General features: G+C 64.5%; 103 protein-coding genes and 3 pseudogenes (1 of these 106 cut by a window edge). 43 read left to right on the top strand and 63 right to left on the bottom strand.

The features are described from left to right. The 9 genes from ASE95_RS16020 to ASE95_RS15980 all read right to left on the bottom strand — a co-directional run. Positions 1-1,559: the 5' portion of a tryptophan-rich sensory protein gene (locus tag ASE95_RS16020; protein ID WP_082450207.1), read on the bottom strand. Its footprint begins 184 nt before the window's first position; 1,559 of the gene's 1,743 nt are visible here — the first part of the coding sequence; the start codon lies at positions 1,557-1,559; its stop codon lies beyond the left edge, outside the window. 219 nt (positions 1,560-1,778) lie between these two features. Further along, a complete protein-coding gene (locus ASE95_RS16015; RefSeq protein ID WP_162234716.1) occupies positions 1,779-3,080 on the bottom strand; it encodes an HD-GYP domain-containing protein in 1,302 nt (433 codons plus the stop codon). A 121-nt stretch (positions 3,081-3,201) separates the two neighbouring features. Continuing rightward, positions 3,202-3,867, bottom strand: a complete 666-nt coding sequence (locus ASE95_RS16010) for a flagellar hook assembly protein FlgD (RefSeq protein WP_056638491.1) — start codon at positions 3,865-3,867, stop codon at positions 3,202-3,204. Positions 3,868-3,877: 10 nt separating this feature from the next. Beyond that, positions 3,878-5,218 (bottom strand): flagellar hook-length control protein FliK, encoded by a 1,341-nt coding sequence (locus ASE95_RS16005; protein ID WP_162234715.1) that lies wholly within the window; start codon positions 5,216-5,218, stop codon positions 3,878-3,880. Between the two features lie 47 nt (positions 5,219-5,265). Further along, a complete protein-coding gene (flhA, locus tag ASE95_RS16000; protein WP_056638487.1) occupies positions 5,266-7,404 on the bottom strand; it encodes a flagellar biosynthesis protein FlhA in 2,139 nt (712 codons plus the stop codon). Then, positions 7,401-7,817 (bottom strand): helix-turn-helix domain-containing protein, encoded by a 417-nt coding sequence (locus ASE95_RS17415; protein WP_235528365.1) that lies wholly within the window; start codon positions 7,815-7,817, stop codon positions 7,401-7,403. The genes flhA and ASE95_RS17415 overlap by 4 nt, the downstream gene beginning before the upstream one ends. A 32-nt stretch (positions 7,818-7,849) precedes the next feature. Then, a complete protein-coding gene (gene fliN, locus ASE95_RS15990) occupies positions 7,850-8,224 on the bottom strand; it encodes a flagellar motor switch protein FliN (RefSeq protein ID WP_235528364.1) in 375 nt (124 codons plus the stop codon). A 9-nt stretch (positions 8,225-8,233) separates the two neighbouring features. Beyond that, positions 8,234-9,805, bottom strand: a complete 1,572-nt coding sequence (gene fliF / locus ASE95_RS15985) for a flagellar basal-body MS-ring/collar protein FliF (protein ID WP_235528363.1) — start codon at positions 9,803-9,805, stop codon at positions 8,234-8,236. A gap of 66 nt (positions 9,806-9,871) precedes the next feature. Continuing rightward, positions 9,872-10,384: a FliH/SctL family protein gene (locus ASE95_RS15980; protein ID WP_162234714.1), complete on the bottom strand. Its 513-nt coding sequence runs from the start codon at positions 10,382-10,384 to the stop codon at positions 9,872-9,874. On the opposite strand from ASE95_RS15980, the gene ASE95_RS17960 reads away from it, so the two are divergent. Next, a complete protein-coding gene (locus tag ASE95_RS17960; RefSeq protein WP_162234713.1) occupies positions 10,358-10,567 on the top strand; it encodes a hypothetical protein in 210 nt (69 codons plus the stop codon). The two genes, ASE95_RS15980 and ASE95_RS17960, sit on opposite strands and share 27 nt — an antisense overlap. 50 nt (positions 10,568-10,617) lie before the next feature. On the opposite strand, the gene ASE95_RS15975 is transcribed toward ASE95_RS17960, so the two are convergent. Beyond that, positions 10,618-11,652: a flagellar motor switch protein FliG gene (locus ASE95_RS15975; RefSeq protein ID WP_056638483.1), complete on the bottom strand. Its 1,035-nt coding sequence runs from the start codon at positions 11,650-11,652 to the stop codon at positions 10,618-10,620. Positions 11,653-11,751: 99 nt separating this feature from the next. Here ASE95_RS15975 and ASE95_RS15970 point away from each other — a divergent pair, with 99 nt between their 5' ends. After that, positions 11,752-14,514: a hypothetical protein gene (locus ASE95_RS15970; protein ID WP_056638478.1), complete on the top strand. Its 2,763-nt coding sequence runs from the start codon at positions 11,752-11,754 to the stop codon at positions 14,512-14,514. 16 nt (positions 14,515-14,530) lie between these two features. After that, complete coding sequence (locus tag ASE95_RS15965) at positions 14,531-14,959, top strand: flagellar basal body rod protein FlgB (protein WP_056638477.1); 429 nt, start codon at positions 14,531-14,533, stop codon at positions 14,957-14,959. Between the two features lie 406 nt (positions 14,960-15,365). Here the strand turns inward: ASE95_RS15965 and ASE95_RS15960 are convergent, their stop codons facing one another. The 5 genes from ASE95_RS15960 to ASE95_RS15940 all read right to left on the bottom strand — a co-directional run bounded on the left by ASE95_RS15960 (position 15,366) and on the right by ASE95_RS15940 (position 21,387). Then, positions 15,366-15,665, bottom strand: a complete 300-nt coding sequence (locus tag ASE95_RS15960) for a hypothetical protein (protein WP_156348087.1) — start codon at positions 15,663-15,665, stop codon at positions 15,366-15,368. A gap of 301 nt (positions 15,666-15,966) precedes the next feature. Further along, on the bottom strand, positions 15,967-16,848 hold the full coding sequence (locus ASE95_RS15955) for a flagellin (RefSeq protein ID WP_056638471.1): 882 nt from the start codon (positions 16,846-16,848) through the stop codon (positions 15,967-15,969). Positions 16,849-17,046: 198 nt separating this feature from the next. Beyond that, the gene (locus ASE95_RS15950) at positions 17,047-17,931 is read right to left on the bottom strand and encodes a flagellin (RefSeq protein ID WP_162234712.1); all 885 of its coding nucleotides are present in this window, start codon (positions 17,929-17,931) and stop codon (positions 17,047-17,049) included. A gap of 35 nt (positions 17,932-17,966) precedes the next feature. After that, positions 17,967-20,042, bottom strand: coding sequence for a flagellar hook-associated protein FlgK (gene flgK / locus ASE95_RS15945; protein WP_235528362.1), 2,076 nt, complete (start codon positions 20,040-20,042; stop codon positions 17,967-17,969). Positions 20,043-20,085: 43 nt separating this feature from the next. Continuing rightward, positions 20,086-21,387 (bottom strand): flagellar hook protein FlgE, encoded by a 1,302-nt coding sequence (locus tag ASE95_RS15940; protein ID WP_056638465.1) that lies wholly within the window; start codon positions 21,385-21,387, stop codon positions 20,086-20,088. 74 nt (positions 21,388-21,461) lie between these two features. Here ASE95_RS15940 and ASE95_RS15935 point away from each other — a divergent pair, with 74 nt between their 5' ends. The 6 genes from ASE95_RS15935 (at position 21,462) to ASE95_RS15910 (ending at position 26,950) form a co-directional block, all read left to right on the top strand. Next, positions 21,462-21,983: a flagellar biosynthesis repressor FlbT gene (locus tag ASE95_RS15935; RefSeq protein ID WP_235528360.1), complete on the top strand. Its 522-nt coding sequence runs from the start codon at positions 21,462-21,464 to the stop codon at positions 21,981-21,983. Next, positions 21,980-23,338 carry a flagellar protein export ATPase FliI gene (gene fliI / locus ASE95_RS15930; RefSeq protein ID WP_056638459.1) on the top strand — a complete coding sequence of 453 codons (1,359 nt, stop codon included), beginning with the start codon at positions 21,980-21,982 and terminating at the stop codon, positions 23,336-23,338. Before ASE95_RS15935 ends, fliI begins: the two co-directional genes overlap by 4 nt. Continuing rightward, positions 23,316-23,741, top strand: coding sequence for a hypothetical protein (locus ASE95_RS15925; protein ID WP_156348086.1), 426 nt, complete (start codon positions 23,316-23,318; stop codon positions 23,739-23,741). Before fliI ends, ASE95_RS15925 begins: the two co-directional genes overlap by 23 nt. Continuing rightward, on the top strand, positions 23,738-24,733 hold the full coding sequence (locus ASE95_RS15920; RefSeq protein WP_056638453.1) for a hypothetical protein: 996 nt from the start codon (positions 23,738-23,740) through the stop codon (positions 24,731-24,733). Before ASE95_RS15925 ends, ASE95_RS15920 begins: the two co-directional genes overlap by 4 nt. A 133-nt stretch (positions 24,734-24,866) precedes the next feature. Continuing rightward, positions 24,867-25,787, top strand: coding sequence for a sigma factor (locus ASE95_RS15915; RefSeq protein WP_235528359.1), 921 nt, complete (start codon positions 24,867-24,869; stop codon positions 25,785-25,787). A gap of 71 nt (positions 25,788-25,858) precedes the next feature. Further along, positions 25,859-26,950 (top strand): helix-turn-helix domain-containing protein, encoded by a 1,092-nt coding sequence (locus tag ASE95_RS15910; RefSeq protein ID WP_056638450.1) that lies wholly within the window; start codon positions 25,859-25,861, stop codon positions 26,948-26,950. A 9-nt stretch (positions 26,951-26,959) separates the two neighbouring features. On the opposite strand, the gene ASE95_RS15905 is transcribed toward ASE95_RS15910, so the two are convergent. The 8 genes from ASE95_RS15905 to flgC all read right to left on the bottom strand — a co-directional run bounded on the left by ASE95_RS15905 (position 26,960) and on the right by flgC (position 31,741). Then, positions 26,960-27,382, bottom strand: a complete 423-nt coding sequence (locus ASE95_RS15905) for a hypothetical protein (protein WP_056638446.1) — start codon at positions 27,380-27,382, stop codon at positions 26,960-26,962. After that, positions 27,379-27,579, bottom strand: coding sequence for a rod-binding protein (locus ASE95_RS15900; protein ID WP_235528358.1), 201 nt, complete (start codon positions 27,577-27,579; stop codon positions 27,379-27,381). The genes ASE95_RS15905 and ASE95_RS15900 overlap by 4 nt, the downstream gene beginning before the upstream one ends. Before the next feature lie 89 nt (positions 27,580-27,668). After that, positions 27,669-28,817: a flagellar basal body P-ring protein FlgI gene (locus ASE95_RS15895; protein ID WP_056638443.1), complete on the bottom strand. Its 1,149-nt coding sequence runs from the start codon at positions 28,815-28,817 to the stop codon at positions 27,669-27,671. Between the two features lie 45 nt (positions 28,818-28,862). Next, a complete protein-coding gene (locus ASE95_RS15890) occupies positions 28,863-29,936 on the bottom strand; it encodes an EscU/YscU/HrcU family type III secretion system export apparatus switch protein (RefSeq protein WP_056638439.1) in 1,074 nt (357 codons plus the stop codon). A 3-nt stretch (positions 29,937-29,939) separates the two neighbouring features. After that, the gene (gene fliR / locus ASE95_RS15885) at positions 29,940-30,728 is read right to left on the bottom strand and encodes a flagellar biosynthetic protein FliR (RefSeq protein WP_056638436.1); all 789 of its coding nucleotides are present in this window, start codon (positions 30,726-30,728) and stop codon (positions 29,940-29,942) included. After that, on the bottom strand, positions 30,725-30,988 hold the full coding sequence (locus tag ASE95_RS15880; RefSeq protein ID WP_056638432.1) for a flagellar biosynthetic protein FliQ: 264 nt from the start codon (positions 30,986-30,988) through the stop codon (positions 30,725-30,727). Before ASE95_RS15880 ends, fliR begins: the two co-directional genes overlap by 4 nt. Positions 30,989-30,992: 4 nt before the next feature. Continuing rightward, positions 30,993-31,298 (bottom strand): flagellar hook-basal body complex protein FliE, encoded by a 306-nt coding sequence (locus ASE95_RS15875; RefSeq protein ID WP_235528357.1) that lies wholly within the window; start codon positions 31,296-31,298, stop codon positions 30,993-30,995. Between the two features lie 35 nt (positions 31,299-31,333). Further along, positions 31,334-31,741, bottom strand: a complete 408-nt coding sequence (flgC, locus tag ASE95_RS15870) for a flagellar basal body rod protein FlgC (protein WP_056638423.1) — start codon at positions 31,739-31,741, stop codon at positions 31,334-31,336. A gap of 115 nt (positions 31,742-31,856) precedes the next feature. On the opposite strand from flgC, the gene ASE95_RS15865 reads away from it, so the two are divergent. Genes ASE95_RS15865 through ASE95_RS17805 form a run of 5 tightly spaced genes read left to right on the top strand, consistent with a single transcriptional unit; the run spans position 31,857 to position 33,961 of the window. After that, positions 31,857-32,084, top strand: coding sequence for a FliM/FliN family flagellar motor switch protein (locus ASE95_RS15865; protein WP_056638420.1), 228 nt, complete (start codon positions 31,857-31,859; stop codon positions 32,082-32,084). A gap of 4 nt (positions 32,085-32,088) precedes the next feature. Then, positions 32,089-32,376, top strand: coding sequence for a flagellar biosynthetic protein FliO (locus ASE95_RS15860; protein WP_056638417.1), 288 nt, complete (start codon positions 32,089-32,091; stop codon positions 32,374-32,376). A 55-nt stretch (positions 32,377-32,431) separates the two neighbouring features. Further along, the gene (gene fliP, locus ASE95_RS15855; RefSeq protein WP_056638414.1) at positions 32,432-33,142 is read left to right on the top strand and encodes a flagellar type III secretion system pore protein FliP; all 711 of its coding nucleotides are present in this window, start codon (positions 32,432-32,434) and stop codon (positions 33,140-33,142) included. 47 nt (positions 33,143-33,189) lie between these two features. Beyond that, the gene (locus tag ASE95_RS18610) at positions 33,190-33,606 is read left to right on the top strand and encodes a transposase (protein ID WP_082450201.1); all 417 of its coding nucleotides are present in this window, start codon (positions 33,190-33,192) and stop codon (positions 33,604-33,606) included. Between the two features lie 19 nt (positions 33,607-33,625). After that, positions 33,626-33,961: a hypothetical protein gene (locus tag ASE95_RS17805; RefSeq protein WP_056638413.1), complete on the top strand. Its 336-nt coding sequence runs from the start codon at positions 33,626-33,628 to the stop codon at positions 33,959-33,961. 1,306 nt (positions 33,962-35,267) lie between these two features. On the opposite strand, the gene ASE95_RS15845 is transcribed toward ASE95_RS17805, so the two are convergent. The 4 genes from ASE95_RS15845 to ASE95_RS15830 are packed head-to-tail and all read right to left on the bottom strand — an operon-like array spanning position 35,268 to position 40,926. After that, on the bottom strand, positions 35,268-36,518 hold the full coding sequence (locus ASE95_RS15845) for a TolC family protein (RefSeq protein ID WP_056638410.1): 1,251 nt from the start codon (positions 36,516-36,518) through the stop codon (positions 35,268-35,270). Next, the gene (locus tag ASE95_RS15840) at positions 36,511-38,940 is read right to left on the bottom strand and encodes an ABC transporter permease (RefSeq protein ID WP_056638407.1); all 2,430 of its coding nucleotides are present in this window, start codon (positions 38,938-38,940) and stop codon (positions 36,511-36,513) included. The genes ASE95_RS15845 and ASE95_RS15840 overlap by 8 nt, the downstream gene beginning before the upstream one ends. 14 nt (positions 38,941-38,954) lie before the next feature. Then, on the bottom strand, positions 38,955-39,632 hold the full coding sequence (locus tag ASE95_RS15835; protein ID WP_056638405.1) for an ABC transporter ATP-binding protein: 678 nt from the start codon (positions 39,630-39,632) through the stop codon (positions 38,955-38,957). A gap of 13 nt (positions 39,633-39,645) precedes the next feature. Then, the gene (locus tag ASE95_RS15830) at positions 39,646-40,926 is read right to left on the bottom strand and encodes an efflux RND transporter periplasmic adaptor subunit (RefSeq protein WP_235528356.1); all 1,281 of its coding nucleotides are present in this window, start codon (positions 40,924-40,926) and stop codon (positions 39,646-39,648) included. A 60-nt stretch (positions 40,927-40,986) separates the two neighbouring features. On the opposite strand from ASE95_RS15830, the gene ASE95_RS15825 reads away from it, so the two are divergent. Together ASE95_RS15825 and ASE95_RS15820 are read left to right on the top strand one after the other, a co-directional pair. Beyond that, positions 40,987-42,282, top strand: coding sequence for a response regulator (locus ASE95_RS15825; protein WP_082450200.1), 1,296 nt, complete (start codon positions 40,987-40,989; stop codon positions 42,280-42,282). Continuing rightward, positions 42,272-43,387, top strand: a complete 1,116-nt coding sequence (locus ASE95_RS15820) for a sensor histidine kinase (RefSeq protein ID WP_056638402.1) — start codon at positions 42,272-42,274, stop codon at positions 43,385-43,387. Before ASE95_RS15825 ends, ASE95_RS15820 begins: the two co-directional genes overlap by 11 nt. A 538-nt stretch (positions 43,388-43,925) precedes the next feature. Here ASE95_RS15820 and ASE95_RS17800 read toward each other — a convergent pair. Further along, the gene (locus tag ASE95_RS17800; protein ID WP_156348085.1) at positions 43,926-45,110 is read right to left on the bottom strand and encodes a hypothetical protein; all 1,185 of its coding nucleotides are present in this window, start codon (positions 45,108-45,110) and stop codon (positions 43,926-43,928) included. 121 nt (positions 45,111-45,231) lie between these two features. On the opposite strand from ASE95_RS17800, the gene ASE95_RS17405 reads away from it, so the two are divergent. From ASE95_RS17405 to ASE95_RS15790, 3 genes are all read left to right on the top strand, one after another. Next, positions 45,232-45,989 (top strand): IS5 family transposase gene (locus ASE95_RS17405; RefSeq protein WP_156024961.1). Its coding sequence is split into 2 segments (ribosomal slippage): positions 45,232-45,565 and positions 45,565-45,989, totalling 759 coding nucleotides; the frame shifts between segments, so codons are not numbered across the junction. Positions 45,990-46,032: 43 nt separating this feature from the next. Then, positions 46,033-46,563, top strand: coding sequence for a LysR substrate-binding domain-containing protein (locus ASE95_RS15795; protein ID WP_056638392.1), 531 nt, complete (start codon positions 46,033-46,035; stop codon positions 46,561-46,563). A 99-nt stretch (positions 46,564-46,662) separates the two neighbouring features. Beyond that, entirely contained in the window at positions 46,663-47,553 is an 891-nt protein-coding gene (locus ASE95_RS15790) for an NAD-dependent epimerase/dehydratase family protein (protein WP_082450198.1), read from the top strand. 106 nt (positions 47,554-47,659) lie between these two features. On the opposite strand, the gene ASE95_RS15785 is transcribed toward ASE95_RS15790, so the two are convergent. Beyond that, positions 47,660-48,385 (bottom strand): SDR family oxidoreductase, encoded by a 726-nt coding sequence (locus ASE95_RS15785; protein ID WP_022685489.1) that lies wholly within the window; start codon positions 48,383-48,385, stop codon positions 47,660-47,662. Positions 48,386-48,537: 152 nt separating this feature from the next. Between ASE95_RS15785 and ASE95_RS15780 the strand changes: the two genes are divergently transcribed. Beyond that, positions 48,538-49,434 carry an AraC family transcriptional regulator gene (locus ASE95_RS15780; protein ID WP_056638386.1) on the top strand — a complete coding sequence of 299 codons (897 nt, stop codon included), beginning with the start codon at positions 48,538-48,540 and terminating at the stop codon, positions 49,432-49,434. A 379-nt stretch (positions 49,435-49,813) separates the two neighbouring features. Here ASE95_RS15780 and ASE95_RS15775 read toward each other — a convergent pair whose 3' ends face one another. Further along, positions 49,814-51,736 (bottom strand): hypothetical protein, encoded by a 1,923-nt coding sequence (locus ASE95_RS15775; RefSeq protein WP_056638383.1) that lies wholly within the window; start codon positions 51,734-51,736, stop codon positions 49,814-49,816. A gap of 216 nt (positions 51,737-51,952) precedes the next feature. On the opposite strand from ASE95_RS15775, the gene ASE95_RS15770 reads away from it, so the two are divergent. The 4 genes from ASE95_RS15770 (at position 51,953) to ASE95_RS17400 (ending at position 55,772) form a co-directional block, all read left to right on the top strand. Then, a complete protein-coding gene (locus ASE95_RS15770; RefSeq protein WP_043061477.1) occupies positions 51,953-52,549 on the top strand; it encodes a recombinase family protein in 597 nt (198 codons plus the stop codon). Then, on the top strand, positions 52,542-54,194 hold the full coding sequence (locus ASE95_RS15765; RefSeq protein ID WP_056638381.1) for an IS481 family transposase: 1,653 nt from the start codon (positions 52,542-52,544) through the stop codon (positions 54,192-54,194). Before ASE95_RS15770 ends, ASE95_RS15765 begins: the two co-directional genes overlap by 8 nt. After that, complete coding sequence (locus ASE95_RS15760; RefSeq protein WP_056638378.1) at positions 54,194-55,171, top strand: ExeA family protein; 978 nt, start codon at positions 54,194-54,196, stop codon at positions 55,169-55,171. The genes ASE95_RS15765 and ASE95_RS15760 overlap by 1 nt, the downstream gene beginning before the upstream one ends. A gap of 193 nt (positions 55,172-55,364) precedes the next feature. Next, a complete protein-coding gene (locus tag ASE95_RS17400) occupies positions 55,365-55,772 on the top strand; it encodes a very short patch repair endonuclease (RefSeq protein WP_082450197.1) in 408 nt (135 codons plus the stop codon). On the opposite strand, the gene ASE95_RS15755 is transcribed toward ASE95_RS17400, so the two are convergent. The 3 genes from ASE95_RS15755 to ASE95_RS15745 are packed head-to-tail and all read right to left on the bottom strand — an operon-like array spanning position 55,769 to position 57,973. Next, positions 55,769-56,623 (bottom strand): hypothetical protein, encoded by an 855-nt coding sequence (locus ASE95_RS15755; RefSeq protein WP_056638375.1) that lies wholly within the window; start codon positions 56,621-56,623, stop codon positions 55,769-55,771. The genes ASE95_RS17400 and ASE95_RS15755 overlap by 4 nt on opposite strands. After that, positions 56,620-57,765 (bottom strand): DNA cytosine methyltransferase, encoded by a 1,146-nt coding sequence (locus ASE95_RS15750; RefSeq protein WP_056638371.1) that lies wholly within the window; start codon positions 57,763-57,765, stop codon positions 56,620-56,622. The genes ASE95_RS15755 and ASE95_RS15750 overlap by 4 nt, the downstream gene beginning before the upstream one ends. Then, positions 57,758-57,973, bottom strand: a complete 216-nt coding sequence (locus tag ASE95_RS15745; RefSeq protein ID WP_056638767.1) for a hypothetical protein — start codon at positions 57,971-57,973, stop codon at positions 57,758-57,760. Before ASE95_RS15745 ends, ASE95_RS15750 begins: the two co-directional genes overlap by 8 nt. Before the next feature lie 127 nt (positions 57,974-58,100). Here ASE95_RS15745 and ASE95_RS15740 point away from each other — a divergent pair, with 127 nt between their 5' ends. Beyond that, positions 58,101-58,853, top strand: a complete 753-nt coding sequence (locus ASE95_RS15740; protein WP_056638367.1) for a GIY-YIG nuclease family protein — start codon at positions 58,101-58,103, stop codon at positions 58,851-58,853. 4 nt (positions 58,854-58,857) lie between these two features. Here the strand turns inward: ASE95_RS15740 and ASE95_RS15735 are convergent, their stop codons facing one another. From ASE95_RS15735 to ASE95_RS15720, 4 genes are all read right to left on the bottom strand, one after another. Next, a complete protein-coding gene (locus tag ASE95_RS15735) occupies positions 58,858-59,427 on the bottom strand; it encodes a recombinase family protein (RefSeq protein WP_056638364.1) in 570 nt (189 codons plus the stop codon). 146 nt (positions 59,428-59,573) lie between these two features. Beyond that, positions 59,574-60,350: a TSUP family transporter gene (locus tag ASE95_RS15730; RefSeq protein ID WP_056638361.1), complete on the bottom strand. Its 777-nt coding sequence runs from the start codon at positions 60,348-60,350 to the stop codon at positions 59,574-59,576. Between the two features lie 369 nt (positions 60,351-60,719). Beyond that, entirely contained in the window at positions 60,720-61,490 is a 771-nt protein-coding gene (locus ASE95_RS15725) for an MBL fold metallo-hydrolase (protein ID WP_056638357.1), read from the bottom strand. Positions 61,491-61,521: 31 nt separating this feature from the next. Then, complete coding sequence (locus ASE95_RS15720; protein ID WP_056638354.1) at positions 61,522-62,544, bottom strand: zinc-dependent alcohol dehydrogenase family protein; 1,023 nt, start codon at positions 62,542-62,544, stop codon at positions 61,522-61,524. A 92-nt stretch (positions 62,545-62,636) separates the two neighbouring features. Here ASE95_RS15720 and ASE95_RS15715 point away from each other — a divergent pair, with 92 nt between their 5' ends. Beyond that, positions 62,637-63,521 carry a LysR family transcriptional regulator gene (locus ASE95_RS15715; protein ID WP_056638351.1) on the top strand — a complete coding sequence of 295 codons (885 nt, stop codon included), beginning with the start codon at positions 62,637-62,639 and terminating at the stop codon, positions 63,519-63,521. 56 nt (positions 63,522-63,577) lie between these two features. On the opposite strand, the gene ASE95_RS17395 is transcribed toward ASE95_RS15715, so the two are convergent. From ASE95_RS17395 to ASE95_RS15695, 5 genes are all read right to left on the bottom strand, one after another. Further along, a complete protein-coding gene (locus ASE95_RS17395; RefSeq protein ID WP_082450196.1) occupies positions 63,578-63,955 on the bottom strand; it encodes a GFA family protein in 378 nt (125 codons plus the stop codon). 73 nt (positions 63,956-64,028) lie between these two features. Then, entirely contained in the window at positions 64,029-64,736 is a 708-nt protein-coding gene (locus tag ASE95_RS15710) for a DUF3108 domain-containing protein (RefSeq protein ID WP_156348084.1), read from the bottom strand. A 272-nt stretch (positions 64,737-65,008) separates the two neighbouring features. Beyond that, entirely contained in the window at positions 65,009-65,458 is a 450-nt protein-coding gene (locus ASE95_RS15705) for a hypothetical protein (RefSeq protein ID WP_056638345.1), read from the bottom strand. 33 nt (positions 65,459-65,491) lie between these two features. Continuing rightward, positions 65,492-65,761, bottom strand: a complete 270-nt coding sequence (locus tag ASE95_RS15700) for a hypothetical protein (protein WP_056638342.1) — start codon at positions 65,759-65,761, stop codon at positions 65,492-65,494. Next, positions 65,758-66,345 (bottom strand): recombinase family protein, encoded by a 588-nt coding sequence (locus ASE95_RS15695; protein ID WP_056638340.1) that lies wholly within the window; start codon positions 66,343-66,345, stop codon positions 65,758-65,760. The genes ASE95_RS15700 and ASE95_RS15695 overlap by 4 nt, the downstream gene beginning before the upstream one ends. Positions 66,346-66,483: 138 nt before the next feature. On the opposite strand from ASE95_RS15695, the gene ASE95_RS18605 reads away from it, so the two are divergent. Then, positions 66,484-67,485, top strand: coding sequence for a DUF4158 domain-containing protein (locus tag ASE95_RS18605; RefSeq protein WP_443025466.1), 1,002 nt, complete (start codon positions 66,484-66,486; stop codon positions 67,483-67,485). A 3-nt stretch (positions 67,486-67,488) separates the two neighbouring features. Continuing rightward, positions 67,489-69,438 carry a Tn3 family transposase gene (locus tag ASE95_RS15690; RefSeq protein WP_443025470.1) on the top strand — a complete coding sequence of 650 codons (1,950 nt, stop codon included), beginning with the start codon at positions 67,489-67,491 and terminating at the stop codon, positions 69,436-69,438. 467 nt (positions 69,439-69,905) lie between these two features. On the opposite strand, the gene ASE95_RS15685 is transcribed toward ASE95_RS15690, so the two are convergent. After that, positions 69,906-70,667 (bottom strand): peptidylprolyl isomerase, encoded by a 762-nt coding sequence (locus tag ASE95_RS15685; RefSeq protein ID WP_162234711.1) that lies wholly within the window; start codon positions 70,665-70,667, stop codon positions 69,906-69,908. A 219-nt stretch (positions 70,668-70,886) separates the two neighbouring features. Between ASE95_RS15685 and ASE95_RS17795 the strand changes: the two genes are divergently transcribed. Next, positions 70,887-71,387, top strand: a complete 501-nt coding sequence (locus ASE95_RS17795; RefSeq protein ID WP_156348083.1) for a hypothetical protein — start codon at positions 70,887-70,889, stop codon at positions 71,385-71,387. A 124-nt stretch (positions 71,388-71,511) separates the two neighbouring features. Here ASE95_RS17795 and ASE95_RS17390 read toward each other — a convergent pair whose 3' ends face one another. Next, positions 71,512-72,630 (bottom strand): glycerophosphodiester phosphodiesterase family protein, encoded by a 1,119-nt coding sequence (locus ASE95_RS17390; RefSeq protein ID WP_082450194.1) that lies wholly within the window; start codon positions 72,628-72,630, stop codon positions 71,512-71,514. Between the two features lie 161 nt (positions 72,631-72,791). Here ASE95_RS17390 and ASE95_RS15670 point away from each other — a divergent pair, with 161 nt between their 5' ends. The 3 genes from ASE95_RS15670 to ASE95_RS15660 are packed head-to-tail and all read left to right on the top strand — an operon-like array spanning position 72,792 to position 76,029. Next, positions 72,792-73,682: a DUF6528 family protein gene (locus tag ASE95_RS15670; protein ID WP_056638329.1), complete on the top strand. Its 891-nt coding sequence runs from the start codon at positions 72,792-72,794 to the stop codon at positions 73,680-73,682. Then, complete coding sequence (locus tag ASE95_RS15665) at positions 73,583-74,842, top strand: MFS transporter (RefSeq protein ID WP_162234710.1); 1,260 nt, start codon at positions 73,583-73,585, stop codon at positions 74,840-74,842. Before ASE95_RS15670 ends, ASE95_RS15665 begins: the two co-directional genes overlap by 100 nt. Further along, positions 74,839-76,029 carry an ROK family transcriptional regulator gene (locus tag ASE95_RS15660; protein ID WP_056638322.1) on the top strand — a complete coding sequence of 397 codons (1,191 nt, stop codon included), beginning with the start codon at positions 74,839-74,841 and terminating at the stop codon, positions 76,027-76,029. The genes ASE95_RS15665 and ASE95_RS15660 overlap by 4 nt, the downstream gene beginning before the upstream one ends. An 18-nt stretch (positions 76,030-76,047) precedes the next feature. On the opposite strand, the gene ASE95_RS17385 is transcribed toward ASE95_RS15660, so the two are convergent. The 4 genes from ASE95_RS17385 to ASE95_RS15640 all read right to left on the bottom strand — a co-directional run bounded on the left by ASE95_RS17385 (position 76,048) and on the right by ASE95_RS15640 (position 82,405). Further along, the gene (locus tag ASE95_RS17385; RefSeq protein ID WP_268795848.1) at positions 76,048-77,259 is read right to left on the bottom strand and encodes a glycerophosphodiester phosphodiesterase family protein; all 1,212 of its coding nucleotides are present in this window, start codon (positions 77,257-77,259) and stop codon (positions 76,048-76,050) included. Between the two features lie 308 nt (positions 77,260-77,567). Continuing rightward, positions 77,568-80,285, bottom strand: coding sequence for a TonB-dependent receptor (locus ASE95_RS18370; protein ID WP_162234709.1), 2,718 nt, complete (start codon positions 80,283-80,285; stop codon positions 77,568-77,570). A 656-nt stretch (positions 80,286-80,941) separates the two neighbouring features. After that, positions 80,942-81,364, bottom strand: a complete 423-nt coding sequence (locus ASE95_RS15645) for a hypothetical protein (RefSeq protein ID WP_235528354.1) — start codon at positions 81,362-81,364, stop codon at positions 80,942-80,944. Between the two features lie 294 nt (positions 81,365-81,658). After that, a complete protein-coding gene (locus ASE95_RS15640; RefSeq protein ID WP_162234708.1) occupies positions 81,659-82,405 on the bottom strand; it encodes a Crp/Fnr family transcriptional regulator in 747 nt (248 codons plus the stop codon). 111 nt (positions 82,406-82,516) lie between these two features. Here ASE95_RS15640 and ASE95_RS15635 point away from each other — a divergent pair, with 111 nt between their 5' ends. From ASE95_RS15635 to ASE95_RS15615, 5 genes are all read left to right on the top strand, one after another. Then, positions 82,517-83,626 carry an alpha/beta hydrolase gene (locus ASE95_RS15635; protein WP_056638316.1) on the top strand — a complete coding sequence of 370 codons (1,110 nt, stop codon included), beginning with the start codon at positions 82,517-82,519 and terminating at the stop codon, positions 83,624-83,626. Between the two features lie 55 nt (positions 83,627-83,681). Beyond that, positions 83,682-84,764, top strand: coding sequence for a catalase family protein (locus tag ASE95_RS15630; protein ID WP_056638761.1), 1,083 nt, complete (start codon positions 83,682-83,684; stop codon positions 84,762-84,764). A gap of 172 nt (positions 84,765-84,936) precedes the next feature. After that, positions 84,937-86,967 carry an alpha/beta fold hydrolase gene (locus tag ASE95_RS15625; RefSeq protein ID WP_056638313.1) on the top strand — a complete coding sequence of 677 codons (2,031 nt, stop codon included), beginning with the start codon at positions 84,937-84,939 and terminating at the stop codon, positions 86,965-86,967. Between the two features lie 11 nt (positions 86,968-86,978). Further along, positions 86,979-88,064, top strand: coding sequence for a catalase family protein (locus tag ASE95_RS15620; protein WP_056638759.1), 1,086 nt, complete (start codon positions 86,979-86,981; stop codon positions 88,062-88,064). 81 nt (positions 88,065-88,145) lie between these two features. Continuing rightward, positions 88,146-88,907 (top strand): SDR family NAD(P)-dependent oxidoreductase, encoded by a 762-nt coding sequence (locus ASE95_RS15615; protein WP_056397257.1) that lies wholly within the window; start codon positions 88,146-88,148, stop codon positions 88,905-88,907. 220 nt (positions 88,908-89,127) lie between these two features. On the opposite strand, the gene ASE95_RS15610 is transcribed toward ASE95_RS15615, so the two are convergent. Then, on the bottom strand, positions 89,128-89,703 hold the full coding sequence (locus ASE95_RS15610) for a TetR/AcrR family transcriptional regulator (protein WP_056638311.1): 576 nt from the start codon (positions 89,701-89,703) through the stop codon (positions 89,128-89,130). Between the two features lie 117 nt (positions 89,704-89,820). Here ASE95_RS15610 and ASE95_RS15605 point away from each other — a divergent pair, with 117 nt between their 5' ends. Both ASE95_RS15605 and ASE95_RS15600 read left to right on the top strand, forming a co-directional pair. Then, a complete protein-coding gene (locus ASE95_RS15605; RefSeq protein WP_056638308.1) occupies positions 89,821-90,519 on the top strand; it encodes a glutathione S-transferase family protein in 699 nt (232 codons plus the stop codon). Between the two features lie 50 nt (positions 90,520-90,569). Then, on the top strand, positions 90,570-90,968 hold the full coding sequence (locus tag ASE95_RS15600; protein ID WP_056638305.1) for a VOC family protein: 399 nt from the start codon (positions 90,570-90,572) through the stop codon (positions 90,966-90,968). Positions 90,969-91,372: 404 nt separating this feature from the next. Here the strand turns inward: ASE95_RS15600 and ASE95_RS15595 are convergent, their stop codons facing one another. From ASE95_RS15595 to ASE95_RS15560, 8 genes are read right to left on the bottom strand one after another with little or no spacing between them, the layout of a single operon-like run. Then, a complete protein-coding gene (locus ASE95_RS15595; protein ID WP_056638302.1) occupies positions 91,373-92,794 on the bottom strand; it encodes an AMP-binding protein in 1,422 nt (473 codons plus the stop codon). Beyond that, complete coding sequence (locus ASE95_RS17955; RefSeq protein WP_056638299.1) at positions 92,791-93,612, bottom strand: hypothetical protein; 822 nt, start codon at positions 93,610-93,612, stop codon at positions 92,791-92,793. The genes ASE95_RS15595 and ASE95_RS17955 overlap by 4 nt, the downstream gene beginning before the upstream one ends. Continuing rightward, a complete protein-coding gene (locus ASE95_RS15585; RefSeq protein WP_056638297.1) occupies positions 93,609-94,904 on the bottom strand; it encodes a hypothetical protein in 1,296 nt (431 codons plus the stop codon). The genes ASE95_RS17955 and ASE95_RS15585 overlap by 4 nt, the downstream gene beginning before the upstream one ends. Beyond that, entirely contained in the window at positions 94,901-95,995 is a 1,095-nt protein-coding gene (locus ASE95_RS15580) for a DUF3419 family protein (protein ID WP_056638294.1), read from the bottom strand. Before ASE95_RS15580 ends, ASE95_RS15585 begins: the two co-directional genes overlap by 4 nt. Continuing rightward, a complete protein-coding gene (locus ASE95_RS15575; RefSeq protein ID WP_162234707.1) occupies positions 95,992-98,409 on the bottom strand; it encodes a PEP/pyruvate-binding domain-containing protein in 2,418 nt (805 codons plus the stop codon). Before ASE95_RS15575 ends, ASE95_RS15580 begins: the two co-directional genes overlap by 4 nt. 4 nt (positions 98,410-98,413) lie before the next feature. Then, positions 98,414-99,337 (bottom strand): UbiA family prenyltransferase, encoded by a 924-nt coding sequence (locus tag ASE95_RS15570; protein WP_056638287.1) that lies wholly within the window; start codon positions 99,335-99,337, stop codon positions 98,414-98,416. Then, complete coding sequence (locus ASE95_RS15565) at positions 99,334-100,608, bottom strand: hydroxymethylglutaryl-CoA reductase (protein ID WP_056638285.1); 1,275 nt, start codon at positions 100,606-100,608, stop codon at positions 99,334-99,336. The genes ASE95_RS15570 and ASE95_RS15565 overlap by 4 nt, the downstream gene beginning before the upstream one ends. Beyond that, positions 100,605-104,045, bottom strand: a complete 3,441-nt coding sequence (locus ASE95_RS15560) for an acyl-[ACP]--phospholipid O-acyltransferase (RefSeq protein WP_235528352.1) — start codon at positions 104,043-104,045, stop codon at positions 100,605-100,607. Before ASE95_RS15560 ends, ASE95_RS15565 begins: the two co-directional genes overlap by 4 nt. A gap of 175 nt (positions 104,046-104,220) precedes the next feature. On the opposite strand from ASE95_RS15560, the gene ASE95_RS15555 reads away from it, so the two are divergent. The 4 genes and pseudogenes from ASE95_RS15555 to ASE95_RS17380 form a co-directional block, all read left to right on the top strand. Further along, complete coding sequence (locus ASE95_RS15555) at positions 104,221-104,817, top strand: TetR/AcrR family transcriptional regulator (RefSeq protein ID WP_056638282.1); 597 nt, start codon at positions 104,221-104,223, stop codon at positions 104,815-104,817. Positions 104,818-105,109: 292 nt separating this feature from the next. Next, positions 105,110-105,613, top strand: coding sequence for a YciE/YciF ferroxidase family protein (locus ASE95_RS15550; RefSeq protein WP_056638753.1), 504 nt, complete (start codon positions 105,110-105,112; stop codon positions 105,611-105,613). A 149-nt stretch (positions 105,614-105,762) separates the two neighbouring features. Further along, positions 105,763-106,115 (top strand): annotated as a pseudogene (locus ASE95_RS15545) (transposase); the annotation flags it as partial. Between the two features lies 1 nt (position 106,116). Beyond that, positions 106,117-106,765: pseudogene (locus tag ASE95_RS17380) on the top strand (IS3 family transposase); the annotation flags it as partial. A gap of 7 nt (positions 106,766-106,772) precedes the next feature. On the opposite strand, the pseudogene ASE95_RS15540 reads toward ASE95_RS17380, so the two are convergent. From ASE95_RS15540 to ASE95_RS15515, 6 genes and pseudogenes are all read right to left on the bottom strand, one after another. Beyond that, positions 106,773-108,086, bottom strand: a pseudogene (locus ASE95_RS15540) (IS30 family transposase); the annotation flags it as partial. A 63-nt stretch (positions 108,087-108,149) separates the two neighbouring features. Next, on the bottom strand, positions 108,150-108,866 hold the full coding sequence (locus ASE95_RS15535; RefSeq protein WP_056638277.1) for an IS6 family transposase: 717 nt from the start codon (positions 108,864-108,866) through the stop codon (positions 108,150-108,152). A gap of 140 nt (positions 108,867-109,006) precedes the next feature. Beyond that, positions 109,007-110,890, bottom strand: coding sequence for a glycosyl hydrolase (locus tag ASE95_RS15530; protein WP_056638274.1), 1,884 nt, complete (start codon positions 110,888-110,890; stop codon positions 109,007-109,009). A gap of 675 nt (positions 110,891-111,565) precedes the next feature. Next, positions 111,566-112,651 (bottom strand): Gfo/Idh/MocA family protein, encoded by a 1,086-nt coding sequence (locus tag ASE95_RS15525; RefSeq protein WP_235528351.1) that lies wholly within the window; start codon positions 112,649-112,651, stop codon positions 111,566-111,568. Positions 112,652-113,081: 430 nt separating this feature from the next. Next, positions 113,082-113,849, bottom strand: coding sequence for an SDR family NAD(P)-dependent oxidoreductase (locus tag ASE95_RS15520; protein WP_200918857.1), 768 nt, complete (start codon positions 113,847-113,849; stop codon positions 113,082-113,084). A gap of 19 nt (positions 113,850-113,868) precedes the next feature. Further along, a complete protein-coding gene (locus tag ASE95_RS15515) occupies positions 113,869-114,636 on the bottom strand; it encodes a glucose 1-dehydrogenase (RefSeq protein ID WP_056638265.1) in 768 nt (255 codons plus the stop codon). Positions 114,637-115,085 lie beyond the last annotated feature (449 nt).

Genomic DNA, 115,085 nt, shown 5'->3' with positions numbered 1-115,085 from the left:
TTCTTGCGGAAAAACAATTGCGTCCATCCGCCCACCATCGCGGTATTCAGCAGCCACAATCCGACGGCGGTGTTGCGCGCCGCGCCGGAGGGCTGGCGCAGCAAGCGATATCCACCGACCGCAAGCCCGCTTTCCAGCACCGGCCACACCGCCCCGAACGCCGCATCGGGCGGCGTATAGCCGGGCTTATCGAGCCGGCGGTACCAGCGCCGAATGGCGGGATGCGAGGGATCGGGCGCGTTGCGGCGTCCGACGATCGCACTCGCGCCCAGTACGAGACCGACGACGCCAAGCGCCACCAACGGCGAGGCTCCGCCGGACTTTGGCGGAGCGACTTCGCGGGGCTGCGCACTCGGTGCCATATTCACGGCGATCTCATCGTAGCGCGACAAGTCAGGCTCCCTTCCATCGTTACTGAACAGCTTGCTCGCCAATTTTCGCACGTACGGCCTACCCGCGACACCCAGCACATTGTGTAGGAGGCGGATGCCCGTGCGGCTATGTGGGTTCATCAGTCGGGGCGCGATCTTCGGCACGCCCTGCCCATCCTCTACCATCGGGCGCATCGACCGTTCGTACGCATCGAATGCAGCCCGCAGATCGTCCGTCCCCGCCATTTCCGCCGCCAGCACATAAGCTCCGGTGATCGCCAGCGTCGTACCGATGCCCGCGACGGGGGTGGCGCACCAGGCGGCATCGCCGGTCAATACGACCCGGCCGTTCGACCAGCGTGGCATCCGCACCTGCCGCAGCCCGTCGAAATAGAAATCGTCGGTCGCGTCCATGCCGTCAAGCACACGCGCCGACTGCCATCCGGCGTCGGCGAACCGTTCCCGCAACCACGCCTTCTGACGGTCTGCGTCCCCGTCCTGCTCGCCACCGGGCGGCTGCTGAACCGACAGCATCGCCCGTGTGGTGCCGTGCCGATCGGGCCGCAGCGAAATGCTGCGCCCGCCGACCGCATTGTACCAGCGCCACAGGCGATCGTCGTCATCGGTACGCGGTATCGTGAAATAGGCGATCGACAGGTTCATCCAGCGCGGTGCGTTCTCGCGTGGGAAAACAAGTTTGCGCGTCGCCGAACCGACGCCTTCGGCAACGATGACGGCGTCGTAACGCTCCGTGCGCCCGCTCGAGAAGGTCACGCTAGCCGCAGCGTCGTCCTGCACGATCGCGACAACGCTGTCTCCGAACCGGTACGAGGCATGGACGGCGGCGGGTTCGTAAAGCAATCGGGCAAGGTCGCCGCGCAAGATCTCCAGCTCGGCGGTCAAGCCGTCCGAACCCAGGTCCGAGGTCAGGAACTGAGCGGCGATCCTGCCGTCGCCGTCCACCCACGCTGTGCCCTCCTCCCCCGTACCTTGCTCCAGCGCTGCCTGCTCCAGCCCCATGCGACGCAGCACAACGCGCCCGCTCCCGCGAACATCGATGTTCTGCCCACCCGCCCGAAACGAAGGCGCGCGCTCGACCACGGTCACGTCGAAGCAGGCCCGGCCAAGCCACCACGCCGCGGTATTACCGGCGATGCTGGCGCCGGTTACAAGGATACGACGGGACATGGAAATGCTCTCCTCTCCCATCACAACGTCCAAGGCGGGCTTCGGTCGCCTGCGTCCGGATCGACGCGCCGAGGTCGCGCGGGTCACGCCACAGGGAGGAGAGTCTCATCGGCGCTTCGGCGTGACACTGGACCAGAAGGGCATCGCAGAGGGCCGTCCGTTGCAGGAGCGGTCGCATAGATCGCCGATCTGGTGTGTGCGTTGGCAGATGGTCGGAGATCAATTCGACAAAAACGCAGGTTCACCCGCAAGGATACGGGCGGACATCGCGCCCCAGTCGTTCGTGAACCATCGCGTCGGATCCTCCGCGGCGATCGCGCGCTCGGCGTTCTTCTCGTGCAGAACAACGTCCTGGTAGGGCAGCAGACTGGCGTCGATCGTCGAATAGAAGACCCGTGCCAGCAAGCACCTGTTTTCGAACCTTGACGGTAGCACGACTGCCAGGCGGTTCGAGCGGAGCCGCACCAGCTTGCCTGGCGGCATCACACCGATCATGCGCATCAGGCAGAACACGAGTTCACTGTCGAACTCGCCGGTCGCCTCGTCCATTTGCGCCAGTACCGATGCGGGGGTCATTCTCGCGCGATATGGCCGGTCCGACGTCATTGCATCGTAGACGTCGCAAACTGCTGCGATCCGTGCGGCCAGGGTGATGTCTTGACCGCCGAGGCCGAAAGGATAGCCCGATCCGTCCAGTCTTTCATGATGATGCAGGCACACGTCCCGAACGACGGACGGCAGATCGTCCATATCGCGCAGCAGTTCGAATCCAAGCTGGGGATGACGACGAATTTCCTTCTGCTCGGCGGTCGTCAACGCTCCTTCCTTCTTCAGGATTGCATCGTCGATCGACATCTTTCCGATGTCGTGGAGCAAGCCGGCCATACCCAGTTCTCGTGCCGTATCGGCCGGCAGACCGGCTTCGCGCGCCAGACAGATCATCAGCGCACAAACGGCCACCGAGTGCATGTAGGTCTCGTCGTCCTTGGCCTTTAAGCGAATGACGCTGACGAACGCGGAAACGTTGTGCTCCAGCGTTCGGGCAATGTCGTCCACCACCGTCAGGACAGATGGCGTCGCGATCGCGCGGCCTTGCAAGCACCCTTCGAACAGCGCCTTGACCGCGCTTGTCGAGCGCTGCGCCACTGCCAGCGCGCGTTCGCGATCTGCCCGTCCGAATGTCACGGGCGCGATCACCCTGGTGCCATCCACGCGCTGATTAAGCTGTGGCCAATGTTGCGGGATGCGCGGCTTGTGGTCGAGCCGTCCGGGAGCGCCCTGCGGCGCCCGCGCGCATCCATCTGCACCGCGCTGACTGGCGCGCATGATCTTGGCCGTAACATCCCGGCCACGATCGGTATCGATCATCACCATGCCATCAGTATTACGGACCCTTTCGAGGATGTCAGCGCGATCGACCACAAAGCGGGAGCGCCAGAACGGATGCGCTATCCACTTCGTCTTCAAATCGTGGACGTACATGCCCATCTCGACCTTACACGACTGGATCAGTCTAAGCATATACCCTCTTAAAACGCAGCGTTGCGCCATCTACAGCATGATGTAGAGATCATGTACACGTCGTTGATCATGCTGATCGTTCGCGCAACACACGCCTTCACTTATCTCACGGGATGAAAAATCACTTCACAGCCTTGCCAAGAACGCTTGCCACCTTCACCAGCGGAAATCGCTCGCCGTTCACGTTGACCATTGCCCCGTCACTGCCCGACTCGACGCCCGACACCGTCCCGCGCGACAGGATCGTCGTATCAAGTGATAAACCCTTGGCGTCCTGGGTAGCGACCACCAGCCTGTAGACGCCGTCGCTGGCGCGCTGGCCGTCAGAACGCATACCATCCCACCGCAATTCGCCCGAAGCGCCTTCCGAGAGCGGGATGGTGCGGACGACCTGGTTCGCCGCGTCGTAGATCTTCGCGGTCCCAGATGCCGGCTCGCCTTTAACCGTGTAGGTCCAGTGGGCGGGTGCGCCGGAAGTCAGGCCCGCCAGCGGACTGGTCACCGCCACCTCGCGGCCGATGAAGCCGGACGCCAGCATCATGTCGTGCGTATTCAGTTTGGCCAGCATGTCGCGCAACGTGCCAGTCTGCTGCATCGATTGCTCGACTTGCGAGAACTGCGCCAATTGCTGCGTGAACTGGGTCGTATCCATCGGATCGAGCGGATCCTGGTTCTTCATCTGCGTCGTCAGCAGCCGAAGGAACATGTTGAAGTCGGCACCGATGGTCTTGGCGGTACCGGTCACCGGCGCGGCGGCGGCCGTGGTGCTGGACGATATGGCGGTCATCGTAAATTCCTCACGCGAGCATGTCGACACGGCCCGATGGGGCGGCGCGGTGGGTGATGGGATCAAGCGGGGCCGAAGGAGTTTCTCCTTCGCCGTTCGCGGCGAAGTGGCGATCGGACCGCGCGGGATGAGGATGGGCAAAGCTACCGCCGCTTTGACCCTCGTCAAACCGGAAGGAGCCGGCATCGGTGCGGACGCCGGCTTGCGCCAATGCGCGATCGAGTTGACCCACGTCGCGGCGGAGCAGTTCCAGCGCCGCTGGCGACTCCGTTGCGACGACCGCCCGCAGCTCGCCGCCCTGTTCGAACGAAAAGCGGATATGGATACGACCGAACTCCGCAGGATCGAGTCGAACCGTTACCTCCTCGCGGCCGGCAGCGATCTGCCGGCGCACGATCGCGCCAACCTCCGCGCCCAGGCGACCGCCGAAAGCATGCGCCTGCGGCAGGCTTGCGGTCGCGAGCGGCGCCTCGGCGGGATAGGCAAGCCGCAACGTGGCGTCCGTCACCGGCGACGGCGAGGCGGCCGGCATGCTCGATGATGGCGCGGCGGAAAGATCGATCGCGAAGGAGCGATGAGTGATCCCGGACGTGGCGGGTGCCGCCTCGGGCACCGTCCTGCCAGCAGGGAAGTCGAACGACGACGCCGGACGAATGGAGTCCCCGTGCGCTGTCGCCGGCCCGGCCATCGCGGAGGCGTCTTCCACGGAGGCTTCGCCATCACCGGAGGTCCCCCGCGGCGTAAACTCTCGGGAGGCCATACCCTGTGCCGGCATGATCACAGGCGTCGCAGGGATCTGCACCAGTGGTGCAGGCGTCGCCGTCAGGATGTCGAGCATGCCGGTATCGCGGTCTGGCGATAACAGGTTTCCTTCATCAGCGTCCGCGACCGCTTCGTCGGGGATGGTCGGATACTCCGCCTGCGACGCCGGTTCCGCCACGCCGGGCTGCACCGACTGGGTGAAAGCGCCAGACAACGGCACTGCCGATAGCGCCGCCGAGGCAGCCGGGACGGGCTGCGGGATGGTCGCGGCCGGCTTCTCGTCGGAGGCCGGAGGCGATGGAGGCGCTTCGGCCAACGAACCATTGCCTGCCAGCACGATCGCGGCCTCGTCCGGCATCGTGGCGTCGGCTGTCGCGACGAAAGACGGAGGCGCTTGCCATGTCGTCAGGGCAAGCGGGATGGTAGCGGGGCCAGACGACGGCGTTGCGGCGCCAGGCGCCGAGAGCGTAGCCCCTCCAGCGACGTCGATCAGCAAGGCGAAACCCGCTGGTACGCCCTGAGCGCCGCCTGTGCCGCCGGAGATAGCGGTCGTCGCAGTCGCGAACGGAGTGATCGTATCGGCCGTCATTGGAGCCCCTTGCTGCGCTACCCTGTAGTTATAGGCGGATGGTGGCGTCATGCGGCGTTCCGCAGTGCTTTCGTCGCCGACAATGGCGCAGCTTCCAGCGAGCCGATCGTACGGATGCGCGCTCGGACGTGGATCTCGCTTTGCGACAGGATGACGGTGGCCGGCCGGATGCGCTCCACGATCGATCGGACGAAAGGTCGTGCGGACGGGGAAACCAGAACGCAGGGGATTTCGCCGGCTTGCGCGAACCGCTCGAACGCATCGCGGATGTCGCTTGCGAAGCGCTGCAGGTGCGTCGGGGACATCGCCAGCTGTCGCTCGTCACCATCGCCGACGATGCTTTCCTCGAAACATGCGTCCCAAGCCGGTCCCAGCGTGATGATCGGAATGGTGCCGTCGCGGGTGTGCTGCGCGGAGATTTGCCGCGACAACCGGGAGCGGACATGCTCGGCCATCGTACGGATGCTCTGCGTAAACCCGGTAGCCTCCGCAACGCCTTCGAGAATGGTCGTCATGTCACGGATCGAAACCTCCTCCGCCAGCAACATCTGAAGCAGGCGCTGCAGGCCCGACATCGAGATCTTCGCCGGAACGATCTCCGCGATCAGCTTGGCGTCGTCCTTGTGGACGTCGGTCAGCAGCTTCTGCGTTTCGGAATAGGACAGCAGATCCGGCAGGTTCGCCTTCACCACCTCGGTCAAATGGGTGGTGACCACCGTCCCGCAGGTCACGACCGTCAGGCCGCGAAGCCCGGCCTCCTCGCGAAGGCTGCGATCGATCCACAGGGCAGGCAGCTTGAAGACGGGTTCAAGCGTTGGTTCGCCGCTTAACCCGCTGTCGGCCCCGCCCGGCGCGATGACCATCAGCTTGTCGATCCGCAATTCGCCACGGGCGACCTCGGTATCCTTCACATGGACGACATATTCGTTCGCCTGCAGGCTCATGCTGTCGAGGATGCGCACCGCCGGCAGGACAAAGCCGTAGTCGGCCGCCAGCTGCCGGCGCAGCGCACGAACCTGATCGTCCAGTCGCGGTTCCGCGGCGGAATCGTTGATCAGCGGCAACAGCGCATATCCAAGCTCGACCCGGATCGCATCGATTGCGATCGTTCGCGCGATCGGCTCGTCGGTGTCGGCCTCCGCCTGTTCGGCAAGGGCCACGCGCGCCGTCTCCGCGGCGGTCTCGCGCCAGGCGCGCTGCGACATCTGCCACGCTGCCACGCCGCAACACGTCGCCAGCAGAGCGAAGGGGAAGAACGGCAGGCCGGGGATGAAGGCGAGCGCCGTCAACAGCGCCGCGACCATGCCGAACGCCTTGGGATACCGGCCGAGCTGCTCGCCTAGCGCCGCGCCCGTCTTTCCGGCTACACCCCCCTTCGAAACGAGCAGACCCGCCGCAATCGAAACGATCAGCGCGGGGATCTGGCTGACCAGTCCCTCGCCTGCGGTCAGGATGGTGTAGGTGCGGAATGCGTCGCCGAACGGCACGCCGTGGATCAGCACGCCGATCGTCAGCCCGACGACGATATTGATGCCGGTGATGACCAATGCGGCGATCGCATCGCCCTTCACGAACTTGGATGCGCCGTCCATCGCGCCATAGAAGCCGCTTTCCGCCTCCAGCTCCGCCCGTCGATCACGCGCTTCCTGCTCGGTGAGCAGGCCGGCTGACAAATCGGCGTCGATCGCCATCTGCTTGCCCGGCATCGCGTCCAGACTGAAGCGTGCGCCGACCTCCGCAATCCGGCCCGCGCCCTTGGTGATGACGACGAAGTTGACGACGATCAGGATGGCGAAGATCGTCAAGCCGATGATCGTCTCGCCGCCCATCAGAAACTCGCCGAACGCGCCGATCACCCCGCCGGCGGCATGATGGCCCTCGTGCCCATGCCCCAGGATCAACCGTGTCGACGCGATATTCAGGCCCAGCCGCAACATCGTCACGATCAGCAGGATCGTCGGAAAGCTCGACAGCTGGAGGGGCTTTTCGATGAATAGCGCCGTCATCAGGATCAGCACCGATGCAGTGATCGACAGCGACAGCCCGAAGTCGAGCAACCAGCCCGGCATCGGCAGTACGAGCATCGCGATGATCGACAGCACGCCACCCGCCAGAGCCAGGTCGCGGCCCGGTCCCAGCCGTTCGAGCACCGTCCGTACGGCTGGCGGCAGCGTGAGACCGCTCATGCCGATCGTCCGGCCAGACCGTGGACAGGTGCTGGCGGCACGTCGATCCCCTCATCAAGGAACAGGCGCAGCTTGTTGCGCATCGTGCGGACGGAGATGCCGAGCACCTGCGCGGCCGACGTCCGGTTACCGTGACAATAGGCGAGCGTTACCAGGATCAACGCCCGTTCCACATCGGTGAGCGTACAACCGACCAGCGGTTCCACCTGCGGCGGCGCAGTCTCGATCTGGTCATCGGAGCGGGCGGCGAGCGACGACGGGCGTGTACCCGGTTCGACCGTCAACAGCTGCGTACCCGAGGCGGCGAGCCGCGACAGCATGGCCACGTCACATTCGATCACCGACAGCCGGCCGCCCCGCCGGGTCACTTCCAGGGCGGCATCCAGTACTTGGCGCCGGTCGCCGATCAGCATCAATCGGCCCGGCGGATCGTCGATACGGCGCATCACTGTCCGCGCCGCGCGATTTCGGTTAGCGTAACTCCAAGCACGTCGTCGATCAGCACAATTTCGCCACGCGCGACAAAACGATCGTTGACGAAGATATCGATCGGTTCGCCTGCGCGACGGTCCAGCTCGATCACGTCGCCGCTCTGCAGCCGCAACAGCCGCTCCAGGTCCATCCGCGCGCGTCCCAATACCGCGCGCACCCGAACCGGCACGTTCATAACCGCGTCAAGATCGTCCGCCGACAATGGTGTCGGGCCGGAAGTGGTTCTCGGTCCCGCGGCAGCGCCTTGTGCGGCTAATATATCGATCGGATCGGCCAGCGGCTCGATGCCAAGTGCGAATGCATCGTTGAGCGAAGGGTCTTCCATCATCATACCTCCTCAGGCGTTCATCCATTGCCGAATGACGGTCACAGACTCGCCCGGGCTGGCGGCGATCGTGTCGCCGATGCGCTTGAGCGCGGAGAGCCGGATGCTGCCATCGACCTGTGCCAGCGCTATATCCTGATCCAGTAACGCCAGATCGTTGGGCACGGTCTGATCCTCCAGCCGCACCTGTTCGCTGTCTTCGCCGGGTGGCAGGGCGAGCGGCGTCGCATCCGGCAACCCGGCATCGACGTCGCCCGCGTCGCTCACGGGCCGCCACCATCCCCGTACAAGCCAGGCCGCGAAGGCCAGACCGACCGCGCCGATCGCCCATTTCGCCAGCCCGAGCAGGTCGCCGGGCGTCAATCCCAAGGGCAAGCTGCTCTCTTCCGCGGCGGCACGCTCGGCGGCGGCGAAGCGCATCACCTCGACAGCGACCGCGTCGCCGCGGTCCGCGTCGTAACCCACCGCATTCTGAACCAGTCGGGTAATCCGTGCCAGTTCCGGCTTGGTCATGGCGGTCGCAGCGCCGTCGACCATCACCGCAACCGAGAGACGCTCGATCTTGCCCGGCCGGGATTCGCTGACGATACGCTTGTGACTGTTCTGAAAAGTGGTGTCCTCCGACGTCTCATGGTTCGCGGAGCGTTGCGTCTCGCCAGATCCTCCGGCGATGCGCCCGGCCGCGTCGGGCAACTGCGTGCTGACCGTTGCGCCTTCCGCCCCCGGCGATGTCGCGTCGTTCTGGGCATTGGTGTCCACGGTGACCTGATGACCGATTACCTGCGTGTCGGGATCGAAGACGTCGGCTTCCTCGGTCACATGATTGCGTTCGAGCAGTGCCGAAACCTCAGCGCGGACGTGACCGGCGCCGACGATCGGCTCCAGCATCGTCTCGATCTGCTCGCGCATGCGGGCCTCGACGGCCGTCTGTCGGCTATCCAGATCGCTCGCGCCACTCGATCCCGCCTCCCCGGCCCGCGCCAGCAACGCACCGGTCTGGTCGACCACGGAAATGCTGGTCGGCAACAGGTCCGGCACCGATGCCGCGATCAGATGGCGCACTGCTTCGACGGCTTCGGGCGATAGCCTGCCGCTCGTCTTCAACGTGACGGCAGCACTTGCCGCGCGCGCCTTTGTGGCGAAGATTTCTCGCTCGGGCATGACGATGTGGACGCGGGCATGCTCGACATGATCCAGGCTCTCGATGGAGCGCGACAGTTCGCCCTCGATCGCGCGTGTCTCATTGATCTTGGCACGCGAGGAAGAGACGCCGAACGGCTCCTCCTGATCGAGCACGTCGTAGCCGATCTTGCCGCCGAGCCGCTCACCGGCGAAGTCCATCCGCAGGTCGGCCAGCCGGTCGACCGGCGCCATGATCGCCTTTCCATCGGACGACAGCGTGAAAGGAACATTCTGCCCTTTCAGCTTTTCCGTGATCGTCGCGGCAGCCGAGGGGTCGAGGTCCGTGTACAGATAGCCCATGGCGGGCGCGGCCTTGCCGATCGCCAACGTTCCAAGACCGATCAGCAGAGCCAGCGCGACGCCTCCGATCAACAACAATCGCCGCCGACCGAGCTGTGCCATCAATGTTCGCAAATCCTTCAAGACCGGCCTCATGACGTTGGAGAAAGGCGGGTGCCCTCCGGACCATTATAGGACATTATCGTTGGCAGGATTTTCCTCGTCGGCAACTTTGTCCTCGTCGGCCTCTTCTTCGTCGCTCGCCTGACCAGCGGTCGGAAGAAACGGCTCCAGCTCGCCAAGAACATGGGCGCGGCGCATGCCTGCATCGATAGCCACGCCGCCGCCTCCCCAGTCGATACGGCCATCACCTCGGGGAATGCCTTCGTCGGAGGCCAGGGTGATCGTCGGCTTTCGGCGATCGCTTGTCGCCAGCGCAGCAAGGCGGCTGGTCAGCGCATCCAGCATCGACGGATGAACATGGATCACGATGGTGGTGCCGCGGGCCAGATCGCCGATCACCCGTCGCAATGCCTCCTCCACCGCGCGTGCAGGTGCCGCGACGACTGCAAAACCGGCAAGCAGGTCTGCCGCCGTCAACGCCGTCTCCGCCGCCTCGCGTGCGATGACACGGACATGGTCCGACAGGCGCCCGTCGAGATCCTCGAGCCCGGCGTGCAATGCATCGACAGCCGCCAGCAACGCCGCTCCGGCTTCCTCGCGGCCCTGCGCCAATCCCTGCTCGAAACCATGCCGCTGCGCCTCGATCGTGTTCGTCTCGGCCGCGCGGCGTTGTTCGTCGAGCTCGGTGCGCAGCCCCGTCACCTGTGCCAGCAGATCATCGGTCAAAGCGCCGGCGGCATCGTTGCGCCGGTGTGGAAATGAGCGGCCGTATTGAAATGGTTTGATGTCCATGTCGCTTCCCTCATCGTCGCTCAGTAGATCATCAACTCGTCGCTTTTCGGATCGGCGAGGATGATCTCGCCGCGTTCCCCGAGGGACTTGGCGAGCCGGACGAGCGACCCCTGCGCCTCTTCGCAGTCGCGCGCCCGGATCGGACCCATGGCAGCCAGATCGTCCCGCATCAGCTTGGCAGCACGCGTGCTCATGACGCCCAGGAACAGGGTTTTGATATCCTCCGGCGCGCCCTTCAGCGCGAGGGCGAGTTCTCGCTTGTTGCACTGACGCACGATCACCTGCACCGCCGACGGCAGCAACCGCCCCAGATCTTCGAAAGTGAACATCAGCGACCGGATGCGTTCGGCGGATTCCGGCGCACTCTCGTCCAGCGCACGCAGCATCCGTTCTTCGGTCGTATGATCGAGGGCGTTGAAGACCTCGGCCAACGCATCGTGCGGATCGACGCGTTGTGCCCGCGCCAGGTTGCTCATAAACTCCCCGCGCAGCGTGACCTCGACCTGCTGGATGACGTCCTTCTGCACCGTGTCCATGCGCAGCATGCGCAGCACCACGTCGTTGGCCATCTCGATCGGCAGTTCGCCCAAAACGCGAGCCGCATGATCGTGACGCAGCTTTTGCATGATGACGGCGACGGTCTGGGGATGTTCGTTCTTCAGGTAACCCGCAAATACCGTCTCGCTGACGTTGGACAGCTTGTCCCACATCGTCCGTCCGGCAGGACCGCGAATATCCTCCATGATTTCCTTGACCTGCTCGGGCGACAGGACCGCCGCGAGCAGCCGTTCGGTACTGTCGAAGGAACCATGCAGGTTCCGCATCCCGGCCACTTCGCTGGTGAAGGCGCGCAGAAGGTACTCGATCGAACTGGACTGCACGCGCCCAAGCGACGAGATACAGGTCGACAGTTCCTTCACCTCGTCCAGGCTCAGCCCGCGCCAGATCGGCGCACCATGTTCTTCCCCGAGAGCCAGCATCAGCGCGGCGGCGCGTTCGAGGCCATTATACCGGCCGACTTCCGCCGGCTCCGCGATCGACGCCATCATATTCATGCCCGGTTGCTCCAAAATCCAGCTCGCTGAGACGCGCAGATCCGCATTCCTTTCTATTTATAGGATGAGGTCGACGGTACGGGCCGAAGGAGTGATACTATGACGAAGATCTTCGGCAGTCTGACCGCGCTGGGCCTGTTCGGAGGATCGAGCGCGCTGGGTTCGTACTTCTCGCGCTTCCCCGCCATCGAGCTACCGGCGGTACGCAAGGCGAAGGCCGCCTTCACTGCGCCCAAGACGATCGCGCCATGGCAAAGCGGGTCGGGGCCGGATTCGGCTGCGGCGAAGGGTGCCGCTGTGGGCAGAACGTTGGCGATGAAGACCATCATCGACAGCAAGTCCGACCCCGCGGCCGGAGGAAACCGGGACGTGCAGAACAGCTTCACGGTCTATAAGGCGCTCGATCGACTGCAGATCATCGCCGAGGCGGCGGTGAAGGCCAATTCGACGACGGCACGGGCCGCGTTGCAGAAAAGCTTCGACAGGGGTCTGGCCGATCTTCAGGGTTTCATGCAGTCGGCCGAGGGCGATAAGCTCAGGCTAAGCTTCGACAGCATAGGTCGCACCGTGAAGTCGTCGGTGATCAGCGCTGCAGCGACCCGCAAGGTCGCAGCCAGGCCCATCACCAATGGCAGCGCCGGTTCGATCCCAGGTCTCGCAGGCACCGAGCGGATCGCCATCCATCTCGCCAAGAACGGGCATAGCGAAGATCTGGTGGTCGATCTGTCCACGCTGGCGCAGCCGCCGACGCTGGCGGCCGTCGTCACCGCGCTGAATGACGCAGTCGGCGCGACCGTCATCAAGGACGACAAAGGCGTACCGATCAAGGACAAGGATGGTAAAACGATATCGCGTTGGCAAACGCGGTTCAAAGCTGTGCGGATCGACGGCGACAATTGGGGCATGGCCTACGAACTGCCTGAATCGGAGCGGGTCACGGTGCGTCAGGCGGGCGCGCCCGATGCGTTGATGATCGTCAACGGTCAGGCTACGGGATCGAACGGCGCTACCACCCCTGACGGGGCGACCGTCGCGCTTCGGCGCCAGAACGATCCGGCCGGCGCGACGTCGCCGATCGGTCGGCTTGCGACCCTATCGGCGACGGACCGGCTCGCGACCGAGCGTGCGACCCTGCTTCAAAAGGCCGCAAAGCCGATGAAATTGCCGAAGGGTGTCGCGTTGCCGACGATCGATCCCACGGTGCATGCCGATCTCGACGTACGCGCCGCGGCGGGCGACGGATCGGGCAACAGCTATCTAGTCGGTACGACCAAGGGCGACTTCGGCGGCGTCGTGTCAGAGGGCGGGCGTGACCTTTACCTGACGAAGGTGGATAGCCGCGGCGCGATCATCTGGCAGCGCACGCTCGGCGTAACCGGCGACGCCGATGGAGCAGCGGTCGCCGTGGATGCGGCAGGCGCGGTCACCGTCGCGGGCCATGCCAAGGCGCGGATCCCCATCCGCAATCCCACCACTGGCGAAATCCGGTATACCGATTCGACCGATCAGGATATCGTCGTGGCCCGCTTCTCGGCTCGCGGGGATACCATGATGCAAAATGTCGTTCGCGCGATCGGCAACGACACCTGCACGGCGTTGACGGTCGGCGCAAACGGAGCGGTCTTCGTCGGGGGTCGAGGCGCTCAAGCGAGTAGTGCCTACCTGCTACAGATCGACGATGCCGGGCGCATGGTCCAGCGACGCGATCTGAGCGGCGTCGACAACGTCTCCGCGCTCGCCGTCGGCAAGGACGGCAACGTCGTCGCCCTGACCCGGGCCGGCGGGACGACCAGTATGTCGCTCGTGTCCGCCTCCGCGATCGGCAACGATCTCGCGACCCTCAGCTTGGGCACGGCTGACGGACGGGCGCTGGCCGTGGCAGCCGACGGCACGATCGCTGTGGCGGGAACGACCGACGCCCGGATCAGCGGCGCGCAGGCCAACGCTCCGAGTGGAGCGCGCGACGGGTTCGTCGCCCGGGTGGACGCCGCGCTAGCCGGCGCGAGCACGACCTATATCGGCACCGGCGGCGACGACCAGATCGACTCCATCGCCTTTCTGGGAAGCAATATCCACGTCGGCGGGCGCACCGACAGCGCGTTGAAAAATGCTCCGCGAGGGCCCGTCGACGGCTTCGTCGCACATGTGGATGCTGCCGCCGGCGCCGTGGGCGGCATAAGCCAATTCGGTCAGGGTCAGGTAACGACCGGTCCCGTCCGGATCGTCACGCTGGCAGGTGGTGGTGGATCGTTGCAGGCACTTGGCCTGCCGAACGGCGAATTGGCCCCGGTCGGTTCGCAAAATCTGACCGCGACGACTTCCCTCAATGCCGGTGACACTTTCGCGGTAAGCGTCGACGGCGGACGCCCGATCACGTTCACGATCGCCGCCGACGATACGCTGGAGACACTGACGCGCCGGATGTCCTTGAAAATCGGCCGCGCAGCGACAGTTTCCACTGCGGTCGCAACCAATGGTCGACAATTGTCGCTCGGCGCTCTGCCCGGCCACAGCGTGACGCTTGTCGCCGGCAAGAAGGGAAGCGACGCGCTCGCCAAACTCGGCCTGTCCCCCCGGACCCTGAAAGCCAGCGTCGGTGGAGGCGGGCCGGCCTCGCTCGTGAAGCCGGGGGGCGACTACGCGCTGGATCTCTCACGCGCCCTGACCGTCGACACCAAGGCGAGTGCGCAATTGACGCTTGGCAAGCTCAAGTCCGCCATCTCCATCGCGCAGAGCGGCTATCGCTCCTTATACTGGGATCAGACCAAGGCTGCGCTCCTTAGCGGCAATTCCCGAGGCGATCGCTACACCGAGTCGCGAACGGCGGCTTACCGCGCGGCCCTCGCGCGCCTCTCCAGCTGAAAAGGTTCCACCAGACATGGTTTCCACACCTCCCCTCGTCGCCGCGATCGTTCGCGCGATGCATCAGGCCACTACCCGCCAGTCGGTCATCGCCAGCAACATCGCGAACAGCGAAACACCGCATTTCAAGGCGCATGATGTACAGGCGCTCGATTTCTCCGATCTCCTGGACCGTCAGATCGCGGGCACCCAACGGATCGCGCATATCGCGCGACCTCAAGTGGCCAGCAGCGCAGCGATGACGGCAATGGGTGCGTCTTCACTGCGTGGCCGTCACGTCGTGGTGGATTCCGATACGGGCGAAACGAAGCCGGACGGCAACACCGTATCGCTAGAAGAGCAGGTCCTGAAGATGGGTGAGGTTCGTGCGGATTTTTCGACGCTCACCAATCTGTATCGCAAGCAGATGGCGCTGCTGAACACGGCTCTCGGCCGCAACGGCTGATACCGTAGAGCGCGGGCTCCCTCCTACGCGACATCTACGTCATCGCCGGTGCTCCTCGAGCATCAGGCAGCGAACGCCGGAAGGTTACCTGAGCCCCGCAGGACGCATGCGGGGCAATGGCGTGATCCGCCTCGCGCGGCGATGGCCTGATGCGGCACCCCGATACACACGCTTCAGCAACGCGACCTTATCGGCGATCGCACACGGCAATCCCGAGGTCGCGGACGATCACCTACCCTCTCGCGATCGATCTCGGACCAGGACTCCGGGCGCGGCTCACCGAGCGGTCGCCGGCCACTGGTCCCTGGGTCCGCCCAACAAACGTCGCGGCGGCCAGCCGCGCCTCTCCACGATCCGGCTTCCGCACGCTCGATCGATGAGCATGCGGAAGCCGCCGGGCCCTGAATTAACGTGCTGCCGTCGCGCAGGCGTTGCAGACGATGCAGCCAGGCACATCGAGTGGAAACAGCAAGGCTAGCAAGCAGTCGGAAAGCGCAACATCCAAACGCGGGCCGATACATTCCTCCACTTCCTCGATCGATAATTCGAAGGATAAAAGGCGGTCACGGGCCGCCGTCCAAAGCACCTGATAGTCAACGACTTTCATTGTGAAAGATACTTCGACACCGTCGATTCCACCGGGATTGAGCAATCCTACCTTATCGCATGATGAGCCCGGAAGGCCCATCGAACCACTCACACTCATGTCACCTCTTCGTCCCGATCGGGATCTTCGTGAGCGCATACGCAGCCATATGGGCGACGACGTGCTGCATGAAGTCACGCAGCAGACCTTGCCACGCCAGCACGTCTGCGGAACAGAAACTACCGATTCCCTAACGTCAACCTAGAGAACGCTCGTCCCGCGATGTCGATTTCCGCCGCCACCGATTACGTTGCGGTTTTGTATACAGATAATTTCTTTAGAGTGATACACAAAGAAGCCGGGATGATTACTCATCCCGGCTTCTCTTGCGCCTAGGGCTTTCGGAAAAGCCCGTTTCCGCTTAGCGGAAGAGCGACAGGATCGTCTGCGGCGACTGATTCGCGATCGACAGCGCCTGCACACCCAGCTGCTGCTTGACCTGCAGCGCCTGGAGCGAAGCCGATTCCTTCGCCATATCGGCGTCGACCAGATTGCCGATGCCCGACGTGATCGTGTCGCTCAGCTTCGTGTTGAACGAGATCTGGGTGGCGATCCGACGCGATGCCGAACCCAGCTCGCTCAGCTTCACGCCCAGCGCATCCTTGGTCGTGTTCAGCGTGTTCATCATCGCGGTAGCCGATGCCATCGTGTCGATCTTGCCGTTGGCTGCCACGGTGATCGTAGCGCCGCCGAGATCGAGCGAGAGGTTGGCGACGGTCAGCGTGTCCGGAACGTAAGCGCCGGCGGCCGGAGGAGTCGCCGGAGGAACGGTCGGCGCAGCAGTGCCGCTCTGGATGGTCAGCAACGCCGTCACGTCGCCGCCGCCGCTCTTCAGCAGGTTCGTCCCGTTGAAGTCGGCCGACTTCACGATCGTCGCGATGCTGTCGCGATAGTTCATGAAGTCGCGATTGTGGGCTTCACGGCTCTTGGTATCGATCGCGTCGACCGATTCCTGCGCCTTCGCCGACATCTTGATGATCAGATCGGAGATTTCCTCCGCCCCGGTGATGGCGACGTCGGTCACGCTCTTCGCGCGGTTCAGCGAGTTACCCACCGCCTTCAATCCGGCGACATCGCCGCGCAGCTTCTGTGCGATGACATAGGACGACGAGTCATCCTTGGTCGATGCTACCGACAGGCCGGTGCTGATGCGGCCCTGCGTCTTCGCCATCAGCTCGTTGTTTGCAGTCAGGTTCTGCAGGGCGACCATTGCGCCGACGTTGGTGTTGATCGTGAGAGCCATTAGATGTTCCTTCGTGGATGAACGACCGATTTCTTCGGCCGTGAACCGGAGCGCCGGTTCGCGACGAAGCGTTCACTTCGTCTTTCACTATAGGAAATATCCAGGACAGATTTCATAATTTCGCGGCCTTTATTTAGAACAGAAGATGGCGGCAATCATTAATATGAATGCCGCCCAATGTTTTACGATAATGAGATTTTATCTCAGGTAGTCCGACAGCGTTATGCTGTTTAACATGGCATAGGCGTTGAAACTGGCCTCCAGCATCCGCTTCCTGCCTACCAGCTCCGCCTCCACGCTTGCAGCGTTCGCGTCCTCGACTTCGCTGACAGCGGAAGTAAGCACTATCTCGCGGTCTTTCGAGCGGGTTATAATGTCGGCAATGCGGTTCTGGGCTCGGCCGTTGCGAGCATCCACCCCTCGCAACTCGGCCAGTCCCTCGTCGATCTGCGTCTTGGCGATCGCGAGCTTGTCCATTTGTGCCTGGCTCGGTCGCGCCGGAAGTGTGCCGAGTTCCGCGATAGTCCGGAACGCGGCGACGAACTTCTTGCCGAATTCCTTGGCACCTATGCCGTAGGTCATGTCGAGGCCGGGCGCGACCCTGGCGGACTGCACGATGTCGTCGCTGTCGAATGCGAGATCCGGGTCGAGACCGGCGGTGTCCGCCAGCCGAGCGGCCTTCAGCGGCAATTCCTCGGTACGGGATCCCGCGAAGATCGGCAGGCCATCGTCGGCGGCGTTCATGGCAGCACGGAATTGCGCGAATGTCGCCTCCGCCTCCTTGATGATCGTCGGAGCGTTGCCGGTACCGATCGCATCCAGGATCATTGCCCGCAACCCGCTGGTCGCCTGATCAATCTCCGACAGGCGCGCCTGGTAAAAGGACAGGGAGGCGTCCACACGGCTGGTCACGCGGGTTTGCGCCTCGATCTGTGTCAACATCGAACGCGCGGTGAGAACGCGGCCGGTGTCTGCCCCTGTTTCCGCGTAGCTTGCCACCTTCTTGAGAGTGCCGACCTTCACTGCCGTTTCGCTCAATTCCTGCTGCTGGCGCACCATGATCGCCTGGAATTGGTGCTGCATCGTCAAACTGGATATTCTGGTCATCTTCCCGGTCCTCAATCGATCATATTGATGAGCGTGTCGTACATTTGCGCAGTGACGCTCACGACGCGGGCGGAGGCGTTGTAGCTGCCCTTCAGCGCCACCATCAGCGCCAGTTCCTCGTCGGTGTTGACGCCGGCAAAGCTGTCGCGCCGCACGACGGAGTCGCTCAGGCGCGCCTTCGCTGCCTGGCTGGCCGTACTCGCGCCGGCAGCGGAGGCACCGACGTCGCCGATCAGGCGGTTGGCGAACGCCGCGATCGTACTTGCGCCGCGACCCGTGAAGTCGACGACCGTGCTCAACTGGCTCACGAAGGCCGTCGTGCCGCGGGTGTCGCCGGCACTCAGCGCCTTGGCACCGACTAATGCCGCAGCGTCGAACCGCGCCAGCGGGACGCGGCTTGGCGTCGCCGCCATCGCCGCCGCGATGCGGCTATCCGCCAAGCCTCCCGCCTGCGCCGAAAGCCCCGACCATTCGGAGAAGCGCAGGCCGGTGCCAAACCGATCGGTAGAGTCCGCAACGATCGTCACCTTCGCCGCGCTTGCCCCCGCCGCGGGTGAGAAGGTCACGTGCCCCTGTCGGTCGAGAGCGAAAGCGCCATGCGCGGCGAGCGGACTGGCGTTCAGTTCGGCCAGCAACGCACCGGTGGTCGGACCGCCCGCGCCGGTCAGGGCATGCCGGGCGAGCACCCTGCCCGCCGTGTCGCGTACTTCCATGCCGACGCTCTCGCCCGGTCCGAAACCATGGGGATCGGTGACGTTGAAGCCGGTTGGTGCCAGCGGTGCCGTACCGCTCCGTATCAGATCGTTCAGGCCGAAGAATTGTGAAAATCCCACGCCGGCGCGGTCGCTACGGTTGCCGGCATCATCCGCTACGACAACACCCTGGGCGGCGTTCGCGGCCGTAAGCGACAGGACGCCGTCGGACATCGTGGCCGTCGCCGCACCTGCCAGGCCGGCGTTGATCGCATCCAGGCCGTCCTGCACCGTGGCACCGGCGCCCAGCCCACCCAGATCGACGCGGGTCTTGCGGATCAATTTGCCGTCGCTCGCCACGACGGCAAAGGTCGTGGCTCCTGTGAAGCCCAGCCTGTCGGTCGTCCGCAGGCCGCTCGGGCGACCCTGAAGCACGGCGGGCGGCGGCACCGCCGACCCGGCATTGGACACCGCGTTCAACGATATCGCCATGCCCGTGAACAGCGTGTTCAACTCGTCGGACAAGCCGGGCAGAACGCTGTCGCGCGCCTCGATAAGCCCGCCCAGCTTTCCGCCGACAGCTGCCGATACGATTTTGTCACCCGTCGCGACCGACCCATTGGCATCGCCGGTCATCAGGCGGACGGCGATCGCTCCGCTCGCATCGGCGCTGTCGAGCAGCCGCATCCGGCGGTCCAGCAACACCGCACCGGTCGCGGTTTCGAGCGTCACGCGACCGTCCGACTGGTCGATGACCTTCAGCTGCACCAGTCCGCTCAATTCCTCTACCGCGATCTGGCGCTGGTCGAGCAGTCCGTTCGCGTTCCCACCGGTCGACGTGCGAAGAGCGATCTCCTCGTTCAAGTCGTGGACCTGACGCACCAGGGCGTTTACCCGCACAATAGAGGCATCGATCGTCGACCGCGTTTCCTCAGCCATAACGGCGAGTTCGCCATCGATCGTTCGCAACGCAGCCATCGCTCCATCAACGGACTGCGTAAAGCCCGCTACGGCCTCGGTCGGGTCCGACATGCCCGTCATCTTGGCGGCGGCGGACGTGACGGCGTTGATTTGCGCCGGCAATCCCGATTGCGCGCCGGGCTTGCCGAACATCGACTGCACCCGATCATGATAGGACGCGAGCAGCGCGTTACGCTGCGCTTCCCCCCCGCGGCTGTAGACGGCGCCCGCCAGGTATCGATCGGCGATGCGCGACGGCTCGCTGATCGATACGCCGGTCGTCCGACCCGCAGTGACAGCGGAAGTCTGCACCGCGCGCTGCCGCGCATAGCCGGGGGTTTGTGCATTGGTAATGTTGTTGGAAACGGACCGCAGCCCGGCCTGCGCGGCGGACAGGCCGGTGAGAGCGCCGTTAAGTATGTGATTCAGAGACACCGGATCGCTCCTTGCTGCGGTGAAGGCGACTGATCCCGAAGGATCAGCGCTTCAGGTTGTTCAGTTCCTGGAGCATGTCGTCGACCGTGGTGATGATCTTGGACGACGCGCTGTACGCACGCTGAAAGCGGATCATGTCGCTGAACTCCGCTGCCAGATCGGTGGTCGATGCCTCCAGTTTACCGCCTGCGACTGCGCCAGCACCGCCTGCCCCCGCGGCGTTGGCGTTCGCTGCGCCGGAATCCTGCGACGCCGCGAAGGCGTCGCCGCCGAGCCGCTGCAGGCCGTCCGGATTGCGGAACGTCGCCAGCGGGAGGCGATAGATGTCGCGGGTCGTACCGTTCTCGTACACCGCGGTCACGACGCCCTGCTTCGAGAAAGCGACGGAGCTGACCTTGCCCAGCATACCACCGTCGATCGCCTTCGAGCCGACGCCGGAAGCGCTGCCGATCTGTGTCCAGCTGTCGTTGGCGCCCTTGTTCACCGACAGCTTGATAGGATCGGTCCCGGCGCCGTTGGTCCACGTCGGCGTCAGGTCCGCGAAAAAGGCCGGGTCGGATGCGGCGAGATCGAGCTTGCCGAAAGAGTCGAAAACGACATTACCCGACGCCAGCACGCCCCCCGGCTGCGTAACGTCGGTGGGAGGGGTGACGTAGATCTCGCCCTTCCAGCTGTTGGCTCCAGTCTTGATGAAGCCGAATGTCACCTGATGCGTGCCGCCCTGAGCGTCGTAGACGTCGATGGGTCGCGAGAATTGCGTCGGCACAGTTCCACGTGCCATTGCACCGCGGGTGTAGGCGGCCGCATTTGGCGCGATCGCCTGACGCGAGTCCAGGTTCATCTGCAAACCGATGCTTCGCGTTGGTTCGGCCGCGCTGCCGAGGCCGCTGACGTTGACCGTCCTCATGCTCTCGATACTGCCGCTATCGACGAACGTACCGTCTTTGGCGAGCGGCCATCCCTGAAGGTAATATCCGCCCTGGTTGAAGAGGTCGCCATTCTTGTCGGGAACGAAGGAGCCGGCGCGGGTGTAGGCGACCTCCTGGCTTCCCGGACGCGGGCGCACGACAAAGAAACCGGAACCCTCGATGCCCAAATCGGTGCTTCGGGTTCCCGAAGTGAGCACGCCTTCCTTTGAGATCAATGCCTGCGAAACCAGGTTCACCGCGCCGGCGGCATAGGTTCCCTTGATGCGGGAACCGGTCACCAGACTGCTGAAATCGGCCTTCGTTCCCTTGTAACCGACCGTGTTGACGTTGTTGATGTTGTCGGCGACCGTCGCCATCGCACCCGATTGGGCGCTCAGCCCGGAAATGCCGGCGTAGAGAGCGGAATAAAGGCTCATACAGTTCCCCGTGTGTTCGTGGGCACCGGTTTTCCGACAACCGGCTTCACCATGCAGGAATTGTAGGAGACGCGATGCACAAGCCCAACATAGGCAAATCATGCCGCGGGTCGCCGAACACCACGTCGCGCCAGCTTCGATCCTATAATAACGTATCGATCACGGGTGGGACGGGAAGAATGCTGCGGATTAGCTTGGCGGACGGCGAACGGATCATCGTCAACGGCGCTGTGCTGCGGTCCGTCGGGCGGAGTTGCTTCGATGTCGAAACGCAAACCGCTCTGCTGCGCGGGCGGGACGTGATGCGGACCGAAGAGGCCGATACGCCTGCGCGCCGGCTCTACTTCGCCTGCATGATGGCCTATATCGAACCGGAGCGAGCGCACTTCCACCGTGTCACCATCGCGGGCTTGGCAGGTGAGTTGTACGCTGTGCTGGCAAGGCCCGACATCCGGCGCTGCTGCTTTTCGGTGATGGAGCACGCCAGCGACACCAAATACTATAAAGCGTTGGTCGAGTGCCGGAAGCTGATCCAGTATGAGGGTGAAATTCTGGGTCGGGTCCGGCAGGATACCGCCGAGGATCCGCTGCCATGATGTCGCTGACCGGGGTCGCCGATGCGTTGCGCGCGTACCCGGTCGGGCTGCGTTACGGACGGGTGGTGTCGATCCAGGGTGCGCTGGTCGCGGTCGAAGGTCTGGCCGGCGCCGCGCGGATCGGCTCGCGGGTGACGATCGGCGATGCGGACGACGCGATCGATGCCGAAGTCATCGGTCTGGACCGGGGCATCGCGCAATGTCTGCCCTTCAACGAACCACGGGGACTGGCGTCGGGCGCACGGGCCGTCCTGGCCGCGGGACAATTGACCCTGCGCCCTTCGCCGGCGTGGCTCGGCAGGGTACTCGACGGTCTGGGGCGGCCGATCGATGACCGAGGCCCCTTGCTGCTCGGCCCGACGCCGCTGCCTATCAGGGCCGCTCCACCGCCGGCCGCCCGCCGCGCCCGCGTTGGCGGCCGGCTGGAAACCGGCATCGCCGCCGTCGACATGTTCGCACCATTATGCCTCGGCCAGCGACTTGGTCTTTTTGCGGGCTCGGGGATCGGCAAGTCGACGATGCTGGCGATGCTGGCGAAATGGACCGACTGCGATGTCGCCGTCATCGGTCTGATCGGAGAACGCGGTCGAGAGGTTACCGAGTTCATCGAGGACGATCTCGGCGCGGCGGGACTGTCGCGGAGCGTCGTGGTCGTCGCTACCTCCGACGAAACGGCGCTGATGCGGCGGCAGGCGGCCTGGACGACGCTCGCCATCGCCGAGCATTTTCGCGATCGCAACATGCGGGTCCTCTGTCTGATGGACTCTGTCACCCGCTTCGCTACCGCACAGCGCGAGATCGGCCTGGCCAGTGGCGAACCGCCCGCGACGCGCGGCTATACACCGACCGTCTTCGCCGAATTGCCAAGGCTGCTCGAACGAGCCGGACCGGGCGAGCGGGGTTCCGGATCGATCACCGGCGTCTTCACCGTCCTTGTCGATGGCGACGATCATAACGAACCGATCGCCGACGCCGTACGCGGCACCCTCGACGGCCATGTCGTGCTCAGCCGCCGGATCGCCGAGCGCGGCCGGTATCCTGCGGTGGACGTTCTCGCTTCGCTCTCGCGCATGCTGCCGCATGCCCATGCGCCCGAAGAGGAAATGCTGCGGCTTGCCGCCCGCCGCGAGTTGTCGATCTACCGCGACATGGAAGAGATGATCCGCCTTGGCGCGTATAAGGCGGGCGCCAACCCCGCCATTGATCGTGCGGTCGCAGTGACGCCGGAGATCGAGGTGTTGCTGTCACAGGGCAAGAACGACCGTCGGATCACGGCCGAGGCATTCGCGCGGCTGGATGCAATCCTGAATACTGCGGACAAGGATAAGAGCGATGCCGACACGAACGCCGTATGATGCCCTTGAGCGAATACAGGATCGCGTGGTGGGCGAAATCCAGATCGCAATCGGTGTCGAACTCGATCACCTGACCCGCGCGGTTCAGCACGGCCACGCAATCGACGCCGAAATACTTGCGGCACGGGCCACCAGCATGAACGATCCACTGATCGATGCCGCTCCGTTTTTGCGCGCGACGCGGATGCGGCGCGTCGCGGCGCAGGCCGAACAAGTGGCACTGCACGCAAAAGTCTCGCGTCTGCGGGACGAGGCGATGACCGCCTATTCGGAACTCAGCGCCACGCGGGAGGCGGTAGGCACCTTTAGAACGGAAACCGTGCGTGCCGCCTTGTGCGCCGAACAGGCGATGCTCGACGACCTTTCCGGAACGACCCATCATCGTTCGCGATCACGCTCATGAATGCGCCAGTTACCTCCGTCGCCGGGATCGATGTCCGGACTCCCACTGCGCCGCTGACCACGGCATCGCGCGCGCACTTGTTGTTCCAGCACGTCCGGTCCGCCGCCAACGAGCAACTCTGGCAGGCCGCGATGGGGAGCGATGCAGCGCCCGGCGCGCAAGATACCGGTACGCGTCCCGCCGACGCACCTAATTTTTTCGGGCTGAGCGAACTGCTCGAGCGGGTGGTTCCCGACGCCTTCCCCGCCCGACCGATACCGCAACCGCCGCGCACGCCAAGCGGTGATGGCCCCTCGGACGCTCATGCGCATCGTTCAGAAGGTCCAGCGATGCGGACGGGGTCTTCTCGGCCGTTCGGCGAATTGATCGCCGCCGCGGCCACCCGGACAGGCATACCGCCCGAGGCATTATCGGCCTTGATCGATGCGGAAGCGGCAAAGGACGTCAACGGCGAGTGGCTGCCTTATTCGCGGAACCCGCGCTCCACCGCGGCGGGTCTGGGCCAATTCCTTAACAGAACCTGGCTGGGCGAGGCGCAACGCAGCGGAACCACGTTGAACGCGATCGCACACGCCCAGGGATGGTTGACCGATAGCGGGAGGATCGCCGATTCTTCCCGTTCGGCGGCCCTGGCAATGCGCTATGATCCGCGAACGTCGATCGATGCCATCGCAGATCTGGCTACGTCCAATATCGCGGCGATGCGTAAGGCCGGACTGACGCTGGGTGACACTCCCCGCGACCTGGCGAAGCTCATCTACCTCACGCACCATCTCGGCACCAGTGACTCGATCCGGTTCCTGACCGGTCGATTAGACCCCGATCGTGCCGGAAAATTATTGGCGGCACAGATTGGTTCGGCTGCGGCGGATCGACGCATCAGTCAGGCGGGGAACAGCGTTACTGCCCATCAACGCTGGCTTCTCAGCTACCTGGCAGAGAATATCAGGCCGGAACGATTTGCCGTCGCCGGACGGCAACGAACGTCCTAAACGGGCTGGTAACCAACCCTCTTCATTCCTGTATAGGATGTACAATCCCATAACCGGTCCCGGGAAGGAGGCAAATTCGTCTCCTACGGGGATCTGGATCATGTCTAAGACGACAATAGCCATGGAAACGGCTGTGAGCGCATTGCTCGCCTTGCGAGGCAGTGACGCACCACCCAGCGCGCGCCAACGTCGCGACATCGATCGCATCTTCTTGCGCATCCTGACCCTGCTCGGCCCCCGCATCCGTCACTTCGTCCGTCAGTATGGATTGACGGCGCATCGGGAGGACGCCGAACAGGTCTGCGCCATCGCCCTCCATCGGGCACTGGATAGCTACGATCCGGCCAAGGCTCAATTTACCACCTTCATCAACTGGATGATCCGCGGGGAACTACAAGGACTTCGATTTCGCCTGATGGCGGACCAGCGCCCGTCGGCGCGGAAGGTCTCGGCCACGACGATTTCGTTGGATGCGATGACCTTCGGCGGGGCGGATGAGGACGGGGCCGGGGCAGCGTTTCTCATCGAAGATGCAGAGGCGGTTTACCTGACAGAGGCGAGCGCGTCGTCCTACCTGGCGGACAATGCCATCACGATGTTGCTGGACAGCTATATGGCCAACCTTCGTCGCGCCGGGCTGGAGCAATTGAGCCGGCGCAAGCCGTCAAGACACGCCACGTCTGCCCCGACCGGTCAGCCGCGGCTGAAGATCAATGCCGTCGACCCCGATGAAATCCGCCAGCTTGACGAACGGGTACAGCGCAACCGCGCCCTGGTCGAACAACGCCTGTTCAGCCGTCCGTCGTCGCGTTCAACGGAGCCCGCCGAAGAGCTTACCAAGGAACGCGCACGGCAGATCAGCACGCGGGCTGCCAAAATGATGGTTTCGATCGTCGACAGTGATCCACGTTTCGCGATCATGGCCGCCGCGGCCGGACGGGCGTCTGGCGCTTCACCGCCTCCCACGCTCTCACCGACAACCGTTCGCACGCCCGCCAAACGGCCTGCCCCTCTCGGACCGGGCGGCTCCCATACGGGATCGACCCTGCACTGACAGAAAAGACGCTTTATTCACGTCCGCTTCACTCCTAACCTATAACGTGCCTCGTTTAGGAAAGGAGCGGTATGCTGGACCTCGTTCAGACCATCGACGCGTACCGTCTGCTCGTATTTCCCAACCGGATTCGCGAATGCCGGCGGGCTGCGACGATCGGAACGCTGATGGAGCTTTCCGATCGTGTGCCGAACATCCCGTACATCCGTCTTTCCAAAATAGAGCGCGGCGAGATATTCGCCCGCACGGAAGAGTTGGTCGAGATCGCTGCGGCGTTGCGGGTGTCGCCGCTCGATCTCCTGCATGACGTTACGGATCCGTCGTTCGATATCGCCGACTGGGCGGCGGAAAATGCCGGGTTGATGGCGGTCGATCCGGAAGTCGATCATCAGTCCGTCGCCTTGGCGGCCGCGTTGCGCGTACGCCGCGAAGCCGATTCCGCGATGACGATCGGTGCGATCGAGCGCCTTTATGGAATCGCGCCTGTCGTGCTGTCGCGTATAGAGCACGCCGTGAAGCCGTGGCCGCGGTGGAATACGGACACGATGTCGGCGCTATGCGGCATCTTCGACGTGTCGGACACCGCGGCACTCCACGCAAAGGTCGCCGCTCTGCAACGCGCAGGGCAGCTCGTGGACGCGATAGCCGCCGCCTTCCACCCCCGCGTCCGCATCGGCAAAAGCTCGGCCCGCATCGCGGAACTCCGACGGCAATTGTCAGCCGGCGCATCCAGTCCTCCTGCTCCCAGGGAGGAGCGAAGGTCCAGGGTGCCGGGACCTCCCGCGACGTCCTTGCGGCAACCACGGGTCGTGCCGGTGTTCGGGACGCCGCTCCCAGACGGTTTGATCGCTCGCGTCGCGGTCGATGAGCAGAAGGTGGAAGTGCCCAGCAACGCCGGTCCATCCAGCTACGGTTTGCGAATTTGCCGCCCCACCCTTGGCCTCGGAATGCCTGCGAATGCGATCGTGATCGTCGATCCCGATCGGTTTCCGGGTCCGGGCGGACTGGCGATTGCCGAGGAAGAGAAGGGTTTCCGGTTGGTAGCGGTGTCGGTCAACCGCAACGGAAGGATGGTCGGGTACGTCAGCAATTCCGAACGAGAGGTGAAGCTGGACGACATCGACCCTTCGTCCGTTGCGGCGGTCATCGCAGCCATCCTCTAGCGACGATCATCAGAACCGGTCGTTGAACGATATCGGCGGCGCGATGTCGGCGGGGGTCATGTCGCCCTGAACCCGATAGGTAGAGGCGCGCCGCCCTACCACGCGACGGGCTTCCATCGCCAACGCGGCGATCATCTCGGTCGTGATTTCAAGCTGGCGCTCCAGCATGGCGGCGTTCGCGTTTGCCGCTTCGTTCAACGCCTCGACGAGTTCCAGAAAATCGCGACGCATTTCGTCGTCTTCGAACGTCAGCCATTCCCCCCCATCGCGGGCATGCTGCGCGATCGCGAGTTCCAGCATACCCACGAGGCGCAGCTTGAGCTGAACGAGCTCGCGCAGCTCGTTGTTGCCTGCCCTGCGGCGCAACAACTCGGCTTCGTCCTTCAGGACAACCGTTAGCGATGCCACCAAATCCGCCATCTCGACGATCATCGACCCGACCCTTCCTGTAATGCGACCAGCTGGCGCTCGACGAGCACCGTCAGGCCGATACCGCCGCGTTCGGCCATTGCCTTGCCGAGTTCCTCCGCGAGCACGCCACGGAACATGTCTTCGCCAGACCCGCCGGAAAATTGATCCGGACGCGGTGCGGCCTCCAGCATCGGTTTCATCATCTCGCCAAGGAACATCGCTTCGAATTCCTTCGCGGCGGCACGGGTCGGGCGCGCCGAGGGCGGCGACGCCGGCGCGGTTGGGGTGACAGGCGGAGCGGAAGCCATCATTGCACCTCTATGTCGGCTTGCAGGGCACCGGCAGTGCGCAGCGCCTGAAGAATGCCGATCAGGTCACGCGGACTGACGCCAAGCGTATTCAGACCATTGACGAGATCCTTGAGCGAGGCGTCGCCGCCGATCGTCGCGAGCGCGGCACCGCCACCGTCATCGACGGAGATCGTCGTGCGCGGCACGACCACGGTCTCGCCATTGGAAAACGGTCCCGGCTGGGAAGCGAGCGGCGTTTCGGACACGCTGATCGTCAGCCCACCCTGCGCGATCGCCACCGGGCTGATCCGCACGTCGGCACCCATCACGACCGTGCCCGCCGCTTCGTTGACGACGACACGCGCCATCTGGTCGACGGCCACCGGCAGATTCTCGATCTGGGCGACGATCGCCATGGCCGATTGTCCATTCAGCGGCGGCGTGATCTGCACCGTACTGGGGTCCAGCACCGCCGCGACGTTCGGAACGGCATCGTTGATTGCCGCGGCGATCCGGAATGCTGTCGTGAAATCGGGGTTGCGCAACGCCAGCTTCAGCGTCGGAGCCTGTTGAAGAGCATAGGCCACTTCGCGTTCGACGATCGCGCCCGCCGCGATACGTGCGGAGGTGGGGACCCCGCGCGAGATGCGCGCGGCCTGCCCTTGCGCGCGGAAACCCGACACCGCGACCGGCCCCTGCGCCACCGCGTAGATCTCCCCGTCCAGTCCCCGCAGCGACGTGACGATCAGCGTCCCGCCTTGCAGGCTGGTCGCGTCACCCAGCGATGCGACCTGGACATCGATCCGGCTACCGGAGCGGGCGAAGGCGGGCAGCGTTGCCACCACCGACACGGCTGCCACGTTCTGGGGCCGCATGACGGTGCCGCGGATGTTGACGCCGAGGCGTTCGAGCATCGCCTGCATCGACTCCTCGGTGAACGGCGCATTCCGAACCCGGTCGCCCGTACCGGCAAGGCCGACCACCAAGCCATAACCCACCAGCTGGTTCGGCCGCACGTTCTCGACATCAACGATATCCTTGATGCGCGTCGTGACGCGCGCTGCCGCGGGCGCTGACCAGAGCAGCGGCGGCCCCGCTGCCGAACAGAGTATCGACCCGACCAGCAATGGGCGGGCGATCCGGCGGAAATGGATGATGCCAAGCATGATGTCATTATAGGACGAGGTGTATCCCGCCCCGTCACTCGACCGCTATTTCGCGACGCCGCCGGTTTGCCGGGCCAGCCGCAGAACGTAGCCGATGATCTCCGCGACCGCGGCATAATGCTCGATCGGGATCGGCCGGTCGATCTCGGCGCTGGCATGAAGTGCGCGCGCCAGTGGTGGGCTTTCGACGATCGGCACGCCGGCGGCTTCGGCTAAGGTACGTATCCTCAGCGCCACGGCGTCGGCTCCCTTGGCGACCACGACCGGTGCGGCCATCTCGCCATGGCGATATTCCAGCGCGACCGCATAATGGGTCGGATTGGTGATGATGACCGCCGCCTTCGGCACCGCCGCCATCATGCGCCGTCGCGATCGTTCCTGACCGATGGCCCGCACCCGTGCCTTGATCTTGGGGTCGCCCTCGCTGTCCTTTATCTCGTCGTAGAGTTCCTTGAACGTCATGCGCAGCCGCCGAATGAAGGCGTGCCGCTGATACAGCATGTCCGCCACGGCTAGCACCCCGACCGCGATCGCGATCGCTTTCAGGGCGCGCAGCACAATCTCCTGCGTCGCGCGCGTGAGATGGCCGGGCGACGCGCCGATCAGACCGTCGAAGGCGATCGCGTGCGGCCAAGCGAACCACAAGGCGACACCCGCCACCAGCATGAACTTCGCGATCGTCTTGACGAACTCGATCAAAGCACGCGTGGCGAAAAGACGTTTCCAACCGGCGAAGGGCGATATCTTCGACCATTTCGGGGCGATCCGCGTCCAGTTCAGGCTGGGCGGTCCCTGCGTCACGCCTGCCAGCACCGCACATCCCAGGAGAAGGCCCATCACCGGCCACAGAGACAGCGCGAGATGAGCGGCGACGCCCGTCGCCAACGAGCGAGCGCCCGCCGCATCCATCGTGAAATCGTTTGCGTCTTTCCACAACCGGGTGGAAGCCCGGCCGATCGCCATCGCGGCCGTGCCGCCCAGGCCGCCGACGATGAGCGCGGCCGCCGCGAAGGTCATCGCGTGACGAACCTCTCCGGACGATGGTGCCTCGCCACGGCGATGCGCCTCGTCAAGTCGGCGCTGGGTCGGCTCTTCGGTCTTCTGACCATCGTCAGCCATCGGTCAATGCCACCCGACCTGACGCAGAAAGGCTGCCATCGTATCGGTAAACACCGTGAGCATCGTCCCCATCGTCGTTGCGAACAATGTCAGGCCGAGCAGGATGTTCAGCGGTTGCGCGATGAAGAACACTTGCAGCGCCGGCGCCATTCTGGCCCCAAGGCCCAAAGCGACATTGAACAGAATGCCATAGAGTATCATCGGCGCTGCCAGGCTGATGGCGAGCATGGTCGCCTGCCCGGCCGCCATGAGCGCGAGCGTGGCGAACCCGTCCGCATCCGGCAGCGCACCGATCGGAAAGGCGCGGTACGATGCGATGATCGCCGTTATCCAAAGATGGTGGATATCGAGCGCGAGACAGACGACCGCGGCTGCCGTTGCCGCGAAGCGCGACAGGATCGGAGTCTGCCCGGACTGCGCCGGATCGAAGACCAGTGCCGACGATAGCCCGATCTGCATGCTGGTGATCGCACCTGCCATCGCCGCCGCCTGGAACATCATGCGCACGATCATGCCGATCGCAAGGCCGATCATGATCTCCGCGACGATGATCGCGATGGGCAAGCCGACCGATGCCGTGATCGTGCGGACGGACGGGCCGAGCAGCCCTGACAATCCGATCGCCAGCCCCACCCCGAACAACAGCCGGATACGGCCCGGGATCGCGTCGTCGGAAAAGGCAGGAAGCAGCATCGTCACCGCGCCCACCCGCGCGAATATGATGAGCAGCGTCGTGACGTGAGGCAGGAATGCCGCGAGCACGTCCGGCGGCAGCCCCGCCAAAGCCGTCATCTCGCGATGACCAGATCCGCGATCCGCGCGGTGAACACCGACATGGAGCGGCCGATCATCGGCATCGTCAACAGCAGCACCGCGCCCATCGCCAGGATCTTCGGCACGAATGTCAGGGTCATTTCCTGCACCTGCGTCAGCGCTTGCAACAATCCGATCACAACGCCGACGATCAGCGATGTCAGCAACAATGGGCCGGCGATCGTGCCGACCAGTAGCAGGGCGGCGCGCGCCACCTCCATAGCCTGGGCGGCATCCATGGCGTCAGACCTGCATACGCATGATTTCGTTATATGCGCCGACCATCCGATCGCGCACGGCGACGACCGTGTTCAGCGCGGTTTCCGCCGCTCCGATCGCGGTGACGACGTCGATCAGGTCACCCTGCCCGGCGACCTGCCGCGCACCGGCTGTCTCGGCGCTTTGAAGTTTGGTGGCGGTGTCGGTCACGAGCGACTGAACCATGTTGCTGAAGTCGGACGGATCGCCGTCCGCTGCAGCCATACTCCCTACCGAAGGAGTCGACGTCGTCGCGGCTGCGCGCTGGTAGGCGCTGACGCCGCTGATCATCTCGATTGCCATGGTCCGTTATCCTGTCGTTGTTGTCAGCGCAGCAGATCGACGGTGCGCATGGTCATGCTTCGCGCCGCCTCGATCGCGTTCAGATTGGCTTCGTACGACCGCTGGGCCGCCTTCATGTCCGCGGTCTCGATCAGGCCGTTCACATTGGGTCGCCGAACATAGCCGGCGGCGTCCGCCGCAGGACTCCCGGGATCGTACACGCGCGAGAATGCCGATTTGTCGCCGACGATCGAGCGCACGGCCACCTGTGTAGCGCCGCTCGTGCGATCGACGATCGACCGGAAGGTCGCCACCCGGCGGCGATAGGGATCGCCGCCCGCCGTCCGCCCGAGCGAATCCGAATTCGCCAGGTTTTCCGCAATTACCCGCATCCGCAGCGCCTGCGCGCGCAAACCGGTCGCGGATGTGGCGACAGATGCCTTGAGATCCATGTTGAACCAGTCCCGTGTCTGATCGATAGCCTCTTTATAGGGCAAAAGATGCCGGGCGCGTCGTCCACGCCCGCAGCCATCCTATAATTATGTCGAGCAAGGGAGCTTTCTCGTCATGATCAAGTCCATTCCGGTCGACATCTCCGTCGTGGTCGGCACTGCGGATATCGCCATCCGCGAGGTACTGAAGATGAGCCGCGGCACGATGATCCCGCTGCATTGCCGTCAATCCGAGCCAAGCGGCATCTACGCAGGTGACAACCTCGTGGCGGAAGGACAGGTGCTGATCGAAGGTGATCGGCTGGCGGTTCAATTGACCCGCGTCTTCGCAGCCATGGCTTGACCGCATGGACATTCTTGCGCTGTCCCGTACGCTCGGCGCCCTGCTGGTCGTGCTCGGCATCCTCGCGGGTGCGAGCTGGGCGGTACGGCGCTACGATCTGCGCCTGCCCGGCGCCCGCGGAACCGCCCCCGATCGCCGTCTGGCAGTCGTAGAGCGATTGGCGATCGACACCCGCCATACGCTGATGATCGTCCGCGTGGACCAACTCGATCACGTCTTGTTGCTTGGGCCGAACATGTCGGTGGCCTTGCCGCACATCTGCGCCTCCGGCGCATCGTCGTTGGAGGTCTGACGCGATGATATCCCCGTACCAACATGGTTGGCGCCCCCGCCTGCGCGTAGTGGGCATGCTGCTGCTGGTATCAGCCCTTCTGGTCGCCAACCCGGCCCTTGCCGCCCCGGCCGCAGGCGCAGGCCTCCCCTCCCCATCGGTGTCGGCGCGCGCGATGCAGATGGTGCTGGGACTGACGGTATTAAGCCTCGCGCCGGGCATTCTGATGACGGTGACGTCGTTCACCCGGATCATCGTCGCGCTCTCGCTGCTTCGCACGGGAATCGGCGCGCCTGGCGTGCCGCCGAACCCCGTGATCGTCAGCCTGGCCCTTTTCCTGTCGTTCTTCGTGATGGCGCCGACATTCGAGACGGCGTGGAAGAACGGCGTGCTCCCCTACAATGCCGGCAAGCTCACGGAGCAGCGCGCCATCGACGCAACGACGGCGCCGTTCCGCACCTTCATGCTTCATCACGTTCGCAAAGACGATGTGACCTTGTTCGTCCGCCTTTCACCGCACCCGGCGACCAAGCTGGCAGACATTCCGATGACGACACTGATGCCGGCCTTCATGATTTCGGAACTGCGCCGGGCGTTCGAAATCGGCTTTCTCTTGCTGTTGCCGTTCCTGGTCATCGACCTGGCGGTCGCGGCCGTTCTGATGGCAATGGGAATGATGATGTTGCCACCAGTGACGATTTCGATGCCGATGAAGATCATCTTCTTCGTGCTGGTGGATGGCTGGGCACTTGTCGCCGGCTCGCTGGTAAAAAGCTTTTCGCCGTAGGGCTTGTGGCGATTTACGGCTGACCTTGTCTGTAATTTAAACTGCGGATGGATCGTTTCATACGGACTGATCCCCGACGCGCGAGAATAGAGCCGCACTGCCTGGGCAAACGCACTGCCGCGGGTCGCAGTGAAAGGGACAACCGGCTGTCCGTCGAGGCGTGGTCGTGGATTGCGCGCACGGGCAGGCCGTGCCGTGATCTGCCAGCGCTAGTCGGAACTTGCAGTACGGCGTTCCGGCGGTTTCGCGAATGGCGGGCAGCCGATGTGTTCAAGCGGGTATTCGGTGCCTGCTCAGGGGAGCCCGACATGGATGCGCCATGGTCGATGCCACGATCGTCAAGGTTCATCGGCATGGCCAAGGCGCAAAAGTGGACTCAAAGCCACGCCATCGGTCGCTCGAAAGCCGGCATGAGGACCGATCCTTGCACTCACCGACGCGCTGGGCAATCTTGTTCGCCTTGAACTGCTACCCGGACGGCGCTTGCTGGCGTTCGCGATTGACTGGACGGGCGTGGCACGCCTTGACGTTGACCGGCTGCACCAACATACGCGAATCCTGCCGGGCATCGGCATCGGCATCGGCATCGGCATCGGCATCGGCATCGGCATCGGCATCGGGGCCGCCATAGATCGAATAAAGAGCGATTTGACCAACCAGCGTCGGCGGTCATCAATCGCGAAGCTCGCCGCAGCGAGGAGCCGGTCAGTTTTTCCCCTCCAGATTGCGTTGAAACCCGATGTTCTCCCGCAAGGCAACGATCGTTTGCAGATCGGCGATGCGCTGCGCGTCCCAGCCTTCGGCTTCGAGCCTGCGTAGTTCGTCGGGCAGGAACGACATGTACGCCCCGTGTAGTTCGGCCCACGAAGATACGGTTCGTGGCGAAACGATGGTCGACATCGTACGGAGTTCACCATCACCCGTTGCAGACTTCGGCCAAGCGTTCCTCGTACATCGCTCGGCGATCGTCTGGGACTTGCTTTCCATCAGCTCGCGGTTGGCGCTAACCCGTTCGTTCATCATGGTCACCACCCGATCATAGGACGGTCAACACCGCGCCCCGGTTCCGCGCCTGCAGCCGGTCGGGGGTCCCGAGCGACAGACGAACGTCGATGGGCGTATTATGGAACGAACAACGAACCCTGCGCCACCAGAAAACGTGGCCGCAGCGATAGACATGCTGGAGCGAGGCCAAGGACGTTGATCTCCCCGCACACCCCATTGGCACAGCCAACTGTACACACTGGGGCATCCGGACCGGGGTTAAGCAGTTCGATCAATCACTTAGCTTGAAATTGGCTGGGGCGGCAGGAGTCCCACCCAACCAACACACCAACTAAGTAGTTGATTTTATGACATGCAGGAGGCGCCTGCACATCATAATGCTACAATGCATTGGCACAACGCGCAATCGTCATTTGGCCGGTGCTTGTATCTCACCGCTTTGACGGGCTGGCCCGAAACAGTGAATAAGGTCGACCATTAATCGATGGTCAGCCTGTTTCGCGCCATCACGGCCGCCATGCCCAATCCATCGCGTCGTCCACATGCATATTCGTCGGAAGTCGAAGATGTGTCTTCATCTTGAGACGAAGTTGGCCTGCCCTACCGCCACTGATAAGGTAAACGCTTGGTGCGACTTTCGGTCTTGGCCGATCCGCCGCACGGCTCGATTGCCCTCGGCGTCGATAATGACCGCGAACGGCCTTCTGCGCGACATCGGCTCCCAACCGGCCAATATCGCGGAGCGCATGCACCGCGCGATCGTCGCGTCGTCAAGCTGGAGCCGACCACGTGATGAAGACCCAAAATCAGCCGCTCAGATGCGTCGAGCCGCTTCTCCAAAGCGGACATACATTCATCATATCCATGTCAAGTTTACGTCGGTGCCGCGATTGTGTGAGACGGCCAAGAGGAGACAAATCTCACGTGAAGGTTCAGCGTCGCGGAGAGTATGGAAAGGGACGACAGGCGGCGGCAATCGTTGAGTCTGGCGGAGCATAGGCCACCAAGGCTCACGCGCTCACCGGCATCATTTACCACTCCGATGCACTGGCTCGTCAGCAAGCCGCATAAACGGCTTGCAGGCCAAACCCATATCATCGCTGAGAGGCGCGTCCGCCGCTCAACGGTAGGCGGCAAGGGTCAGGCCGCCTACTGCTCGCAACATGCCAGCCTGCGCGACCAAGACGTCGGCCCGCGCGCGCGCCACATCAAGCTGCGCACCGCGATAGCTCTGATCCGCGATCAGGATATCCACCGTCGAGCGCAACCCGAAGCCATATTCTGCGCGCACGCCACGAAGCGCGAGGTCAGCGGCCTTCAGCCCTGCGACCCCCGCCTCCAGCCGCGTTCGGGCAGCGATCAGCGCTGCCCAGGCTGCATCCGTCCCGCGCTCCGCCTCGCGCGTCGCGGCATCGACGGCGAAGCGGTCCGCACGCCAATTCGCCCGCGCCTCCCTCACGCGCGAACCGACGAAGCCGCCGGTCAGCAGCGGGATTCGCAGCGTCAACCCGGCATTGCCTGCGAGCGGGAACCCGCCCCCCGCATCGCCGATCCGCGTTCCGCGCCCATATCCGCCAGAGGCGTCCAGTGCTGGCGCCCCTTCCGCCCGTGCGGCATCGATCCGCTCAGCACTGGCGCCGAGTGCGCGACGCCGCGCCAGCAGCAAGTGATTGTTCTCCGCCGCCGCGCCGCGCGCGTCGCTGAGCGTGCGCGGAAGGTCTGGCCCGGTGCCGTCGGCAGGCGCCGTCAGCGCGCCCGCCGCGCGCCCGACGATCGCGCGATAGCCGGCCTGGGTGGTCGCCAGTGCTCCTTCGGCATCGGCGAGGTTCGCGGCGACGCTCGCGCGCTGCGCCTCCAGCTGCGACACGTCGGTCAGTGTCGACTGGCCGAGCCCGAAGCGCGCGCGCGCCTCCTCGACCTGCTGATCGAGCCGCTGGATCCCTACGCGCGCGACCTCCACCGACTGCTGGTTGAAAAGCAGGGCGGCATAGACCTCCACCACCTGTTCCAGCACCGCCTGTTCCGTATCTCTCAGCCACTCGCGCCCGGCCGCGACGTCATCGCTGGCGGCGCGCACCGCCGAGGGGACGCGTCCGCCGGTCCAGATCGGCAGCGTCGCCGCCACGACACCCGTTGCGGCTCGGCCATAGCCGAGGTCGTCATACCCCGCACCCCCCGTCGCCGCGGCGGTGAGGCGACCAGCGGCACGCGCCTGTTCGGGGGCTTCAGCCAGCGCCTCCTGGCGGGCGCGAGCCGCGGCGAGCGCGGGATTGCTCGCCCACGCCTCCGCCAGCGCCTCGCGCAGCGTTTCGCCCGAGGCCGGCGCGGCAAGCGTCAGCGCGGCCGTCAGCAGCAGCACGCGCTTAGTCATGGCGCAGCGCCCAGGCGGGCGCCGCGCGGCTGGCGCGCAGCGATTGGCCGAGCACGGTCAGCACCGCGATGACGATCGCCAGCGCGCTCGCCCCGAGGAAGTACACCGGCGAGAGCGTCACGGCATCACTGAACCCCGCCAGCCACGTCCGCATCGCGAAATAGGCGAGCGGCCAGGCGACGAGGTTGGCGATCAGCACCGGACGCAGGAACTGCCCGACCAGGAGCTTGACGATGTCCTCTGATGACGCGCCCAGCGTCTTACGAATACCGATCTCCTTCGTTCGGCGCGCGGTGTTGAAGGAGGCGAGTCCCCATAAGCCGACGCACCCGATCAGCACCGCCAACCCCGCACCGATCGCGAAAAGGTGAGTGGCGCGATCGTCGGCTTCGTAGAAATCGGCGAGTCGCTGGTCGGCAGTCTTGAGCGCCAGCGGCACCTGAGGCGCCATCCGCTGCCAAAGGTCCGCCACCCCTTTTATAGCGCTGCGCGGGTCGCCTGCGATGCGAATCGTCGCGACCGACGTGCTGACTGTCTCCGGCTTGCGCGTGTAGATGTAATAAGTGGGCGCGATCGGGTTGCGCGGCGTGTCGAAACGCATGTCATAGACCACGCCGATGATGGTGCGCGGGCGATCACCACCCAGCGTCTTTCCGATCGCCTCCTGCGGCGTCTTGAACCGCAGCGTGGACACTGCCCGGCGATTGATCACGATATTCGCGCCATCCGTGCCCTTGCGGCCGGTCGTGTCGTCGCCGCCATGGACTTCGTCGAACCAGCGCCCGGCGAGCAACCTCGAGCCATGGGTCTCGAAGAAGCGTGGGCTTACCAGAACCCAGGTGAGCGACGGCCCCGGCCCGGCCACGCCGGGCAGCGGCACGTTGGTGTTGTTGCTTTCCCCGCTGCCTCCAACCGCGGCGTTGGCGATGGTGGCGTCCGTCACCTGCGGCAAGGCGCGGATCGCGGCGAGGATTGTATTCTTGCGATCGACCGGCACGGCCGGGTCAGACAATGAGGTCAGTACGAGCAGTGAAGCGCGCTGGAAGCCGAGGTCGGTGGAGCGGACGTGCCGCGTCTGCGCAACCAGCACCGCCGTGCCGATCATGAAGGCGATGGCAAGTCCGAACTGCCCGATCACCAGCAACTCGCGGACGCGGGTGCCCGCCCGCCCCCCGCCCGGTGAGCGTGACGAGGCCAGAACCGCCGCGGCAGGGAAGCGCGCAAGCATCAGCGCGGGATAGACCCCTGCCAGCACGCCGACGACGATGGCGAGCACTGCCAGCGCCGGGACGATCACGCCGTAGGGGATCGTCAGCGACAGGCCGCCCGCGGCATTGACCAGTGGCAGCCCCAGTTCCGCGAGGATCAGCCCGACGAGCGCGGCGATCGCCACGGTCAGTACCGCCTCGCCGAGGAATTGCCGCACCAGCGCACCACGGTCGGCGCCCAGCACCTTGCGCATCGCCACTTCACGGGCGCGCAGCCCGGCACGGGCGGTGGCGAGATTGACGTAATTGACCACCGCGATCAGCAGCGTCAGCACGCCGACCAGCCCCAATGTAACGACGGTCAGTTTGCGGCTCCCGCCATCGCTGCCCTCGGGCGTCAGGTGCAGATCGGTCAGCGGCAGCAGCTTGAGTTGCTGGGTGTCCGATGGCTTGGTTCCCGGCTCCGCCATCTCCTTCCCCCGCCGGTCGACGAAGGCGGGCAGCTTGCCCTCGAATGCCCGCGCGGCGGACGGTGTGTCGAAGCGAACCAGGGTGCGCAGCGACGCGCTGCCCCAGTGATGCCAATACTTGTTCGCCATGTCGTGGGTGAGCGGCACCAGCACCGACAGCTTGAAGTCGCTGTTCTTGGGCAGGTTGCGAAACACGGCGCTCACGCGATAGGTACGGACCTTGTCCATCGACAGCACCAGCGTCTGCCCGATCGGATCGCGATCGCCGAAATAGGCGCGCGCGGTCGTTTCGTCGATCGCGGCGTTCCCCGGCTGCGCCAACGCGGACGCATGATCGCCAGATACCAGCGGCAGCGGCATCACCTTGAAGAAACTTGGGTCGACCTGCGCCGCATCCACAGTTGTCGCGCGGCCGTCGGCGAGGATCGCACCTCCCTTGTCGCCGCCATTGATCTGGACGCCGAGGATGCCGGGAAAATCCTGTCGCATCTCGTCGAGCAATCCGCCCATCGTCCAGGGATAGGGGCCGTTCGCCGGACTCTCTGGGATGGTCCATACCGTTTGCACAACATAGACCTTATCGTGGCCGGGCAGCCACTTCTCGAAACCGGTCTCGAACCGCACGTAAAGCCCGAGCACGAGGAACACCGCGATTCCGATGGCAAGGCCGCCAATGTTGAACGCGGCGTAGAGCCGGTGTCGCACCAGCGCGCGGTAAAAGGAGGTGAAGGCGGAGGCGTTCATTGGACGGGCTCCCTTCAGATCGCGCGCGCGGCGGAGGCGACGATGCGGCCGTCGAGCATGTCGATGCGGCGCTTCGCCATGTCGGCGTGGCTGGGCGAGTGCGTGACCATCACGATCGTCGTGCCGGCGTCGTTCAGGCCGGTGAGTATGTTCATCACCTGCTCCCCATTTGCGAGGTCGAGGTTGCCGGTCGGTTCGTCCGCGAGGATCAGCTTCGGCTCGCCGACGATCGCGCGGGCGATGGCGGCACGCTGCTGCTGACCGCCGGACAATTGATGCGGAAAGTGGCGGGCGCGATGCGCGATGCCGACCTTGTCCATCGCCGCGGCAACGCGCGTGCGCCGATCCGACACATCGCTGCGATAGGCGAGGCCGAGCGCGACATTCTCCTCGATCGTCAGCTCATCGATCAGGTTGAAACTCTGGAACACGAAGCCCAGCGTCGTGCCGCGGAACCGTGCGAGGGCCTTTTCGTCCAGGGTCGCGAGATCTTGGTCGCCGAACAGGTAGCGGCCCGCGCTCGGCCGATCGACCGTGCCCAACGTATTGAGCAGGGTCGACTTGCCGCAGCCGGAAGGGCCCATGATGGCGAGGAACTCGCCGCGTGCGACGTGCAGGTCGATGTCGGCCAGCGCGATGGTCTCGACCTCGTCGGAGACATAGTGGCGCTGGATGTTCTCCATGCGGATCATGTGCTTGGCTCCCCTATCGAATGTTCAGGATGTCGCCCTTCACGGACGAGGTGTTGCTGGTGACGATGCGCTCGCCGGGATTGAGGCCGGACACGATTTCCACCTGTTCGGGATTGCGGCGACCGGTCCTGACGGCGCGGCGGCGGGCATGCGCGCCGTCCGCGTCGAGAACGAAGGCCGAGTTTCCGCCTCCCGACTCCAGCCAGCCGCCGACCGGCGCCACGACCGCGTTGCTCGCTGCGCCGAGCGTGATGCGCAGGTCGAGTGTTTGACCGCGGTTGAGCCCGGCGCGCGGCGCGCGGTCGAAGGTCAGTTCGACGCGGAAGCGGCCTTCCTTTACCGCCGGCAGCACCTTGGAAACGGTCAGCAAGACGCCGTCTGCGGTCCTGGCTTTCTGCCCGACTGCAACGCGGCCAAGGAAGAATTCGTCGACGTCTGCTTCAAGCTTCCATGAGCCTTCGCTGTCGACCTGCCCAGCCGGATCGCCAGGCTTCAGCGTCTGGCCGGGCTGCAACGTGAAGTTGGTGAGCCGCCCGCCTGCAGGCGCGCGGACCGTCAGCGTCGACAGCCCGGCGCGCACCGCGCTCAGATTGCCTGCGAGCCGGCTCTGCGTCTCCTCCAGCCGCGCCGATTGCGTCGAGGTAATGCGGGCCTCGGTGGCGCGCCCGTTGCGGAGCTGCGCCAGACGCCGCTCCTGATAGGCCGCTTCCTCCTCAAAGCTCTTCACTCCTGCGTCCGAAAGGAACCCTTTGTCGTGAAGCTGCTGGCGGATGCCGAGGTCGCGGCGCGCCTTGATGAGGTCATATTCGGCCTGCGACACCTGCGCGGCGCGGTCGAGCCGGTTGCGCTCGATCCCCAGGCCTTCGCTGGCGATGCCGCCGAGCTGGCTGGCGATCTGCGCCTCGCGCGTCAGCACGTCCAGTTTGAGCGTCGGATTGGCCAGCGTCGCGAGCGGCTGCCCCTCCACCACCATCGCGCCGTCCTGCGCCAGCATTTGCTCCACTTGCCCACCCGACAGGACGCCGACCAAAGTGGTCAACCGGGGGGCGACCTTGGCGCGCACCGGAAGATAATCGTCAAACGCGGCGCGCGTGACCTCGCCGGTGTCGACGTCCCTCGCCGAGATGTCGGTCGATCCGGCCGCCGGCAGCATCCACCACGCCGCCACGGCGACGAGCGCGACCGCCACCACGATCAGCAAGCCACGCTGCCGCCACCACCGCTTCGGCTTCTGTGCTACGCGCCGGTCCATTGCAGCACCGGAACCCGTGCCGGACGGGGCACTTGCGCCCATCTTCTGTTCGGTCATCATGGTCGTAGTGTCGCGCAGGTCGAGCAAAAACCCTAAGTCACTATGAACGCAGGATTCTCTTCAAAGGACGTGGATAGTGTCCGTCCGAATTCGGACACGGTGTTCGGAAATGGACACCCGAGCGACGCGTCAAGCGGGCTCTCTATCCTGCTCGTCGACGACAACCGCCATGTCGCCGAATCGCTCGGAGTGGCGATGCGACTCGCGGGGCACCGGCTCGCGCATGCCGAGGGGCCGGAGGCGGCGTTGTCGCTGCTGGCGTCGCAGCGATTCGACGCGATCCTGCTCGACCTCAATTATTCGCTGGGCCAGACAGACGGCGCGGAGGGGCTGGCGCTTCTCGCGCGCCTCCACGTCGAAGATCCCGCCGCGCGCATCGTGGTCATCACGGCACACAGCGGCATAAGGATCGCGGTAGCGGCGATGCGCGCGGGTGCCAGCGACTTCGTGATGAAGCCGTGGCGCAACGCCGACCTCATCGCCGCGCTGGAGCGGGTTGCGCGGCAGACCGGTCCGGCCCCGACGCTCGCGCCGGTGGCGATGACAGATCAGCCGGCTCGCCTGATCGGCGAGAGCGACGCGATCGCCCGAGTCCGCTCCCTGATTGGACGCATCGGCCCGACCCCCGCAGGGGTCGTGGTAAGCGGTTCCTCGGGCAGCGGGCGCAGCCTCGTCGCCGCCGCGCTCCACGCCGCCTCGCCGCAAGCCGCCGAGCCGCTGACGATTGTCGACCTGCGCGACGCGGCGTCATGGTCGGGGATCGCGGCGGCGCGCAGCGCGCTGCTGCTGCGGCATCCCGACCGGATGGGAGAGGTCGAGCAGGACCGCCTGCGTCACTTGTTGCCCGCTGCGGCGCGCTGCATCTCGATCGCGGACCGTCCCGCTGCGATCGCGCCCGCGCTCGCCCGGCGCATCGCCACGGTCGAAATCGCGGTCCCGCCGCTCGCCGCGCGCGGCGACGACGTGCTGATCCTCGCGCGCCACTTCCTCCGCCTCGCCGCTAAGCGCTACGGCCGTTCGGGCGTGCGCCTCTCCCCAGCCGCGGAAACCGCGCTCCGTACCGCGGATTGGCCCGACGAGGTGCGCGGGCTCGCTGCCGCAATCGAGCGCGCGGTGCTGCTTGGCGAGGGCGACACGATCCACGCCGACGATCTAGTCGCCACGTCTGCCCCGACCGCGCTTCCCGCACCTGCGGCGCGCTTCGACCTCGACGAAAACGAGCGCGCAATGATCGAGGCGGCCTTGCGCGAACATCGCCACAACGTCTCGCACGCTGCCGCCGCTCTGGGGCTGAGCCGCGGCGCGCTTTACCGCCGCATGGCGCGCCATGGCCTTTGAGGGGCGTAGCCTCACGACGATCGCATCGGGGCTGGGACTGGCGATCGGCGGCGGGTTGCTGGTGCTGGCGTGGCAGGCGGGGCTTTGGGCCTCGACCGCGGGGGCGCTGCTGGTCGTGCTGTGGGTCGTGGCGGCGAGCGGATGGGCAGCGATGCACCGTCCACCGGCGAAGGCCGCTATCCCCGCGGAACCGCTTGATCCCTTGTCCGTCCGCCTCCTGCTCGACCAAGTCCCTGTGCCGCTGGTGCGGGTCGATGCGGGCGACGCGCGTGCGATCAATCGTGCCGCCCGCACCTTGTTTGCGACTGACGAGCGCATTCTGCCCGTGCCGCCAGCGCTCGCCGAACCCGCGGCGCGCACCGTGCGCCACGAGGGTCGCGGGTTGCGGATCGACGCGGTCGAGGGGCGGCGCGGCGATCGGCTTCTGGCGTTGATCGACGTCGAGGCGGAGGAGCGCGCCGCACAGGATCGTGCGGCCGACGAGATGATCGACATCCTAGGGCACGAACTTCTCAACGGCCTGTCGCCGATCGTCTCGCTGGCTGACAGCGCGATAACCGCCGCGGCAGCGGGGCACCCGTCGCTGCCGGAGATCCTCGCGACTCTCGCCCGCCGGATCGAGGGGCTGGAAGCGTTCACCCGCGGCTATCGCGATCTCGCACGCCTCCCTGCTCCCGATCGCGGACCGGTGTCTCTCCCTGAATTCGGCGAGGATCTCGCGCGGTTGTTCGCGGCGCGCTTCGGCCCGGACGTGACACTGACCTGCGCGATTTTGGACGCGGCTACAGCAGACGTGGATCGCGACCAGTTGACGCAGGCGGTCTGGGCCCTGCTGCAGAACGGCGCCGAGGCGGCGGGCAAGGATGGTAGCGTCACGCTGTCGATCACGCACACGCCGAGGGTGCTGACGATCCTGGTCGGCGACAGCGGCGCCGGAGTCGCGCCCGACGCCCGCACCCGAATCTTCCGTCCCTTCCACACCAGCAAGCCCGATGGTTCGGGGATCGGTCTCACCCTCGCACGTCGCATTGCGCGTGCTCACGGCGGCGACGTAACGCTGGACAATGGCCGCACGACGCGCTTTCGGCTGATCGCCCCGTTCTAGTTCAGGACAGACGTTAAAGAACCTGAACTGTGTGCGGGAGCTAGAGCTACCAGAGAGGGTCGGTCGTAGGCCCCTTTTTGTGTTCAAACTTGCGAGGTTCTGCCCCAGATATGATGCGTCACCTTTGAACGGACGATTTGCGGAGCGAAGGTTCGCTCTTCCGGCCGATGCTGACGAGCGGTCGGCGCTGGCTGACAGCCAATGAAAACTACCGTCGAGTGAACCCAGTTTCGGTCATTCGGCGCGGCCTTTCCATATCCCAACTCCTGCCGTTCGTTCAGCTAGCAACAAGTGTTCCGTTCACGGCCGCACCGATTGCCCGAACTTCCGGCATTGGGGGCTTATGGACAGTCCACTTTCGCTTTGCGGCCACGCTATACGCACGTCCTTGCAAGCGGATTTGATCGTCCCAGGGGCGGCCTGGTCCGAGGTTTCAATCTCAAAGAAGCTCCTATCGACCGCTCGGATGATCAACCACTTTTAGGTTGCGTCATCGGAAAGCGCGCTCACGAAATCGCCAAACTACCTGCCCGGCGGTCTATTGAGCTATGGCTACGAAGGGGACCGATGACTTGACAGCCGCTTCGTTCGTTTGGAGGTCCACCAGGAAGGTCAACAGGGACAAGGTCTCGAGCGTACGATCGCCTTCGGCGACGCGGCCTGCCGGACTGACGTAGAACCTGCTTCCTTGAAACGAGGTGGAGACGACGCTGTCCGGCGGAGCGGACTTCGAGCATGCCAGCCTTAAATCGAACAGCCGGGGTGTGGCAGGTGCTGCCGTTGTGCCGTCGCAGTGTTTCCTCTGGTTGCGATGGTTCCGCGCATGAGCTTCGCCGAGATACTGGTATATGCCAAAGACGGATCTCATGATGATGCCGGTGGGGCCGGCTTGAACCTGCCCCAGGACCTTCTTGGTCGTCGGCCGCGGAGGCGCCGGTTTCTCCGAGCAGGCCCTCTCCAAGTGCACACCCGTGATTTCAACATCGCCTTTGGCGGCCACCTCCACCATGACGTCGGTGGCGCTCACTGACGTGATCGACTTGACGTACTTGCCCTCACCGACGCCGTCCTTCGTCAGGCTTAGCGCATCCTTTCCACTCATCCGAAGCCTAGCGTAGGGCTTTTCGGCTCCCGGTTGGATATCGAACGCCGTCGCTTGTTCGAGAGCCTCTAGGAAGAGCTCGTCCTCCTTCTCGTCGTTTCCGCCGTTGAGCACGACATCCCCGTTCTGGCAGACCACTCCGCCGATGGTCAGGCTGAGAACGACCTGCCGTGACCAACCCTGGCTCAAAAGAAGGTCTATAGTACTGGGTGAAAGAGGTCGCGATATGCCCAGGACGAATTCTTTGGTCGCCAACGGGGTGATGGAGACGGTCGGATTTCTCGAGGAGAAGCTAACCTCCGGGGAGATCGAGTCCTCGCCGCCGGCTATGATATTTGTGAAGGGCAGCTTGAGCGTGGCGCCTGTCCTAAGTCCGCCCTGCACGCTGGATATCGTGGAGAACTGCAGCGGCTGTCGTTCGGAGGCCCTCAGAATGTTTATGACGGTAACTTCGTCGCGAGATTTGGCAAAAGCTTTGTTGTAGTCGACGGCCGCCTTGCCTGTCGGCTGGAGTGTTCCACATGCACCCAGCGCTATTGGCAGCCAAATTATAGCAGCGTTGCGTTGCATCCTGATATATCGCCGTTTCAAACGTCTTCTCCTCAAGAGATACGCGCGCAACAGGCTCTAAAGCGTCATAAGTCTGATCGACAATGGCGATAAATCAAGCGAAAAGTACTACGGTCAGGACCCATTGATGTGAGCGCCGCGATCTGATTCAGGCCCCGTGAGGAGAGCGTGGATGAGCGACCTGTACTGGTTGACGGATGAGCAGATGGCGCGCCTGCAGCCGTACTTCCCCAAGAGCCATGGCAAGCCGCGGGTCGATGACCGACGGGTGCTGAGTGGCATCGTCTTCGTCAATCGCAACGGACTGCGCTGGTGTGATGCACCGAGCGCGTATGGTCCGCACAAGACGCTGTACAACCGGTGGAAGCGCTGGGGTGAACGGGGCGTTTTCCTGCGCATGATGGAGGGTCTGGCGTCAGCGGAGGCCGTGCCGAAAACAGTCATGATCGACGCGACTTACCTGAAGGCACACCGCACGGCATCGAGCCTGCGGGTTAAAAAGGGGATCTCGGCCGCCTGATCGGCCGCACGAAAGGCGGTATGAACACCAAGTTGCATGCCGTCAGCGATGCGGATGGGCGGCCCTTGAGCTTCTTCATGACCGCCGGGCAGGTCAGCGACTACACCGGCGCGGCAGCTCTGCTCGACGATCTGCCAAAGGCGCAATGGCTGCTTGGTGATCGCGGTTATGATGCGGATTGGTTCAGGGACGCCCTGGAAGCCAAGGGCATCCAGCCCTGCATCCCGGGCCGTAGATCGCGCAACGAGCCGGTCAGGTACGACAAGCGGCGCTACCGGCGCCGCAGCCGCATCGAGATCATGTTCGGCCGCCTGAAAGATTGGCGCCGCGTCGCCACACGCTACGACCGATGCCCAACGGTCTTCCTCTCCGCCGTCGCCCTCGCGGCCACAGTCATCTTCTGGCTATGACCAATGAGTCCTGACCCTAGCCATCGAAGCGCCTCGTCTCGAGGTGCGGGTCCGCGGCATTTTTGGGAAGGACGAGGTCGTCGATCTCCTCGACAGTGGCGAGGCGAGCCTCGCACTCAGCGTTCCCGTCCACGCCTCGGCACGCATCCTGACACGCCCGCTGCTTCGGGAAGGTTTCGTCTGCATCGCCCGGCCCGGGCATCCGGCCTTTGCGAACGAGGCCGACGTCGCGGCGTTCGCGGCGGCGCCCCATCTCCTGGTATCGCCCGAGGGGGATCGTGCGGGGCTGGTCGACCGCAAGCTTGCGGCACTTGGGCTGGCACGCCGTGTCGTGCTGAGCTTGCCGCAGTTTCTGGTCGCGCCGTTCGTCGTCGCTGACACCGACCTGATCGCGACGCTTGCCGCGCGCGTCGCCCGGCGGTTCGCTGCGGCCAATCTGGGTATTGTCGTGCATGAGCCGCCGGTTGCGTTGCCGGACTGGCCGCTGGCGATGATGTGGCATCGGCGGGTAAATGACCATCCCGCTACGGTCTGGCTTCGCGACTGCATTGCCGGGATCGCCGCGTCGGCCTGACGCCATCGTCCTCGCTGATAACGGCGTATCAACTTTGGCGATTTCCCGCAGCGCCCCAGTTCCGCTCTACCTGCGGCACAGAAGCAATGGGATGCTGACATGCGTGTATTGGTAACGGGTGCTACGGGATTGATCGGCGGGGCGGTCGCACGTCGATTGGCGGTGGCGAAGCATGACGTGGTCGGGCTTGCGCGTTCGGAGGCGAGCGCGGTCAGGCTGACCGACATGGGCTATCAGGCGGTCCAAGGCGACCTGGGCGATGCGGTCAGCATCGCCAACGCTGTCCAGAGCGTCGATGCGGTCGTCCATGCCGCGTCGCCGAACGACCAGAACAGCGCGGCTTATGACGAAGCGGCGACCCGCGCGATCATCGATGCGCTGCGCGGCACGTCAAGGCGCTTTGTCTATACGAGCGGCTGTTTCCTGTACGGCGCCACCGGCGATAGGCCCGCAACGGAGGATAGCCCGCTCAATCCGCTGGAAATGGTGCGCTTTCGCCAGGCGCTCGAAGCGGAGATCCTCGGCGCCGCGGCCGATGGCGTTCACAGCATCATCATCCGTCCCGCCTGGGTCTACGGCAACCACGCCTGGACCACGATGATGATGTACGGCTCGGCGCAGGAACATGGCGCTGCGCGGTACGTCGGCAACGGGCGGAACCGCTGGACATGCGTGCATGTCGACGATCTCGCCGATCTGTATCTGCTCGCGCTCGAGAAGGCGCCGGCGGCCTCGATCTTCAACGGCGCGCAAGGCGCCGCTATCCCGCTGATCGACATCGCACGCGCCGCCAGCGAGGGGGCGGGCGCCGCGGGCCGGGTGGCGGAGTGGCCACTGGAAGAGGCTCGGCAGGCGCTCGGGGGCTTCGCGGATGCGATCGCGTGCGACCAGCTGGTGTCGGGCGAACGCGCCGAACGCACGCTTGGTTGGCGTCCGTCGCGGCATTCGATCCTCGATGAACTGCGCTCCTACGCCGCGCCAGCCGTCTGACCGCACGTCGTTGCGATGATCGGGTCGTCTCGATCGCAGACAGCCGTTCACCTCGACACCAGTCCAGGCAGACCGAAAGTCCGCCCGGACTGGTAGCGTGACGCGGCTACATGCCGGCTGCGGTCGGGCGGACGATGACCTCGTTGATATCCACCCCGTCCGGCTGTTCCAGGGCGTAGCGGATCGCCCGCGCGATCGCGTCGGGGGTGAGCGACTTCTGCCGCCACGTCGTCAGTGCAGAGGCGATCGCCGGGTCCGTGATGTCGTTGCCCAGTTCGGTCGCCACGACCCCAGGGGATATGATCGTCGTGCGGATGTCGTCATGCTCCTGACGCAACCCTTCGGTGATCGCCCAGACCGCATATTTGGTGGCGCAGTAGACGGCGGCGCTCGGCATCACGAAATGCGCCGCGATCGATGCCACGTTCACAACGTGACCCGCCTTCTGGGCGATGAACCGGGGCAACACGGCCGCGATCCCGTTCAGCACGCCGTGAACATTGACGTCGAACATCCGCGTCCACTCGTCCTGCTTCAGCGCGGCGAGCGGCGACAACGGCATCACGCCGGCATTGTTGATCAGCACGTCCACACGCCCGAACCGCGCTTCCGCGGCGTCGGCGAAGGTGGCGAAGCTCGCCGCGTCAGTCACGTCCAGCACGTGCCACGCGACATTCGCGCCCAATTCTGCCGCCAGCGCCTCGAGCCGCCCGGTCCTGCGCGCGCCGATGAAGAGGCGCGCGCCCCTGCCCGCCAGTTCCCGCACGGTGGCCTCGCCGATACCGCTGGACGCGCCGCTGATCAGCACGGTCTTGTCGATGACGTCGTTCATGATGAGTCCTCTCCTGTGGCCATGAAGGCTGGGCACAGATGGAACCGATCCACCGGCCGGCGTAAGACCGATCCGCCGCGATCCTTGCACGATTCTCCGGAACAAGGTGCGCCACGCTTGCCGAGGCCCGTAACAGCGGACACAGACCCTCAATGAGCACGATCGCAGATCTGGCCGCGCTGGCTGCACACCACATTCCGCGAACCGGTTTGGTGAGCACGGCAATAGATCGGCTGTCGCTTTTTCGGGCCGACGAACCAACCGTGCCCCTGCCCGCCGTCTACGATGCGTCGCTTTGCATAATCGCGCAGGGCGCCAAACGGGTCTCGCTCGGCGGACAAAGCCTTCTCTACGATGCCGCGCATTACCTGCTGGTCTCGGTCGACCTGCCGCTCGTCGGACACGTCATCCAGGCCGAGCGGGACGCTCCGTACCTTTGCTGCAAGATCGACATCGACCAGGCGGTGCTGGCGGACCTCATCCTGGCCGAAGGCGCCCGGGCACCCAAGGCCGATCTGCCGGCCCTTGCGGTATATCGCAGCGACGACGATCTGGTCGACGCGGCGTGCCGGCTGGTGCGTTTGCTGGACCAGCCCGACAGCCTTGCCGCGCTCGCGCCGCTGATCGAGCGGGAGATCCTGTATCGTTTGCTCAAGGGTCCCCACGGGCCCGCGCTTCGCTACATGGCGGTCGCCGACAGCCACCTCAATCAGGTCAGCCGCGCCATCGCGACGATCCGCAAAGGGTTCGACCGGCCGCTCCGTATCGGGGACATCGCCACTGCCGCGGGCATGAGCCCGTCATCCCTGCACGAACACTTCAAGGCTGTTACGAGAATGACGCCGCTCGAGTATCAGAAACAGCTGCGCCTGCAGGAGGCACGGCGCCTGATGCTGTCGGAAGGCACCACTGCGAGCGGCGCGGGTTTTGCCGTCGGCTACGAAAGCCCGTCCCAGTTCAACCGCGAATATGCGCGCCTGTTTGGCGCACCGCCCCGTCGTGACATCGAACAGCTGCAGCGCAGCGGCAATCTGCTGACGCCGGTGTAGTCCCGCTTATTTCCGACTCGACCCAAAGCCGGTCGTTCGAGCGCGCGCTCCCGCTGCCCGAAACCTGCCACTCGTTCATGTGAGCGGACCGACCGCTTTGACGAGCTCTGACGGACGCGGCGAATGGCTGGGATTGGGGACATTGCCGTCAGGCAGCTATCGGGTGCCTCGGTGCGGATAGCTGTAGGCGCTTGCACACGTAGCGTCGCCTGCTCGCAAACAGGGCCATTTTCTGCTCGCATTGACTGACAGCCGGTACGTTACGCTGCTCACGCTATGTGACAATGTACTCGCCATCATCCGCGTCCGCTCGCAAACGGCGGTGTCCTGCTCACATTGATAACCTGCCGGCCAGCGCGCTTGGATCGTCGATCCGATGTCACGGCAAGCGTTCCAATTTCCTCAGTTGATCCGCTGCCGCGTTCCCCCACTCGGTGTTCCCGATTTGCTCGGTCAGGCGGTCGAGATAGTCGGAGAGCTGGGCAGCCTCATCTGCGCGCGCTTCGTCATTCGCGACCAAGCGCGCTTCTTCCCTTGCGACCCGCGCGAACATTTCCGGCGAGATCGTCCGGCTCGCGACGTCGAACAGCCCCAGCCAGCTTTGCTCGAAGCTGACCGTCTGCCATTGGTTCAGGAAGAACCAGATGCCGAAGCGCAATGCTTCCACACCCAGAAAGCCTGTCCGCGCGGCATAGGCCGGAAAGACCTTCTCAGCCGCGAAGCCGTCGTGCTCCTGATCGACGGTCCGAAACCAGACCCGCAAGGCGGCTGCGCTCCTATCATCCAGCGTCGCGAGCGACAGCGCGGCTTCCGACAACGCGGCGGGCGCGTGGTCGTCAGTGCCGCTCATCAGCCTGTCACCGGGACGCTCCGTGGCATGTCGCCGAGTTGCGTCACCATAGGAAACCAGCAGACCCCGGAGAGCCTCGATCACCGGTTCGGCGTCGGCGACAGGCACGGCGCGGATCAACTCGAAAAGCTTCTGCTCGTTGAGGCGTTTGCGACCGGCCTGGAACTGGAAGCGGAGCGCACCGGCGAACGTCACGTCGCTCAGCGGGTTTTCGGTGATGCGCCGCGTCATTTCGTCAATCGTGTTCGCGAAGTCGACGACGGACATACCCCCCAGGTTGATGCTCTGCGTCGATCGCCGCTTTATGTCCGTTTCGACGATTTTATATGCACGTTCGCTCACACCCGGCCATGCTGGAACCAGGTGTCTGCTTTCTACAGTCTGCAACTCACCGATGCTTCCATCTATACCAACCTGACGGCGCGACTGGCGATAAAAACCTATATTTTTGTCGTCCAATAGTACCTTGTATTCACCGACCCGCATCGAAAAGCTTTGGGAATCATTGGCCCAGACGACATCATCGAGCTGGTTGAGAAATTTGCTTTTCGCAAGTTCTGCGACCTTGGCCTGTTCGGGGTGCATGCTCTCGGCATGGGAGCTCGGCAACAGCATGGGGCGTTCAGCGGCGGGACGTCGGAACCACGCATCCAGCAGCGCAACGTCGGCCGGATAAAGATCCAGTTCTTTCGGGGTGCGATATGCCACCATCAGCGTGCTGGCTTTGCGAAGTGGTTCGAGTTCGATCAGTTCCAGCGCGAGTGCGTATCGTGGCTTGCCGTCATCGCGCAGATCGGGGTGTTTCGCACCTGCCTGTCGTTCCGGCATGAACCGATCGAGAAGGCCGGTCCTTCTGCCTCGGGCCAGGAGCGGCGCATCGAGGGTATTGCGAAGTGCCCAGCGTCCATCGGGACTGATCCAGCGAGGGCCATATCTGGACACACTCCAGTATATTGCATCGACAAGCCAGTCGGTTTGCACCTCGCCGGTTTGCGGATGCAGGACGTGGCGCACGGTGCCCTGCTCCATGAAGTGCGATAGCCCGATAATCGCTCCATCGTCCCTGCACGCTAGTTGATGGACATGGGCATCGTCGGGCAGCTCATATGTCCTCGGCAGGCCGCTATCGACGGGAATCTGGTGGATCCGGTTGTAGCCCGCCTCGGGAGCGCGCTGCCCCGCGAGAAAGAAGGAGCGGTGCGTGGCCGAGAAGCAGAAGATGCGAGGCAACGCGAACACGGCCTGCGGACCGGCGATACGCCGTCGCTGCTCCAGATCGAAAATTGCCCAGTCACTTATGTAGCCGTAAGCGAAAAGATATCGCCCTTCGAAGACATGGACGGTTGCCGGGCCAGTTTCGAGGGGAATGAAAATCCAGGCGTCTGTGCCTTCGCCCGCTTCGACAATGGTCAGGCTCTTCGGTCCATACAGGGTGCTGACGGCGACTTGCATACTATCTCGCTTACGACAGCTTTGGCCCGTGCAATGCCAAGGTCCTGCATCGCCCGTACCGGAGAGACGCTTCTGCAAAACGACCGTTTCTGACGAGCCGGTCGCCTTGCCTGCCCGGCAACGTAAATCTGCGGGCCGGACTTTGTCAAAACTGTTCTGGAAACCGACTTCGCAAAACGGTATGCGGTCGACGGGTTTGGAGAAGATCGGACGCCCATGCGGGTCGGCTATGCGAGGGTCAGCACCAGCGACCAGAACCCCGAGCTTCAGCTCGACGCGCTGCGCCGCGCCGGCTGCGAGCGGGTGTTTACCGAGAAGGCGTCGGGCGCGCGCGATGACCGGCCCGAGCTGGCACGCATCCTGGAAGACGTGCTGCGTGCCGGCGACACGCTGGTCGTCTGGAAGCTCGACCGCCTCGCCCGTTCGCTCAAGAAGCTGATCGCCACGGCCGAGGAACTCGAGCGCGAGCAGATCGGGCTGGTGTCGCTGACCGAGAGCATCGACACGACCACGCCGGGCGGGATGCTCACCTTTCATGTGTTCGGCGCGATCGCACAGTTCGAACGTGCCCTGATCCGGGAGCGGACCACCGCCGGGCTGGTGGAGGCGCGCCGGCAGGGCCGCAAGGGTGGCCGCCCATCGGTAATGCGCCCGAGCGACGTCACCGCGGCCCGTGCCATGATGAAGGAGGGGACATTGCCGGTGCGCGACATCGCCAAGCGCATGGGCGTGTCGGTCGCCACCCTCTACCGCTATGCGGGCAAGCGCGGCAGCGGCGTACCGGCCAAGGAGCCTGTCGCAGCCCATGGCTGACCGGGCGAAGCGGCCGCCCGGAGAGGCGCTGGTCGACCTTCGCCGACGATTGTCGCTGTTGCCGCCACGCGATCCCGGCCGCACCGAGATCGTCGCCCGTGCGGCCGAGGCCTACGGCATCTCGATCTCGACGCTGTACCGGGCGCTGCGCGAGCTGAACCGGCCCCGGTCGGTGCGCCGGTCCGATCATGGCGCGACGCGGGTCGCACCGCAGGCGGAGATGGAGCGCTATGCCGAGATCGTCGCCGCGCTGAAGATCAGGACCACCAACAAGAAGGGCCGGCACGTCTCCACCGCCCGTGCCATCGAGTTTCTGGAAACCGATGGCGTCGAGACACCGGAGGGTCTGGTCAAGGTCGCACCCGGTCTGCTGAAGCGGGCGACCATCGACCGGCTGCTCCGCTCGTCGGGGCTGGACTATGCCCGTGTCACCCGCCCGCACGCGGCCGTGCGTTTCCAGGCGCGGCGATCCAACGAGCTGTGGCACTTCGACATGAGCCCGTCCGACCTCAAACAGGTCGAGGCACCGCTATGGATCGAACAGGGTCGCGGCAAACCGACGCTCATGCTGTTCTCGGTCGTCGATGACTGCTCGGGCGTGGTCTATCAGGAATATCGCAGCGTCTATGGCGAGGACGCCGAGTCCGCGCTGCGCTTCCTGTTCAACGCCTTCGCCGCCAAGCCCGAACCCGAGCTGCCGTTTCAGGGCCTGCCGGTCACGCTCTACATGGACAACGGCCCGGTCAGCCGGTCGCGCGTGTTCCAGTCGGTGATGGGCAGCCTCGGCATCCGCGTCCTCACCCACCTGCCGCCCAGACAGGACGACCGGCACACCGCAGCCCGTGCCAAGGGCAAGGTCGAACGACCGTTCCGCACCGTGAAGGAGGTGCACGAAACGCTGTACCACTTCCACAAGCCGAAGGACGAGGCGGAAGCCAATCTGTGGATGCGGCGAGCGCTGGTCACCTACAACAATGGCGGTCATCGCTCCGAGCCACACGCGCGGGTCGAACACTGGCTTCGGCATCTACCTGGCGAGGGCGTGCGCGCCATGTGCTCGTGGGAGCGGTTCTGCGCCTTCGCGCGCGAGCCCGAGCGGCGCACCGTCGCGGGCGACGCGACCGTCTCGGTCGAGGGTGCCTCCTACGAAGTCGAACCAGAGCTGGCCGGTGAGACGGTGACGTTGCTCTGGGGCCTGTTCGACCAGCAGCTTTTCGTCGAGCATGACGGCAAGCAGTATGGGCCTTACGAGCCGTCGCGCGGCGCGGTGCCGCTCTACCGCTACCGCAAGTACCAGAAGAGCCGGGCCGAGGAGCGGCTCGACAAGGTGGTCCGGCTTGCCGACCAGCTCGGGCTGCCCCGCGCGACCGTGACGGGCGGCGACCGGCCGCTGCCGTCACTGCCGCCCTCCACCGCAGGGCTTGCGGTACGGCAGACCCCTTTTCCCGAACCGGCGATGGAGACGGCGTACCCTACCGGGCTCGCCGCGCGTCACGCCATCGTCGACCAGCTGCGGCGACCGCTCGGTTCCCTGCCCGAAGCGGACCGCGCCTTCATCGACGCGCTGCTGGGTGAAACGCTCGACAAGACAATCATCGCCGGCCGCATCCGCGAGCGGTTCCAGGCAAGACGGGGGACAAGCTGATGCTCGCCGACGTTCAATCCAGCTACGGGCTGGCCCGCCCGTTTCATGGTGCCGGCAACTTCGAAACAGAGCATCAACGCAACCTCGTGCGCGAGGTCTGCGCGGCGATGCAGACCGGCCGGCTGATCGTCGTCTCCGGTCTGGTAGGATCGGGCAAGACGCATCTCCTGCGCCGCATCGAGGACGAACTGGTCAGGGCCGGCAAGGTCGCCGTTGCCAAGTCACTCGCGGTCGACAAGCGTCGGACCTCGCTGCCGTCGCTGATCGAGGCGCTGTTCTATGACCTGTCGCCCGGCGACCGCGCCCAGGTGAAGATCCCCAAGCAGGCCGAGCGCCGCGAACGCGACCTGCGGGACATCATGCGCAAAGGCAAGCGACCGGTCGTGCTGGTGGTCGACGAGGCGCACGACCTCCACCACAAGACGTTGACCGGCCTCAAGCGGCTGATGGAGGTGGTGGCCGACGCCGGCGTGCTGCTGTCGGTCCTACTGGTAGGCCATCCCCGGCTGCGCAACGACTTGCGTCGTCCGCAGATGGAAGAGATCGGTTACCGCACCACGACGTTCGACTATGAGGGCATCGGTGCCGAGCGACGCGACTATCTCGCCTGGCTGCTCGGCGCCTGCTCGGCCGAGGGCGTCAAGGTCGCCGATCTGATGGAGGAAGACGCCATCGACCTCATCGCCGAGCGCCTGCGCACCCCGCTCCAGATCGAGATGCACCTGACGCTCGCCTTCGAACAGGGCTTCCGGCTTGCCGCCAAGCCCGTCACGGTCGAGATCGTCGAGCAGGTGCTGTCGCGGGCGATCGACGACCTCGAACCCACCCTGACGCGCAACGGTTACGACGCCGGCGCGCTCGCCAGCCAGCTCAACACCCGGCCGTCCGACGTGCGCGCCTTCCTCGCCGGAACGCTGGACGCCGAACATACCCGCGAACTGACCGAGCGGCTCCGCGAGGCGGGGGTGCCGATATGACGCCGGTCACGAACTTCACTGGCATATATCGTGGGCAGGCCAGTCCTGTTTGCAAGTAAGCACGGATGATGGCGAGCATATTGTCATTTAGCGTGAGCAGCGCGGCTCGCCCGCTGTCATCCAATCTGAGCAGAAATCCGGGCTGTTTGCGAGCAGGAGGCGCTACGATTGCAAGCGCCTACAGTTATGGGCGATGGACACGCTTGAACCCGCCGCTCGATCAGAACGTATGCGCCGAGTCCGCGGCAAGGATACTCGGCCGGAAATGGTGGTGCGGCGGTTAGCCCATCGGCTCGGCTACCGCTTCCGCCTCCATCGCCGCGATCTACCCGGCAGCCCAGACCTGGTGTTCCCCGCGCGCCGAGCGGTGATATTCGTGCATGGATGCTTTTGGCATCAGCACGACTGTCCGCGCGGATCACGCCGCCCTTCAAGCAACGCGGCATACTGGCACCCCAAGCTCGCCCGGAACGTCGAGCGGGATGGAAAGGCGCGGCAGCAGCTCGAAAACGAAGGCTGGTGCGTCCTGGTACTGTGGGAATGCGAGATGCGGGATGCCGACCAGCTATCACGCCGTCTGGTCAGCTTTCTCGACGTTTAAACACGCCGGATCGGCACCATGTCCGACACCTTCTGGACCACGCCAGCACGCCGGATCGTGGTGCGCCGCATGAGGTCGGAGCCGCCTTGTCGCAGCTCGAAATCCACATGGTTCAATTCAGTGTCGTTGCCTTTGAAGCAGCGGTGGAACGCCGACAGCAGCTCCACCGCTTCGAGTGGCTGCGCTGAAACATTGGCGGCGGCGCTGGACGGCACGACGCTTGGAAATAGGTAGATGCAGGCCGGCGGAACCCGAAATGGGCCAATGTCGGTGAGCCGCGCTTCGTCGCCGGCAATCTTAGGGCACGGGCGGCCGATCGTGCCGCACACCATGTCCCAGACGATCAGACCATCAACACGCTGGTTGCGGGAGATAATATCGGCGCTCAGGCGCGTATGGATTCCTGACCAAGCATTGCGGCGGGGATCGGCGCCGAGGTTGGTGCAGATGCTCCAAATCACGAACTCGTCGGCATCGGCTGGTCGCTCGAAGATATTGGTGTTGTTGCCGTCTAGGCAGCCTTTGAGGTCGATGACGGCGGTACGGCCCGACGGGAGCCGCACCCGGTAGTCATTGCGGCTGGAATCTTCGGTGAGGTCCCACCCAGCGATGAAGTCCTCGTCCTCCATGTGGTTGAGGACGTGTTGGACGAACTCGCGCTTGGCGCGCATCGTCGCGGAGAACTGCCCTCTCACCCGCTCGACGGCGCCGCGGAACAGACCCGAGTTGTAGAAGTCACGTTCGTCCAAGCCATGATCGCCGAGCCGGTGCGCCTCGGTTTTCAGAACCTCGGCGAACCGCTCGATTTGCGCGCGCAGATCGCTGTTCTGCTCGCACGGTATGACGCTCATGCAGCAGCCCGTTCGGCAGCCTCCGCCATGCCCAACAGGGGCTCTAAGATATGGTGGGCGAGGTGCCGAACGACCGGCACCGCCACCCCATCGCCGGTCAGGTGGTATGCCTCATTGTAGTTGCGCGGCAGCTTGTAATCGTCGCCCAGACCCATCAAGCGCGCCGTCTCGCGCGCCGAGATCAACCGCGACCGCACCTTTGGGCCATCGATGACGACGATCACCTGGCGGCTGGAACCGCCGGCGGGCGTGCGCAGGCAGCCGGACACGTCATCGAAGCGAACTTCGGCGCGTTGCATCTTTTTGCCTCCCTCAACTCGCGTGCGTTTATAGACGCCGCCGACCATACGGCGCCCTGCCCGCTTGGCGGCGTTCACCTTGGCGAGGTTGATGGGCGACATCATGCCGAGGAGCTGCTGCGTTTCCGCAGGCGTGTGCCAAGACACGCTTGACGGGTTCTCCTCGATCATGCTGGCGAACGTCGTGTTGCGTCGGTTGGGCGTCGGCATGTTCCACCACAACATGCCCTGCCGCAGTTCGGCCGGCAGCCGTTCGACCGCGCTTTGCAGACCCCGCGTATGGAACGGCTCGATCGGCCCAGGCGCGAGCAGCGCCGGGTCGACCGTAACGTCGGCATGAATGCCGATGACGAACAGCCGGGGGCGGGAGTGAGGGAGGAAAAGGTCCGCGTTGATGACCAAGGCACCGCAGCGATAGCCTGCGTCCGCAAAGGTCTGGCAGATCGCCTCGAAATCTTTGCCCTCGTGTGAGGTCAGCGTGCCGCAGACATTCTCGAGTGCGATCAGCTTGGGTGCCCGTCCGTCCGCGATGAGTCCCCGGATCACGTCCCAGAACGGGTAAAAGGTGCCCGAGCGTTCGCCGCGCAGCCCTGCCCCGCCCCCCGCCAGCGACAGGTCTTGGCAAGGAAATGATCCCCATACGAGATCGGCCACGCCAGGCAGCTTGGCAGCGGTAATCTGCTTCACGTCGCCGACCGTCAGCTCACCGCTGGTGCCCCAATTGGCTTGGTAGGTGAGCCCCTTCTTATGGTCGAAGTCGTTGGCGAAAAGGCAGGTCCAACCCGCCCCCAGGCCGGCGCGCGCCATGCCGCCGCCGGCGAAGAACTCGTAGAAATTAGCCATTGGCGACCTGCCCTTCCCCGTGGCGATCGTTGGCGCTCGTCTCGCGCGCCAGCTTCTCCGCGACGGCTTCGGTGATCCACGTGTTGCGCGAGACGTTGCCGAGGCGACCGGCGCGCGCCGCGTCGATCAGGGCGAACGTCTCGGCCGATAGGCGGAGGTTGATGCGATCGAGGTCGCGCACTGTGGTAGGCTTGGGAAGCGTAGTCATGGCGCCATTGTGGCGCCACATTACGGCCTTGTCCAGTATGTTCTATATGTGTTCCCGATTTGCAAGGCCGATCGGGCTCGCGCCCATTCCCCTGCCCGGCTATGTGTCACTAAAACTTGGAGCGTGCATGGACGGTCGGAATCCAGACGAGATCAACTTCCCTCCGTTTGAAACGGAGGATTTGCGCAAGAATCTCGCACGTTATCTTGATAGCGCCTTCACTGCCGAAGGAGCTGCTGGTGCGTCGAAAGTCGGCAACTTCAAATGGGGCGTATACGCCTTCTTCGATTACGACGGGGAGCCGATCTACGTTGGGCAAACTAACGAGCAGCTTCGCACTCGCATCCGGCGCCATTTGACCAATCAGCGAACCGATGCCGTTGCCATGTCCGTGCTTGACCCTTTCGAGGTGTACGAGATCGAGGTTTGGCCGCTTCCGGCCCTACAAGAGGCATCTAAGCCGAGAAGCAAGACGGATGCGCGTTGGGCGGCATGGGAGTCGGCCGTCGATCAACTCAACGCACTGGAGCGGAAGGTTTACGACCAGGCGATCGAAAAGAGCCAGTTCAAAGCTATCCTGAACGAGAAAGACCCACCGCTGGCGAAGGTCGAGATCGAGGCACCACCATCGTTCAGAGGACGCATCGTTTCTGACGAAGTGTTCGCGATCCGCTCGCACCCCGATTTCAGGATTGCCCGACGTGCACTCATCATCGCCCGGCTTGCCCAGGTCATTGCCGAGCGGAAGGTTCAAGGCGGATTACGGCGGGTCATGCTGATCCAGGCAAAGCGTCTGCAATGGCTTGCCGATCGACGGTATCATGCCTTGGGCGGGGCAGCATCGGTGGCACGGGAAGATAATGCTGGTAGCGATGGGTAACTGACTAGGCCGGCTCCTGCCGTTCGCTTGCCGGGAACTGCCGATAAAACGTCGAAAGGCCAACGCCCAGCAGCTTGGCGATCCGCGCCGGCTTCTCCCCCACCGCGAGTAGCTTGCGAGCCGTGTCGATCCTGTCGGGCGTCATTACCAGTTTGCGCCCTCCCCCTGTGCTGCCCTTCTCGCGCGCTGCCGCCAGCCCGGCGATCGTCCGCTCCTTGACCAGCTCGCGTTCCATCTCCGCGACTGACGCGAGGATATGGAACAGCAGCCGGCCCGAGGCGGTGGACGTATCGAACCCGTCCGTCAGGGAGCGAAAATCAATGCCCCGTGCCGCCAGGTCCGCTGCCAGCGCGATCAGACCCTGGATCGAGCGGCCGAGCCGATCAAGTTTCCAGATTACCAGCGTGTCGCCGGCGCGTGCGAAGCCCAGCGCCTCGACCAGCCCCGGCCGGTCGATCTTCGCGCCGCTCGCCTTGTCGGTGAACACCTTCTCGCACCCGGCCTTTGCCAGTGCATCGAGTTGCAACGTCAAATCCTGATCGGCCGTCGAGACACGCGCATAGCCGATCAGCATCTTTCCCGTTTCCCCGTCAAAATCGGCAGTTTCGGGAATTGTAAATCGGGAACAGGTTTCGGGAAAGCGAAACCCTCAGACAGCCGTCAGCGCGAGCGGTGCCGGCCGGATTCCCGTCACAGGTTCGTTCGTGGGAAACCGGAAGCCTAGCGCAAAATGTGCCACAGCGGGTTGGCCGGGTCAGCAAGCAGCTTGATCGTCAGCGCGAACGACATGACCACCAGCAACGGGCGAACGCCGCGACCGCCGAAGCGGATCGCCAGCCATGTTCCTAGCTGGTTGCCTGCGACGTTTGCCGCCGCCATGCCTAGCCCGAGCATCCAGAGCACCTTGCCACCTGCGATCATCGCCATCAGCCCGGCGATATTCGTGGCCAGATTAATGACCTTTGTGTTGGCGATAGCCTTGAGCAGGCCAAGGCCGGCAAGCGCCACCAGCGTGGTTGTCAGGAACGAACCCGTTCCTGGGCCGAAAAACCCATCGTAGAAACCGATCCCTGAACAGACTGCTGTTAGTCCCCAGCGACCGAGCCGAGCGTGCCGATCGACGTCACTCATCTTTGGCGCGAGCAAGAAATATAAGCCCATCGCGATCAGCAGCACGGGAACGAATGCAGACAGGAAGCTGGGATCGACATGCTGAACCGCAGTCGCGCCGAGGACCGCACCGATGAACGCCCCAGCGGCCGGGACGGCAAAAGCCCTGAGATCAATCCGTCCAGCACGAAAAAAGGCGATCACCGCCGAGCCGGTGCCGATCGTGCTTTGCAGCTTATTGGTCGCAAGAGCTGCGACCGGCGGCACTCCGGCGGCCATCAGCGCCGGGATGGTTAGTAGCCCACCACCGCCGGCCAGCGCATCGACGCCACCCGCCATGAACGCGATTAGGATCAGGAACGAGAATGTTTCGGAAGCGAGATGCATCGCCTCACCCCCCTATACTGAGGTTGTAGATGTTCACAGCCAGTAAGGTTTGCCGCGATCCGGCTTTCCCGATCAACGGATCGTTTGCGGGAAGGATGGTCGGGAGTGAAGCGGTCAACAACGCTGTTGAGGCTTAATCCTGGCTTCTTCAGTTTGCCGCTACGCTCATCACGCCGGGGTGCGGGTAGCGAAACCAGACCGGAGTACCCAATTTTTTGTGTTGATGGCTCTGCCGTTACGCGATGCGGTCGGGGTGATGGCCAGCTCCGGTAGTTCAACCATCCAGCCGTTGCCGACATCAACTACCTGGCCTGGCATCATCCACCGCTGAGACCTCACCTGGATAAGCGATCAACACCGCCCCCGTCGTCAGAAGGTGTACGACTGGTCGTCCTCGGGCACCCGCAGGCTGTCGGCAAAGCCGTTGACCTGGGCAAACGAGCGGAGTTCGTCGCGCTTGAGGATGCAATGGTTGACAGCCTCCATGTGGCTGGCGATCAGGACCGCGCCCGGCGCTGCTTCATGCACCTTCTTGACGTCCTTAGTACCCATGATGATCGGGCCGAGTCCTGTGGCCTGCGCGAAGCCTGCGTTCAGCACGATGACGTCAGGCGCGTAGGTCGCAAGATTGTCGGCTACCTCGTCGTTCCAGACGGTGTCGCCGGCGACATAAAGCGACTTTCCGCCGTCTTGGCGAAAGACTATCCCGCACACCTCGCCCAAGGCCTCCTTCAAAACGGCCATCACTGCCTCACCGCCATGCGAACCTGCCGTCTTGATAAGCGACACACCTTTGAATTCGCTGTCGGCTCCCAGCACACGGACATCGCTGAAGCCTTGTGATCGGATCAGTTCTGCATCCGCTTCATGCTGCGCGAACACGGGCAAAGCTTTGGGAAGCAGATTGGATGCGGCTTCGTCCCAATGGTCGATGTGCGTATGGGTGACGATGACGGCATCGACGGAGCGCAGTTCGTCGGATGACGTCTTCAAATCGACCAGCGGATTGCTCAGCTCGCTATTCGGAGATCCCGGGAATCCGGGGTAGGTGCCCTTGTCGGCCAGGAACGGGTCGACGAGGAACCTGACATCGCCATATTCGACGATGAGCGTGGCGTTGCGGACTTGCTTGATCTTCATAACACAGCATTACCTTGAGAAAACTGACGGATCACCCGGCGAGAGGCGGAACTTCGACCACGATCTTGCCGACATGCTCACCGCGGGTGAGTGCCAGAAGCGCTTCCTTGGCGTACTCGAACGCATAGGTGCGGGCGATCACCGGACGAATTCCGTGGAGCGTGATCGCCGCGTTCATCGCTTCGAACATCTCGCGCGAACCCACGTTCATGCCGCGCAGAATGGCGGACGTACCAAGCAGCGAAACCGGATCCAGCAACTCACCGGGCGAAGCGCCCAGCAGGCTCACGATTCCACCCGGGCGGACGCTCGCGATGGCACGCGAAGTGGTGCCCTTTCCGCCAATGTCGATGACGTGATCGACCCCGCGGCCTCCGGTAAGTCGCCGCGCTTCGAGCTGCCATTCCGGATGCGTGCGGTAGTTGATCGTATCGTGAGCGCCGAGTGCGCGGGCCTTCCCCAGTTTCTCGTCGCTCGAGGAGGTGGAGATGACCTGCGCACCGGCTGCACGCGCGAACTGGATAGCGAAGGTCGATACACCGCCCGTCCCCAGCGTCAGCACCGTTTCACCGGGCATGAGGGGCCTGAGGCCGAACAGGGCGTTCCACGAGGTCACGCCTGCGACCGGAAGCGTGGAGCCTTCTACGAAATCGAGGTGCTCGGGGATGGCGACGAGCCCGTCCTGATCCATGGCCACCATCTGCGCGAGCATTCCGTCGAGCAGACCGCAGCGTTGCGTCTGAAAACTGTCCAGTGGCTGTCGGCCACCGATCCAGCTCTCGACGAAGGTGCCGACGACCCGGTCACCCACCTTCCACCGGGTAACGGCCGGCCCTGTTTCAATGACGACGCCCGCCCCGTCCGATCCGGGTATGATGTGTGGGCCAGCGACCGGGAATCCATAATTTTTGGTCGCGAGCAGAACGTCGCGGAAGTTGAGGCTCACCGCCCGAACCGCTACCAGAACCTGCCTGTCACGCAGGACGGGAACGGGTCGTTCCACAGCCCGCCAGGTGTCGATGTCTTCCCGTTCCCCGATCTCGTACGCAAGCATGCCAGCACTCCTTGGATCACAGACATGTAGCAATGACCCAGCCTGTCGATTAGATGGACAATATCTGATGGGCTGGTGAACCAGGTCGAACAATGACGCAGCATCTGCAAGAGATTGCGGCCTTCGTAGCGGTAGCCGATAGCCTGAGTTTTCAGCGCGCCGCACTCGGGCGTGGCGTCACCCGTTCAACGCTCAGCCATGCCGTAAAAACGCTCGAACAGCGGCTCGGAGTCCGCCTGCTGAACAGAACAACCCGGAGCGTATCGTTAACGGAAGCGGGCCGCGCTCTTCATGCCCGTGCCAGACAGGCGTTGGGCGAACTCGATCAGGCTATCGAGGCAGTCGATGATTTCCGCACACACCCGGTAGGCGCACTTCGCCTGACGGTGCCGCGTGCAGTAAGTCCGAGCGTCATCGGCGCGCTGGCCTCGCTTGTCGCAACCCATCCCAACGTGTCGGTCGAGATCGATGCCGACGATCGGCTCGTGGACATCGTTGCCGAGGGCTTTGATGCCGGCATTCGCTTCGGCATCAACATGCAGCAGGACATGATCGCCGTGCGCCTCGACCGCGCCTTTCACTTCGCGGTTGTGGGCTCCCCCACGTACCTCATCGAACGCGATCCGCCCATGGTGCCAGCGGACCTGCGCCACCACCAGTGCATCCTGTACCGCCTGCCGAGCGGGGTACTCTTTCCCTGGACCTTCGAGCGCGGCGGGGAGATCAGCAAGGTCGACGTCACCGGCCCGCTCATCTTCAACGATCAGAGCCTGATGATCGAGGCGGCACTGCAGGGGGCCGGCCTCGCCTTTGTCTTCGAGGAGCGCGCACGCCCTCATCTCGACAGCGGTGATCTTCTTCGCTGCCTGCCGGAATTTACACCGCAGTTTAGTGAGCTTTTCCTCTATTATTCTGGCCGTCATCATGTCTCCGCAGCGCTCAGAGCCTTGATCGATGCGCTGAAAACGCGGAACTGACCGGGACAGAAGTATGCGCTCATTCCCGTTTCGGCATCCTGATGGGAAGGGGTCGGCTACCCTGCGTCGATCGTGCACCAAGCGACGCGCCGCTGCTCGAACACCTGCACCCCGGGCGGAGGAAAGTCAGTAGACGCGAATGCTCCCGCAGGCACAGAGATCATGCCAGGACGCATCTCCACGTCGTAAAAGACGGTTGAGCCGCAGGTCGGGCAGAAATGATAGACGTTGGTTCGGCCGGAGTCCGTCGCACGGACAAAACTATTTCGGTCGCCCGCCGTCGTCACTGCCTCGGCAGGAAAGCTCGCGTTCCATGCAAAGGCGCTGCCCGTCCGACGCTTGCAGTTCGTGCAGTGGCAAACGGAGACACGATCCGGCTTGCCGACGCAGATCGCACGAAGCTGGCCGCAATTGCATTCTGCCTGCCACTCCATAGCTCGCTCCTCCTGCGCGGCATCTATAGATCGACAGCTGGCGGTTCCACCGGTCGTTCTCCGTTCTCGATCCTCAGCGAACCGATGATTGGCATACGCCGCCAAGGCGCTGACCACTCGGACCGGCTGCATAACCCAGCTCCTGCCGCGTCGCCTTGGCGATCCTGTAGCGCGCGAGCTGAGCCGGATCGTCACCGGCCTCGACGATCCACGCCGCTACCTTGCCCGATGGTGTGTCCACGTCCTCGCTGCCGACGACCCGCGCGGTGAAGGTGCCGAAACCCTTGTCGTACTGCCAAAACGGAACGGCGTAGGTGCCCCCCTCCTTCAGCGGCAACGCAGCGAAGGTAAATCCCCACAGGTTGCCGTCCCAAGTTGGCCCCGTCAGCGCCACGTCCAGTGGAGCCGATCCTGTCGCCGTCTCCTTCACCCCGCGGATGCCATGCGCGCCATACTCAATGCTGATCCGGTGCCAGCCCTTGTCGGTGCGTTCGCGCCCGCGCTGGCTATCCATTTTGATCGGCAACAGCGTCTTGCGATCAACGACGAAATGGTCGCGCATATCGAATTTGCCGCTGCCGAGCTTCTGATGCACGACGATATCCCACACTGGCTTACCGCCGGCTCGCGATGCCGTGACCGTCTGCAACGTCGAGCCGATCGTCTTGTCACCGGCTACAATCGCGTAGCAGGTCGAACCGGCCTGAAGGCGAGTGCCTTCCAATTTCGGCGTCGCCGCGCCCGTAATGGCGAGCGCCGCGACCATGACCAACGTCTTCATCAAGCTTCCTTCCAATAAGATGAGTTGGCACCGGCCTTCCGCCACCATGCCAATAGCGGGATCGCGGCCAACTCGATCGCCAGCGCCGCGAACTGGATCGCGGTGCCGCCAGCGTTCGGGATGGTCGTGGTAGTGATGTGGACGATCAGCGAGGCGATGATGGTCGCCCCCGGCCAGAGAACCGCTGCCTTGCGCCATCCCCCTTCAAGGGGTGACTACACGAAAGTGCATTCTGCGTACGGTAGGAGCGAACGAGCAGTGAACGCCGGAGTTCAGTCGGCTACCGTGGTGTCCTGATCGATCACTGCTGCCCGTACACCGAGCAGCCAAGGCACCCAAGCCAGCGCATATGCGGCCCAGAGGTATTCGTACCAAGGCATTGCATGACCCAGTTCAGCGACGATGCCGAAGACGCACAGCACGGCCGCTCCTCCGAACACAAGGCTGGCCGCGACGGTGCGGATGGGGCGATCCCACCTGATCGTGGCAAGGCGGGTCGCTGGATTATAGTGCCGGAGACAAAGCCACGCGATGCCCAGCACGACGGGCGATGCGACGATCGTCACCAGAATGCTGCCGTACATGGGGATGCCGATGCTGTCGCCATCAGAGGGCAGGACGCCCGAGCGGAGCACCTGCGGCCAGTAGACGAAATTCAGAACCGGATAGAAGGCCAGCAGCAATCCGGTCAGGATCCACAGCGGTCTGGCGCTTGTCGGCATCGTCGATCTCCTGCTCTTGGCCTACCCAAGCATTCAGCGCCGAAACGGGATGACGACGGCCTGGTCGAGAAAGGCGCGTATGCCCTCTTCCTCGACGGTGCGGCGGAAGGTGGCCCATGCGGCATCGTCGGTGACGAAGGGATCGTCCCACACCGTCGAGGTGCCGCTTTGGTTCACCACCTCCAGCGTCCAGCCCGGCTCGTCCTCAAGACGGATGATGTGCACCTCGACCGTGATGCCTTGCTCGGTGACGGTGCCGGATAGCCCGGAGGTGACGATGTTCGGATCGCGTTCGCCTGTCATGCGCCTGTCCTTGTTTCGCCGGAGCGCTGTGCGCCCGTACCTTCCAGCGCCTTGTAGAGCGCGGTCTTGCCGATCTTCAGTCGCCCGGCTGCCTCGCGCACCGTCAGGCCTGCGGCAATGTGTGCGCTCGCCTTGCGCAATTTTTCGGGTGTAACGACCGGACGCCGACCACCCTGCGCCCCGCGTTCGCGCGCGGCACGCAATCCGGCCTGGGTGCGCTCGCGGATCAGGTCGCGCTCGAACTGGGCCAGGCTGCCGAAGATGTTGAACACCAGCATCCCGCCTGGCGTCGTGGTGTCGATGTTCTCGGTCAGCGAGCGAAACCCGATGCCGCGCGCCGCCAGATCACCGACCTGCGCGATCAGATGGCGCATCGAGCGGCCGAGCCGGTCGAGCTTCCAGACGACCAGCGTGTCGCCGGCCCGCAGATAGGCGAGCGCCTCGGCGAGCCCCGGCCGGTCGGCCCTGGCGCCCGACGCCTGGTCGTCAAACGTGCGCTCGCAACCGGCGCGGACCAACGCGTCATGCTGGAGCGCCAGCTTCTGGTCGGCGGTGGAGACCCGCGCATAGCCGATCAGCGCCATGCGCGGGTCCGAAGTGTCCGTTTTCCCATCTTGAGGCGATCTTGTCCGAATCGCCGTCAAAGGTCCAGAGTTGACGGACACATTCACGCTGGCCGTCCAATCACCGTCTGACGGACAGCCCCAGGGAGGTTCAGGGTCATGGCGAGGCGACGCCTGCTCACCCGCGAGGCGCTGGCGCGTCAGCTCGATCCACCGGCCGACGAACGCGAGATCGCACGGCATTTCACCCTGACACGGGAGGATCTCGATTGGGTCTCGATCCGGCGTGGTCCTGCATCGCAGGTCGGCTACGCCATGACGCTCCTTTATATGCGCTGGCCCGGGCGGGTACTCGGCGCGGACGAGACACCGCCCTTATCGATCCTGTCGTTCGTCGCCCGTCAGCTCGATGTGCCTGAAGCGGCGTGGCACGACTATGGCCGTCGTGAGCCAACCCGCCGTGCGCATCTCGCCGACCTGGCACGGCGCATGGGCTATCGGGCGTTCGGCCGGACCGACTTCCACGCACTGGCCACCTTCGCCATGCCCGTGGCGCAGACCATCATCCAGCCATTGCAGCTGGCCGAGATCGTCATCGACGAAATGCGACGTCGTCGCCTGTTGCTGCCGCCCGTCACTGTTATCGAGGCGATCGTGCGCCGAGCGCGCCGGCAGGCCGACGAACTCGTCCACGATGTGCTGACCCAGGGGCTGGGCGATGACGGACGTGCCCGCCTCGATGCGTTGCTCGCCCATCGGGGCGACAGGGGGGCGACGTGGCTGTCGTGGCTGCGCAACCCGCCGCTGTCGCCAGCCCCGCGCAACGTAGTGCGCCTGCTCGAACGACTGGATCATGTCCGGGCGATTGGACTGGTGCCAGCGCGGGCAGCTACGATCCCGACCACGGCCTTCGACCGCATCGCCGACGAAGCCGTGCGGATTACATCGCAGCATCTGGCGGAACTGCCCGACCGGCGCCGCCATGCCGTTCTGGCGGCAGCCGCGCTGCGGCTTCGCGAGAGCCTCGCCGATGCGGTGCTGGCGATGATGGACAAGCTGCTCGGCAGCATGATGCGGCGCGCCGAGAACCGGACGCGCGACAAGGCGCTGGTTACGATCCGCGCGCTCCAGGCGCAGTTGCGCCTGCTCACCGGCTCCTGACGCCTGCTGATCGATGCACGGGCGCAAGGCTTGGACTCGCTTGCCGCGATGGCGATCGACTGGGAGAAACTGGGGACAGCGGTCGGGGAAGCGGAAATCCTGGTTGCGCCGGAGACGACCGATCGTACCGCCGAGCTGATCGACCGGCATCGCTCGCTGCGCGCGGTGATCGGGCCGTTCCTCGAAGCCTTCACCTTGCAGGGTGCCGGCCCGGTGCAGGGGCTGCTCGATGCGGTCCGGGTCGTCAGCGATGTCTATCGGACCGGCAGGCGACGCCTGCCCGACGATCCGCCGCTTCGCTTCGTGCCACCATCGTGGCGGCCCTTCGTGCTACGCGACGGGCAGGTCGTCCGCGCAGCCTATGAACTATGCGTTCTCACCCAGTGGCGCGACCGGCTGCGCGCCGGTGACATATGGGTGGAGGAAAGCCGCCAGTATCGCGCCTTCGACAGTTACCTCCTGCCACCCGCGACCTTCGCGGCGCTGCGCGAGCGCGGCCCCTTGCCGCTGGCTGTCGACACCGACTTCGATACCTTCCTGACCGGTCGCCGCTCCCGCCTCTATACCGCGATCGAACAGGTCACGGCGCTTGCCCGGCAGGGGGAACTGCCCCAGGTACGGCTCGACGCCGGCGGGCTCGTCATCTCGCCGCTCAAGGCCGTGACCCCGCCCGATGCGGAGGACGTGCGGCGCATGGTCTACGACCGCCTGCCGCGCGTGAAGATCACCGATCTGCTGCTGGAAGTTGATGGCTGGACCGGCTTTTCCGAATGCTTCACTCATCGCCGCTCCGGTCGACCGGCCGATGATCGTAACGCGCTTCTCACCGTGATCCTGGCGGATGGCATCAATCTCGGTCTGACCCGCATGGCGGATACCTGTCAGGCGGCCACTCTGCGCCAGCTCGCACATCTGCATGACTGGCACGTCAGCGAGAGCGCCTATGGCGCGGCGCTGGCGCGACTGATCGACGCGCATCGCGCCCTGCCGCTAAGCAGCCTGTGGGGCAACGGCACCACGTCGTCGAGCGACGGCCAGCTCTTTCACGCCGGCGGGCGCGGGGCCGCGATCGGCGATATCAATGCGCGTAACGGCAACGAACCCGGCGTCAGCTTTTACACTCACATTTCGGATCAATATGACCCTTTCGCGAGCCGCGTGATCGCGGCGACGGCGGGCGAGGCGCCTTATGTCCTCGACGGGTTGCTCTACCATGCCACCGGTCTGTCGATCGAAGAACATTACACCGATACCGGCGGGGCGTCCGACCATGTATTCGGCCTCACGCCGTTCTTCGGCTACCGCTTCGCGCCGCGTTTGCGGGACCTGAAGGAACGACGCCTGCATCTGCTGCCGGGGCAGGATGCCGGAGCGTTGCTCGCCGGACTGACCGGCGATCCGATCGCGGTGGGCCACGTCGCGGATCACTGGGACGAACTGCTCCGGCTCGTTACCTCGATCCGCAGCGGCACCGTCACCGCCTCCGCGATGCTGCGCCGGTTGTCCGCCTATCCACGCCAGAACGGCCTTGCCCTGGCGTTGCGCGAGGTCGGTCGGATCGAACGGTCGATCTTCATGCTCGACTGGTTGCGCGACATCGACCTGCGCCGGCGTGCCCAAGCCGGGCTCAACAAGGGAGAGGCGCGCAACGCGCTCGCCCGAGCCCTGTTCTTCAACCAGCTCGGCGAACTGCGGGACCGCCGGTTCGAAAACCAGACCTACCGCGCCTCCGGCCTCAACCTGCTCGTAGCCGCCATCATCCTGTGGAACACCCGCTACCTCGAACAGGCCATCGCCGGCATGGCCGTGCCTCCCGAAACTGCCCGCCACATCGCACCGCTCGGGTGGGAGCATATCTCACTCACCGGCGACTATCGCTGGAACACCGACGACCGCCCTCCTGCCGGCCGGCTCAGGCCGCTACGCACACCCACATCGTTGCTTGCGGCATGACGCGGCATCGTGTTCGCTGATCGTTCACGTCTGCCGTACGCGCAGCGTACTTTCGTGTCTTAACCCCGAAAAGAGCACTGGAACAGGGCAGAGAGGCTGGACGCTGCAGGATACGGTGAACGACAGCTCGTTGGCCACTTGCCAGTCGGCTCCACGTTAGAGGTGATCGTGCTCCCGACATTGGCGATATGCGTTACTTCCAGTCATAGCGAGGGGTTCAATTACGCGACCGGGTTTGACGAGCGGCACGCGGAGACTCTCTCTGAACGCGACCGAGCGATTGCTCGTGCGACGTGGGCCCGCCAGGATTGCATCTTCTGTCGCGATGCTGCTGCTTGCCGCTACGGTTGGCAACGCAGGTGCTCCGCGCCTCGCTGTTGCCGCCTGCATGGTGACGCTGATCAGCTGCGATCTTCGGGGCGCACACTTATTGGCCACCAGACGTAATACTCAACCTTTGGATCAGCCTACCGCGCGTCTGGATCGCTAGAGGGAATGCCACTTTCCAACGCGTTTGCGATTAGGGTGGGGAGCCTGTCGTGAATGACATCCTGCTCGACCCAGAACCGGGCGGACCGCGTGTTAGCCACAGTGCGACTGTCAAGACGGATGAGGTGGTAGCCATCGGGTCCACGTACGGGCGGCGTGACGGCGAGCTCGGGCAGTCGGCCTACATGATCGAGGAAAAGCGGGTTCATAGTCACGCCTTTCATGGTTGGTAATATACCGCCATGAACGGCGGTATCCGCATCTTCAGACAGCTTCTCCGCGACCTCTGCGAACGCCGTCCCGGCTTTAATGCGGGCGTGCACCTGATTGGCGAGCGCTAATGCTTCCTGATCAGTACGCGTTTTACCTTTCGGGCTTGATCCCACGGTGATGAAGATATGGCTGAGCCTGTACTCGTCATAACGTCCTGGGTGCTCCGCGATGCGGGCAATGACGTCAGCGTCCGAAACCACGATGGAATCGATCAGATTTCTACGAGCTGCCTCTGCCAGGATGATTGTCTCGGACGCTGTCAACGCTGTTTGCACGTCGGGCCGCAGTGGCAGCCCCTTCACTCGGGCGAAACGGGCCATACCGATAATCTCGCCGGTTTTTGCACGCTCATCTGCGGAGGGCTCAATTCGCTTGAGCAAGACTGGCTCGAAGATCCACGAAAAATCAATGCGAGTTCGCAGCATTTTGCCGATCAGCGCCGCTTCCTCTCCGGGATTTATGGCCAAATGGGTGGTTCTATCCGACGTAGCCTGCATCTGCGAAGCAACGGGGCTGGAACAAAGCATTGTTAACGCAAAACATATTATAGGAAAAATCCTCATTTGCTGCCTCTCACGATGATTTTAACGTCGGCACGTGGATTACCATCTATGGGTAGACCACATAGCGCCAAGTGATCTAAAGAAGGCATTCGTAAAATCTGGGTTATCGCGGGGCAAATCAGGATGAGCGACAATACGTCAAGAAGCATGACTAGACTTTTCCTGTCCACAGCTTCAGTTGCAGTTTGCCTAGGCGGCGGCATGTATGTTTTTCATGATCAAATGAGCGGTGCGTCGTCAACCAGTCAAACACCTAGTATTATTGTTGTTGATACCGCCATATCTTCTGAAAAGGTCGCTTCATCACAAAATGATACTGTCCAACGCGGCTTTGATATGGTGAACACGCCTCTGCCCGACGGCCAAACTGTAACTCGACGTCTGGCCCTGTCGCTGCCGAGCCTGAAGGAGATTGTCACCGAATGCAGTGGTGCGTCATGCACCGTGAGTGCCAAGGCGGCCGGCTCCCGGAACGAGGGCGATCAACAAGGCCTCGAGCAAATGGTGAGCAATGACATTCCGACCGCGCTTTCCCAATCCGGCTACACTCTGATCGAGCCGCTGCAGATTGAGGAAACAGGCGCAGATGAAACACGGATCTTGCTTCGGATCTCGATAGCGTGAGCGGGGGCATCCCAAACCACGACAGTCAGAGACGCGCGATTTCCTCGGGATCATATGGGGCGCCTTTCCTCCGGCCGCTGGATCAAGTCGGGGAGCGTCTTGGAAAGACACTCCCCGAACCAGCTTAATCGTACCGCTTGAGATGACTGTTGCGCTTTCCCTTACCCGCGAGGAACTTGACGACACCGTTCGGATCATCCGACGTGATAAGGCCGAAGTGCTCGGAATTGATGAAGTCGAGGTTTCCGCGTCTATCATCGGTGTCACGACCCGCATTCTGACGCATCACAATGTAGTGGTAATAGACATCCGAAAGCCTGTAGCAGCATTCTCCGGTATTTTTGTAAAATGCATTGGCAACGGGGCCATCCGGGATGGCATGGAAAACGCCGACCCTGTTCCCATTATGCTGAACCTGGTTCTTCTGGTACGACAGCAAGCCATTGTGCTGCTTGACGTTTATTTCGACCGTCTTAGTGACTCGACCCCATTTGTTCAGGCTGTCAGCGACGTTTATCACACCGAGCATATTTGTAGTAAATACAGGAATCGGCGCCAGCCGCGGCGCGTCCCGGAAAAATGCAGCGGGATCGGGATAAAGGGTTGCGTTGACCTTGGCACCCATCGTGGAAGCCGAATTCGGCACCAAACTTCCTGCCAGTTGATCAAGCCTGATGACTGCGCTGGTCGTCTTTGTGTCGAAGATAATTGGGGTCGAAAGCCTGTTCAGTACCCATGACTGTAGTACGCCGCTGACACGCGGCACCCGGTGCAAACTGACGCCGTTCCGGTCCGGCGTCAAAAGCCTGAGACGATCAATATCAATGGCCGCGACGTGATTGATTGCCGGATTGGTGCCCGAGTTGTTCATCGGATTGTACTTCGCGCCTCCCTTAACGGAGTAAACGTCTGTCGTACGACCCAGATGAAAATCATGCAGAAGGTAGAGAACACCATCTTGCGATTCTTTCACATCCACCTCGATGCCGTCCATGCAGGCATGGTTGGCTGAAACAATCGCTGCTGTGGAGTTTTCTGGAATGGAATGATCGCCGCTGTTGTATTTGCCCCAGTACCCCCGATGCGCAAGAACCATCGTATCGGCGGTATGTCGCCGATTGAGGATCTCGGCCATGCGATCCGATGCCTGAAGGCATTGGGCAAATGCGGCCGGTGCGTTGACCAGACCAGCGAGCACAATCGGCAGCGCTGCGCGACGTAGGAACGTGTTCAAATGCCTCATCGGTATGTCACCTTTTTCCCGCAGTTGAATCGAGGCGTACCATCAGTCCCGTCGCGATTTCGACTGCGGGGCACGATGTGGACTCGACTTAATCACCATAGGTGACAATATGGTGACGGTCGAGTAATATCGTTCGGAGCAACCCGAGGAAGGCAATAAGCATGTTGTTTCAAATTGCCGCGGCGTCGCTCGCGATGGCCACGCCGGGATCGGCTCAGGCTGCCGAGCGCCTCTATGCCTGTGGCGACGATCAGGTCCGCGAGTATGATGTCGATACCGCATCGGATGCGGGGCCGCGCGCTACCGAAATCTGGCGGTGGAGCGCCGCAACTGCGACCGACCTCCCCGCAGCTTATCGGACGCGGCTCCTCGCGCGCATCGACGAATGCAAACCGATCGATGAGGGGCGTGCGATCCTGATTACCGCATCGACGGGCGGTGTCGTCGTGGTCGATCGTGCGGGTGGCCGCGTATCGTTTCGTGCCACCGCGCCGATGGCCCACTCGGCTAGCGTCTTGCCGGGCGGACGGATCGCTGTGGCGCTTTCCCTTCACGCGCAGGGCGACCGGCTACAACTCTACGATCGCAACCGCAGCGAAACGCCATTGCTCAGCAGACCTCTGCCGTCGGGGCATGGCGCCGTCTGGGACGAGCGGCTTCGCCGACTGTTCGTCCTGTCGCACGACCTGATCCAGGCCTATAAGGTAGGGGGAAAGCATGGCACGTCGCAACTAAGCGAAACGTCTCGCTGGACGCTGCCGGGACGTCGGGATGGACATGATCTGTCGCGCCGCGCCGACGGCCTCTACCTTGTGACGACCGACGATGGGGTCTGGACCTTCGACCCGCGCGAGGGCAGCTTCATACCATTCGCAGCACTCAACCCGAAGCTGAAGGTGAAGTCGGTCGACATGCACGGGCATCTTGCCTGGGTGCAGGCAGAGGAAAGCTGGTGGGCGAAAGGCTTCACGATCGCGAACCCGGACGGCAGTTCTCCGGTGCGTGTGCCGGTGGAGGGGCTCCACCTGTACAAGGTCCGCTGGGTTCGCTGAAATGGCGTCGCGTCTGGCTTGCCTATGGCGTCGCTCATGTCGGCAAGAGCCTGTTGTGGACGGCAAGCGACCTCCTGACCATCTATCTGCTTGTAACCGTCTATGCGGTCGATCCGGTGATCGCGGGTGCGTTGTTTCTGGGCGGGTTGATCGCGAACGGCATTGCCGACCTGTGTATCGGCCTGTGGCTCGATCGCCAGCCGTCTCACGCAGCTCCGCTGGCGGCGTGTTCGCTTGTACTGGCTGCGGCCAGCTTTCCCGCCACGATCCAGCTGGCACCACATGGACCATGGGCATTGCTGGCGGCAACGCTTGTCTTCCGGATTTCCTATGCCGGGTGCGACGTCCCGCATAACGCGCTGCTGACGCGACTGGGCCGCACACCGCCTCGGGCGGCCTGGCTGGCGCGCGTGCGGACAATCGGCACCGCGCTTGCGTCGCTGATCGCGGCATGGGGTGTGAGCGGCGCAGATGCCGGCGCGACCGCCCCATTGCTGTGGATGATGGCACTTGCTGCGCTGCTGGTCGGATCGGCCATGGTGCCGCTCCTCGCTACCTCGCCGCTTGCGTTTGCGGGAACGAGGGTTGCGAGAGCACCCGGCCGACTGACCGGATTGCCGCTGCCGTTCCTGACCGCCGGCATCATCGGCATCGTCGGGCTCGGCGGTCTGGCAAAGGCCCTACTGCACCTTTCCGCGAGTCCCTTGGATGGATCGACGATCATTGCACTATTGATCGCTGGCCGAACGCTGTCGGCACTGTTGCCAGTATCGAACAGCACGCCCCGGCGCGGATTGACCTGTCTCAGCGCTGCCTATGTCGCGGCAGGTGCAATCGCGGCGGCGTGCGCATGGAGCAGCGGCGCTGTCATGATCGTGCTGATCGGTTTCGCTATGGGCACGATCAACCTCATCGGATGGACGCTGCTGCCGGCGCTCGCCGATGGGCCGCGTGCTTATGGTGTCTTCACCATGACGGCGAAGCTGGCGCTCGGGGCGAGCGGTCTGGCGCTCGCGGGCGGGCTGGGCGGTGTCGCGACGTTCGGGCCTGGCACCTTTTCCATTTTCGCGCTGACGGTGGCCGGTGCCTGCCTCGTTGCAGCGGTGCTGGTGCGCGCGCGCTTGACTCCGCCTGTTCGTCGGCCCTTTCCAGTATCATGACCGGAATCTCCGCGGGCAATTTCCCAAAGCACTTCCTCCGGGAGGACGGCCGCCGCACCGCGACGGCGAACGAGCGCGTCCTGCTCGAACTGCTGTCGCGGATCGGGCCGGCCAGTCGCGCCGATCTCGCCCGCCTCACCGGTCTGGCTCCACATTCGATCACTCGCCTGATCGAACCCCTGCTGACGCGAGAACTGTTGAGCGAGAGCACGCCGATCGCAGCGGGGCGAGGCAAACCTAGCGCCAAGCTGTCGCTGGTCGGGCATGCCGCGTTTTCGGTTGGTTTATCGGTGATGACCGACGCAATATCGCTGGTGCTGCTGAACCTTGCCGGTACGATAGCCGGGGTGCGTAACGAACGGCTGGCCGATGCGGCCATCGCACCCGCCTGTACACAGATCCGTGCCATGATCGACGCTGCCATCGAGGACGCCGGTTGGGACCGGGCGGCGCTCCTCGGCATCGGGGTTGGCGTGACAGGCTACTTCATCGGCGACGGCGCGCGCCTCAATCCGCCGCGCCAGCTCGACCCCTGGGCGTTGATCCCGCTCGACACGGTTTTGTCGGACGCTCTCGGACGGAAGATCTGGGTCGACAACGACGGCAACGTCGCCGCGGTAGGCGAAGCCATGCTGGGCCGCGGGCGCGAGGTGCGTGATTTCGCCTATCTGTACTTCTCAGCCGGTTTCGGAGGGGGCGTGATGTGCAAGGAGGGTCCCTTGCGCGGGCATCACGGCAATGCCGGTGAATTCGCCTCGATCCTGCCGGCAGGCTGGCCACAACCGAACCTGGAGGCGTTGCGGATCGCATTCGCCGATGACGGCGTCACCTATCCCGATCTTCATACGATGCTTGCCGCATTCGACGCTGAGCATATCGCCGTAGACCGCTGGCTGGACGCTTGCATCCCCTCGCTCGATCTCGTCGTCTCGTCGATTTCTGCCACGCTCGATCCCGCAATGATCGTGCTCGGTGGCCGCCTGCCGCCGGCGCTGGCACAACGCATAATCGAGCGTATCACCATCACCAATCCCGAACGACGCGGTGTTCACCGCCCGGCCCCGATAATCGTCCCGTCCGGCCTTGAAGGCGATGCCGCGGCTATCGGTGCTGCGGCATTGCCCCTCCGCGCGGCGTTCTTCGGTGCCTCGGAAAGCGATGGCACGATCGGGGACGAAGGCATCTGACCGCGCACCGAAGAACGGTCATCGTGCTGCGACGAACTGTCGCAGCGGCACAGGCTGATCGGTCTGGATGATCGAGACGCCGCTGCGGATAAGCCGTCCCCAGACGGCGTCCGGATGACGCATGGCCTGCGCATCTCCCCCGATATCGGTGACGAACCCGTCCCACAGGCTGTTGGCCCAGACCCGCCCTCTGGCGGTGCGCGCAGCCGCTACGACCGGAGCCAGCATCGCCAAGGGCAGACGCGGGACTTCGTAGCCGACCGGCCTGGTGGATCCGGATGCCTGTCGCGCGATCACTTGCGGTAACTCGACGCTACCGGACAACATCGGCATGAACGGCACCTGATCGAACGGTGCCAATATTGCCAGGGGCGGACTGGCAATGCCGGCGGTCGCCTTGACTATCACGCGACCCTCGGCTCCGGCGCGATGAACCGCCGCGATCGTCTCGGCGTGAACGGCATCCTTTATGTCGAGATTGAGCACGATCCGTCCGTCCGCAGCCGCCAGCATCGCCTCCAGCGTAGGGATGCGATGCCCGGTCAGCGGGCTGGCCGGACCCCCCAGATCGTCGCGTAACTGCAGCGCCTGCAATTCCACGAGCGTCAGGTCCGCGACCTTGCCGCGACCGTTCGTCGTGCGATCGACCGTGGCATCGTGTATCATCACCAGATGTCCGTCACGGGTCATCCGCACGTCTGCTTCCATGACATCGATGCCGAAGGTGGCACAACGATCGAGCGCAGCGAGCGAGTTCTCGGGCGCGCTGCCCGCCCCGGCGATGGCGGTGTGGCAGCCGCGATGCGCTACGACGATCGTGCCGGCCTCGGGGTCGGCGATGCGCGCCATGATGGCGAGAGCGCGATCGAGTTCGTTGCGTGCCGCCTCCATATCCCTTCGGAAACCTGCATCGCCATGCAGCCGCGCGACAACCGCCGCGGCGGCCTGCCGCGCCGCGGTCACCGCGCTGACATTATGAGCACCGCAGATCACGCGACTGTCGCCATACTCCCGCCCGCGCGTCAGAATCGCCGCGGCTCGATCCGGCAGCAGTTCGGCGAGCACGAGCGCCACTGCCGTTCCCCAGCTCGTGTGCCCCGACGGATAATCGAAACTTTTCTCCAAAATCCCGCGCGGCTGACAGACAGGGCCGGGGTCCATCAGGAATGGTCGACGTCTGGCATAGACCGGCTTTACCGCGTTGACGGCAGCCGCAACATCGCCGCGCATGCGGGTCAGCAGCCGCGCAACTGCCGGCGTAGCCTGGAGCGACAAGGAACGCCCCGCAGCTGCAGCGAAGTCCGTCAGCATTGCAGGTACGCCCTCGTCGACGTCGCCGATTGCCTGCTGCCAGCGCGGTGATCCATAGAGCGTACGGGTTGCGCGAAAGGCAGCGCGATCGGCTTCGTCGCCCGCCGAGCCCCTCGCTGGCGCGGGCGGCAACACGTCGATCAACGCGACGCCTGGGCCAGTCAGGTAGCGCTGCGCGTCGGCTGGCTGGGCCGCCAGCAAGAGCGGCAGCATGATGGCGACGCGCATCAATAGCGTACCAGTGCGCCAACGTAGAAAGACCGACCATTGTCGACCTCCTCGCGCAACAGACCGAAACCGGGGCCGAACAGACGCTGCGGACGGAAGTTGGTCAGGTTCTTTGCCTGGGCGACGATCGTCCAATGCCGGTCGAGCTTCAGGCGTAGCTGCGCGTCAAACAGATCGCTGGCGGCATAGCGCCGATCCTGCAACGGATCACTGGTCGATACCGAAAAGAGGGTCGGCGACAGATGATTCCACGCACCCTGCAGCGTAACCGGACCGGCAGCATAGAACAGTTTGACGTTGGCGACCGTATCGGCGCTCTCGAAAAGCCCTGACAGTCGTCGACGGGTGATGCCGTCGGCGAGCGTAACCTGCGGCGGTGTCGGATCGAGCAGGGTCAGATTCGCAGAAAAGCCCAGCCCGGCGAGTGGTCCGGGCAGGAACCGCATGCGGGCAACGACGGCGTTCAACTCGATGCCACGTACCCGCGATCCGCTCGCGTTCACCGGGCGGACGCGGGTGACCAGCTGTGAGACGCCTTCGAACACCTCATTTGCCTGGTTCCGGGTGGTGATGATCTCGTCAGCGATGTCCTTCTGGAACAGGCCTGCCGAAAACAGGATGTCGCGGTCGACGTAGTACTCGAGGCTGAGATCGTAATTGTCCGACCGGCGCGGTCGCAAGCCTGGGTTGCCGCTGACGATCGACACGCCGCCATCGGGATTGTTTGCTGTGATGCCGATGTTGACCGTCTCGCGCCCGGCAAGATCATCGTAATTGGGGCGGCCGAGGGTCCGACTGAACGCCGCACGCACGCGCAGGCGATCGCTAACATCCCAATCTGCCTGCGCCGAGGGCAGCCATTCGTTGTACTGCTGATGCTGCTGCCGAAAGGCAAACACCGGCGCGCTCGTCGACCCCGATTGTCGGTTTGCACCTGTGGACAGCATCGTATCCTCGAACCTGACGCCCGCGCTCAGGCGGACGGCGTCGGATGCGTAGCGTGCCATCAGGTAAGCTGCCGCGATATCTTCGGTTAGGGTGTAGTCGGCCTGACGGTTCCCTGCCGGATTGGCGCTGTTGACACCAAGGAAGCTGCCCGGATTGGCTGCGAAAGCGCCTGCCGCCAAAGCGGGGTCGATCAGCAGGACCCGCTGACCCGCACCGTTATAGGGTGCATAGGATTCGCTCGCGAGAACGTTGGACAGCAGCAGGTTACTCGCCGGCGTGGTCCGGTAATTGTCGACGGTGAAGTCATAGCGCCGGTCGAGGAAGCGGGCGTAGGCGCCGGTCGCGATCCCGAAGCCGCGATCATCCGCCTCCATATTGATATTCAGATTGGCCCGCGCGGTCAGCGCCTCCTCGCGATTGTCGTCGCTGCTGGTGCCATATTCGAACTGACGATACTCGGCAGCGTTGGCAACGAACCCAGGATTGGCGAAGTCGAAGAATGCGAAACCACCGGGCGTGTAGGCGTACCGATAGGCAAGGCTTGACGTATTGGCGATGCGATAGGTCGCCAGCCGCGCATCCTGCCGATAAGTGGCGATCGCGTAATTAAGGCCAAAATCGGCCTTCACCGTATCACCAGGCGTCAGTTCCGCATGGGCGTCGGCATAGCGCATGCGGCGGGTCTGGTAGAAGTTCGACAGGTCGGCCTGCGCATTGGCGTTCGCGACGCTACCGCTCGTCGCGCTTACGTTGCTGAAATGAGTGTAGCGATTGGTCGCTGCAGTCACCGCGGTGTTGGCTACGACGACGTTCGATTGGCGCTCCTCGTCATTGATGTGGCGAAAGTCCGCGAGGGTCACCGCAGCCTTGAACATCGTGTGATCGTCAAATTCCAGCTTGCCGAACATGCCGTATCGCTGGCGAACATTGTCGTAGTGCAACCAGCGCCGACGATCGGGCGCAGCGAACGCCTTGCTGACGTCACTGGCCGGGGACAGCAGTCGCGTGCCGGCGACCGGATCGAAATAGAGGTAATTGTCCGTAGCCGAATTGACCGACGCGGAGTCGCGCCGAAAGTAGCTGCCCGCTACCACAATGCCGAATTTGTGATCCGCGCCGAAGGTCGTCGAGGCGACGAGTTCGGCCTGACCCGATGGCGCACGATTGCCGCGCGTTCGTCTGAAATCCCACTGTCCGATATCGAACCGGCCGCCCACGAACGGTTCGCCCTTGCCCTCGAAAGCACTGCGTGTGCGAAGATTGGCGATACCGCCGATCGCATTCCCGTTCATTGCGGCCGTGACCGACTTGTAGACCTCGACCCTGCTCGCGAGCGATGAGGGAATGACGTCGAGTGATACGTTGCGCCGTCCGACCTCATTCGCAGGTAGCGTCACGCCGTCGATCTGGACCAGATTGTAATCGGCATTGAGGCCGCGAATGGAGAGGAATTGCGCTTCCCCGCGCGCATTGTTTTGAACGGTCGAGACACCCGGCACGCGCTGCAGGGCCTCGCCCAGTCCGAAGTCCGGCAACGTGCCGATCTCGTCGGCACTGATGCTGTCGGAGATCACCTCGATCTGCCGCTTGGCCTCGATCTCGCGAACGGCCTGTAAACGGGCGCCGGTAACGATGATGTCCTGCTCGCTCGCCGTCCCGGCTGCCGCAGGTGAAGGCGTTGGGGGAGTGACGATTTCCTGCTGCGCCTGCGCAGCAGCCGGCAAGGCACTCGAGAGCAGTAACAGGCCGCGCAAGGTAGCGAAATTCATGACCATCCCCCAAATCCGACATCTTTGTGCCGGCTTATTTATGCACCCAAGGTGACATATGTATGACGGTCTGCGGAAGGATATGCAATGGCAAATCGTAACAAGCATTGGCCTGGCGGTCGGCGGGCCCATCGAAGGCGCCGCGATATTAGCGCTGGATGATCAACATTACCGCATGTCGAAACCGGCGATCCGGGCGGCAGATGACACCTAACGCCGGTCGCTGCGCCGGGATCTTCCCCTCGAGCTAGAACTCGGTTTGCATCGGCCGCAGCCCTGAGCAAAGTCGACGCGCTCAGCCAAGACGTTTGCTGGTCGCCAGATTACCACGATAGCCAACTACAACCGGTTTCTACCGGTCGCGATTTACGTGATGGCTGCAAGCTGGCGTCCATCCGGCACGTCTGCCCTCGATGCGACCATGCGCACAGCCGGGGCCGCGGCCTGGTACAGATGGCTCCCCCGCTTCGATCGCCGGCTAAGCTAGCGCATCGGTGGTTGTGCGTGGACCGGCAACGCAGAGATCGGCGTATCGACGTCAATCGGCGTTTAGGCACCCTGGCGCGCTCCAGCGGGCATCAGGACGCCATCCGCCGCCCCGAAACACCCAACAGGTATGCGGACCATCGTCGACCGGCATCTGGAGGGCTTGCGGCTCAGGCAGCGGCGTAGCGGGCCGTCTCAGCCATTTGATGGCCAAGTTCGGCAGGAACAGCGAAACGACCCGTCTCATCGCTGCCCTCCACTATCAGGGAGGAGCTCTCACCACCGCGCTGCCGCGCCAGTTCGACCGACCAACTCGCCTTCCCACACCCGCAAACCTCCAGCCGTGCCGACGATGCCACCCCGATCCGCCAGCGCGTCCACGCGGCGGACGGCTGGGAGAACGGGTCCTGATCACGATTGCGTCGACGACGGAGCAGCAGCAACGGCATGTCGGCTTCCGCCGCCACCAGTTGCAGGCGGCGGGTCGCGACCATCGACACCTTGCTCGCCTCCGCGACGATCGCTGACGGTGTCCCGTCCCGGATTGCGTCCTCGATCACCGCGAGCACCGGGGTGAAAGGTTCGAATGCCATTAGCAAACTCTCGGATTTACGTTAACGCCCGACACTCCGGACGCAAACCTCACGAGCGTTTTCTGCATGTCGATTAGTCTCAGCGCAAAAGGTGGTGAATGGCAAGAGGATGCGGGTGAACAAAGGACCCAATTCCGGTCATTCGCGACGTATCTACCCTACCCCAATTTCGGCCATTCGTTCATTTTGATTGAGCGTCCAATCTTACCGGTCGGGGCAGGTCGGCGAAATTTGAGTGGTTTCAAGCTATATATACGGTCCCCCGGGGGGCGAACGTCAGCAAATTCAATTTGATTAGAGGCTTAGTAGGCGTCGGTATTCCGCCTCAGCGAACCCGTAGGTGTCACCAGCTAGGCGCAGCAGCCGATCCCGGTCACGCACGATGACGCGCCCACGCACGGAGCGAACAGCCTCATCCTCTTCGAGCTTGTGGAGTGCGTCGGTCACGCTGCTGCGGCGGACGCCGAGCATGAGCCTGAACTCCTCGTGCGTCATGCAGATGTCGTCCTCGCGTACCCGGTCGTGATAGAGCAGGATCCATCGCGCCATCCGCCGCTCGATCGAATGCGCGAGCGACGAGACGATCGTCCTGGACATCTGGGTCATGACCACGTCGACGAAGCGGAGCAGGACGGTTCGGATCTCTGGACGTTCGACCAGTATCCTGTGCAATGCTGTGGCCGACAGCCTCATAGCCGTGCCGTGTTCGGCCCGCATCACCACGTCATGCGACCAGCGCTTGTTGCCAAGTAGCAACTGCCAACCGATGAACCCCTCGCTTCCGACCAGCGCGACCGCGTAGCGGCGGTCGCCCTCGAGTGAGTCGAGTATCGCAGCGATCCCGGTCAACGGGAAGCAGATGCTGTCTGCCGCATCGCCGGCGCGCGCGATCATGTCACCGTTGCGGAACGGCACCAGTTCCAGATGCGGCGCAAGGGCGGCGCGGTCAGCGTCATTCAAAAGACGTAGCAGCGCATTCGCCTCGCACGGCAACGCGTTGGAACTGGGGGTCCCATCCACCTTCAAAGCCTGATCATCCATGCCGCCGTCCATACTTCCGAACCTCGCTGCTCAAACGCTTGGGTCTACTTCCGTACCGAAACGCTGAGGCTCGCCCAATGGTTGGGAAACAGACAGTTTCAGGAGGGACCATTGCGCAAAACCGTTCTAACGCTGATCGCCGCGTCGACCGCGATCGCAGGCATTCCAGCTCTGGCCCAGTCACCTCGCTCGATTGCCGCTCCTCCTCCGCCACCGCCGCCCGCGACATCCATGCAGCCCCCGAAAGCCGCACCCGACATGCAGTCAGTCTTGGACGCGCTCGCGTCGCTCGGCGGCAAGCCGATCGAAACGCTCACGCCTGCGGAAGCCCGCATGCAGCCCTCGGCCGCGGACGGAGCCAAGGCGGCGATGCGGAAGAAGGGAATGTCGACCGCGCCTGATTCGTCGGTGACGACGCGGGACCTGCCGTACGGCAGCGACCCCAAGCAATTCGCGCGCATCTACAAGCCGGCCGGCGCACCTGCGGGTGGCAAGCCGATGCCGGTCATCGTCTACTACCACGGCGGTGGTTGGGTCATTGCCGACGTCGACACCTACGATGCCGCACCGCGGGCCATGTCGAAGGCGCTGAACGCTATCGTCGTCTCGGTCGAGTACCGCCACGCACCCGAGTTCAAGTTTCCGGCGCAGCATGATGATGCGGCTGCTGCCTATCGCTGGACGCTGCATAATGCGGCGAGCTGGGGTGGCGACCCCGCACGGATCGCGACAGTCGGCGAGAGCGCCGGCGGCAACCTTGCGGTCGCGACCGCGATCTACGCGCGCGACAACGGCCTGACGGTGCCGCGCCACATCGTCTCGGTCTATCCGATCGCGAACAGCAGTATGACGCTGCCTTCGCGGCGGGATTCGGCGAACGCCAAGCCGCTGAACACTGCCATGCTGCCGTGGTTCGGCTACTACTATCAGACGAGCAAGGCGGATGCGCAGGATCCGCGCCTGAACCTGGTCGCCGCCAACCTGCGTGGTCTGCCGCCGACGACGATCATCAACGCGCAGATCGATCCGCTACGCTCGGATGGAGAGACGCTGGCGGCCGCGATGCGGGCGGCCGGTGACAAGGTCGAGCAGAAGACCTTCCCGGGCGTGACCCATGAGTTCTTCGGCATGGCCAAGGTCGTGAACGGCGCCAAGCAGGCGAATGATCTCGCAGTCGCACGGCTGAAGACGGCGTTCGAAGCGCCAGCAACCCGCCGCTGAGCGTGACGGCGGCGGCGTCGAGCCGCCGCCTCCTTGCCGGAGAGGACCAATGACCATGACCCAGACCCCCGTCCGCTATTCTCCCGACGTCGAGGATGTTAAACCCGACGAAGCCGAGACGATCACGAAGCTCAACGAGACGTTCGACAAGATCCTTGAGACGACAGCGGAGGACTATGGTCACGCTGTACGTTCGGTCCACGCCAAGGCGCACGGTTTCCTCGATGGGGTGCTAATTGTCCATGACGGGCTTTCCCCCGAGCTGGCCCAAGGCCTGTTTGCCACCCCGGGCGAGCACAAGGTCGTCATGCGCTTCTCGATCAACGCGGGCGACATCCTGCCGGATACCATCAGCCTGCCGCGTGGTCTGGCGCTGAAGGTGATGGACGTCGACGGTGAACGCCTGCCCGGTGCCGATGGACAGACGCAGGACTTCGTCATGGTCAACGGCTCGGTGTTCCAGAACAAGACCGCCGACCAGTTCCTGGGTAACCTCAAGCTCCTGGCAGGCACCACCGACAAGCTCGAGGGCACCAAGGAAGCGATGTCCAAGGTGTTGCGCGGTGTGAACACCGTGCTCAGCGCGGTCGGGATTGAAAGCCCGAAAGTGCAGACGCTCGGCGGGGCGCCCAACTCGGATCCGCTCGGTGAGACCTACTTCAGCGTCACGCCGTTCCGTTACGGCGACTACATCGCCAAATTCGCGATCTTCCCCGTGTCCAAGGACCTGATCGATCAGACCGACACCACGATCGAGGCGACTGGCCGGCCGGACGCCTTGCGGGACGTGATCCGGTCGGAAACCCAGGTGCTTGAGATGGAGTGGGAGGTACGGGTGCAACTGTGTCGCGACCTCGAGGAGCAACCGGTCGAGGACCCGACCGTCGAGTGGAAGCAGGACGATGCGCCCTTCCAGACCGTCGCGACCATTCGGGCGGCCAAGCAGGACAGCCTGACCGAGGACAAGTTTCAGAAGATCAACGAGGAGATGCGCTTCTCGATCTGGACCGGTCTTGCCGCACATCAGCCGCTCGGCAACATCAATCGGGCACGCAACGGGACCTACCGCCACTCCGCCGACTTCCGCGCCCGCGTAAACGGTTGCCCCTATCACGAGCCTGTTGGCGGTCGCGCCTGAACGGCGAAGGTGGCGTTCGGTCCCTTGACGCTGACCGTGGACAGATCGGCTTGGAGGCGAATTGGGCACTTGGCCGTTCTGAAGGCCGTTGAACCGCTGGTTTCGCAGCGACGGTGAAATGGCAGGGTCGACGAAACGTCCGCAAAGGTTTGAACCGCCAGGAGGCTGACGAATGCCGATGATTACCGCCGGCGACCTCAACATGGAGGTGTCGCTTCACGGCGCGGAGGAGGGTCAGCCGGTGCTCCTCCTCCATGGCTGGCCGGATGACGCCTCGACGTGGGATCAGGTGGCGCCCACACTGGCCGCGGAAGGGTTCCGCGTCATCGTCCCGACGTTGCGTGGGTTCGGCGCCACGCGTTTTCTCAACGACGATACCTCGCGAACCGGCAACAGCGCGATGCTCGCGATCGATATGATCGCGCTGCTCGACACGCTCGGCATCGACCGCTTCATGGTCGCCGGGCACGATTGGGGATCGAACACCGCCGAGGCCTTGGCCGTCGGGTGGCCCGATCGGGTAGAGCGGATGGCCATGCTGTCGACCCCGCCCCGGCTCGGCGGCATGCCTACGCCGCCGTTCGAGCAGACCCAGCGGCAATGGTATCACTGGTTCATGGCAACCGCGCGCGGGGCGGAGGCGGTACGTGCGGACCGGCGCGGGTTCACCCATCTGCATTGGGTCAACTGGTCGCCACCGGGATGGTTCGACGAGGCGACGTTCGACCGTGTTGCCCGGTCGTTCGACAATTCCGACTGGGTCGACGTGACGCTCCACAGCTATCGCGCACGCTGGGGCGAAGCGGAACCCGATCCACGAAGCGCCTGGCTGGAGAACAAGGTCAAGGCGACCAAAACGTTGTCGCTGCCGACGCTCTACATCCACGGCGATGCCGACGGCGTGAACCCTCCCTCGACCGCGAAGGACGTGCGAGCGAAATTCGCCGGGCCGTTCGCGCGCATCACCATGACCGGGGTCGGCCACTTCCCGCAGCGGGAGAACCCGCAAGCGGTGGTGCGCCACCTCCTTACCCTCTTCGCCGGCAATCCCGCCGTGCTCACCGATGTCACCGATAGGAACCTGTCCATGAAGAAAGCCGCCCCCTATGCCGCCGGGATTGCCGCCATCGGCTTGGTCGCCGCTGCCGCAGCCGGCGTTGCCCATGCCCAGGGACGCAGCGCACAGCTGACGCAGGTGGCGCAGTTCGATCATCAGGCGACCGGCGTGGCGGTGACCGAGGATGGACGGCGCTTCGTCAACTTCCCCCGCTGGACCGACGACGCGCCTATCTCCGTCGCCGAAGTGATGAAGGACGGATCCTTACGCCCCTATCCCGACGCCAAGTGGAACAGCTGGCGCAACGCCCGCGCCAACGAACTGCCGGTCGGTGAATATTTCGTCTGCGTGCAGTCGATCGTGCCCGATGGTCACGGCAATCTCTGGGTGCTCGATCCCGGCGCGCCGGGGAACGAGAAGATTCTCGAAGGCGCGCCCAAGCTCGTCCGCATCGATCTGGCGTCGAACACGGTGACGAAGACGATCCTGGTTCCCGGCGACGTCGCGCTGCAGGGCACGTATCTCAATGACATCCGCTTCTCGCCCGACGGCAAGACCGGCTACATCACCGACAGCGGCACGCGCGGCGCGATCATCGTCGTCGACCTGGAAAGCGGCAAGAGCCACCGCGCGCTCGATGGGCACGCCTCGACGCAGATCGACAAGACGGTGAAGGTTACGCTCGACGGCAAGCCGTTGGTCCGCCCCGATGGCCGGCAGCCCGCCTTCGCCGCCGATGGCATCGCCATCTCCAAGGACGGCAAGACGCTCTTCTATCAGGCGCTGACCGGAAAGACGCTCTATTCGATCGACACCGCGAAGCTGCGATCAGACGTCAGCGAGGCCGATAGGGCGGCAGCGGTGAAGACGGTCGCGCAGACGCACGTCGCTGATGGTCTGTGGATGAGTAAGGCAGGCGTGCTCTACCTGACCTCGCCCACTGACTATGCGATCAAGCGTCTGAACGGAGCGACCGTTGAGACAGTGCTGACCGATCGCCGGCTGCGTTGGCCCGACACCTTCTCGGAAGGGCGCGACGGGACGATGTACGTCACCGCCAGCCATATACAGGACACCAACTGGTTCACGCCCGGCGCACCGCCGTCGATCAAGACGCAGCTGTTCTCCTTCGCTCCCGCCAAGTGATCGGATATCCCATGACCTATCTTCGCTATTCGCCCGATGTCGAAACACGAGAGCCCGACGAACAGGAGAGCACCGACGGCATCATCCAGGGCATGACCCAGGAGAGCCAGACGGTCGAGAAGCGCGACGGGCACGCGGTGCGGGCGAGCCACGCCAAGAGCACGGCGTGCGTGATCGGCAAGCTCATCGTCGCGCCCGGATTGCCGCCCGAGCTCGCACAGGGCCTGTTCGCGGAACCTGGCACGTTCGATGTCGCCGTCCGCTTCGCGCAAGGACCCGGTGAGAAGCTCGGCGATCGCGTCTCGACCCATCGCGGCATGTCTATCAAGGTGTTCGGCGTCGAGGGCGCGAAGCTGCCCGGCCATGATGCGCCAACGCAGGACTTCGTCCTTGCCAGCGGCACGACCTTTCCGGCGGGGACCGCCGCCGGCTTCCTTTCCCAGGCCAAGAAGATCGGCCTGACGGTTCCGATGCCTGAGGGGGTGAAAAGCGCGGCCGCTTCCGTCGCTCGCAACATCAACAAGGTGCTGAACGCCGTCGGCGCGGGTCCAAGCCCGACGCTGGACTTCTACGGCCATCCCTTCAGCCACCCGTTGGTCGAGGAATATTTCAGCCAGTGCCCGGTGCGCTTCGGCGACCATGTCGCTAAGATCGGGGCGTTTCCCGTTGCAGCCGAGCAAGAGGCACTCGCCGATTGGCAGCTCGACCCTCATCAGGACGAGGATGGCTTCCGCCATGCCGCGGTGGATTACTTCGAGGGCAACGATGCGGTGTTCGAGCTTCGGGCGCAGCTGTGGACCGATGCCGAGACGCAGCCCATCGAGGACACCTCCGTCGACTGGCCGACGAGCGAAAGCCCGTATCGCACCGTCGCCACGATCCGACTGCCGCGGCAGTCAGCCTATGGTCCCGACCGCGTCCGCTACTTCGACGAGGTGATGACGTTCCGCCCGGCCCACAGTCTGGAAGTGCATCGCCCGCTCGGCGGCGTGATGCGCGCGCGCATGCAGGTCTACCAGGCGCTCAGCGTCTTCCGCCACCGAGAGAACGGCATTGCCGCCGCGAACACCGCCGATATCCGGGACATTCCAGCCTAAGCTGAACGCCAGTGCTGACGATAGTGAAAGGACAATCATGAAGTTCGAAGGCAAGCACGACGTTCAGGCGGAGAATGCGTAATGGCGCGCTTTTCCAACAAGGTCATCGTCATCACCGGTGCCGCCTCGGGGATCGGTGAAGGCGCCGCGCGCCGCTTCGCTGAGGAAGGCGCAACGCTGGTGTTAGGCGACATCGACAAGGCCGCGCTCGACAAGCTGGCGGGCGAGCTGCACGGCACAGTCGAAACCCGCGAGATCGACGTGTCGGACCGCGCGGCATGTGAAGCTCTCGTCCAGGCTGCGATCGATCGCTTCAGTCGGATCGACGTGCTGGTCAACGACGCCGGCGTCGATCATCTGGGCAAAGTCGACGAGGGCGACTTCTCTGAATTCACCAAGGTGATCGAAACCGATCTCTATGGTGTCGTCCACATGAGCCGCGCGGCGATCGCGCACCTGCGGCAATCCAAGGGCTGCATCGTCAACGTGTCGTCAGTGTCGGGCCTGGGTGGCGACTGGAACCACAGCTTCTACTGCGCGGCGAAGGGGGCGGTCAGCAACTTTACCCGCGCGCTGGCAATGGACGAGGCGAAGCACGGCGTCCGCGTCAACGCGGTCAATCCGTCGCTCACCTACACCGCGCTGACCGCGGGCATGAAGAAACAGCCTGAGCTGATTGCCAAGTTCGAAGAGCGTATTCCGATGGGCCGCGGTGCCCAGCCCGCCGATATCTCGGGGGCGATCGCGTTCTTGGCGAGCGACGATGCGCATTACGTGACGGGCGTGAATCTGCCGGTCGATGGCGGGCTGACCGCGTCAAACGGGCAACCGCCGCTGTCTTAATGAATGTGAGGCGGGCCCTTGCGCCCGCCCACTATTCAGGATTGGACCGTGCCGCTGGTGCCAGATTCATCACGGGCAAATTGCTCATGCCAATGGAGTCACGTCGCAGCAATTTTGACCCAATTGCGGCCGTTCAGCCCTTACCCCGCCAAACCACAAACCGGCCACTCGTTCATATCGGGCGAGTGTGTAGCTACGCGAGTTAGGACAGCATAAAGAACTAGCCGGGAAGCGGCCCCGCCTCACGGTAGCTTTCGATCAGGGCGTCAAACACGGCGATGTCGGACCTGCTACGCGCGATGATCTGCGCGCCGGCGACGGCCGCATAAATCGCGCGTGCCCTTGCCTCCACGCTTTCCGGCGGTCCGATCCCCGCGGCGGCGAGCTGTTTTGTCAACCACGCCACGTTGACGTCGGCGAAAGCCTGGACCTGCTTCAAGACCGGTCCAGGTAGCTCGTCACGTTCCGCCGCCATGAAGCTGCTGAGGCACATCCGGTTGTCGCGCTCCAGCGAGGCCCGAAAGATACTCGGATATCGCTTCAACGCGTCCACAGCATCCTTCGCGTCGGCTGAGATTGCCGCCAGATCACGGGCGATATCCTCCTGGTAGCGGCGCGCCACGGCCTCCCCGAGCAGCGCCTTGTTGGCGAAGTGATAGTTGATGCTGGCCGCCTTGATGCCGACCGTCGCCGCGAGGTCGCGAAAGTTGATGCCACCATAGCCGCGCGTCATCGCCGCCTCACGCGCGGCCAGCAGGATCGCCTCCCGCGCATTCTCTCTCGTTGCTACCGCCATCGTCGCGCCTCCACCTGCCATATGGCAGGCAGGGATTGACATGGCAAGACTTGCGCCGCAGATGATTACCTGTCATCTGACAGGCAGGTGATGTGATCGATGAACGCGAGACCCTCAATGGCCGATAAGCTGACGCTTTTCACCTCCCCCTCCGCCTTCCCCAACCCTCAGCGGCTGCGCATCTTCATGCATGAAAAGGGCATCGCCGACCGGTTCGCCGAGACGGTGTACGACATGTCGCCTGTGGGGGAGCAACGCCGGTGGCGGCATCTGAAGATGAACCCTTGGGGCGAAACGCCGACGCTGGCTTTGGCCGACGGCTCGTTCCTGAGCGAGACGTCCGCCATCGCGCGCTACCTCGACGACAGCTTCGAGGGCCGCAAGATCATGGGCGAGACGGCGCATGAGCGTGGCCTGGACCAGATGTGGGACAGCCGGGTCTGGGTTCACATCCTCTACCCGATCGTGACCGCCTTCCATGTCATGCATCAGGGTCTCGGTCCCAAGCTGGAACTGACGCACAACCCCGAATGGGGTGAGCATTCGCGCAAGGTGGCGCTGGCGCACGCGGCGCTGGTCGACCGGCATCTTGCCGATGGACGTGCATGGCTGCTCGGCGGGGACCAGCCGACCTTTGCCGACATCACGCTGGCCACCGCGATCGCGTTTTCCAAATACCCGGTGAACGCCACCCCGCTGGACGAGCGTTTCGAGCATATCGACGCGATCTGGCGGCGGTGGCAGGCCCGCCCGGCCTTCAGGGCCGCCTATGCCGATGGGCAGAGCGGTGTCCCGGCACTGGATGACCGCTCGTAGCATCCGCGTCATTCGTCTTCGCTAAGTACGTCCCAAGCAGGAGAGTTATCATGCTGTTTCACACCATGGTCGGATCGAACGACATCGAACGATCGAAGCGCTTCTACGACACGGTGCTCGGCACGCTCGGTGTCGGCGAACCGGCGCGCAATATCGCCGATAGCGGCCATACCCGGCTCATCTACAATAACGGCAGCGGCACGAACTTCATCGTCAGCCAGCCTATCAACGATGAACCGGCGACCGTCGCGAACGGCAGCACCGTCGCCTTTTCGTGCAACTCGCCCGAGCAGGTTAGGCAACTTCACGATACCGCAGTTGCCAATGGCGGCACCTCAATCGAAGCCCCGCCCGGCCCGCGCGAGACCGCGTCCATGGGTACGATAGAGCTTGCCTATTTTCGCGACCCCGACGGCAACAAGCTTTGTGGGATCCATTTCCCCAAGTGATTATAGCCGTCACATATCGGCTCTGAGGCGCCGCCCGTCCCTGGCATGGACGGGCGGTAAATCTGGCCACGAAGAAGTGCCGCAGACGATACTTTCTTGAACGACCCATCATCGGTCTTTCAGCGGCACTTCTGCCGCCCCCGACTCCGGACATTCATTCATGTGGGTTCGTTGAAGCGGTTTACGATCAGGTTGGATCATCAGCACGAAGGCGGTTTGGGCCCGGTGCAAGGCGCGAGGAGGACGCGATGTCGAAGCATCGTGACCGATGAGCAACGCTGTACCGGACGCAACCGCCGCGCCGCGAAGCGAGCGCCCGAAGGACGATGACGGTAGTGCATCCTGGTAGAAAACCGCTCTAGCTGCCGGTTTGATTTGTGGTGCGACCACTGGCTAGGTGATCGTCAGCAGTCGTTCCGCGCGGTCGATACCGGCTCGGTGCCGCTGCCCGTAAGCTGGCGCCGGAGCGCGGCAGTGTCGGTCTTGGCACCGTGGCGGCGGTCGGTCGGGATCCGGGCCACTGCGCGCACCTCACCGGCGGCAAAGCGGGCCTGCCAGTCGGACATATGACGGCGGTCGCCCTCGATCGCCAGCACCGGACGGCCGGCAATCGCGACCAGCGCGGCCCGCCGGACACCTGGCCAGCGCCGCGCCGCCGCCTCGACCACGAACGGCCAGAGCGCCCCGACGCGGTCGTCTTGTCGGCCGAGCAGCCGCAAGGTGCCGTCGGCGTCGAAACGGCCCGCATCGCCGGTGCGGTGCCAGATCGTGCCGTCGGCGTCGCGTCGCTTGGTCGATGCGTTGCGTGTCGGATCGAGGTAGCCGGACACGACATGGTCACCCGCGACGAGGATTTCGTTGTCCTCGATCCGCACGCGCGTGCCGTCTGCGATCATTCCCGCGATCAACCCCTCCCCTTCGTCAAGACCGCGCATTTCGTGATGCGCGATGGGTTCGGCCTCGGTCGAGCCGTAGACCGCGACGATGCGGAGCGCGGGCGCGGTGCGGTGCAACCGGTCGACGAGGTCGGGGAACACCGGGCCGCCGCCGACGAAAAGGGTTGCGGCACCGGGCGGAACATCGTCCGCAATCCGCTCGGCGATGGCGGGGCTGAGCAGCAGGCGGGTGACGCCGGCCCTGGCGCAGTGGCGCGCGACCGCGGCGGCTTTCGCGCGGTGCGGGCGGCGGAGCGGCCAATTCGGCAGGACCGAGGTATCACCGCGGCCGAGCCCGGCGACGACGAACACCGGAAAGCCGACAAGATCGACCTGCGGCGTCGGCGCGGCGAGCAGCGGCGCCACCGCGCGGTCCTGTGCGGCGAGAAAGCCGTGGCTGCGCGCGATCGCCTTGGGCGCACCGGTCGAGCCGCTGGTGAAAGAGATCAGCGCGTGGGCGTCGGCCGACAAATCGGCGAGGTCATCGATCCGGTCCTCGCCGGCCGACAGGCGCAGGTGCAGCGGCACGCGGCGGATCGCGGGCACCAGCCAGGGCAGGACGCGGTAGATGCCATTGGCCACGAACGCGCGCGGCGCGGTCGCGGCAACCGCGTGGCGCAACCCGGCGAGCCCCAGCGCCGGCTCGGGAAAGACCGCCACCGCGCCGATCCGCCACAGGGCCGCAAGGCTGGCATAAAGATCGGCATCGACCATGAGCGCCAGCAACACCCGGTCGCCGGAGCGAAGGCCGCGCCGTGTCCATGCCGCCGCCAGTCGTGCCGCGCGGTGTTCAAGCGCGGCATAGCTCGTCGATCGTCCCCGGCCATCAACGATCGCGACCCGCGCGGGATGGTCGCGCACCTTCTTCGCAAAGGCGGCCAGGATGTTCAAAGCCTGCGCCCGAACAGCGAATAACGGCGAAACACGACACCCTGGTGCTGCGCACTGCGACGCAGCGACACGTTGTCGACGTGCATCAGGGCATGGACGACATGCGCAAAGCCCATCCGCCGCGCCTCTTGGTGAAAGCGGTGGGCGAGCAGGTGGCCGACACCGGGACGCAGGCCGGCATAGGTCTTCAGGATGGCGGTGCCGCTGACAGGATCGGGCAGGCCGAACAGGAAGCCGGCAAGATCGCCGGTCGCGTCGAAGGCGAACAGCACCAGCCGTGGATCGACAGCGGCGAGCAGGGGGCGATACAGCGCCAGAAAAGCGTCGCGGTCGATCGCCCTGAAGAACAGCTTGTCGGCAAAGCTGCCGCCCGCCAGCGCGAACAGCCGGTCGAGCAGCGCATCGGCGCCGGTGCCGTCCCATGCGCGCACCGAGACGCCGGGCACGGCCGGCTCCGGTTCGGCGGCCGCAGGCACAGGCGCACGGCTCGACACATAGTCTGCGACGGGATCGAAGCCGGCGGCGACGAGCGCGGCGACATCGTCGGTGCCCGACACGGGTTCGAGCGGAAAGGCGGCGCTGCCGTCGCTCTCCACCACCGCGCGATAGGCGTGCCAGGTGTCGCCGTTCATCGGCGCCAGGACCGCGGCATGGCCCTCGGCACGCAAATGCTCAAAGGCCAGCGTCAGCAGTGCTGCGCCCGCCCCCGCGGTGTCGAAGGCGAGTTCGCCGATGGCGGCGGCGGGCGTGCCGTTCCAGGCGGGGCCATCGCGCCAGATGCGGCACCGGGCGCTGGGGATCGTCAGGAGGTCGCTCATCCGAACACCGTTTGCGAGAGGTAGGCGGTCATCGGCACGGCACTGGCGATGGCGGCCAGGCGCGGCGCCCGCCAGCGATCGAACCAGGTCGCGCGAAACAGGCACAGCGCCACCAGCACCAGCGACCCGGTCGCGATCGCGGGCATGCCGGCGATCCAGCGGCCGTAAGCGGGGCCGATCGCTATCAGCAGCAGAAACAGCGCCAGCACCGCTGCGCCAAGCGGCAGCACGGTCCACCGCGTGCGGGTCGCCAGCAGCAGATAGCCGAGCAGCATCCCGGCGACGGTGAGGTTGTAGAGGTTGATCGCGCTGGGCGTCACCGTTTCACCCACCAGGTACCAGATCAGGCCGGTCGCCGACAGCGTCGCGATCAGGTCGAGATCGGGATGCGCACCACGGCATCGCCGTCGGCGACGCGCGACGAGGTGCGCGGCGACGACGAACGCGGGCAGGACCGTGCCGTAAAGCCCGCCGGTGCCGAGAAACGCGAACGCGGCAATCACCAGCACGCGGCTGCTGTGCGCGCCCAGCCCCAGGCGCGACGCGAGCAGGACCACGGCAAGGATCGCGGCAAAGAACGCCGCCGCCAGCCCCGCCAGCGCCAGCGGCGGCGCGTACAGCCAGCCCGCTAGGAACAGGTGCGTCGCGATCGGCACGAACAGATTGTCGAGCCCGCGCCACGACACCGCCTCCACGGTCGCCGCGAACGCCGCCACCGCCAGCGCCAGCACGACCACGTTGACGCGCGGCACGTCGGTCAGCAGCAACAACATCATCATCGCCAGGATCAGCGTTACCGCGAAAAACGCGACCACGCCTTCCCAGCTCTTGACCCCGTCCTCGATCGCGAAGCGGCGGCGACCATAGCCGGTGCCGGTCAGCGCCGCGGCGGCGTCCGACAGTGCGATCACCGCGATCGGCAGCGCGTAGAGGATGTAACGGTCGCCCGCTTGGAGAAAGACGAAGCCGATCGCCAGCGCCAGCCAGATGTCGCCCCACGACGCGCGCTCCACCGCGTGGATCGTCGCGCCCAGCCCGCCCGCGCGCGATCGTGGGCGCCGCAGCCACGCCATCAGCGCCAGCGCGATCAGCAGCAGCACCACCACCGGCCAGCGCGCATCGAACAGCAGCGGCAGAACGAGCGCATACAGCCCGATCGCGACATGCACCGCCTTGCGGCTGACCTCGGCGTGCCAGTGCCAGCGGATGCCTGCGCGCCGGACCAGGACGATCACGCCGAGCAGCGCCGCCACCGACGCGGCAAGCAGCGCCAGCGACGCAGCGACGCTCACCGCACGTCCTCGACGATGAAATCGCGGTAGAAGAACGCCTGGTCGCGCGCGGCGAGCGGCTCCGCGATGTCGCGACGCTCCACCACCGCATCGGCAAACGCGGCGGGCACCCGACGCGGCACCATCATGTTCCAATAGGCCAGCCGCGCGCCGGGCCGCGACGCGGCGAGGATCGCGCGGTAGGTGTCGGCGAACCCCTCGGGCGACATGTATTCGAAGATGTCCGACAGGTTCCAGCCATCCGCGCGCAGGCCGCCTGCGGCGACATCCTCGATCGTGCCGTGGACGACGCGCAGGCGACCGATCCGGGCGGCGATCGCGCTGTGATGCTCGGGTCGGAACGCCAGCGGCAGGCGCACGCCGTGGCTGCCGGTCATGATCCAGCGGAGGTACGGATTGTCGACCGGGTCGTTGGCGACGAAAGCATGTTCGATCCGCCGGGCGACATGCGCCGAGACGCTGCCCTCGACATGGTCGAAAAAGGCCGGATCGCGGCCGAGCGCCCCCATCGCCGCGCGCGAAAAAAACAAGCGGAGCAGCAGCCGCCAGCGCCAGCCGTTCCAGCGCGCGTCGAGGAAGCGCGCGCGTTCCTCGCGGGATCGTGGTTCGAAGATCGCGGCGACGTCTCGCGCCGAATGGGCCAGCGGCAGCAGCCGGGTGCGGAACAGCCGGAAATAGCGTTCGAACTTGCCGATCGTGCCCGCGCCCTCGGTCACCACCTCGCCCCGCCGCGCCGCCCAGAACGCCGCGGTGTCGGCGTCGCAGGCGGCGAGCACGCGGTCGAGCAGCACGCCGCGTCGCGCCGAGCGACGAAAGCCGAGCAGTTCCAGCAGCTCGTCATGGGCGAGCAGCGGCCAGGCGGCAACGCGTAGGCGAATGCACGCCACCTGTGCGGCTGACAGATCGACCGCGACGACCTCGGCAGGGTCCAGCAGCAGCATCGCCAGCGCGTTGTCCCCGGCCGACCCGATCGACACCAGCGTGCCGCCGGGCCGGGGCCCGAGAGCGGCGGTGAGGACGTCGGCATCCTCCCACAATTGCGCATAGCGGATCGCCTCGAATTCTGCCTTGCCCGCGATTTCGGTGCTCATCCCGCCATCCTCCGCACCAGACCCGTCGCTCCGTCCACTGCGATCACCTCGCCATCGACGATCCAGTCGGTCGCGCCCGCCAGCCCGACGACGCAAGGAATACCGAGTTCGCGCGCGACGATGGCCGAATGGGAAAGGAGACTGCCGCGCTCCACCACGATTGCCGACGCGCTGGCGAACAGGGCGATCCAGCCCGGATCGGTATGGCGCGCGACCAGGATCTCGCCGGGGGCGAGCCGCTGCCCGCGCGGATCGCGCACCACGCGCGCTACCGCCAGCGCCTGCCCCGCCGAACAGCCGGTGCCGCTGCGCTCCGCCGCGTGATCGGCAACGGCGACGGGCGCCACCGCACCGGCGGCGGTATAAGCCGGGCCGTGGACCAGAATCCGTTCGGGCGGGTCGGGCAAGCGTCCGGCGCGCGCCAATTCGTCGCGGCGAACCGCGGCGATGCCGGCCAGGTTGGCGCTGGCGGCATAGCCCTCGATGGCGCCGAGCACCTCGTCGACGGTCAGCAGGAAGACATCGCGGGGTGCATCGATCAGCCCGGCGGCGTGGAACTGGTGACCGATGCTCAGGAACACGCGGCGGGCGCGGCCGAACAGGCGGGTGCGCTCGTAGCGCAGGTTCTCGCGGTCGCGGACGCGGGTGCGGGTCCAGCGCAGCAGCGGCCGGACGACGAGCTGGCGCAAGGGTTGGCCGGCCAAGCCGCGGTCGAGCCGGGCCAGCGGGTCGCGCGGCTCGGGCGGAGCGGTTCCGGGCGCCTGCGCTGCCGCCAGCACCGCGGCATGGAGCGTGCGCGGGTCTTCGTCGAGGGTGACGCTTTCGAGCTTCAGTTCCTCGGTACAGCGGTCGCCGAACTCGACGATGTAGCTGGCGAGCATCGCGCCGATCGGACCGAGCGCGAGCGCGTCGGCATCGTCGGCAGCGAGCGCGGCCAGCGTCGCGGGGTCGTCGGCGGCGACACGTCCCATGGCGCGGATCAGCTTGGGCGGCCTTGCCGAGACGATGTCGCCCTGCCCGATCAGCAGGTCGTTGTGGATTTCCAGTCCCTCGGCCCCGAGCCACCGCTCCAGCAGCTTTCGCGACGCGCCGAATGCGATCATGCACAGGAAGTCGTTGACGATGGGCGCGTCCCAGCGGTCGAGCAGGTCGCCCTCGATCCGGCGATATTCGGCGGCGAGTTCGGTCGGGGCCATGGTCGCCAGCCGTTCGGGTGTGGTCGCGGCCAGCGCGCGGTCGAGCCGGGTGCGGAATGCCCGCGCGGTCGCCGGCAATCGGCTACCGGCGCGAACCAGACCGAACCCGACCGCCGCGACACGCGCCCATTCGCGCCAGCGCGCCGCCCCGCGCGCGGGCACACCGCCGATCGTGGCGGCGACGGCGGGGGGCAGCGGCGCGCCGACCCCCATCATGGTTTCCATATAGCCGCGGTTGAGCGCGTAACCGGGCAGCAGTGCCAGCGCGCGGAACCAGTTGCCGAGGTTATAATAGACCCGTCCATCGACGCGGACGAGCATGTTCTCGAACACGGTGCGCGTCTCGGCGACGCGATCGGCCCGCACGCCGAGCAGCGCCACGAACGACATGTACACCCGCGCATAGGCGTACTGCGCGAACGAAAAGGTCAGCGGCGACACGATCCCCGGATAGCTTTCGACGATGTTCGAGTTGTCGAACACCGCGACGCCTGGATCGGCGATCGGCACGTCGCGCAGGGCCGAGGTGATCGCGCGCGCCTGGAGCAGATGAAGCCGATCCCCCGCGAAAGCCCATTCGATATCCTGGGCACAACCAGCCAGTGCCTCGACCCGGGTGGCGAGATCGACCAGCACGGCGCGCTGGGCGAGGGACAGCAGGTCGGCGTTGCCGGTCGAGGCGCACACCGCACCGGTAACGCGGTCGATCCACCAGCTGCTGCCGTCGACCTCGCCCGCGACCAGCCGGTCACCGAGCCCGGCGACCGCGGACACCACGATCCGGTCGCGGCGGCCTGATACCGGATCGGCGGAAAAGGCGACGCCCGCGACTGTCGCGGCGACCATCACCTGCACGATCACCGCCGGCGCCTCGTCCGCGCCCAGGCCGCGCGCCTCGCGATATGCGGCGGCTCCCTCTCCGCGTCCCGAACCGGCGATGGCGGCGACTGCCGCGGCGACATCGTCGCGCTGCACAGCCAGTTGCGTGTCGTACTGCCCGGCATGGCTGTGCGCGACGCCGTCCTCGGCCAGCCCCGACGATCGCACCGCGAACGGCCCCGGACCCAACCTGTCCAGCACCGCCGGATCGAACGCCGCGCCCGAGGGCAGCACGACGAACGCCGGTACGTCGAATCCTGCCTCCACGAGCCGACCGAGCGACGCGGCCTTGCCGCCGACCCCCGGCGCGCGCGCCGCCGCGTCACCCTCGATCACCATCCGATCACCACCCAACCATTGGCGCAAAGCCGGCCGCGACATAGCAGGCGAACACCCACAGCCCCGCCGCGCCGTCGATCGCTCGCTGACCTGCCGGCGTCGGCGCCCGGCGATAGCGGAGCGCCACCCGCACCACTGCGACCGCCGCGACCGCTCCGATCACGGCGGTCGCGATCGGCGCCCCGGTCGCGATGCCGACCAGCCCCAGCAATCCCAGCGCAAGAAGGACGCAGCCGATCCACAGCGTTCCCGCCCGCGCGGGGCCGAGCAGCGCGCTGTACGTCTCGACGCCGGTGCGCTCGTTCTCGGGCGCCCACAGCTTGCGGCCGATCTCGAGCACGCAACCATTGGCAAAGCTCATCAGCAGGAACAGCGCCAACGCCGGCGCCGCCCCGCCCTGGGGCACCCATTCGAAGCCGGTAAGCACGAGATCGATCAACGGCATCACCAACATGTGCGACATGGTGTAGGCCGCCGGCCGCGCCTTGAGCCAGGCGGGAACGAAAAACTCCGCGGTCATCAGCGCCATCCAGCCCCAGGCAAGCGCCAGGGCACCAAGCAGCCACGGATCGATCGCGACGCAGGCGAGGATCGCCAGCGGCACCGTGGCGATGCCAAGCCCGACGATCAGCCGCAGCGAGACCAGGCCACGCGGGATCGGCCGTTCGGGGCGGTAGCGCCGGTCGTCCTCGGCATCCTTGATCTCGTCCAGCACGCGCAGCTGGAAGAAAAAGCAGAGCGTGACAACAAACGCCGCGAGGTAGGTAGCGGGCGACGGCACCGCCCGCCCCGCCAGATGCGCCGACGCGCTGACACTGGCCGACGAGAACACCGCCACCAGCAGCGCGGTGCGCGCCAAGGGGAAACGCTCGCGCTGGTAGATGGCCAGCCGCGCGAGGACGGGGTCCCGGGCGGGCAGCGCGATCATCGCCGCCGTGCCAACCGGTGATGCGCGCGGGTGAACTCGCCCGCCGCGATCGCCGCCATGATCGAGATCTCGCCTGCCAGACACAAGCTGGCGGTTACTTCAGCAAGTGCCGCCGCCTTGCCCCCGCCGGCCAGGCCCATCAGCGACAGGCAGGCATTCTGTGCGGGCAGGCCAGTGCCGCCGCCGACCGATCCGACCAGCAGATTGGGCAACGTCACCGACATGAACAACCCGTCGTCGCGCCGCTCCATGCGTGTAAAACCGACCGCGGATTCGGCGACGCACGCGGCATCCTGCCCGGTCGCGAGGTAGAGCGCAGCCAGGCCGTTGGCGTAATGCCCCTGCGCGCCGATCTGGCCCGACAGCATCGCACCCAGTTGAGCGACGCGGGCATAGGCCAGCATCCGGTCAACATCGACACGCAGGCAGCGTTCAACCAGCGCATCGGGAATGGTCACGCTGGCCGAAACCTTTCGCCCGCGCCCGATCAGCAGGCCGAGGTAGCTCGCCTTCTTGTCGCCGGAGAAGTTGCCCTCGACGAACCAGTGTCGCGGCCGAATCGGACAGTTGGCGACGATTGCGCGGCACATCGCCTCGGTAGCGATCGTGACCATGTTCTGGCCCGCGGCGTCGCCGGTGGTGTAGCGGCAGACAACGAACACGGTGTCGTTGTCGACGAACGGCTCGATTGCCTCCAGCCGGCCATGACGCGTCGTCGCCTCCGCCGCCTCGCGCAGGGCCGGGCCTTGTTCCGCCACCCAGGCGACGAACGACCCGGCCTCGACCACCGAGGCAAAGACGAATGCGGGCGAGCGCACCACGCCTTCGGACAGCAACGCCGCCGCTGCCCCGCCGGCCCGGGTCATCACGTCGGCACCGCGCGCATAGGATGCGACCAGCGCCGCTTCCGTGGTCGCCAGCGGCACGAGATAATCACCGGCGGCGTGGAGACCGTTGACCCGCAGCGGCCCGACCACGCCGACTGGCAGCGCCACCGTGCCGATCATGTTCTCGATATTGGCGCCATAGCGGGCGGCCCCCGCCAGCGTCTCGGGCCCGGCGAGCGCGTCGCGCACGGCGTCGTCACGTCCCGCCCACCAGTCCGCCACCCCGGTCGCATCGGCCCCGCGCCGCACCCGGAACCGCGTCGGCGGCGGCCCGTGCGGGCGCAACCGCTCGCCCAGCTCGGCCGCGGCGGCCAGCCCACCAAGCCGGGCGACCTGACGCCTGAGTCTGGACGAGATCGGGTCCGGCTGATCCTCGCCGCTCATTCCGCGGTTTCCAGTTCGGAGTCGGGCTCCGCCATCCGCGTCGCGTCCGCAGCCTGCTCACCCATGGTCACATAGTCGAGCTTGCCGGTACCCAGCACCGGCAGTGCGTCGACCAGCCGAATGTCGCGCGGCACCGACAATTCGGCGACGCCGTTGGCGCGTGCCCAGGCCTGCAGCGTGGTCGCGGTCGCGTCGGCCTGGGTGGTGAACAGCACCAGCTGCTCGCCCTTGCGCGGATCGGGGCGGGTGACGACGGCGTGCTCGGCGCCGGGCCAGAGCCTGGCGGCATAGCCCTCGACCGCGGGCAGGGAAATCATCTCGCCCCCGATCTTGGCAAAACGCTTGGCCCGGCCGCGGATCACGACGAAACCCGCCTCGTCGATCGTGACGATATCGCCGGTATCGTGCCAGCCGCCCGCCGGCGGTTGCAGCAGTCCGGGCGCGTCGGCCTTCAGATAGCCCGCCATGATGTTGGGGCCGCGGATCGACAGTCGTCCGCCCACCTCGATGCCGGGCACCGCGTCGACCCGCGCCTCGACGCCGGGCATCAGCCGCCCGACGCTGCCGGCCTGGAAGTGCATGGGGGTGTTGACCGCGATCACCGGCGCCGCCTCGGTCGCGCCATAGCCCTCCATGATGCGGAGGCCGAACTTCTCGGCATAGGTTCGCCGCGTCTCGTCGCGGACGCGCTCGGCACCGGCAAAGATGTAGCGCAGCGAGTAGAAGTCGTAGCCGTGCGCCATGCGCGCATAGCCGGACAGGAAGGTGTCGGTGCCGAACAGGATCGTGGCGTTGGCGTCATAGGCGAGCGCGGGGACGATCCGGTAGTGCAGCGGGCTCGGGTAGAGCAGCGTCCTGACACCCGACAGGATCGGCAGCAGCGTCCCCCCGGTCAGCCCGAAACTGTTAAACACCGGCAGCGCGTTGAGCACCACGTCGGACGCGTTGAAATCGATCCGCGCCGACAACTGGCGGCAATTGGCCAGCAGGTTGCGGTGCGTCAGGACAACGCCCTTGGGCAGCCCCTCCGATCCGCTGGTGAACAGGATCACGGCGGGCGCATCCGGGGCGACGCGGTGGCGGCGGTGGAGATGACGCGCCCAGCCCGTCGACAACAGCGCACGCAGCTTGGCAACCGCGCCGATCCGCGTGCCGATATCCTCCAGATAAGCGACCGCGACGCCGCTCGCCTCCAGCCCGGCGATGACCTCGCCCAGCTTGGCCTGTTCCACGAACGCACGCGCGGTCAGGATCGTGCGGAGCTCGGCGGCGGTGCACGCGGCCTTCAGGTTAGTCAGCCCGGCGGTGTAGTTGAGCATCGCCGGCACCCGCCCGGTCGCCTGCAGCGCAAAGAAGGTCGCGACCACGCCGTTGACGTTGGGCAGCAGCACGCCGACCGCCTCGCCGGCGCGCGTTATGCGGCCCAGCGGGCGAACCAGCGCCAGGCTGCCGGCAAGGAGGCGGTTGTAGGTCAGCGGCGCGCGCTTGACGTCCTCGACGATCGGGGCGCTGCCGCCGTGGATGTCGCGCGCCTCGATCAGCGCCTCGAACAGCGTGGTGTCGACGTGCGAGGTCGCAAAGATCATGTCGCTCATCACGTCGTACAATCGCCGCCCGGCGACCGCGCGACGCTGGCGCGCGCTGATCCCCTCGGGCAGGTCGAACCGGCGGGGCGGCAGGATGGTGAGATCGATCTTGGGAAAGGTCCTGAGGCGCACCTTGCCCTTCATGCGCGAGAACGGCGAATATTGCGCGCCGTCGATCCGCACCGGCACGATCGGGGCGTCGGCCTTGTCGGCGACCATGCCGGGGCCGTCGAACACCTTCATCAGCGCGCCGGTGACGGTGATGCGACCTTCGGGGAAGATGACCAGCGTGCGCCCCTCGCGCACCGCCTTGACCATCGCCTTGGCCGCCATCGGATTGATGGGATCGACCGGAAAAGCATCGAACATGCCGAGGAACGGCTTGACCCACCATGCCTGCGCAATGCGGCTGTGCACGGCAAAGGTCGGCTTGCCAGGCAGGAAGGCGGCCAGCAGCAGCCCGTCGAGGAAGGAGACGTGGTTGACGACAACCACCGCCCGCTCGCCCGGACGCGGCATGTTCTCCCCGCCATGGACGTCGACGCGGTAGCACAGCCGCAGCAGCGCGCGGACCAGCGCCTTGAAAACCGTTTCCGGCAGCAGCCAGCACGAGATCAGCGCCACCGCCAGCGTTGCAAAGCCGATTGCGCCGATCACGCCCGGCACACTGGCGCCGCCGCCCAGCAGCCCGGCGGTGATGCCCACCAGCAGCACCGTGACGAAGGCGTTGACGACGTTGTTGGCCGCGATGATCCGGGAACGCTCCTCGGGCGCGCTGTGGATCTGGAGAATGGCGTAGAGCGGGACAATGAACATGCCGCCGGCGAACGCGATGCCGGCCAGGTCGACCAGCACGTGCCAGCTTCCCGGCACCGCAAGGAACGCGGCGACATCGGCATCGCGCGTCGTCGCCTGCCAGTGGCGGGTGGTCAGCCACAGGTCGATCAGGAACGCCGCCAGCGCCAGCGCCGAAGCGGGAACGAAGCGCGCCGACACCTCGCCGCCCAGCAGCTTGTTGACCACCACCGATCCGATCGCGACGCTGATCGAGAACACGAGCAGGAACAGCGTCACCACCCCGGCCCCTGCACCCAGCGTGCTGCTGGCGAGCGGTGCGAACTCGGACAACAGGATCGCGCCCACCGCGAAAAACCAGCTGATGCCGAGAATGGCGAGCCATACGCCGCGCCCCTTCTTTGCCGCCGTCAACAGCTGCCACGTCGCGCGCAAGGGATTGCGTTCGACCCGCAGCGTCGGATCGGCGGCGGGGGCCGGCGGCACGGCCAGGCTGACCAGGAAGCCGACGGCCGCGATCCCGGTCGCGACCAGCCCGGCCTCCCACGGCGCGATCAGCCCGCCGGTCAGCTGCCCGGCCAGGATCGCGACGAATGTGCCCGCCTCGATCAGCCCGGTGCCGCCCATCACCTCGTTCGGCCCCAGATGCTGGGGCAGGATTGAATATTTGATCGGGCCGAAAATGGTCGAATGCATGCCCATCAGGAACAGGCAGCCCAGCAGGACCGGGACGGAGGCGAGCCAGAAGCCCGCAATCGCGATCGCCATGATGCCGATCTCGGCCAGCTTCACCGCACGCACCAGCCACGCCTTGTCCCACTTGTCGGCAAGCTGCCCGGCCAGGGCGGAAAACAGGAAATAGGGCAGGATGAACACGCCCGTCGCCACCGTCGCCAGCAACTCCGCCTTGGCGGGCTCGGCGGCGTAGAGCCCGAAATTGGCCAAGAACAGCAGCGCGAACTTCAACAGGTTGTCATTAAAGGCGCCAAGGAACTGAACAACGAACAGCGGCGCGAATCGACGCTTGCCGAGCAGTGACAGGTCAGGTGCAGACATGATGCGAACTCCCCCATTGCAGGCATATCGGCCAATCGTGAAAGCGGCGTTTACAACGTTCCCGTCGGTCGCCGACGTTGCGGCATCCTCGACAACCGCCGGTCTAATCGCAAATTGAGCAATGTTCGATTGGAGAATTGGACAGCGTTCAATAATTTTCCTACGGCCATCGGACATGGGAAGACGATCCGATCACACCCGCGACGAATTGTACGACCTGATCCTGGCGGCGGGACAGGCGATAATGGCCGAGCAGGGCTATCAACGCTTCTCCGCACGCGCGGTCGCCAAGCGGATCGGCTACTCGATCGGCACGGTTCACAATGTGTTCGGCAGCAACGACGGATTGGTGCTGGCGATCAACACGGCCACCTTCGCGTTGTGGACGCAACATCTGCGCGGCGCGCTGGTGGCGGCGGGCGAAGACCGTATCCGCGCGCTGGTCGAAGGCTATTTCGCGTTCGCGCAGGCCAATCCGAACCGATGGATGGCGATCTACGACCATCGCCTGCCGACGGGCATGACGATGCCCGGCGCTGACGCGGCAATACGTGGCGAGTTGACGGGGATCGTGGTCGCGGAAATCGCTGCCGTGCTCGGCCGGGAGGCTGACGAGTCGACAACGGCATTGGCCCGCTCACTGATTGCGACCGTCCATGGCCATTGCGCGCTGACGCTGACCGGCAGTTTCGCCCTGATGGGTGAGGATCACCCTCGCGAGGCCGCCTTGGCCCGCGTTCGCGACGCCTTGTCGACAATCGGTCAGGATTGATCGTCAGATCCTAATCAAAGAACGGACAAGCTACGTCTAGCGAATAGCGGACACGTCAACAAAGCTGCTGCCAAAGTGTCGGCGCAATCCCTACTTTTCACCTGCGGCAGCAACGACCCACTTCCGGTCATTCGCAGCAAAATTTGAGCGCCCCTGAACCTGTCATTCGTTCATATGCGAGCTCGCAGCTAGAGGCGGGGGTAAGAAGCTCGGCTTGCGGAGGGAACTAGCAGCTTGCCGGAGCGCTCGCGCCTGATCGGGGCGCGATGCTCCGCCAACAAGGAGCATGCGCATGTCCGCCCCTGAAGACCTCAACGACATCTATGTCGACGAGATGAAGGACCTCTGGTCCGCCAACGACCAGATGCTGAAGGTCCTCAAGAAGATCACGACCAAGGCCAGCGACGCCAAGCTCAAGGAGATGCTTGCCACCTCGCACGAGGGCATCACCAAGCACACGGCCGTGCTGAAGGAGCTGATCGCCGGTCAGGACGAGAAGGTTTCCAAGGAGCATTGCAAGGGCATGGAAGGGCTCGTCGCCGAGGCGACCAAGCACGTGCTGGAGGAAGGCCCTAAGAAGGGGCCCCTGCTCGACGTGCTGATCATCGCGCAGTACCAGCGAATGACCCATTACGGCATTGCTGGCTTCGGCACGGCAGCCGCCTATGCGGAGGCGCTCGGCTTGAAGGACGACGCTAAGAAGCTGAATGACGCCACCAAGGAGATCTACGGCGGCGACGAGTTCATGACCAAGCTCGCCGAGACGTCGGTCAATCTGCAGGCAGAAGACGCCTGAGCCAACTGGTCCGCCCAGCACAGCTGGGCGGGCCCTCTCCTTTCAAGCGACGTTACGGTGAAACGGCACGCATCGCCGTAAGCAGGCAGTGAGCTGCTGCCGGTTTCGTGGACACCAAGATAAGGTGTTTTTGAGACCGGAGGATGGAGATGCAACGACGAAAGTTCAGCCGTGAGTTCAAGCTCGAGGCGGTGAAGCTGGTACGGGAACGCGGGGTATCGGTGTCGCAGGCTGCACGCGATCTGGACCTGCATGAGAATGTTTTGCGCAAGTGGGTGCGGGAGCAGGTGGCGGACCCGGGGTCGGCGTTCCCTGGTCACGGCGTGATGAAGCCAGAGCAGCAGGAGATTGAGCGGCTGCGCCGCGAGTTGGCCAAGATGAAGGCGGAGCGCGACATCCTAAAAAAAGCGGCGGCCTACTTCGCCAGGGACTCGATATGAGGTTCGAGTTCATCGCGAAGCACCGAGGGATCTGGCCGGTGTCGTGGATCTGCGAAGCGCTCNCCCCGCAAGGAACACGCAGGCGATGGAAAAGCGGCGGCCTACTTCGCCAGGGACTCGATATGAGGTTCGAGTTCATCGCGAAGCACCGAGGGATCTGGCCGGTGTCGTGGATCTGCGAAGCGCTCGGTGTTTCTTGGCAAGCGGCTTTCACGCCTGGCTGGTTCGGGCGCCCAGTGCGCGTGCTCGGAGCGACGAGGAATTCGGCGCCAGGGTTCGCGCCAGCTTCATCTCCAGCTATCGGACGTACGGTGCACGCCGCGTTTGGTACGACCTTCTGGCCGAAGGCCTCTCATGTGGTTTGCATCGCGTCGAGCGGCTGATGCGTGTTCACGGCCTGAAGGCTCGACCCCGGCGTCGTGGTCTGCCGAAGGACGACGGTCTGCGATCCGTCATCGCCGACAACCTCCTTGATCGCCAGTTCACGGCCGAGGCGCCCAACCAGCGGTGGATCGCTGACTTCACCTACATCTGGACCGCCGAAGGATGGCTGTACGTCGCAGTCGTCATCGACCTGTTCTCGCGCCGCGTGGTCGGATGGTCGATGAGCGACACCATGACAGCCCAGTTCGTAACCGACGCGCTGATGATGGCGATCTGGCGGCGTGGGAAGCCCGATGCCTTGCTGCACCACTCGGACCAGGGCAGCCAAGGCGGATTCAACCGGTCGTCGCAACACCGTGTTCTTCGATCTGTGCGAGGCATTGGTCAAGCGCTTCGGCAGGGGTTTTCCAGCTCAGCGCCTTGCGCGGTCTACCGTTGAGGGTTGCCGCAACGGCTGCCAGAGTTTCAGCGCCATGCGCGCTGAGGTCGGTACCCTTGGGAAAATACTGGCGCAGCAGCCCGTTTGTGTTTTCATTAGTGCCGCGCTGCCAGGGACTTTGCGGGTCGCAGAAATAGACCTCGACGCCGGCGTCAACCTTCAGGCGGGCATGCTGAGCCATCTCGGTGCCCTGGTCCCAGGTGAGCGAGCGGCGCAGCTCGCCGGGCAAGGTGGTGATGGTGCGCGTGATGGCATCCCGCACTGCCTCGGCACCATGCCCGGCCAAAGCCGGTCCGTTCTTGATACGGGGGCTGGCATTGTGACCTTCCATGCGGGGTAGATGGAGCAGCATCGTGAAGCGCGTCGTACGCTCTACCAGCGTACCGATCGCCGAACTGCCCAGCCCGAGGATGAGGTCGCCTTCCCAGTGACCCGGCACGGCCCGGTCATCCGCTTCGGCAGGACGTTCGCTGATCATGATCTCGGGCGATACGAAGCCCTTGCCGCGCTGGCCGACGCGCGCCCGCGGTACGCGCAGGACCCGACCGCTGCGCAGGCATGCGGTCAGGTCACGACGCAAGGCGCCGCGGCCCTGCACGAACAGCGCCTGGTAGATGGCTTCGTGGCTGATGCGCATGCTGTCGTCGCCCGGAAAATCGATGGGCAGACGCCCGGCAATCTGCTCCGGGCTCCATGCCGTTGACCAGCGCCGGTTCTGGCGCGGTCCATGTCGTCGGCCCTTCCATGATGTGACCACCCGACCGGCGACAGGTGGGGCGCCAGGTTTGGCAACCGCACCGCTCAACCGGTCTTCGACCCAGCGTCTCAGCATGTCGTTGGCAGCCAGCCTGGCGACCTTGGGGCGGCGTGCCGCCCGCTCCGCATGCCACTGCGCCGTCGTCGCACGATAGTCGAAATTGCCACTGCGGGTAGCGGCGTTGCGCCGGATCTCGCGCGAGATGGTCGAGGCGGCACGCCCGAGCCGACGTGCGATCTCACACACGCCATGCCCTCGGGCCAGCAGCAACGCGATCTCCTCACGCTCTGCCAGCGACAGGTATCTGCCCGACAACGGCTTGGCCGATGGCCTGAAAGCCGCCGGTGGCATCCCGCCTGCCTCCCGAAACCAACGACTGCCGACCGGTTGTGACGCTCCTGCCTTCACCGCTGCCGCCTCGCTGCTCATCCCGGCAGCTACATACCTCCAGAAGGTGCTGTCAGTCTAACGCGAACCCGTCTCTACACGATGCAATTCGGTCTTTGAGGGTGACGTTCACCTGACAAGCGCCTGCCACTCCGCCAGCGCGGCGGAGCGTCGCTCCCGGTAGGTTTGTCGATCGATGAGGTGGCGTTCCAGGCTGAAGTGATTGTGGACGTTGGCGTGGACGGATGCGAATTTCTGCAGCGTCTTCATCTGCCGGAAGCGAAGCATCGCTCGCTCTCGTCGTCGAAATGGCAGGTGGCTGTTCTCCACCCGGTTGTTCGCCCAGCGGCCGACCTCCTGCTTTTCGGCATTGCCGAGCGCGTTCATCGCAGCACGATAGCTGCGCAGACCATCGGTGGTGATCGCCTCCGGTGAGCCGTGGCGCTTCAGCGCCTTTTCCATGAAGGCAAGCGCGGCTGCCTTGTCACGAGTTCTGGTGGCGTAGCTTTCCAGCACCTCACCCTCGTGATCGACGGCGCGCCAGAGGTAGACCATCTCGCCGTTCAGCTTCACGTACATCTCATCCAGGTGCCAGCGCCAATGTCGGAAGCCGCGCATCCGGCTTACCCGCTGCCGACGGATGTCGCCCGCAAACAGCGGACCGAACCTGTTCCACCACAACCGCACCGTCTCATGGCAGATGTCGATCCCGCGCTCGAACAGCAGATCCTCGACGTTTCGCAAACTTAGCGGAAAGCGCACATACATCAGCACCACCAGCCGGATCACCTCCGGCGACGAGTTGAAGTAGCGGAACGGAGAGGCTGGCTTGCGCGGGCGGGGCATGCTCCCGCCCTACCCCACCGTCACCCATTTACCAGCAGGTGCATTTGGCTTGACGATGCCCGGGCGGGGCATGTTACGGCCCCACCCCAGCATCACCTAATTGCAGCCCCTGTGATTGGTTTAGCGGAACCCGTGGCGGATCAGTTTAAGCCGAAGCTGCCGTCATAGAACGTGAGTTGATCGGCGGTGACGCCTTGCACCAGGATTGTGTCGCCCAGACCAAGGTCGATTAGCGTGCCGCCGCTGACGCTGCTCAGTGACGGAGCCGCGTCGAAGTGCCAGGAGCTGATGTCGATGCTGTCGCCCCACGCGAAGTCGACGATCACGTCCTTGCCCGAACCCTTGGCAAACGCGAAGACGTCCGCGCCGCCGTCGCCACACAGCATGTCGTTACCAGCGCGGCCGATGATGACGTTGTCCAGCGCGTTGCCGTGCATGACGTTGGCCAGCTCGTTGCCCGTAGCGTTGATCGCCGATCCGGTCAGGGTCAGGTTCTCGACATTCCGGGCCAGCGTATAGTTGATCGACGAGAAGACTGTGTCCACACCGCCCCGTCCGGCACTGTTGAACTCGCGTACCAGGTCGCCGACATTGTCGACCACGAAGGTGTCGTTGCCCATGCCGCCGTACAGCGTGTCGGCTGCGGTCCCGCCGTCCAGGTAGTCATCGCCCTCGGCACCCTCGAGCCGGTCATTGCCCCCGCCGCCATACAGCTTGTCGTCACCAGCCCAGCCCTTCAGCAAATCGTTGCCGTCCAGCCCCAACAGCGTGTCGCCGAAGTTGGTGCCGTACAGGTGGTTGTTCAGAGCGTTGCCAGTGCCCTCGCTCGCCCCGGTCACCAGGAACAAGTTCTCAACATAGTCGCCTATTGTATAATCAACCTCGGCAAAGACCGTATCCACGCCTTCACCGTCGCGCTCGATCACGCGGTCGCTGCGATCGTCTACGACATAGGTGTCGTTGCCGGTGCCGCCCACCAAGGCGTCGGCGCCGTTGCCGCCGTCCAGCCGATCGTCGCCTGCACCGCCGTACATCTCGTCGTTGCCCGCCGCACCGAAAAGGTCATTGTTGCGCGCGTTGCCCGTGATGACGTTGTCGAGCGCGTTGCCCGATCCGCGGATCGCCGCGCCGGTGAGCGTCAGCGCCACGTCGCTGTCACCAAGTGCGCGATCAGTGGCAGAGACGATCGTGGCAGATATCCTATCCAGCATCGTCAGGTATGCGGCGGCTGCGTTCCTGTACTGCCCGCTGCTCAAGTCGCCCTTGAACGCCGCGTTTGACTCCCAGTAGTTCTGGTAAACCATGTCATGGTCGGCCATCCACTGCATGGCTAGCGTCACGAATTGCGGATTGTCGCTGTTCAGACCCCATTCGCCGATCGCGGTCTGCTTGCCGTGGGCAGCGGCGAAATCCTGCTGCCATTGCAGACCATATCGCTGCTCGACCATCCAGTCGAATGCGCGCGCACCATCCTTGTCGTGCCAGGCAGTGTTGTAATACATGTCCACGCCGATCACATCGACGTACTTGTCGCCGGGGTAGGCGGCCTCAGGGTTCATGTCCCACGTGTCCATTGCGGGGCACCACTCGAACACAAACTTGTCCGAAACGCTGCGCGCAATGTCGACGAATTTACGGAAGGCCGCAACATAACCGTCTGTATTCCCGACCGCAGATGAGGAGTTCCAATTCCTACCGTTAAACTCCCAGCCCAACCGGACGTAGATCTGACTATCGTCTTCGGAAGAAGCTGCCAATTGTTTGGCCATTTTCAGGAACTTGGCGTCATACTTGCCCGCACCGGCCTGGCCAAGCGTCGCGCCGTACGGGATCAGCGGTATCGACCACATGATCGACACGTCCTGCTCTGCAAACATGCCCGCCTGCCACTTGACCGACGAGAGCCAGTCGCTCCAGCCCGCCGTGCCGCCATGAAGCTGGACCGCGTCGATCCGGCCGCCGGCCCACGATTGATCACCCAAGTAATCGAAAACGCTGAAAGCGTTGTAGATCGACGTCAACATGTTGATTCACTTCCCTCCCGCGCCTGCTATCCCCCGATAACAAGCCTCACCCCACGACCGGCCTTATAGTCGCGGCCCGAGACAGGTTAACCATATCTGCGGCGGTTGAGCGCTTGTATGCTTCCATCTGGCGCGCATCTGCAGCCAAGGGCCGGGCCTGCGTGCAGGATCGTGGATCGGGCGGAAAAGATGCCTCTACCGCCATAGCCGGGGCCAGCGCGGGTTGCGCCCCGGTCATGCGACAACGGCTGTACATCTAATTGAACGCTTGTCGTTGGATTGATGATTCAGGAGGGTGCTGTCAGTCTAACTCCAACTGCTCGCCACACAATCCAGTTCGGTCTTTAACGGCGACCTTCAGCTGACGAGCGACTGCCGCTCCGCCGACGCGGCGGCGCATGATTCACGCTACGTATGTTCATCGATTGGGGTTCATCCCAGACTGATGGGATTGTCGAAGTGCTGCCAAAGCAACTCCCCACATCTGATCGATGGCGGGTTTCTACCTCGGATATGACCAGTTCACAGCACCGACGACGTAGTGGGAATAGCTTAAGTGCTCGACTCTGCCCGCCCTGCACGGCTCTGGTAAGCGTCAATACGTTGATTTGACAAGACCACGCCAACCCACCACAGCCCCTTTCCTAATCGGTGCATTTGGTCTGACGGCCCCGATCATCGCATTGTGCCGTCCGGAGCAAGCATCACCGTTTTTCCTGCTGCCGCTGCGGCATAGATGGCTTCGATCAACCGCAGATCACGTAAGCCCATCTCTCCGGGCGTCCGAATGGCGGCGTTGTCGCGAACCGCATCCGCGAAATGGTCGAGCTGGCCCGCGAACTGGCCGCCAGGATCGCCTGGCGTGAGTTCGCGGGCGTTGCGACCTTCGATGCGCATCTTCTGCCCCGAGTAGCCGGTCGCCGGATCCATGATTAGAACGCCAGTAGTGCCCCGCACGTGCGCGAAATTGGTACCGGCAGAATCGTAGGACGTCGCCAGGTGCGCAACGGCCCCCGACGGGAACCGCCACTGTGATGCGACATGGGCAAAGATTTCTGCAAAGCGCGGATCGCCTGCGGGTCGGAAGGCGGTGGCGCTAATGCTCTCCGGCATCTCGCCGGTCAGGTAGAGCGCAGATTGCAGCCCATAGATGCCATAATCTTCCAGCGGACCGCCGCCTGCCAGCGCTCGGCTCGCTCGCCAGTTTTCACCTGAGCCGGTCGGTCCCATGCGATAGGACTGCTCAGTGCGAACAAGCCGAATTTTACCAACTGCCCCTGCCTTCATCAGCTTTATGGCTTCGACGTTGTAAGGCTCGAAGTGCGACCGGTAGGCGATCATCAGCTTCTTGTTAGCGCGACGCCCGGCTGCGATCATTCGCATGCAGTCTGCACTCGAGAGCGCCATCGGCTTCTCACACAGGACGTGCTTGCCCGCGGCAAACGCACGGATCACCCACTCAGCATGCTGACCCGTCGGCAGGGCGACGTACACCGCATCGATGCGCCGGTCGGCGGCTATTCTCGCAAACTCATCGTAAGAATACCGCGCATCGGCAGGTACGTTGTAGGCGTCCCCGACAACCTTCATCTTGTCCGGATTGCCGGAAACGAGCGCGGCGATGTGGGATCGTTGAGTCTGCGCAAACCGCGGCATCATCTGGTTCAGTGAATATCCACCGAGGCCAACGATGGCGTATCCAACGCTGTCCGGCCGTTTCGGACGCGGCGGTGATGAGGGCAGCTTGACGTCATCTGGCATCGGCTTTCCGATTACCCCCGAAGCGCCGCCAGGCTGAGCTGGAGCTGCTATTGGCGAGGACGCAAGCGTGATGGCTGCCGCCCCGCCACCTGCCTCGATGAACCCTCGTCTCGTTACGCCGGCGCCGACCATTTCCAAGCTCCTTTTGCAACTTCACTAGCAGCGTACCCGCTTCCGCCGAAGATGACACCGTGATGTGAGCACCCGCCAGCGCTGCGATTGGTGGCGTATTGTATCAATCAGGTGAGCACGCAGGCGGACACGACGCCACACCAGACGCGCGCCACGCAACTGCGAGAGAGTAGTGAAAGATGCGGTTGAGGCGCGGCTCGAGACGGAAGCGCTCCTCCTGACGCGGCTGGACGCCATCAGTCCCGCCGAATCGGTTAGCAGCTTCGGCGAGCGCCGCAGCACCGACCCGCCTACCCTTTCAGTAGGCCGGCCAAACCGCCTGGGAGAACACACCACCATCGACCAGCAGCGTCTGTCCGGAAACAAAGGCAGACTCCGGACCCGCCAGCCACGCGACAGCGGCCGCAACATCTTCGACCGTGCCGACACGGCGAAGCGGCGTGATCGGCGACCAATGCCCCGAATAGTCGTCGACCTCAGCGCGGGTGCGCTCGGTTTCGATCGCGCCGGGCGCCACGCAGTTGACGCGAATGCCATGCGGGCCAAGCTCAAGCGCCGCGACCTTGGTTAGCTGCTCGATGCCCCCCTTGGACGCGGTGTAATCGACGAGTCTGGGGAAGGCGAGCAGGTTGCACCCGGATCCAAGATTGACGATCGCACCGCCGGTCCCGGCCGCTGCCATCCGCCGCGCCGCCGCCTGCGTGTGCAGGAAGCAGCCTTTGAGATTGGTGCGGATCACCCGGTCCCAATCTTCCTCGGCGAGGTCGAGAAGTGGCGACCAGGTCTGCACTCCAGCATTGTTGATCAGGACGTCAGGAGTGCCACCCCACTCGTCGACAGCCGAATAGAAGGCATCAACGTCCGCCTTGATGCCGACGTCGGACTGATGAGCGAGGACGCGGCGGCCAAGAGTTTCCACTTCCGCGACCAGGCTCGCGGCCCGGTCTGCTCCGGTCAGATAGTTGAACGCGACGTCCCAGCCGCGTCGCACAAGCGATAGCACCATCTCCCGGCCTAGCCCGTCATTGCCGCCAGTCACGACCGCCGTTTTACTTAATCCCTTCACGCGACGTCCTCTCTTTCATTCAAACTACCGCAGTCATTCCGCCGTCCACATACAGGGTCTGGCCGTTGACGAAATCGGAAGCCGACGACGCCAGGAACACCGCCACCCCGTGCAGGTCTTCCAACCGCCCCCAGCGCGCCGCTGGCGTACGCTGTCGCAACCACGCGTCGAACGCCGGATCCTCATGCAGCGTGCGGTTGAGCGGTGTTGCGAAGTAGCCCGGGGCAATAGCGTTCACCTGGAGCCCGAGGGGCGCCCAATCGGCGCACATGCCTTTCGTAAGGTTCCTGACCGCGCCCTTGGACGCGGTGTATGCGGCGATCGTTGGCCGGGCGAGCTCACTCTGCACACTTGCAATGTTGATGATCTTGCCCCGTCCGCGCGCGATCATGTGCCGCGCCACAGCCTGACCGACATAGAAGACACCGTCGACGTTGGTCCGCATCACCGTTTGCCAATCATCAACGTTGAGCTCATCGAGCCTGCGTCGACGCTGGATGCCGGCATTGTTGACCAGTATGTCGATGGCCGCGCCGCCGGCCTCTAGCGCGTCGATTGCCTTACGCAACGTGGCGTGCTCAGTTACGTCAAATATAGCTGTGGTCACATGTGCGCCGGTCTGCCGCAGGCGCTCGGCTGCCTCGTCGAGCTTGTCCAGGTTGCGTCCATTCAAGACAATGCCCGCGCCGGCCGCCGCCAGCCCCTCGGCGATAGCTAGTCCGATCCCCTGACCGCCTCCCGTGACCAGCGCAGTACGGCCGGTCAGGTCGAATAGATTGTTCGCCACGCTTTAATCCTGCACAGGTAACGCGATGCCCCGCTTGCGGTCGGAGACGGAACCGAGGCGTGCGCTACAACAAATCATCAGAAAACTCTGCCGCCGCTCTCAGCGCTCGCTGTTACACTCACCCCGACAAACGGCTCGCGCTGAACGCGTGGCTGACGTCTCCGGAACTCGGATGGTGTGCATGAGAGCTGCTCCGTTGGCGGGACGAGGTCTAAGCGGGACGGTTGACCATACCCTGCGGGTAACGACTACGAGGATAAGTCTACCCAGACTAGCGCATTCAAGGGGCAGAGCCTGCCGAGAGGTGCTGTAGATGTTATGCGAACCGCTCTCTACACGATGCACCTTGGTCTTTAACGTCGACGTTCAGCTGACAAGCGCCTGCCACTGCGCCAGCGCGGCGAAGCGTCGGTCGCAGTAGGTCTGTCGATCGATGAGGTGACGTTCGA

It is taken from the genome of Sphingomonas sp. Leaf231, from assembly GCF_001421995.1.
Classification (GTDB): Bacteria; Pseudomonadota; Alphaproteobacteria; order Sphingomonadales; family Sphingomonadaceae; genus Sphingomonas.
This window is presented reverse-complemented; position numbering and strand designations above follow the sequence as displayed.

Coding starts and splice junctions, on each gene's coding strand:
- ASE95_RS16015 (WP_162234716.1), bottom strand. CDS start 3,080: ATGCTTAGACTGATCCAGTCGTGTAAGGTCGAGATGGGCATGTACGTC.
- ASE95_RS16010 (WP_056638491.1), bottom strand. CDS start 3,867: ATGACCGCCATATCGTCCAGCACCACGGCCGCCGCCGCGCCGGTGACC.
- ASE95_RS16005 (WP_162234715.1), bottom strand. CDS start 5,218: ATGACGGCCGATACGATCACTCCGTTCGCGACTGCGACGACCGCTATC.
- flhA (WP_056638487.1), bottom strand. CDS start 7,404: ATGAGCGGTCTCACGCTGCCGCCAGCCGTACGGACGGTGCTCGAACGG.
- ASE95_RS17415 (WP_235528365.1), bottom strand. CDS start 7,817: ATGCTGATCGGCGACCGGCGCCAAGTACTGGATGCCGCCCTGGAAGTG.
- fliN (WP_235528364.1), bottom strand. CDS start 8,224: ATGATGGAAGACCCTTCGCTCAACGATGCATTCGCACTTGGCATCGAG.
- fliF (WP_235528363.1), bottom strand. CDS start 9,805: ATGGCACAGCTCGGTCGGCGGCGATTGTTGTTGATCGGAGGCGTCGCG.
- ASE95_RS15975 (WP_056638483.1), bottom strand. CDS start 11,652: ATGAATATGATGGCGTCGATCGCGGAGCCGGCGGAAGTCGGCCGGTAT.
- ASE95_RS15970 (WP_056638478.1), top strand. CDS start 11,752: ATGACGAAGATCTTCGGCAGTCTGACCGCGCTGGGCCTGTTCGGAGGA.
- ASE95_RS15965 (WP_056638477.1), top strand. CDS start 14,531: ATGGTTTCCACACCTCCCCTCGTCGCCGCGATCGTTCGCGCGATGCAT.
- ASE95_RS15960 (WP_156348087.1), bottom strand. CDS start 15,665: ATGAGTGTGAGTGGTTCGATGGGCCTTCCGGGCTCATCATGCGATAAG.
- ASE95_RS15955 (WP_056638471.1), bottom strand. CDS start 16,848: ATGGCTCTCACGATCAACACCAACGTCGGCGCAATGGTCGCCCTGCAG.
- ASE95_RS15950 (WP_162234712.1), bottom strand. CDS start 17,931: ATGCAGCACCAATTCCAGGCGATCATGGTGCGCCAGCAGCAGGAATTG.
- ASE95_RS15940 (WP_056638465.1), bottom strand. CDS start 21,387: ATGAGCCTTTATTCCGCTCTCTACGCCGGCATTTCCGGGCTGAGCGCC.
- ASE95_RS15935 (WP_235528360.1), top strand. CDS start 21,462: ATGCACAAGCCCAACATAGGCAAATCATGCCGCGGGTCGCCGAACACC.
- fliI (WP_056638459.1), top strand. CDS start 21,980: ATGATGTCGCTGACCGGGGTCGCCGATGCGTTGCGCGCGTACCCGGTC.
- ASE95_RS15925 (WP_156348086.1), top strand. CDS start 23,316: ATGCCGACACGAACGCCGTATGATGCCCTTGAGCGAATACAGGATCGC.
- ASE95_RS15920 (WP_056638453.1), top strand. CDS start 23,738: ATGAATGCGCCAGTTACCTCCGTCGCCGGGATCGATGTCCGGACTCCC.
- ASE95_RS15910 (WP_056638450.1), top strand. CDS start 25,859: ATGCTGGACCTCGTTCAGACCATCGACGCGTACCGTCTGCTCGTATTT.
- ASE95_RS15905 (WP_056638446.1), bottom strand. CDS start 27,382: ATGATCGTCGAGATGGCGGATTTGGTGGCATCGCTAACGGTTGTCCTG.
- ASE95_RS15900 (WP_235528358.1), bottom strand. CDS start 27,579: ATGTTCCTTGGCGAGATGATGAAACCGATGCTGGAGGCCGCACCGCGT.
- ASE95_RS15895 (WP_056638443.1), bottom strand. CDS start 28,817: ATGCTTGGCATCATCCATTTCCGCCGGATCGCCCGCCCATTGCTGGTC.
- ASE95_RS15890 (WP_056638439.1), bottom strand. CDS start 29,936: ATGGCTGACGATGGTCAGAAGACCGAAGAGCCGACCCAGCGCCGACTT.
- fliR (WP_056638436.1), bottom strand. CDS start 30,728: ATGACGGCTTTGGCGGGGCTGCCGCCGGACGTGCTCGCGGCATTCCTG.
- ASE95_RS15880 (WP_056638432.1), bottom strand. CDS start 30,988: ATGGATGCCGCCCAGGCTATGGAGGTGGCGCGCGCCGCCCTGCTACTG.
- ASE95_RS15875 (WP_235528357.1), bottom strand. CDS start 31,298: ATGATCAGCGGCGTCAGCGCCTACCAGCGCGCAGCCGCGACGACGTCG.
- flgC (WP_056638423.1), bottom strand. CDS start 31,741: ATGGATCTCAAGGCATCTGTCGCCACATCCGCGACCGGTTTGCGCGCG.
- ASE95_RS15865 (WP_056638420.1), top strand. CDS start 31,857: ATGATCAAGTCCATTCCGGTCGACATCTCCGTCGTGGTCGGCACTGCG.
- ASE95_RS15860 (WP_056638417.1), top strand. CDS start 32,089: ATGGACATTCTTGCGCTGTCCCGTACGCTCGGCGCCCTGCTGGTCGTG.
- fliP (WP_056638414.1), top strand. CDS start 32,432: ATGCTGCTGCTGGTATCAGCCCTTCTGGTCGCCAACCCGGCCCTTGCC.
- ASE95_RS18610 (WP_082450201.1), top strand. CDS start 33,190: ATGGATCGTTTCATACGGACTGATCCCCGACGCGCGAGAATAGAGCCG.
- ASE95_RS15845 (WP_056638410.1), bottom strand. CDS start 36,518: ATGACTAAGCGCGTGCTGCTGCTGACGGCCGCGCTGACGCTTGCCGCG.
- ASE95_RS15840 (WP_056638407.1), bottom strand. CDS start 38,940: ATGAACGCCTCCGCCTTCACCTCCTTTTACCGCGCGCTGGTGCGACAC.
- ASE95_RS15835 (WP_056638405.1), bottom strand. CDS start 39,632: ATGATCCGCATGGAGAACATCCAGCGCCACTATGTCTCCGACGAGGTC.
- ASE95_RS15830 (WP_235528356.1), bottom strand. CDS start 40,926: ATGGGCGCAAGTGCCCCGTCCGGCACGGGTTCCGGTGCTGCAATGGAC.
- ASE95_RS15825 (WP_082450200.1), top strand. CDS start 40,987: ATGAACGCAGGATTCTCTTCAAAGGACGTGGATAGTGTCCGTCCGAAT.
- ASE95_RS15820 (WP_056638402.1), top strand. CDS start 42,272: ATGGCCTTTGAGGGGCGTAGCCTCACGACGATCGCATCGGGGCTGGGA.
- ASE95_RS15790 (WP_082450198.1), top strand. CDS start 46,663: ATGCGTGTATTGGTAACGGGTGCTACGGGATTGATCGGCGGGGCGGTC.
- ASE95_RS15785 (WP_022685489.1), bottom strand. CDS start 48,385: ATGAACGACGTCATCGACAAGACCGTGCTGATCAGCGGCGCGTCCAGC.
- ASE95_RS15780 (WP_056638386.1), top strand. CDS start 48,538: ATGAGCACGATCGCAGATCTGGCCGCGCTGGCTGCACACCACATTCCG.
- ASE95_RS15775 (WP_056638383.1), bottom strand. CDS start 51,736: ATGCAAGTCGCCGTCAGCACCCTGTATGGACCGAAGAGCCTGACCATT.
- ASE95_RS15770 (WP_043061477.1), top strand. CDS start 51,953: ATGCGGGTCGGCTATGCGAGGGTCAGCACCAGCGACCAGAACCCCGAG.
- ASE95_RS15765 (WP_056638381.1), top strand. CDS start 52,542: ATGGCTGACCGGGCGAAGCGGCCGCCCGGAGAGGCGCTGGTCGACCTT.
- ASE95_RS15760 (WP_056638378.1), top strand. CDS start 54,194: ATGCTCGCCGACGTTCAATCCAGCTACGGGCTGGCCCGCCCGTTTCAT.
- ASE95_RS17400 (WP_082450197.1), top strand. CDS start 55,365: ATGGACACGCTTGAACCCGCCGCTCGATCAGAACGTATGCGCCGAGTC.
- ASE95_RS15755 (WP_056638375.1), bottom strand. CDS start 56,623: ATGAGCGTCATACCGTGCGAGCAGAACAGCGATCTGCGCGCGCAAATC.
- ASE95_RS15750 (WP_056638371.1), bottom strand. CDS start 57,765: ATGGCTAATTTCTACGAGTTCTTCGCCGGCGGCGGCATGGCGCGCGCC.
- ASE95_RS15745 (WP_056638767.1), bottom strand. CDS start 57,973: ATGACTACGCTTCCCAAGCCTACCACAGTGCGCGACCTCGATCGCATC.
- ASE95_RS15740 (WP_056638367.1), top strand. CDS start 58,101: ATGGACGGTCGGAATCCAGACGAGATCAACTTCCCTCCGTTTGAAACG.
- ASE95_RS15735 (WP_056638364.1), bottom strand. CDS start 59,427: ATGCTGATCGGCTATGCGCGTGTCTCGACGGCCGATCAGGATTTGACG.
- ASE95_RS15730 (WP_056638361.1), bottom strand. CDS start 60,350: ATGCATCTCGCTTCCGAAACATTCTCGTTCCTGATCCTAATCGCGTTC.
- ASE95_RS15725 (WP_056638357.1), bottom strand. CDS start 61,490: ATGAAGATCAAGCAAGTCCGCAACGCCACGCTCATCGTCGAATATGGC.
- ASE95_RS15720 (WP_056638354.1), bottom strand. CDS start 62,544: ATGCTTGCGTACGAGATCGGGGAACGGGAAGACATCGACACCTGGCGG.
- ASE95_RS15715 (WP_056638351.1), top strand. CDS start 62,637: ATGACGCAGCATCTGCAAGAGATTGCGGCCTTCGTAGCGGTAGCCGAT.
- ASE95_RS17395 (WP_082450196.1), bottom strand. CDS start 63,955: ATGGAGTGGCAGGCAGAATGCAATTGCGGCCAGCTTCGTGCGATCTGC.
- ASE95_RS15710 (WP_156348084.1), bottom strand. CDS start 64,736: ATGAAGACGTTGGTCATGGTCGCGGCGCTCGCCATTACGGGCGCGGCG.
- ASE95_RS15705 (WP_056638345.1), bottom strand. CDS start 65,458: ATGCCGACAAGCGCCAGACCGCTGTGGATCCTGACCGGATTGCTGCTG.
- ASE95_RS15700 (WP_056638342.1), bottom strand. CDS start 65,761: ATGACAGGCGAACGCGATCCGAACATCGTCACCTCCGGGCTATCCGGC.
- ASE95_RS15695 (WP_056638340.1), bottom strand. CDS start 66,345: ATGGCGCTGATCGGCTATGCGCGGGTCTCCACCGCCGACCAGAAGCTG.
- ASE95_RS18605 (WP_443025466.1), top strand. CDS start 66,484: ATGGCGAGGCGACGCCTGCTCACCCGCGAGGCGCTGGCGCGTCAGCTC.
- ASE95_RS17795 (WP_156348083.1), top strand. CDS start 70,887: ATGAGCGACAATACGTCAAGAAGCATGACTAGACTTTTCCTGTCCACA.
- ASE95_RS17390 (WP_082450194.1), bottom strand. CDS start 72,630: ATGAGGCATTTGAACACGTTCCTACGTCGCGCAGCGCTGCCGATTGTG.
- ASE95_RS15670 (WP_056638329.1), top strand. CDS start 72,792: ATGTTGTTTCAAATTGCCGCGGCGTCGCTCGCGATGGCCACGCCGGGA.
- ASE95_RS15660 (WP_056638322.1), top strand. CDS start 74,839: ATGACCGGAATCTCCGCGGGCAATTTCCCAAAGCACTTCCTCCGGGAG.
- ASE95_RS17385 (WP_268795848.1), bottom strand. CDS start 77,259: ATGCGCGGCGATGTTGCGGCTGCCGTCAACGCGGTAAAGCCGGTCTAT.
- ASE95_RS18370 (WP_162234709.1), bottom strand. CDS start 80,285: ATGAATTTCGCTACCTTGCGCGGCCTGTTACTGCTCTCGAGTGCCTTG.
- ASE95_RS15645 (WP_235528354.1), bottom strand. CDS start 81,364: ATGGCATTCGAACCTTTCACCCCGGTGCTCGCGGTGATCGAGGACGCA.
- ASE95_RS15640 (WP_162234708.1), bottom strand. CDS start 82,405: ATGGATGATCAGGCTTTGAAGGTGGATGGGACCCCCAGTTCCAACGCG.
- ASE95_RS15630 (WP_056638761.1), top strand. CDS start 83,682: ATGACCCAGACCCCCGTCCGCTATTCTCCCGACGTCGAGGATGTTAAA.
- ASE95_RS15625 (WP_056638313.1), top strand. CDS start 84,937: ATGCCGATGATTACCGCCGGCGACCTCAACATGGAGGTGTCGCTTCAC.
- ASE95_RS15620 (WP_056638759.1), top strand. CDS start 86,979: ATGACCTATCTTCGCTATTCGCCCGATGTCGAAACACGAGAGCCCGAC.
- ASE95_RS15615 (WP_056397257.1), top strand. CDS start 88,146: ATGGCGCGCTTTTCCAACAAGGTCATCGTCATCACCGGTGCCGCCTCG.
- ASE95_RS15610 (WP_056638311.1), bottom strand. CDS start 89,703: ATGGCGGTAGCAACGAGAGAGAATGCGCGGGAGGCGATCCTGCTGGCC.
- ASE95_RS15605 (WP_056638308.1), top strand. CDS start 89,821: ATGGCCGATAAGCTGACGCTTTTCACCTCCCCCTCCGCCTTCCCCAAC.
- ASE95_RS15600 (WP_056638305.1), top strand. CDS start 90,570: ATGCTGTTTCACACCATGGTCGGATCGAACGACATCGAACGATCGAAG.
- ASE95_RS17955 (WP_056638299.1), bottom strand. CDS start 93,612: ATGAGCGACCTCCTGACGATCCCCAGCGCCCGGTGCCGCATCTGGCGC.
- ASE95_RS15580 (WP_056638294.1), bottom strand. CDS start 95,995: ATGAGCACCGAAATCGCGGGCAAGGCAGAATTCGAGGCGATCCGCTAT.
- ASE95_RS15575 (WP_162234707.1), bottom strand. CDS start 98,409: ATGGTGATCGAGGGTGACGCGGCGGCGCGCGCGCCGGGGGTCGGCGGC.
- ASE95_RS15570 (WP_056638287.1), bottom strand. CDS start 99,337: ATGATCGCGCTGCCCGCCCGGGACCCCGTCCTCGCGCGGCTGGCCATC.
- ASE95_RS15565 (WP_056638285.1), bottom strand. CDS start 100,608: ATGAGCGGCGAGGATCAGCCGGACCCGATCTCGTCCAGACTCAGGCGT.
- ASE95_RS15560 (WP_235528352.1), bottom strand. CDS start 104,045: ATGTCTGCACCTGACCTGTCACTGCTCGGCAAGCGTCGATTCGCGCCG.
- ASE95_RS15555 (WP_056638282.1), top strand. CDS start 104,221: ATGGGAAGACGATCCGATCACACCCGCGACGAATTGTACGACCTGATC.
- ASE95_RS15550 (WP_056638753.1), top strand. CDS start 105,110: ATGTCCGCCCCTGAAGACCTCAACGACATCTATGTCGACGAGATGAAG.
- ASE95_RS15535 (WP_056638277.1), bottom strand. CDS start 108,866: ATGCCCCGCCCGCGCAAGCCAGCCTCTCCGTTCCGCTACTTCAACTCG.
- ASE95_RS15530 (WP_056638274.1), bottom strand. CDS start 110,890: ATGTTGACGTCGATCTACAACGCTTTCAGCGTTTTCGATTACTTGGGT.
- ASE95_RS15525 (WP_235528351.1), bottom strand. CDS start 112,651: ATGCCAGATGACGTCAAGCTGCCCTCATCACCGCCGCGTCCGAAACGG.